At 38.2% G+C, this 115343-nt stretch carries 97 protein-coding genes, 3 pseudogenes and 1 riboswitch; of the genes and pseudogenes, 15 read left to right on the top strand and 85 right to left on the bottom strand.

The features are described from left to right. Nucleotides 1-131: 131 nt before the first annotated feature. A pseudogene (locus AC3CH7_RS22420) lies at nucleotides 132-778 on the bottom strand (IS3 family transposase); the annotation flags it as partial. A gap of 271 nt (nucleotides 779-1049) precedes the next feature. Here AC3CH7_RS22420 and AC3CH7_RS22415 point away from each other — a divergent pair. Further along, complete coding sequence (locus AC3CH7_RS22415) at nucleotides 1050-2219, top strand: FtsW/RodA/SpoVE family cell cycle protein (RefSeq protein WP_012292857.1); 1170 nt, start codon at nucleotides 1050-1052, stop codon at nucleotides 2217-2219. Between the two features lie 507 nt (nucleotides 2220-2726). Here AC3CH7_RS22415 and AC3CH7_RS22410 read toward each other — a convergent pair. The 5 genes and pseudogenes from AC3CH7_RS22410 to AC3CH7_RS22390 all read right to left on the bottom strand — a co-directional run bounded on the left by AC3CH7_RS22410 (nucleotide 2727) and on the right by AC3CH7_RS22390 (nucleotide 12046). Next, nucleotides 2727-4691 carry a methyl-accepting chemotaxis protein gene (locus AC3CH7_RS22410; RefSeq protein WP_488381898.1) on the bottom strand — a complete coding sequence of 655 codons (1965 nt, stop codon included), beginning with the start codon at nucleotides 4689-4691 and terminating at the stop codon, nucleotides 2727-2729. 889 nt (nucleotides 4692-5580) lie between these two features. Then, nucleotides 5581-6144 (bottom strand): annotated as a pseudogene (locus AC3CH7_RS22405) (tyrosine-type recombinase/integrase). A gap of 556 nt (nucleotides 6145-6700) precedes the next feature. Next, the gene (locus AC3CH7_RS22400) at nucleotides 6701-6901 is read right to left on the bottom strand and encodes a hypothetical protein (RefSeq protein ID WP_416277914.1); all 201 of its coding nucleotides are present in this window, start codon (nucleotides 6899-6901) and stop codon (nucleotides 6701-6703) included. A gap of 946 nt (nucleotides 6902-7847) precedes the next feature. Next, entirely contained in the window at nucleotides 7848-7979 is a 132-nt protein-coding gene (locus tag AC3CH7_RS22395; RefSeq protein ID WP_488381897.1) for a hypothetical protein, read from the bottom strand. A gap of 374 nt (nucleotides 7980-8353) precedes the next feature. Then, nucleotides 8354-12046 (bottom strand): S-layer homology domain-containing protein, encoded by a 3693-nt coding sequence (locus AC3CH7_RS22390; RefSeq protein WP_488381896.1) that lies wholly within the window; start codon nucleotides 12044-12046, stop codon nucleotides 8354-8356. Nucleotides 12047-12677: 631 nt separating this feature from the next. Here AC3CH7_RS22390 and AC3CH7_RS22385 point away from each other — a divergent pair. Next, complete coding sequence (locus tag AC3CH7_RS22385) at nucleotides 12678-14528, top strand: S-layer homology domain-containing protein (protein WP_012292790.1); 1851 nt, start codon at nucleotides 12678-12680, stop codon at nucleotides 14526-14528. 99 nt (nucleotides 14529-14627) lie between these two features. Here AC3CH7_RS22385 and AC3CH7_RS22380 read toward each other — a convergent pair. Next, a pseudogene (locus AC3CH7_RS22380) lies at nucleotides 14628-14765 on the bottom strand (IS5/IS1182 family transposase); the annotation flags it as partial. Nucleotides 14766-15313: 548 nt separating this feature from the next. Here AC3CH7_RS22380 and AC3CH7_RS22375 point away from each other — a divergent pair. From AC3CH7_RS22375 to csaB, 4 genes are read left to right on the top strand one after another with little or no spacing between them, the layout of a single operon-like run. Further along, the gene (locus tag AC3CH7_RS22375; RefSeq protein WP_031418530.1) at nucleotides 15314-16054 is read left to right on the top strand and encodes a WecB/TagA/CpsF family glycosyltransferase; all 741 of its coding nucleotides are present in this window, start codon (nucleotides 15314-15316) and stop codon (nucleotides 16052-16054) included. Continuing rightward, nucleotides 16051-17607, top strand: coding sequence for a putative polysaccharide biosynthesis protein (locus AC3CH7_RS22370; protein WP_031418529.1), 1557 nt, complete (start codon nucleotides 16051-16053; stop codon nucleotides 17605-17607). The genes AC3CH7_RS22375 and AC3CH7_RS22370 overlap by 4 nt, the downstream gene beginning before the upstream one ends. Nucleotides 17608-17627: 20 nt before the next feature. Beyond that, nucleotides 17628-19541 carry a DUF5693 family protein gene (locus AC3CH7_RS22365; RefSeq protein WP_488381895.1) on the top strand — a complete coding sequence of 638 codons (1914 nt, stop codon included), beginning with the start codon at nucleotides 17628-17630 and terminating at the stop codon, nucleotides 19539-19541. Next, entirely contained in the window at nucleotides 19541-20620 is a 1080-nt protein-coding gene (csaB, locus tag AC3CH7_RS22360) for a polysaccharide pyruvyl transferase CsaB (protein ID WP_488381894.1), read from the top strand. Before AC3CH7_RS22365 ends, csaB begins: the two co-directional genes overlap by 1 nt. 39 nt (nucleotides 20621-20659) lie before the next feature. Here csaB and AC3CH7_RS22355 read toward each other — a convergent pair whose 3' ends face one another. After that, nucleotides 20660-21490 carry a flagellin N-terminal helical domain-containing protein gene (locus tag AC3CH7_RS22355; RefSeq protein WP_426388982.1) on the bottom strand — a complete coding sequence of 277 codons (831 nt, stop codon included), beginning with the start codon at nucleotides 21488-21490 and terminating at the stop codon, nucleotides 20660-20662. A 199-nt stretch (nucleotides 21491-21689) separates the two neighbouring features. Beyond that, nucleotides 21690-22163: a hypothetical protein gene (locus AC3CH7_RS22350; RefSeq protein WP_031418525.1), complete on the bottom strand. Its 474-nt coding sequence runs from the start codon at nucleotides 22161-22163 to the stop codon at nucleotides 21690-21692. A 205-nt stretch (nucleotides 22164-22368) separates the two neighbouring features. On the opposite strand from AC3CH7_RS22350, the gene AC3CH7_RS22345 reads away from it, so the two are divergent. Next, on the top strand, nucleotides 22369-23943 hold the full coding sequence (locus AC3CH7_RS22345) for a hypothetical protein (RefSeq protein WP_031418524.1): 1575 nt from the start codon (nucleotides 22369-22371) through the stop codon (nucleotides 23941-23943). Beyond that, a complete protein-coding gene (locus AC3CH7_RS22340; protein WP_488381893.1) occupies nucleotides 23940-26714 on the top strand; it encodes a DEAD/DEAH box helicase in 2775 nt (924 codons plus the stop codon). The genes AC3CH7_RS22345 and AC3CH7_RS22340 overlap by 4 nt, the downstream gene beginning before the upstream one ends. Before the next feature lie 235 nt (nucleotides 26715-26949). On the opposite strand, the gene AC3CH7_RS22335 is transcribed toward AC3CH7_RS22340, so the two are convergent. After that, nucleotides 26950-27348 (bottom strand): single-stranded DNA-binding protein, encoded by a 399-nt coding sequence (locus AC3CH7_RS22335; RefSeq protein WP_036160744.1) that lies wholly within the window; start codon nucleotides 27346-27348, stop codon nucleotides 26950-26952. Nucleotides 27349-27645: 297 nt separating this feature from the next. Here AC3CH7_RS22335 and AC3CH7_RS22330 point away from each other — a divergent pair, with 297 nt between their 5' ends. Beyond that, nucleotides 27646-28071 carry a YwpF family protein gene (locus tag AC3CH7_RS22330; protein WP_031418519.1) on the top strand — a complete coding sequence of 142 codons (426 nt, stop codon included), beginning with the start codon at nucleotides 27646-27648 and terminating at the stop codon, nucleotides 28069-28071. A 191-nt stretch (nucleotides 28072-28262) separates the two neighbouring features. On the opposite strand, the gene AC3CH7_RS22325 is transcribed toward AC3CH7_RS22330, so the two are convergent. From AC3CH7_RS22325 to AC3CH7_RS22090, 48 genes are all read right to left on the bottom strand, one after another. After that, nucleotides 28263-28655 carry a hypothetical protein gene (locus AC3CH7_RS22325; RefSeq protein WP_036160741.1) on the bottom strand — a complete coding sequence of 131 codons (393 nt, stop codon included), beginning with the start codon at nucleotides 28653-28655 and terminating at the stop codon, nucleotides 28263-28265. 108 nt (nucleotides 28656-28763) lie between these two features. Continuing rightward, entirely contained in the window at nucleotides 28764-29147 is a 384-nt protein-coding gene (locus AC3CH7_RS22320; RefSeq protein ID WP_099806131.1) for a hypothetical protein, read from the bottom strand. A gap of 151 nt (nucleotides 29148-29298) precedes the next feature. After that, nucleotides 29299-29742, bottom strand: coding sequence for a 3-hydroxyacyl-ACP dehydratase FabZ (gene fabZ, locus AC3CH7_RS22315; protein WP_031418516.1), 444 nt, complete (start codon nucleotides 29740-29742; stop codon nucleotides 29299-29301). Nucleotides 29743-29797: 55 nt separating this feature from the next. Beyond that, complete coding sequence (locus AC3CH7_RS22310; RefSeq protein ID WP_036166922.1) at nucleotides 29798-30082, bottom strand: DNA-directed RNA polymerase subunit beta; 285 nt, start codon at nucleotides 30080-30082, stop codon at nucleotides 29798-29800. 42 nt (nucleotides 30083-30124) lie between these two features. After that, the gene (locus tag AC3CH7_RS22305; protein ID WP_012292775.1) at nucleotides 30125-30964 is read right to left on the bottom strand and encodes a flagellar hook-basal body protein; all 840 of its coding nucleotides are present in this window, start codon (nucleotides 30962-30964) and stop codon (nucleotides 30125-30127) included. A gap of 30 nt (nucleotides 30965-30994) precedes the next feature. Continuing rightward, nucleotides 30995-31828 (bottom strand): flagellar hook-basal body protein, encoded by an 834-nt coding sequence (locus AC3CH7_RS22300; RefSeq protein ID WP_031418513.1) that lies wholly within the window; start codon nucleotides 31826-31828, stop codon nucleotides 30995-30997. A gap of 21 nt (nucleotides 31829-31849) precedes the next feature. Next, complete coding sequence (gene mreB, locus AC3CH7_RS22295) at nucleotides 31850-32845, bottom strand: rod shape-determining protein (protein WP_008180529.1); 996 nt, start codon at nucleotides 32843-32845, stop codon at nucleotides 31850-31852. Between the two features lie 210 nt (nucleotides 32846-33055). After that, a complete protein-coding gene (locus tag AC3CH7_RS22290; protein WP_025114760.1) occupies nucleotides 33056-33316 on the bottom strand; it encodes a sporulation transcriptional regulator SpoIIID in 261 nt (86 codons plus the stop codon). 155 nt (nucleotides 33317-33471) lie between these two features. Then, nucleotides 33472-34149 carry a M23 family metallopeptidase gene (locus AC3CH7_RS22285; RefSeq protein WP_031418512.1) on the bottom strand — a complete coding sequence of 226 codons (678 nt, stop codon included), beginning with the start codon at nucleotides 34147-34149 and terminating at the stop codon, nucleotides 33472-33474. Nucleotides 34150-34186: 37 nt separating this feature from the next. Next, nucleotides 34187-35086 carry a stage II sporulation protein D gene (gene spoIID / locus AC3CH7_RS22280; RefSeq protein ID WP_426388976.1) on the bottom strand — a complete coding sequence of 300 codons (900 nt, stop codon included), beginning with the start codon at nucleotides 35084-35086 and terminating at the stop codon, nucleotides 34187-34189. Nucleotides 35087-35206: 120 nt separating this feature from the next. After that, nucleotides 35207-36520: a UDP-N-acetylglucosamine 1-carboxyvinyltransferase gene (gene murA / locus AC3CH7_RS22275; protein ID WP_012292771.1), complete on the bottom strand. Its 1314-nt coding sequence runs from the start codon at nucleotides 36518-36520 to the stop codon at nucleotides 35207-35209. A gap of 366 nt (nucleotides 36521-36886) precedes the next feature. Continuing rightward, nucleotides 36887-37126 carry a DUF1146 family protein gene (locus tag AC3CH7_RS22270; protein ID WP_012292770.1) on the bottom strand — a complete coding sequence of 80 codons (240 nt, stop codon included), beginning with the start codon at nucleotides 37124-37126 and terminating at the stop codon, nucleotides 36887-36889. Between the two features lie 77 nt (nucleotides 37127-37203). After that, nucleotides 37204-37611: a F0F1 ATP synthase subunit epsilon gene (locus AC3CH7_RS22265; RefSeq protein WP_031418510.1), complete on the bottom strand. Its 408-nt coding sequence runs from the start codon at nucleotides 37609-37611 to the stop codon at nucleotides 37204-37206. Nucleotides 37612-37635: 24 nt separating this feature from the next. Beyond that, nucleotides 37636-39051 (bottom strand): F0F1 ATP synthase subunit beta, encoded by a 1416-nt coding sequence (gene atpD / locus AC3CH7_RS22260; protein WP_012292768.1) that lies wholly within the window; start codon nucleotides 39049-39051, stop codon nucleotides 37636-37638. A 48-nt stretch (nucleotides 39052-39099) separates the two neighbouring features. After that, on the bottom strand, nucleotides 39100-39957 hold the full coding sequence (gene atpG / locus AC3CH7_RS22255) for an ATP synthase F1 subunit gamma (RefSeq protein ID WP_008180542.1): 858 nt from the start codon (nucleotides 39955-39957) through the stop codon (nucleotides 39100-39102). 47 nt (nucleotides 39958-40004) lie between these two features. After that, nucleotides 40005-41513, bottom strand: coding sequence for a F0F1 ATP synthase subunit alpha (gene atpA, locus AC3CH7_RS22250; protein ID WP_012292766.1), 1509 nt, complete (start codon nucleotides 41511-41513; stop codon nucleotides 40005-40007). Nucleotides 41514-41541: 28 nt separating this feature from the next. Further along, a complete protein-coding gene (locus AC3CH7_RS22245) occupies nucleotides 41542-42078 on the bottom strand; it encodes a F0F1 ATP synthase subunit delta (protein ID WP_012292765.1) in 537 nt (178 codons plus the stop codon). Then, nucleotides 42075-42596, bottom strand: coding sequence for a F0F1 ATP synthase subunit B (gene atpF, locus AC3CH7_RS22240; protein WP_012292764.1), 522 nt, complete (start codon nucleotides 42594-42596; stop codon nucleotides 42075-42077). The genes AC3CH7_RS22245 and atpF overlap by 4 nt, the downstream gene beginning before the upstream one ends. Nucleotides 42597-42769: 173 nt before the next feature. Further along, nucleotides 42770-42994: a F0F1 ATP synthase subunit C gene (atpE, locus tag AC3CH7_RS22235; protein WP_004269474.1), complete on the bottom strand. Its 225-nt coding sequence runs from the start codon at nucleotides 42992-42994 to the stop codon at nucleotides 42770-42772. A 63-nt stretch (nucleotides 42995-43057) separates the two neighbouring features. Further along, nucleotides 43058-43768, bottom strand: a complete 711-nt coding sequence (atpB, locus tag AC3CH7_RS22230) for a F0F1 ATP synthase subunit A (RefSeq protein WP_012292763.1) — start codon at nucleotides 43766-43768, stop codon at nucleotides 43058-43060. Between the two features lie 36 nt (nucleotides 43769-43804). Then, the gene (locus tag AC3CH7_RS22225; protein WP_008180553.1) at nucleotides 43805-44176 is read right to left on the bottom strand and encodes an ATP synthase subunit I; all 372 of its coding nucleotides are present in this window, start codon (nucleotides 44174-44176) and stop codon (nucleotides 43805-43807) included. 537 nt (nucleotides 44177-44713) lie between these two features. After that, nucleotides 44714-45835 carry a non-hydrolyzing UDP-N-acetylglucosamine 2-epimerase gene (wecB, locus tag AC3CH7_RS22220; protein WP_036166915.1) on the bottom strand — a complete coding sequence of 374 codons (1122 nt, stop codon included), beginning with the start codon at nucleotides 45833-45835 and terminating at the stop codon, nucleotides 44714-44716. A 167-nt stretch (nucleotides 45836-46002) separates the two neighbouring features. After that, a complete protein-coding gene (gene upp / locus AC3CH7_RS22215) occupies nucleotides 46003-46632 on the bottom strand; it encodes a uracil phosphoribosyltransferase (RefSeq protein ID WP_004269470.1) in 630 nt (209 codons plus the stop codon). 124 nt (nucleotides 46633-46756) lie between these two features. Beyond that, nucleotides 46757-48913 (bottom strand): EAL domain-containing protein, encoded by a 2157-nt coding sequence (locus AC3CH7_RS22210; protein WP_197149084.1) that lies wholly within the window; start codon nucleotides 48911-48913, stop codon nucleotides 46757-46759. A gap of 280 nt (nucleotides 48914-49193) precedes the next feature. After that, a complete protein-coding gene (gene glyA, locus AC3CH7_RS22205; RefSeq protein WP_012292760.1) occupies nucleotides 49194-50435 on the bottom strand; it encodes a serine hydroxymethyltransferase in 1242 nt (413 codons plus the stop codon). Between the two features lie 28 nt (nucleotides 50436-50463). After that, on the bottom strand, nucleotides 50464-51006 hold the full coding sequence (locus AC3CH7_RS22200; RefSeq protein ID WP_012292759.1) for a TIGR01440 family protein: 543 nt from the start codon (nucleotides 51004-51006) through the stop codon (nucleotides 50464-50466). A gap of 85 nt (nucleotides 51007-51091) precedes the next feature. Next, nucleotides 51092-51529: a ribose 5-phosphate isomerase B gene (gene rpiB / locus AC3CH7_RS22195; protein ID WP_031418505.1), complete on the bottom strand. Its 438-nt coding sequence runs from the start codon at nucleotides 51527-51529 to the stop codon at nucleotides 51092-51094. 339 nt (nucleotides 51530-51868) lie between these two features. Further along, the gene (locus tag AC3CH7_RS22190; RefSeq protein ID WP_012292756.1) at nucleotides 51869-53152 is read right to left on the bottom strand and encodes a methyl-accepting chemotaxis protein; all 1284 of its coding nucleotides are present in this window, start codon (nucleotides 53150-53152) and stop codon (nucleotides 51869-51871) included. A 14-nt stretch (nucleotides 53153-53166) separates the two neighbouring features. Further along, complete coding sequence (locus AC3CH7_RS22185; RefSeq protein ID WP_031418503.1) at nucleotides 53167-53601, bottom strand: low molecular weight protein arginine phosphatase; 435 nt, start codon at nucleotides 53599-53601, stop codon at nucleotides 53167-53169. Nucleotides 53602-53628: 27 nt separating this feature from the next. After that, nucleotides 53629-54126 carry a manganese efflux pump gene (locus AC3CH7_RS22180; protein WP_012292754.1) on the bottom strand — a complete coding sequence of 166 codons (498 nt, stop codon included), beginning with the start codon at nucleotides 54124-54126 and terminating at the stop codon, nucleotides 53629-53631. 166 nt (nucleotides 54127-54292) lie between these two features. After that, on the bottom strand, nucleotides 54293-55327 hold the full coding sequence (locus AC3CH7_RS22175; protein ID WP_488381892.1) for an L-threonylcarbamoyladenylate synthase: 1035 nt from the start codon (nucleotides 55325-55327) through the stop codon (nucleotides 54293-54295). A gap of 101 nt (nucleotides 55328-55428) precedes the next feature. Further along, the gene (locus tag AC3CH7_RS22170) at nucleotides 55429-56019 is read right to left on the bottom strand and encodes a stage II sporulation protein R (RefSeq protein ID WP_488381891.1); all 591 of its coding nucleotides are present in this window, start codon (nucleotides 56017-56019) and stop codon (nucleotides 55429-55431) included. 44 nt (nucleotides 56020-56063) lie between these two features. Beyond that, complete coding sequence (gene prmC / locus AC3CH7_RS22165) at nucleotides 56064-56924, bottom strand: peptide chain release factor N(5)-glutamine methyltransferase (RefSeq protein ID WP_036160731.1); 861 nt, start codon at nucleotides 56922-56924, stop codon at nucleotides 56064-56066. Then, nucleotides 56911-57987 carry a peptide chain release factor 1 gene (gene prfA, locus AC3CH7_RS22160; protein WP_012292750.1) on the bottom strand — a complete coding sequence of 359 codons (1077 nt, stop codon included), beginning with the start codon at nucleotides 57985-57987 and terminating at the stop codon, nucleotides 56911-56913. The genes prmC and prfA overlap by 14 nt, the downstream gene beginning before the upstream one ends. 155 nt (nucleotides 57988-58142) lie before the next feature. Further along, nucleotides 58143-58715 (bottom strand): thymidine kinase, encoded by a 573-nt coding sequence (locus AC3CH7_RS22155; protein WP_012292749.1) that lies wholly within the window; start codon nucleotides 58713-58715, stop codon nucleotides 58143-58145. Between the two features lie 116 nt (nucleotides 58716-58831). After that, nucleotides 58832-59035, bottom strand: coding sequence for a 50S ribosomal protein L31 (rpmE, locus tag AC3CH7_RS22150; RefSeq protein ID WP_025114780.1), 204 nt, complete (start codon nucleotides 59033-59035; stop codon nucleotides 58832-58834). Between the two features lie 182 nt (nucleotides 59036-59217). After that, complete coding sequence (locus tag AC3CH7_RS22145; protein WP_036160729.1) at nucleotides 59218-60267, bottom strand: NAD(P)/FAD-dependent oxidoreductase; 1050 nt, start codon at nucleotides 60265-60267, stop codon at nucleotides 59218-59220. 92 nt (nucleotides 60268-60359) lie between these two features. Next, nucleotides 60360-61394, bottom strand: a complete 1035-nt coding sequence (locus AC3CH7_RS22140; RefSeq protein WP_012292747.1) for a FecCD family ABC transporter permease — start codon at nucleotides 61392-61394, stop codon at nucleotides 60360-60362. Beyond that, the gene (locus AC3CH7_RS22135; protein ID WP_325881095.1) at nucleotides 61391-62443 is read right to left on the bottom strand and encodes a FecCD family ABC transporter permease; all 1053 of its coding nucleotides are present in this window, start codon (nucleotides 62441-62443) and stop codon (nucleotides 61391-61393) included. The genes AC3CH7_RS22140 and AC3CH7_RS22135 overlap by 4 nt, the downstream gene beginning before the upstream one ends. A gap of 46 nt (nucleotides 62444-62489) precedes the next feature. Next, the gene (locus tag AC3CH7_RS22130) at nucleotides 62490-63284 is read right to left on the bottom strand and encodes an ABC transporter ATP-binding protein (protein WP_012292745.1); all 795 of its coding nucleotides are present in this window, start codon (nucleotides 63282-63284) and stop codon (nucleotides 62490-62492) included. Nucleotides 63285-63326: 42 nt separating this feature from the next. Beyond that, nucleotides 63327-65051, bottom strand: coding sequence for an ABC transporter ATP-binding protein (locus AC3CH7_RS22125; protein ID WP_197149088.1), 1725 nt, complete (start codon nucleotides 65049-65051; stop codon nucleotides 63327-63329). Between the two features lie 48 nt (nucleotides 65052-65099). Continuing rightward, nucleotides 65100-66998 carry a helix-turn-helix domain-containing protein gene (locus tag AC3CH7_RS22120; RefSeq protein WP_036218219.1) on the bottom strand — a complete coding sequence of 633 codons (1899 nt, stop codon included), beginning with the start codon at nucleotides 66996-66998 and terminating at the stop codon, nucleotides 65100-65102. A gap of 136 nt (nucleotides 66999-67134) precedes the next feature. Beyond that, complete coding sequence (gene rho / locus AC3CH7_RS22115; RefSeq protein ID WP_012292741.1) at nucleotides 67135-68418, bottom strand: transcription termination factor Rho; 1284 nt, start codon at nucleotides 68416-68418, stop codon at nucleotides 67135-67137. A gap of 226 nt (nucleotides 68419-68644) precedes the next feature. After that, on the bottom strand, nucleotides 68645-69601 hold the full coding sequence (glpX, locus tag AC3CH7_RS22110; RefSeq protein ID WP_008179010.1) for a class II fructose-bisphosphatase: 957 nt from the start codon (nucleotides 69599-69601) through the stop codon (nucleotides 68645-68647). Between the two features lie 94 nt (nucleotides 69602-69695). After that, nucleotides 69696-70982 carry a UDP-N-acetylglucosamine 1-carboxyvinyltransferase gene (gene murA, locus AC3CH7_RS22105; RefSeq protein ID WP_488381890.1) on the bottom strand — a complete coding sequence of 429 codons (1287 nt, stop codon included), beginning with the start codon at nucleotides 70980-70982 and terminating at the stop codon, nucleotides 69696-69698. Between the two features lie 63 nt (nucleotides 70983-71045). Then, nucleotides 71046-71696 (bottom strand): fructose-6-phosphate aldolase, encoded by a 651-nt coding sequence (gene fsa / locus AC3CH7_RS22100; protein WP_012292738.1) that lies wholly within the window; start codon nucleotides 71694-71696, stop codon nucleotides 71046-71048. A 150-nt stretch (nucleotides 71697-71846) separates the two neighbouring features. Then, nucleotides 71847-72701: a class II fructose-bisphosphate aldolase gene (locus AC3CH7_RS22095; protein ID WP_031418488.1), complete on the bottom strand. Its 855-nt coding sequence runs from the start codon at nucleotides 72699-72701 to the stop codon at nucleotides 71847-71849. A 428-nt stretch (nucleotides 72702-73129) separates the two neighbouring features. Beyond that, on the bottom strand, nucleotides 73130-73489 hold the full coding sequence (locus AC3CH7_RS22090; protein ID WP_012292736.1) for a response regulator: 360 nt from the start codon (nucleotides 73487-73489) through the stop codon (nucleotides 73130-73132). A 155-nt stretch (nucleotides 73490-73644) separates the two neighbouring features. Between AC3CH7_RS22090 and AC3CH7_RS22085 the strand changes: the two genes are divergently transcribed. Beyond that, nucleotides 73645-74175: a DUF2529 family protein gene (locus AC3CH7_RS22085; protein ID WP_031418486.1), complete on the top strand. Its 531-nt coding sequence runs from the start codon at nucleotides 73645-73647 to the stop codon at nucleotides 74173-74175. 50 nt (nucleotides 74176-74225) lie between these two features. Here AC3CH7_RS22085 and pyrG read toward each other — a convergent pair whose 3' ends face one another. The 22 genes from pyrG to speB form a co-directional block, all read right to left on the bottom strand. Beyond that, nucleotides 74226-75818, bottom strand: a complete 1593-nt coding sequence (pyrG, locus tag AC3CH7_RS22080; protein ID WP_012292734.1) for a CTP synthase — start codon at nucleotides 75816-75818, stop codon at nucleotides 74226-74228. 441 nt (nucleotides 75819-76259) lie between these two features. Then, the gene (gene rpoE / locus AC3CH7_RS22075; protein WP_031418485.1) at nucleotides 76260-76805 is read right to left on the bottom strand and encodes a DNA-directed RNA polymerase subunit delta; all 546 of its coding nucleotides are present in this window, start codon (nucleotides 76803-76805) and stop codon (nucleotides 76260-76262) included. A gap of 152 nt (nucleotides 76806-76957) precedes the next feature. Beyond that, nucleotides 76958-77116 carry a hypothetical protein gene (locus tag AC3CH7_RS22070; protein WP_012292732.1) on the bottom strand — a complete coding sequence of 53 codons (159 nt, stop codon included), beginning with the start codon at nucleotides 77114-77116 and terminating at the stop codon, nucleotides 76958-76960. A 146-nt stretch (nucleotides 77117-77262) separates the two neighbouring features. Next, nucleotides 77263-80511, bottom strand: coding sequence for a fused isobutyryl-CoA mutase/GTPase IcmF (gene icmF / locus AC3CH7_RS22065; RefSeq protein WP_031418484.1), 3249 nt, complete (start codon nucleotides 80509-80511; stop codon nucleotides 77263-77265). 92 nt (nucleotides 80512-80603) lie between these two features. Beyond that, nucleotides 80604-81236, bottom strand: coding sequence for a TetR/AcrR family transcriptional regulator (locus AC3CH7_RS22060; protein ID WP_012292730.1), 633 nt, complete (start codon nucleotides 81234-81236; stop codon nucleotides 80604-80606). 3 nt (nucleotides 81237-81239) lie between these two features. Continuing rightward, nucleotides 81240-82376 (bottom strand): acyl-CoA dehydrogenase, encoded by a 1137-nt coding sequence (locus tag AC3CH7_RS22055; protein ID WP_031418482.1) that lies wholly within the window; start codon nucleotides 82374-82376, stop codon nucleotides 81240-81242. 154 nt (nucleotides 82377-82530) lie between these two features. After that, the gene (locus AC3CH7_RS22050; protein WP_012292728.1) at nucleotides 82531-83667 is read right to left on the bottom strand and encodes an acyl-CoA dehydrogenase; all 1137 of its coding nucleotides are present in this window, start codon (nucleotides 83665-83667) and stop codon (nucleotides 82531-82533) included. A gap of 59 nt (nucleotides 83668-83726) precedes the next feature. Continuing rightward, a complete protein-coding gene (locus AC3CH7_RS22045; protein ID WP_012292727.1) occupies nucleotides 83727-84578 on the bottom strand; it encodes a 3-hydroxybutyryl-CoA dehydrogenase in 852 nt (283 codons plus the stop codon). Next, on the bottom strand, nucleotides 84578-85783 hold the full coding sequence (locus AC3CH7_RS22040; protein WP_031418481.1) for an acetyl-CoA C-acetyltransferase: 1206 nt from the start codon (nucleotides 85781-85783) through the stop codon (nucleotides 84578-84580). The genes AC3CH7_RS22045 and AC3CH7_RS22040 overlap by 1 nt, the downstream gene beginning before the upstream one ends. Before the next feature lie 197 nt (nucleotides 85784-85980). Continuing rightward, the gene (locus AC3CH7_RS22035; RefSeq protein WP_207889618.1) at nucleotides 85981-88200 is read right to left on the bottom strand and encodes a heterodisulfide reductase-related iron-sulfur binding cluster; all 2220 of its coding nucleotides are present in this window, start codon (nucleotides 88198-88200) and stop codon (nucleotides 85981-85983) included. Nucleotides 88201-88436: 236 nt separating this feature from the next. Continuing rightward, nucleotides 88437-89000, bottom strand: a complete 564-nt coding sequence (locus AC3CH7_RS22030) for a cob(I)yrinic acid a,c-diamide adenosyltransferase (RefSeq protein ID WP_031418478.1) — start codon at nucleotides 88998-89000, stop codon at nucleotides 88437-88439. Between the two features lie 12 nt (nucleotides 89001-89012). Next, the gene (locus tag AC3CH7_RS22025) at nucleotides 89013-90473 is read right to left on the bottom strand and encodes an adenosylcobinamide amidohydrolase (protein ID WP_012292722.1); all 1461 of its coding nucleotides are present in this window, start codon (nucleotides 90471-90473) and stop codon (nucleotides 89013-89015) included. Beyond that, nucleotides 90470-91471 carry a FecCD family ABC transporter permease gene (locus AC3CH7_RS22020; RefSeq protein ID WP_031418476.1) on the bottom strand — a complete coding sequence of 334 codons (1002 nt, stop codon included), beginning with the start codon at nucleotides 91469-91471 and terminating at the stop codon, nucleotides 90470-90472. The genes AC3CH7_RS22025 and AC3CH7_RS22020 overlap by 4 nt, the downstream gene beginning before the upstream one ends. Beyond that, the gene (locus AC3CH7_RS22015) at nucleotides 91468-92439 is read right to left on the bottom strand and encodes an ABC transporter substrate-binding protein (protein ID WP_031418474.1); all 972 of its coding nucleotides are present in this window, start codon (nucleotides 92437-92439) and stop codon (nucleotides 91468-91470) included. The genes AC3CH7_RS22020 and AC3CH7_RS22015 overlap by 4 nt, the downstream gene beginning before the upstream one ends. Nucleotides 92440-92583: 144 nt before the next feature. Continuing rightward, nucleotides 92584-92766, bottom strand: a riboswitch (cobalamin riboswitch). A gap of 60 nt (nucleotides 92767-92826) precedes the next feature. After that, nucleotides 92827-94494 (bottom strand): acyl-CoA dehydrogenase family protein, encoded by a 1668-nt coding sequence (locus AC3CH7_RS22010; protein ID WP_488381889.1) that lies wholly within the window; start codon nucleotides 94492-94494, stop codon nucleotides 92827-92829. 1 nt (nucleotide 94495) lies between these two features. Next, nucleotides 94496-95998, bottom strand: coding sequence for a class I adenylate-forming enzyme family protein (locus AC3CH7_RS22005; protein WP_289449498.1), 1503 nt, complete (start codon nucleotides 95996-95998; stop codon nucleotides 94496-94498). After that, nucleotides 95991-96380 carry a MerR family transcriptional regulator gene (locus AC3CH7_RS22000; protein WP_031418470.1) on the bottom strand — a complete coding sequence of 130 codons (390 nt, stop codon included), beginning with the start codon at nucleotides 96378-96380 and terminating at the stop codon, nucleotides 95991-95993. Before AC3CH7_RS22000 ends, AC3CH7_RS22005 begins: the two co-directional genes overlap by 8 nt. A gap of 219 nt (nucleotides 96381-96599) precedes the next feature. Further along, a complete protein-coding gene (argS, locus tag AC3CH7_RS21995) occupies nucleotides 96600-98267 on the bottom strand; it encodes an arginine--tRNA ligase (protein ID WP_031418468.1) in 1668 nt (555 codons plus the stop codon). Then, nucleotides 98267-98698, bottom strand: coding sequence for a YwiB family protein (locus AC3CH7_RS21990; RefSeq protein ID WP_012292715.1), 432 nt, complete (start codon nucleotides 98696-98698; stop codon nucleotides 98267-98269). The genes argS and AC3CH7_RS21990 overlap by 1 nt, the downstream gene beginning before the upstream one ends. 154 nt (nucleotides 98699-98852) lie before the next feature. Continuing rightward, nucleotides 98853-99485 carry a membrane protein insertase YidC gene (gene yidC / locus AC3CH7_RS21985; RefSeq protein WP_012292714.1) on the bottom strand — a complete coding sequence of 211 codons (633 nt, stop codon included), beginning with the start codon at nucleotides 99483-99485 and terminating at the stop codon, nucleotides 98853-98855. A 24-nt stretch (nucleotides 99486-99509) separates the two neighbouring features. Next, nucleotides 99510-99785 carry a hypothetical protein gene (locus AC3CH7_RS21980; RefSeq protein ID WP_031418464.1) on the bottom strand — a complete coding sequence of 92 codons (276 nt, stop codon included), beginning with the start codon at nucleotides 99783-99785 and terminating at the stop codon, nucleotides 99510-99512. A gap of 143 nt (nucleotides 99786-99928) precedes the next feature. Further along, nucleotides 99929-100801 carry an agmatinase gene (gene speB, locus AC3CH7_RS21975; RefSeq protein ID WP_012292712.1) on the bottom strand — a complete coding sequence of 291 codons (873 nt, stop codon included), beginning with the start codon at nucleotides 100799-100801 and terminating at the stop codon, nucleotides 99929-99931. A 319-nt stretch (nucleotides 100802-101120) separates the two neighbouring features. Between speB and AC3CH7_RS21970 the strand changes: the two genes are divergently transcribed. Then, nucleotides 101121-103175, top strand: coding sequence for a transglycosylase domain-containing protein (locus AC3CH7_RS21970; protein WP_012292711.1), 2055 nt, complete (start codon nucleotides 101121-101123; stop codon nucleotides 103173-103175). 356 nt (nucleotides 103176-103531) lie between these two features. On the opposite strand, the gene AC3CH7_RS21965 is transcribed toward AC3CH7_RS21970, so the two are convergent. Next, nucleotides 103532-104050, bottom strand: a complete 519-nt coding sequence (locus AC3CH7_RS21965; protein ID WP_012292710.1) for a YwhD family protein — start codon at nucleotides 104048-104050, stop codon at nucleotides 103532-103534. 145 nt (nucleotides 104051-104195) lie between these two features. Here AC3CH7_RS21965 and thmT point away from each other — a divergent pair, with 145 nt between their 5' ends. Together thmT and AC3CH7_RS21955 are read left to right on the top strand one after the other, a co-directional pair. Continuing rightward, a complete protein-coding gene (gene thmT, locus AC3CH7_RS21960; protein ID WP_012292709.1) occupies nucleotides 104196-104381 on the top strand; it encodes a 2-hydroxymuconate tautomerase in 186 nt (61 codons plus the stop codon). 189 nt (nucleotides 104382-104570) lie between these two features. Next, nucleotides 104571-105131, top strand: coding sequence for a class A sortase (locus AC3CH7_RS21955; RefSeq protein WP_232900810.1), 561 nt, complete (start codon nucleotides 104571-104573; stop codon nucleotides 105129-105131). A 43-nt stretch (nucleotides 105132-105174) separates the two neighbouring features. On the opposite strand, the gene AC3CH7_RS21950 is transcribed toward AC3CH7_RS21955, so the two are convergent. From AC3CH7_RS21950 to AC3CH7_RS21940, 3 genes are all read right to left on the bottom strand, one after another. Beyond that, nucleotides 105175-110340, bottom strand: a complete 5166-nt coding sequence (locus AC3CH7_RS21950) for a collagen binding domain-containing protein (RefSeq protein WP_036166848.1) — start codon at nucleotides 110338-110340, stop codon at nucleotides 105175-105177. A gap of 373 nt (nucleotides 110341-110713) precedes the next feature. Beyond that, complete coding sequence (locus AC3CH7_RS21945) at nucleotides 110714-112021, bottom strand: HD domain-containing protein (RefSeq protein ID WP_012292706.1); 1308 nt, start codon at nucleotides 112019-112021, stop codon at nucleotides 110714-110716. Between the two features lie 158 nt (nucleotides 112022-112179). Further along, the gene (locus tag AC3CH7_RS21940) at nucleotides 112180-112407 is read right to left on the bottom strand and encodes a YuzB family protein (protein WP_008179127.1); all 228 of its coding nucleotides are present in this window, start codon (nucleotides 112405-112407) and stop codon (nucleotides 112180-112182) included. A 237-nt stretch (nucleotides 112408-112644) separates the two neighbouring features. Here AC3CH7_RS21940 and AC3CH7_RS21935 point away from each other — a divergent pair, with 237 nt between their 5' ends. Then, nucleotides 112645-113295: an RsfA family transcriptional regulator gene (locus AC3CH7_RS21935; protein WP_025115432.1), complete on the top strand. Its 651-nt coding sequence runs from the start codon at nucleotides 112645-112647 to the stop codon at nucleotides 113293-113295. 34 nt (nucleotides 113296-113329) lie between these two features. On the opposite strand, the gene lipL is transcribed toward AC3CH7_RS21935, so the two are convergent. Beyond that, nucleotides 113330-114166, bottom strand: coding sequence for an octanoyl-[GcvH]:protein N-octanoyltransferase (lipL, locus tag AC3CH7_RS21930; protein WP_036166844.1), 837 nt, complete (start codon nucleotides 114164-114166; stop codon nucleotides 113330-113332). A 155-nt stretch (nucleotides 114167-114321) separates the two neighbouring features. On the opposite strand from lipL, the gene hemQ reads away from it, so the two are divergent. Beyond that, nucleotides 114322-115071, top strand: coding sequence for a hydrogen peroxide-dependent heme synthase (hemQ, locus tag AC3CH7_RS21925; protein ID WP_031418454.1), 750 nt, complete (start codon nucleotides 114322-114324; stop codon nucleotides 115069-115071). Nucleotides 115072-115343: the final 272 nt, after the last annotated feature.

The raw sequence follows: 115343 nt of genomic DNA, 5'->3' as shown, positions 1-115343 counted from the left end.
TTTTTCTTTTCAAACCTTTATAATAGCTTCAAATGTAATAAATTCATTTACCATTTCAATTGCTCTGCTTTGAACTATAGAAAAAAGCTTAACGACAATATGGGACTAAGTGAGGCAGTCTCAAAAAAGCATCATCCTACCAGTTTCCGATCATTAATTGGAGACTGGTTGTTTAATTTCAATTGAATTCGAGTATTGTAATAATAATTTATATAATCTCTTACGTTTGATCTACAATGACCGTTGTAGTTCGAGTTAATCCGTCGAGATAAAACATTTCTGCTTTGAGTGTCGCATGAAACGATTCAATTGGGGCATTATCAGCGGGCGTTCCTTTACGGGACATGCTCATGATAATGCCCTTTGCTTTGATGGCTTGCTGGTACGCTGCTGAAGTATAAACCGACCCCTGCTCACTGTGTAAAAGACAACCTTGCGGTAAAACAGGTAATTGCTGAAGTTTATCTAACACAAGGTTTACATTTTGAGTATCAGACATCGTATAAGCAATAATTTCACCATTAAATTAATCGAGTATACTAGATAGATATAACGTTTTCCCGCAAAAAGGTAAGCAGGTAATATTTATAAGAAGTTTCTCCAAGCGTTTTTGTGATGTAAATTCACGATTCATCAGATTATTAGCCACGTAATGTGGTTATCCTGTTTGTTTACGTTTTTAAACTTTCACACGACATGGCCAACCATACTTTTGCATGATACGTTGCACAGCCTTATGATTCACGACCCGACCTTGTCTTAAGATTGCCGTGATTTTGGATAACCATTGGAAAAATAATAACTCCAACTGGTACCCACCATAATAGATGAAAATATAAAGCCAGTGATCTGTTTCTGTAAAGATTGTACGAAGATTTTCTGCCCCAAGCAGCCCCATTTGACGAACTCGAATAGAATAAAATGTAAAACCAAAAAATGGTGAAATTGGTTATTTTTTAAAAATATTTAGAATATTCCTTAAACTCGCAACCTTATCTATACCTCTAGCGTTCTTCTAATAGTTTGATCGCTAAAAAGGAGGTATTTAAATGTTACAAATCAATAAATTAGATAAAAGTTTAGTAATTAGCTTGTCATTACTTGGTTTCATTAGTTGTCTGTTTGTCCATTCCAGTAGTACGGTATTTGAGCAGTATACAAGCTCATTTATTGTTAAGCAGTTATTCTATTACCTAATAGGTTTTTTAGTGATGTATGGTGTAGCGACGCTTGATATCGAGCAGCTAAAAAAAGTCTCCTGGCCATTTTATTGGGCAATGGTCTTGTTAACATTTTGCTTATTTATTGCACCCGAAAGTATAGCCCGAACGGTCAATGAGGCGAAGCGCTGGTACCAAATTCCAGCTTTAGGATCATTTCAGCCGTCAGAGTTTTTAAAATTCGCGCTTTTAATCGTTGTCAGTAAGGTCATCGTTTCACATCGAGAAAAATATGTGCACCCTACCTTTTTAACGGATATGCGACTCCTCATAATAATTGCGGCTATCACCTTTCCCCCTATGCTCGCTGTTTACAAACAGCCAGATACAGGCATGACAATGATCTATATGTCGATGCTTATTCCTATGCTTTTCTTTTCAGGTATACAAAAAAAATTGCTTATTATCTTTACAGCCATTCCGGTATCAATTCTCAGCATTGTGACTATTTTATATGTAAAGTATAATGAATTTTTTACAAACAACATTTTAAATAAACTATCAGGGCATCAAATTTCTCGAATTCAAGGATGGTTGCAACCTAATGAATATCCGGACTCATCTTTTCAAACAAGACAAGGGTTTTTGGCAATTGGTTCGGGACAGTTTACCGGAAAAGGATACATGAAGAATAATGTCTATGTCGTGGAAAAGCATACCGATTTCATTTTTGCAAACATCGCTGAAGAACTCGGTTTCATTGGAGGGGCTTTCGTCATTACTTTGTTATTTTTTGTGATTTACCGAATTGTTCTTATAACAATAGAAGCAAAAGATCCATTTATGACGTTGATGGGAGCAGGGATTTCTAGTTTATTAGCCTTCCAAATCACACAAAATATAGGTATGACAATTGGCCTTTTACCCGTAACTGGTATGACATTGCCATTTTTAAGCTATGGAGGAAGTTCACTTATATCAAACTTCATGTTAATTGGCATTGTGATGATTATCAATAAATCTTATAGTAGCTACATGTTTAAAACAACAAAAGATTAGGGAAGGTGTGTACATGAGAAGTGTTGTTCATACTCATACTGCGCCTACCTTTTAAATGCTATAAGACAGCTTTTCTTTTAGAACCTTATGAAAGCTTGCAACAGCTGCACCATTGTTGCAATGCTTGTGTTGTTTGGCACTCTTCCAGTCTTACCTAGCCTTCTATGAGATTCGTGTTCCTCGGACCGGTGTTTTGCCTTCAGCTTCCTTCAGGTTCCGCGTCACCACGGATACCCTTGCTCTTGGCTAATCTCTACTTCTTTCTTCGAGATTCTTGCCTTACACCCTATAGTTCATGTGCATGCCGGGCGCACCAAAAAAAGAGCCCACAATGTTGCTCACTGGGCTCTTGAAATGTTTTCTTAATAGTTAGCCGTATGAATTGAGAGTTCACGTACGGTTCTGTTAGAGCCTTTGGTTAAACCCTCATTGGCTTACTCGACTGAGAGGTTGGAGGGGGAGTCACCTGCTTCCTACTCGATTCAAATTGGCTAGCTAAGATAGGCTTTAATATTTAAACTGGTTGATTAGCGATTTTAACACATCCGCCATATGAGAGAGTGATTGAGCAGATGCATTAATTTCTTCCATAGAAGCTAATTGCTCCTCTGTGGACGCGGCAACTTCTTCTGATGTAGCAGCATTTCCTTTAGCTGAAAAAGCCAAATCCTCCGTAATAGCTGCAACCTCTTGAACACTAGCTGACATCTGTTCTGATGCGGAAGAAACTTCTTGCATTTGCGGCGTAATTTCTCGCATGCTGGTCATGATGACTTGGAACTTTGCAATTGCTTCATCCGATACGCGTAAACCACTTTGTACGTCGTTAGTAACTTGGGCCATAATGTGTACCGATTGCTCCGTATCTGCTTGAATACCATGTACTAATTCGAAAATCTGTTTTGCTGATTGTTGGGATTGCTCTGCCAGTTTACGCACTTCATCTGCAACAACAGCGAATCCTTTCCCGTGTTCTCCTGCTCTTGCAGCTTCAATAGCAGCGTTGAGAGCGAGCAGATTCGTTTGGTCAGCAATGCCTGTAATCACATCTAAAATAGACGTAATTTGTTGTGAGCGATTATGTAACGTTTGAATTTTTGTGTTTGATTCTGAAACGGATTGATGTATGGAATTCATTTGTTCTTTCGTATCTTGGACTGCTTTGCCACCCTCATCTGCCTGTATCGTAGCGTGCTGTGAAAGATCCGTAACAGTAGAAGAAATTTCTGCAACATGAAGAATTGCTTTTGACAGTTCATTTAATGATTCAGCATTTTTGTTTGCATTCGTAGTTTGCGTATCTGCACTAGATGCAACTTCTTGTATAGCAATTGCCACTTGCTCGGTTGCTAAACTCGTTTGATCAGCATTAGCTGTTAATTCTTCCGCTGAAGATGCGACTTCTTCTGCATTGACTTCTACTTTCTTTATAAGTGTTCGAAGACTTTCACGCATATCATTGAACGCCTGGCCTAATTGTCCAATTTCATCATTCGATGTGATGCTCACTTTTTCAGTTAAATCACCTTTACTGATTGTCACTGCACTTTCTTTTAACTTGCCAATCGGTCTAATAATTCCTTTTACTACAAAATAAACGGCTATGGAACTTACCACAATGGCAATGACTAGTACAAGTATAGTGGTATACAATATTGAAGCTGCAGATTCATCTATTTCTTTCGAAAAGATGGTTCCTGTAATTTTCCAGCCCGTCAATTTATTCGTTGTAAAAAATACTATACGTTTATCACCTTCATATACATAATCATACGTCCCAGATTCTTTCTCGTATATCTGATTAAAGAAGCTCTCTTTCACTTCCCCTCCGCCCTCTAAAGTAGGATGTGAAATAACTTTTTTGTTTTCATCAAAAATAGAAGAATATCCATTTTTTCCTATACTAATAGATTCTGATGTTATTTGTAAGTCTGCCAGTTTAAGATCTAATGCCACAACTCCTGAGCGGTCTTTTAACTGCTTAGCAATTGTCACAATCATTTCTTCAGTCCTCACATCTTTGTAGGGTTCTGTTATAAAAGGTTTCCCTTGAAGCTTTACTGCTTCTTTATACCAAACTCTATCCAGAGGATTATAGTTTTCTGCAGTAGACACATCCTCTCCTTGAATAAACGCTCCGCTATTCGTTGCAACATATATGCTGAAGACATCTGGATTTAGTTTAAAGTATTGATGAAGTGATGATCTTAATGCAACCTCACCCTGTCCATACATCGAAGAATTAATTTCCTCACTAAAGACTTCAATTTCGTTAATTTTTTCACTGATGGTTTTGTCTATAAGTTTGTTTAATACCCCAACACTCTGGTTGGCACTTTGCAGAATTTCCTTTTCTATAGAATCTTTAGCTGATAAGTATGACAATACCCCAACTAAAACAACGGGGATTATTAATACAAGTCCAAATGAAATATACAACTTACTTTTAAGGCTTTTAAATACAGTTTTCATGTAACGGTTCTCCTTTGTCTACATAAGCTTTACAAGCTTTTTTTAAGATGCTTGCTTACAACTATTGTCCGTATTCTTTTTTCGCAAACCTACTATCAATTTACTAATTAGGCTTTAAAAAAGAAGAAAGCTTCCATTCGAGGGTACTAAAGAAATTCGGTTTTCGTTAGCATATATCTTGCTCACTTCAGATTTACCAACTTGAAAAGTCCACTTGTATAACAATTGATGTGGCATTTTTCAGAGCCCTCCTTCCATACATGTTTTTTTACAGTTCCTTTGGTTCATAAATTATACTCTTTGTTTTTATCGGTCTAAATGCTTGAATTCGAAGACTTTTTTGTTTCCTACACGAACTACATAGACAATGATTTGTAATGTAAGACCAATTTCAAAAGTCCTCTAGTGGACTGAATAGCACTGAAACTTAGTTTTTTTAATGGGAATCGCAACACTAGTTTTTCTAACGAAATTGATGATAGCATTGTTCTAGTTAAAGATGAAAATGATTACCCTGCTGCGAATAAATAAAAGGCTTGAGCTAAGTGCAATAATAGATTCAATCCTTTTAAGTTTTGTCTTAAGAATTAATCGTTCTAGCTTTCTGCTTTCTTAGTGGGGTTATGAGTAATCTTGTTTTCTTCAATACAATATTGATAAAATGATTTTAATGCAGTTAGTTTCAGTTGAATACTACGTATTTTTAACCCTTTTACACTTAGAGTTGCCAGTCAATTACGTATATCCTTTGCCCTTACTTCATCATATTTTTTTCAATCTCCGAAAAAAAATTGTGAGAGTGAAATTTTATAAGAACGAATTGTTTCAGAGCTGAACTGATTACAATTATCATCATAGAAGGCTTGTAAAACTTCCTGATTCATAGAAATCACCCCATTATATTCTTATATTTTAATCTCTTATCTTCCAATGGTATTTGTGCATAGATACGTGTTGTATTTAAATCAGCATGTCCCATTTCATCCGCTATAAACTGAAGGTTTGCTCCTCTTGCTAACAAATTGGTGGCAAATGTATGTCTACAGCAATGTGGATGAAAATTTTTTCAAGTCCTGCTTGTTTACCCACTTTTTTTTAGAACACCTCTTATTCCACCATTTAAAAGACGGTCACCAAATTTATTCATGAATAGCCGCTCTTTTAGATCACAAGTCCGAGCCTGTAAATAATTTTGTAATGCTATGGCACATTCTAAGGAAAAATGGGTAGTTCTAATTTTATTACCTTTCCCTACTACTTCAGCTGTATGTTTGTCCATATTAATATTGATAATATTTAATGCTGACATTTCTGAGACACGGCAACCCGATGTAAGAAGAAATAAAATAATAGACCTATCACGAGTTGAAAATTGTTCAGAGATAAGTTTAATACGAGAAAACTCATACTCATCTAAATAATTAGGAAGTGATTTAGATAATTGAGGTCTCAAATGTTTTTTTTCACCCTTTCTATATATTCTTCATCAAAACAAAATTGAAAAAAGGATGATAGTGTTGCATGTACAAGCGCTATTGTATTTGGTTTTTTATGCATCGAAAAATCATTAATCCATTCTCTAACATTCTCTGAGACCATATCCTTCAGCGGAACCTTATATTCACGTAGGAAGCATTCCAGTATCCATTTATATTTGGTTATAGTTGCCACTGCTTTATTTTCTAATTTTAAACATACTAAATACTCATTCAATACTTTTATAGTTATTGAAGAGATATAAATATCCGTACTCTTCCAGTATTCATCAATAGTTTTTATTTTCTCATGTCCAAACTAATAGAATATGATTAAACTTATTAGGACTAGTATTTCCATTTCTAGAATGTCTATATATTACTATTAGACTTAATACATTTAACTAGACAAAATAATAAAATATTTTTATCAAGAGGCTTATTATATCCATAATAAAAAAGCTCTGCAGACACTTTCTTTACAGAGCTTCTACTATAAACTTCTCGATTAAATATTGGTAAACAACCTATTGGTCATTTGATAAGCTGTTTATTATAGTCAATCCACTTTTCCATTTCCCTCTCAACAGCTCTATTTTGCCATTCAAACCAAATACCAGAACATTCACTACAATGGCTATCTACCCCGTTCTTTTTATGCATATCTTTATAAGTAAATATAGTTTTTTTACGGCAACTGTAGCAAAAGATTTCTTTTTCTTTATAAAATTCCATATTAAACCTACCTAATGATTTTTACTTATTCATCTCCTTTTTTCATTAAAGTTATTCAAGCATTTTTAGGAGTTAAACTTTTAAGAGTTTTCTATGGCATAGTTATTAGTCTATTAACAGAAGGATTGTACTAAAAAAGCAAATAACATTGGGTAAGATAAGAAAATAAATAAACATTACAAGGAATCGCTCTATATTAACTAGAATGAGCATTCTTCTATCCAAAGTTTACTTTCTTTCATTGAGTAAATATAAAATAAAAAAAGAGACAATCATATAAGATGATTGTCTCTGAATTTAACTTTTAAAAGAAAGAAGTTTTAGGGAAATAAGTTTCTTATAGATCTACCACTGACTGGGTTTCTTCGCTCCTGCTAGTTTTACCCTTCTCTTATGTTACCATACAAGTCCAAACTGCTAGCAATCCACACTACTACAAACCCGCTGCCATCTTATTAGCCTCACTGGTGCTGACACACCTCTTCTAACAAGACTTCAAACGTCCACTACTTCCATCCCTTATTTTGATTTCCTTAGGTTTCCACTATCCAGGAGTAAGAACGACCGGTATAGCAGTCAATTCATCGATCGCCAACTATAGCATTACGTCTATAGTAGCTTCATTTCGCACCATACACTAACTTACCCTGCCTACATGGATTCGTTTGCCTAACCATAGAAATCTTTTAAAGAATCTCGCCCCGGTACCACCAGATACGACTTCACCTGACTACATTCCTTTTGTGTCATTCAGCACAGCACTGGATGCAGGAGGATTAGGTACTTGTAGACTGACTATTTTACAAGAACAGGACTTTTACCTGCAAATGGAAGTTGCAGATAGAAAGAAAACCCCATACTTATTTCTTAAAGCAAAACATGGGGTTTTCAGTTCCACTCATTTCAATGGATGCTTCAGTTTATAGAGTAACGATTCGTTTAGTTATTAAGATGCTTTTGTTACAGCAGTACGAATTGCAGATTTATTACCTGCAGCGTCAGTTACCTCAACATAGTACGTAGTTGCAGCAATTAAAGGCGCATCAGCAGGCCATGCAAAAGAACCATCAGTATCCACTACCGCATTACCAGCAACAAGTGTACCAGCAGTTGGAGTGTAAGTAAACTGTTACAGTTGAACCAGCTTCAACAGATAGAGCAGCACCTGTGATATCAAATGTAGTTAGAGTGTTAGTAAGTACATTTTGTTAAACCACTTGTAACTGTAAAACCTGTTGGAACGTTACCTGTGTTAGTACCAGTCAGGTAAGTTATTGATTCTTTTCCATCAGCTTTAACGGCTATAGAGAAATCACTTGTAAGTGTTTAATTTACTAATATGATTTGATGCAAAAAAAATCTCCTCAAGTCTCAAAAGACTCAAGGAGATTTCTGAATTCTAGTAACAGCTCAGATCATTGCGAACCTATGTTATCTGAATTATGTTAAAACTTAGTTTTTAGCATCTGTTCCTGGTGTAGCTACAGCAGTTCCTACGAAAGCAGTTGCTGCATCTCCACTAAATGCTACAGTACTAGCAGTACCAGTAGTAGCACTTACAACTTGTAATTCACCTGCAGCAGTGAATGTAGCAGCAGCAGTTGTACCTAAAACACCATTTAAAGCAACTAAGAAAGCATCTTTAGTTACTACAGTTTTATCGATAGTAAGGTTCTTTGCAGCGCCACCATCAACTGTAATAGCAAGTGTTTTTGTATCTTGAGCAGTAGTAATAGCTTCTAGAACTGCATCAGTAGCAATTGTAACTGTTCCTACAGCTTTACCGTTTGTAGCCGCAACATAATCAGAATTTTGTGCAACTACGTTTACGAATTTAACAGCTTTACCAGCTGCATCTACTTCAGCAACTCCAACGTTTTTACCGTTATCAACAGTGATTTCAGTACCATTAACAACAGTAGTCCAAGCAGATAAGTCAGCTCCAACTAATGGTGCTGGCACAGCGTTATTATCTGTAGATACGAAATATTTGTACGTGTTACCTACTACACTTGGAGTTGGTAATATAAATACTGATTTACCGTTGTTACCTGCACCTGTAACATCATTTAAAGCAACACCAGTAAGAGATGTTGTACCAGGTTTTACTAATGCAGAGTCACCAGTTGATTTTGTAAGTACATTTTTAGCAGGTGATTTATCAATTACATATTTAGCTGAATCTTTTACAGTTACTTTATAATATGTTTCTACTGTACGAGCATCAGAAAGTGTAATTACAAGTTTATTTCCGTTTACAGTAACATCGTATTGACCAACATTTAATTCCTTATTGTCAGATACACGAGTAATAAGGAAATCAGCATCGATTAAATCTTGGTTGCCAGCAGCAATTTCATCAATTTTTAATGCTTCTGAATAATTGATTGTAATTTTGTTACCATCTACCCCGTAAACACCTTTATCAGTAATTTCTGGTTTAACAGAATCTAATAAGTTAGTAGTTGTATCATTTACAGTAATTGAAGCAGTAGCAGTACCTGTTGGCGCAGTGTTTCCAGCATTTGTTTGAAGTTTAGTGAAATCAACAATTAAATTTAAATTAGCAGCAGAAGTTCCAAGAACATCATCTTTGAACTTAAGTGTTACAGTTGAAGTACCGTCAACTTGTACGTCTTTAACTTGCTCTACATTATTAACCTTGTAAGAGAATGCTTCAGCAGAAGCAGAGTTAACACCTGCATTAAACTTAACTTTAATTGTATTCTTATCAACTAATTCAGCTTTCATACCAGCATAATCTTTGTTGTTGATATCAGCTAAAGATAAAGTAGTTGATGTAGATAAATCAACTAGATTATTTGCAGTGTTTGTTGGGTTTGCAAATTCTTTTAATAAGTTACCTGCAGCATCTTTTACACCAAGTACTTGTAATTGTGATACATGTGCTTTATTTGTACCGCCACCTGTAAAGTCAATTGTTTTTCCATCAAGTGTTTCAGCAAATGTAATAACTACAGAAGTACCATTTTGCATTACTGAAATATCAGCTAAGTTAGATGATAAAGTTTGTAATTTACCGTCAATTTTCACAAGATAATTTGAATAATCAACTAAAGTATCAACATTCATTTTCTTGTTGAATGTAAGAACTACACGACGATCTTTTGTATTAACAACTTTTGAGTCAAATTCAGGAGCGTCTTTGTCGCCTTTTACAATTTTCTCACTGTAATCAAGCATTGTGTTTTGAAGCTTAGTAGCATCTTTAATGTTTTTGATTGTAAGTTTATTTTCACCTGTAGAAAGGTCTGAATATAGGTTGATAATTACAGTTTTAGAATCATTCGGGTCTAAATTTGCAGTTTGAACTGAAACTACTTTACCGTCTTTGTTTAATACAGTATAGTTTTTCACTTCTTGAACACTTTTTGAATCAAGTGCTTTAGAGAAAGTTACTTTAATAGTACGTGCATCTGTTACAGATACTTTTCTCACTTCTGGACGAGTTTGATCGATCTCAGGAGTTACAGTAACTTTTGTATCTTTTGCAATTTGGTTATCAGAGAAGTCTTTAACGCCTTCTACATGAATGTCTACTTTACCTGTTGGAAGAGTTTTATCTTCTTTAAAGAAGAATTTGTATTTGTTATCAGCAATTGCTTCAAACTCATATGCTTCTTTCTTAGAGTCTCCAGACTTCCAATAAACGTTAGAAGCTTTGATTGTCTCAGCATCAACATCTTCAGAGAATGTTAAAGTAACAGATTCTAAAGTTGCAGTTGCTTCAGTTACTGTTGGAGCTTCTTTATCTTCTACAACTGTGAAGTCGTGAGTTGAAGATAATGAAACGAAACCAGCATAGTCTTTAACACCAGAAACAGTTAATTTGTGTTCCCCAACTGTAAGTACAGAGCCGTATGGAGTTAAAATCACAGAACGGTCATTTGCACCTAAAGTAACTTTACCGAAGTATGCTTTACCATCTAATGTGAAATTAGATTGTTTTAATTCAGTTACTGGCTCACTGAATTCAAGCTTCAATGATTTTGTTCCTAAAGATTTAACTGTTGTAACTTCTGGTAATTTGTTATCAACTGCTGTGAATTCAACGTTTTTCACATCGATTACTTTATCGCCAGCTTTTACATTTGAGATGCTAATTGCATCAGCTTTGTTGTTTGTAAGAGTTCCTACAACTGTAACTGTAGCAGTTTTCTTGTCGTCAGATAATTTTACAGATTTAACAGCTTTACCTGATTTTAAAGAATAGTTAGATGCTTCTTCAGCTGTTTCTTTATCAACAGTACCGTCGAATTCAACTACTACTTCTTTAAGGTTAGTTGCAGATACAGATTTAACTGCAGTAGCTGTAGTTACAACATAAGTAACTTTAGCTTTGTATTCAACATCCTTAATTTTGAAAGTAACTTCTGTTTCTTTGTTAGGCTCTAAAGCTTTTTCTAAAGTAACAGTTTCTTTAGTACCGTCAGATAAAGTAACGTTTAAAGTTTTAGCGTCAACTACTTCGATTTTGTCAACTTTTGGAGTAGCATCTACGTTTTCAATAGTACGTGAGAATACCACTGCGAAGTCTTGGCGAGTAATTGGAGCATTTGGGTTTAAGTTTGTTTTACCATTTGCTTCAGAACCTTTGATAACGCCGTTTGCAACTGCGATTTCTAGGTAAGATTTAGCCCATGGTTTAACAGTAGAAGCGTCAGCGAATTCGCTTAGATCGCCTTCACCCTCTAATTCGAAAGCATCTACTAAAATTTTAGCAGCTTCAGAACGAGTTAATTGTTTGTTTGGTGCGAATTCAGTAGCACTTACACCTTCAAAAATTCCGTTTTCTACAGTTGCTGCGATAGCATCGTAGTACCAAGCATCAGCTTTAACGTCTTTGAAGTTTACATCACCTTCTGCTTCTAATTCTAGAGCGTTAGTGAAGATTGTAGCAGCTTCCGCACGTGAGATAGTTTTAAGTGGGTTGAAGTTGCCGTTAGCATCCCCTTGGATTACACCAGCGTCTACTAAAGATTGAACTGCTTCTTTAGCGTAGCCAGAGATTTTGTTGAAGTCGTTTAATTGTGCAGCAGATGCTACAGGTACGATTGCAGATGCAACTAATGCAGCTGTTGCTGATGCCGCGAAGAACTTACGGCCTTTGTTTTGCTTTGCCATTAATTTATTCCTCCCTAATATTCCTAAAAATTGATATTATTCCAACGAAAACTATAGTACCACCATAATTAGTTGCCTAAATTTATGTATTATAGCTTTCTCGAATAATTCAAAACTAAAGCAAATTTTCTTAGTAAAGTTACTAGAAAATGAGTAGTAGAATACCATTCTAGTAAGCTTATTCACTTTCTACAATAATATAACATTATCTTTTCCGAAATTCAAGCATTGGGACATAAATTTAGATATAGAAGATTTTTTTACCATGGACCTTACTAGATGGCTACTTTCTTCCAACTAATTTTACCCTCATTTGTATTGGTAACATATAGTTCCATTTCCTATTATACCTGACTCTCCATAATAACCAAGCATTTTCTGGAATGGTTACTAAATTGTCAAAAATTAAAGACTCCCGTAACATTTTAGTTATATTTGTAAAGAAACAGAAACATAGCTAGAGTTTTTTAGCGAATTCCGCCTCTTTCCTATCACTTTTAAGAGTTTCTTCATTATTAAATAATAGCTAATTCTATCTGTCCTTATGTTGTAATAATAGATTACCTTTTTTTGTGATACACTTTTGATAGTTTGATAGAACAATTATCAGCTATTGAAGGGAGCTTGAAAAATGAAACGAAAATTTCCTCTTTACGGGGCAGTGCTTGCAGGTATGCTATATCTTGCACCTACTAGCGCTTCAGCAGAAGATATTTCGAAGCACTGGGCCTATCATGAAATGAACTATCTTATTACAAACGATTTAATGAAGGGTGATGAATTTGGCAATTATCGTCCAAACGATGCTGTTACTCGCGCTGAATTCGCAGCATTTCTAGTCAGAACACTTAACTTGCCAGCTACTTCTAGTCAAGCAACCTTCTCAGATGTAAAGAAAGGCGACTGGTATTATGGAGTGATCGAGCAAGCTAGCTATCATGGATTGATTAAAGGTGACGACCAGGGCAAATTCAACCCAAACGCACATATTAATCGTCAGGAAATGGCGGCTATGTTAAAAAGAGCTCTCCACTATCAAAATATCAATACATCTTCCTCCCCTATTAACTTTAGTGACAATGCTCGTATCGCCAAATGGGCCTATGCTGATGTACAAGCTGTCGTAACATCAGGGCTACTTGTAGGGAAGCCGAATAATCAATTTGCACCACTTGCCCAAACAACTCGTGCTGAAGCAGCGACCGTTCTCTATCGTTTACTTCATTTAGAAGCACCAGAAACTGGTGGAAAGGAATATATAACGACGAATTACTCATTTGACTATTCTTCGGTGGTGAATAAACAAACTGCCAATAATCCAAAGGTAGACGGTGCTGGCATTTTTACGGCTAGCGACGCACTAGTGTCATACTATGTACACCCAAAGAGCGTTATGCAGGATAGCCCATCTTTTTATCAATTTTTAAAATTATCAACTGTGGTTAATAATTTGAATGCCAAGGAACTCAATGATAAGGTACTTGCTAATAAAGGAAGCTTAGCAGGTATGGCTGATGCCTTTATTCAGGCGGGTGTCGATAACAATGTAAATGCTATCTATCTGTTATCACATGCTTTACATGAAACCGCTAATGGGGCCTCTGCGCTTATGAATGGAATTGAGGTTGGCTTAGATACGGGTGGAAAACCAGTGATGGTTACTCCTGAAAATCGAGACAGTTTAACCGCTATTAAGAAAACTTATAATGCTTATGGTATTGGAGCTATTGATGCTGATGCCAATAAATTTGGTGCTGAGCGTGCTTATACAAATGGTTGGTTTACCGTACAGGATGCGATTATTGGCGGCGCTCAATTTGTCAAGGATCAGTATATTAGTAAAGGACAAGACACGTTATATAAAATGCGCTGGAATCCTGATAATCCAACCGTCCATCAATATGCTACACATGTAATGTGGGCAGTTATTCAGGCGAAAAAGATTTATGATATTTATGAATTAGTTGGGGCACATACGTCAACGAATTTAGTGTTTGATGTTCCTGCTTATCAGGGTCAGCCTTCCGCTCCATCTTTACCAAGCCCTACGAAGCAATATGCTTTGGATTCATATATAGCTGGGGCAATCGGAAAGGCTACTACTAATCTCAATATGAGAACATATCCTAATACTACAGATGCTGCATCCATTATGACGAATTTACCTAAAGATACATCCTTCAAAGTACTTGGAGAAAATGGTGGCTGGTTTAAAGTAAGCGTCAATGGTCAAGAGGGCTGGGTGTTTGATGATTATGTTCAACTTGAAAATGGTTTACAGATTGTCAACATGAACATCATGCTCAATGTCCGAAGTGAACCATCTACGACAGCGCCTATATTAGGTACAGTTAAACCAAACGGCTTTATTATTGGTGCAGTAGATGATAAAGGCGAGTTCAAAAAAAATGGTGCCTGGTATCAGGTTATCTATAACGGCAAAACCGGCTGGGTACATGGCGATTATATTGTAAAAAAATGATTTCCTACGATTTTCTAAAAAAAGAGTGCGACATTGTTTCGCACTCTCAGACTGTAGACAAAAGCCGTCGAGAAGTTCATTCTCGATGGCTTTTGTCATTTCCATATTTAACTCTAATTGAAGCTTCTCTTCATAAGCCCGTGTTTCTTTTCGCACAACCTTTTTATCATACTTCCCTTTATTCGCACTCGCTTTCACATGCGTGGAATCTATAAATAAATGGTCTGCATGGAGAATTTACTTTTCAACACCCTATGTAGATGGAGTACTTTATGTAGAAGTTGATGGGAACGAAGAGCGGCGACTCCTGCGGGAAAAGCGGGAAAGTCGAGATCCTGGACTGAGCGAAGCGAGGGAAGCAGCTCGACCCCGCCCGCGGAAAGCGTCCGCCCGTAGTGGAAATCAACGGCTTTACTTTATTTCATTGTAAAATAAAAAGGACTGTAGGCAAACTCTCAAATTTTTTGAGTTTGTCTACAGTCTGAGAGTGCGACATTGTTTCGCACTCTTTTTTTGTCTTCATTGCATGAATATAAAACACTATATAATAGAAGAAACTCAACCCCCTCTGTTATGAGCACCACTATTTCCTCCTAAAAAAATCAGTGCATTTTTTAGTTTGTTTCTTGTATATGCAATAGAATCCTCCTTTTTATAACGCTGAATCCCCTTTTATGCAGCCTATAGCCATAGCTGAACTATTATCGAAAATTTCCTGTCAATATTGCTTTTATGGTATGATAGATTGCAGTGAAAAAGGAATTACAGAAAGGTTTGAACACTATATGAGGCATGTAACGATTATGGGCGTACCCTTTTTACATATTAGTCAGCAAGGGTTTGTAGATCTACTTGTTAATCGTATTGAACAGCAAGAAAAGACTTTCGTTGTGACAGCCAATCCTGAAGTTGTCATGCAGGCAAATGAAAATCCTACTGTGAAGGGCTATTTAAATCAGGCAACCTACATTTGTGCGGATGGTATCGGTGTGGTAAAGGCTGCTCAAATCCTTGGAGATTCACTTCCCGAGCGTGTAACAGGCTATGATACCATGGTGAAATTGTTAGAGGTTGGTCAGCAAAAGCGCTTTAAAGTTTATTTATTGGGTGCACAAAAAGAAACAATAGAAAAGACCATTGCCAATATTCATAAGAATTATCCAAATGTTGAAGTTGTAGGCTATCAGGATGGATTCTTTGATTGGAATAATAATCATATTGCGGACGATATCGCAGCATTACAACCTGATCTGGTGTTTGTCGCTTTAGGAGTACCGAGACAGGAAAAATGGATTACTGAAAACCTAGACAAGTTTTCAAAGGGCGTATTTATTGGTGTGGGTGGCTCCTTCGATGTCATCGCGGGCACTGTGAAGCGTGCACCAGTCATTTGGCAAAAGTTAAATCTTGAGTGGCTTTATCGACTGCTACGCCAGCCAAGTCGTTTTATAAGAATGCTTGTTCTTCCACGTTTTGCTTTAAAAGTTTTCTCATTAAAGCTTAGAGGGCAGGGCACAACAAAATGAGTCAATCAACATTTGTCAAAAGTACACTCGTTTTAACCATTGCGACATTACTTTCTAAGGTGATTGGCAGTATTTTCCGTATTCCACTTCAAAATATTGCTGGTGACGAAGTACTTGGTATTTTCAGTCTTGTCTATCCTGTCTATATGGTGGCTTTGTATTTATCTGTTGCAGGTATCCCTATTGCTATTTCTAAACTGATTGCGGAGGCTAACTCAAGTAAGGATACTGCCAAAATAAAGAAAATTTATGTAACCGCAAGAATCCTTGCCCTATCGTTTGGCGTCATTAGTTTTACAATCATTTACGGTTTTTCAGGGCAGATAGCGAATGCACTTGGTGGACCATCAACAGAAATTGCCTTAATTATTGTGGCACTAACATTACTTGTGGCTCCTTATATGGCCGTCTATCGTGGCTTTTTTCAAGGCTTTGGAGATATGCGACCGACTGCCATCTCTCAAGTAATTGAACAATTAGTTCGAGTTGCATTAATTCTAATTGTTGCGTACTTCCTAGTTGCGATGGATTATTCAAATGATATCGTAGCTGGTGGAATTATGGCTGGTTCTGTCCTTGGAGCACTCGGTTCACTTGTTTATTTACTCTATAAATATTTCCGTTCGTCGGTAAAAGTAACGAGCAAGGAGAAATATTCTAGTAAGGATTTCTCCACATATAGTAAAACTATATTAAAAATATCCATTCCGATTGCAATTGGTTCTGTTACAATGGCACTTTTTAACTTTGTGGATTCCTTTACCGTTACATATGGGTTAAGAAGTGCAGGGGCAGACGCAAGTGAAATTAGCTTCCTTTATGGGATATATGGTCGAGGGCTAACATTAGTTCAAATTACGACTGTATTTGCGTCATCAATTATTTTACCGCTAGTGCCACTAATTACTACTAAGCTTGCTGAACGTAAAATGGATGAAACACGCAGTATTATTGAACAAACACATCGTATGACTCATCTTATATCGTGGCCAGCTGCGATTGGACTGCTAGCCTTAACCTTGCCTTTAAATCTAGCTCTTTTTAAAGACTTAGAGGGAAGCTTAATGTTAGCCATGATTAACCTTAGCTCGGTCTTTACATCACTAACACTCCTTGGGACGGGCGTTTTACAGGGAATGAATGCTGCTAAAACAGGCGCTCTTATTATTTTAAGTGGTGTTGTTTTGAAGGTGTTTGCGAACATCTTCTTCATTCAAGCATTCGGTCTAGATGGTGCTGCCTATGCAACATTATTGGTGTACTTTGTGTTATTTATTGTGAATACTGTCTTTATATATCGTATGATTCGCTTTACTGTTCTTGGAAAAGATACGGTGAAAATGATTGTGTCTTCCATCGTAATGGGAGCAGCCGTTGGTTTACCAACGCTTTGGCTTGATTTTACACATTGGTCTCGTATGTGGGCAATGGGCTATCTGACTATTGCCATCATCATTGGAGGAGCTATTTACTTCCTTTTACTATGGCTAATGAAAGCTATTGATAAACAAGATTTAAAGAAAATCCCTGTTATCGGAAAAAGATTTTCATAAATAAGAGAGGTAGGACACTTATGTCGAAACAGAAATGGCTTTGGGGGATTATTGTTCTTTTACTCGTCGTTTCCTCCACAGGTATCATGATGAGGTGGAATGCGGAGCAATCGAATGATTCTTATGAAATCGTGATTCCCTATGATGAAATACAAACTGCAAATAAAAACAGTGATTTAACAATGGATGAAATCCTTTCCTCCTTAAAGGAAGCTGGACTGACAACTGTTAGTCTTGAGCCTTTAACATTAAAGGAAATGGAAAAACAAAATTTGATTACTGTCTATAAAGAAAACGACTTAGCAGCACAATTATTATTTACACCTTATAAAGATGCTGTTGATGTTACAAAGAGTGGCTCTTATATTCGAGTACCTGAAAATGAAAGCTACCGAAAGCTTATCATGGATAGTGTTGAGCCGGAGGAAGTTCAATTAGGAGAAGAGGCTTTTTATTTTCTCCCTACTTCTAACCATAACTTTGATTTAAAAACACCAATTGGCTACGATCAGCCTGCTATCGATATGATTAGTAAGCATGGCCTAGGCTATGTCTTTAAAGTTGAAAATGCAGATAATGAAGTGGCTAACGCTAAATTGGTGAATCAGTTACTCGCATTAAAAGATGGTTCTTCTGGTCGCTTGCTTGGTCAAGGTGACGAAGCAATTGGCTTTGGACAAGAAAAAGGCAATCAATTAGTTGAAAAACTAAGTGATGCGGGCTATTACTTCTATACAATCGAAAGTAATCCATTGAAGGGCGAAAATAAAATCGCCCAAATGACCGATTACAATATGATTCGTTTGCATAGTATTAACATCAACAGACAAACGAAATTAAAGTTAAATGAAAGTATTGACCGTACAACAAGAGCTGTAAAAGAGCGTAATATCCGTTCTATCTTCTACCATATTAAAACAACTGGTAATGCCAAGGAAAATGTGGAGCAAACAATTGACTACTTAAATGGAGTACATGACGCAATGCCAGATCATTTCCAACCTGGCGAGCCAAAGCTGTTTGATCAGGTAGCTGTACCAGCCTGGGTCACAGCAGCTGTATTAGTAGCAGGTATTTTATTTACCTTTATCGTTTCAGAATTAATCAAATGGATGCCTCTACGAATTGCGGCAGCTGGATTTATGACAGTACTAGCCATTGCGTACTTTATCCTGAAAAGTACTCTATTCTTACAGGCATTTGCACTAATTATTGCAGTCCTTGCACCTACCTATGCCGTAATTAAATCAGCACAAGGGTCTACGAAAATGTCTAAAATACTTGTGCAATACTTGAAGGCAGTAGCGATTAGCCTTATCGGGATTGTTATTGTCATTGGCTTATTAAATGGCAATGCCTTTATGACAGGCTTTGCTACGTTCAAAGGCGTGAAGTTAGTTTATCTGATTCCAATTATGGGCGTTCTACTATTTACATTAATTGAGATTAACCGACTAGCTGATCAAAATATTAATAAATCTTTATCTAATACCGTAACATTGTTAAACAAAGAATTAAAATATTGGCATGTACTCCTACTAATTGTCGTGGCGGGTATCGGTTTATTTTACATTAGCAGAACTGGTAACTCTGGCTCAGTTAGTGATTTAGAATTAACGTTTAGACAATGGCTAGAAAATACCTTATATGTACGACCAAGAACGAAGGAATTCTTAATTGGTTTCCCATTCTTTGTTTTAGCTTTATATGTAATGGGCATCAACCGCAAATGGGGTAGTATCTTACTTGTACCAGGTGTTATCGGATTCTTATCGATCGTTAATACATTTACACATTTACACATCCCAGTAGCTGTTTCAGTATTACGTACTCTATACAGCGTATCTCTTGGTTTTGTTATAGGCTTAGCATTTATCCTTATTTTTAAATTCGGTTATCGTTGGGTTTCTAAGGCAATCGCGAGGTGGTCATAATGCACATTGTTTTATCGGGCTATTATGGATTCGATAATGTCGGAGATGATGCTATTCTGCTTTCCATTATTCAAGCTTTGAAGAAATGGGAGAGTGATATAGAGATCACTGTATTATCTAATAACCCAACCGCTACTGAGCAAACCTATGGTGTAAAAGCCATCAATCGTTGGAAAATGAAAGAAATCCATCAATTGCTTAAAACAGCTGATGGACTCATTAGTGGCGGTGGTAGTTTAATGCAGGATCAAACAGGCATGAAAACTATTCCATACTATGCGGGCGTGATTCAAATTGCAAAATGGCTGAAGAAGCCAGTATTTGTTTACGCCCAAGGTATGGGCCCAATCAACCACTCGCTTAGTAAATTAATCGTGCGTAAAACCTTTAACAAGGTTGAGCAAATTACGGTTAGAGATAAAGCCTCCCAAACTCTTTTAACAGAGATTGGTGTACGTAAAGAGACTAAAATTGTGCCCGATCCTGTTATGGGACTCAATGGTGGCGACTTTCATTGTGAATGGTTAGATCAAGAATCCCTAACGGCAGAAAGCTATATTTCTGTTAGTGTTCGTGACTGGCCATCTACAATAGCATATAAAGAAAAAATTGCTCATAGCTTAGACCAATTAGTACGTCAGGGTGAGCAAATCGTTTTCTTACCAATGCATGGTGAACACGATTTAAAAACTTCTCAGGAAGTGGCAGCACTCATGCAGGAAAAAAGCTTAATTGCTCCTTCTGATTTATCCATTGAGGAAAAAATTGCGGTAATTGGACAATCTCAATTATTGATTGGGATGCGACTCCATTCCCTCATCTTCTCAGCCATCTATGCTACACCTTTTATCGCCATTTCGTATGATCCAAAAATTGATGCATTTGCTGATATTGTTGATCAGCCGGTTATTGGGCATGTCGAGAAGGATGATTGGAACGGTGTCACATTGTTCGAACGTGCGATTGCCATGTTAGAATCGTATACGACGGTTCGAGAAAATATGCGTCATGCTGTGCTACCCTTACAGCATGAAGCTACGGCAACGGCTAAATTAGCGATTGAGACTTTCTCTAAATAAACATTAAAAATGATGAATTTCAATAGTAATTGAAATTCATCATTTTTTTCCGATTTCTAATAATTTTAAAATGGATTGTGCCTGCTGCATATGCATCGCCAGCACATATTGACTGGCCTGCATTAAAATCTGAGCCTTCACCATATTCATCATCTCTTTGGCAATATCAGCATCTCGAATTCGTGACTCTGCTGCCTGTAAATTTTCTGCGGTGTTCACATTGGCATTATAGGCATGTTCCAAACGGTTTTGATAGGCGCCAAGGCGGGAACGTTCACTGGATACGCGTTTTAAAGCGTCCTCCATAGAAGAAATAGCCTTATCTGCCTCATCTCTAGTAGCAATCGAGACATCTTTCAAACCAAGTGCTTCTGAACCGAGACCATTAATCAACAGTTCAATGCTCTGCCCTGCGTTGGCACCTGCCTGAATTTTAATCCCATTTGTTTCATAATCGCCATTCAGTAATGTCTTTGTATTAAATTCGGTATCGGTTGAAATACGTTGAATTTCCTTCTTTAACTCTTGGAACTCTAAATCAAGTTGTTTCCGATCCTCATCTGTTAATGTATCATTGGCTGCCTGCACTGCTAGTTCTCGCATACGCTGAATCATCGCATGTGTCTCATTCAATGCGCCCTCTGCTGTTTGCACTAATGAGATACCATCCTGTATATTCTTTGCCGCCATATTCAATCCACGAATTTGAGCACGCATTTTTTCAGAAATGGCCAGACCAGCTGGATCATCTGCTGCACTATTGATTCGGTAACCTGTAGAAATTCGTAACATTGCTTTACTCATAGCACCATAATGTCGATTCATATTATTCAGGATCGACATCCCTGTAGCTGACCAATTACCTAGCATTTACTCACCACCCTTTTGCCACTTATATCGGTCTATCCTCCGCTTTTTTAACGTTCCATCGGTAATAGTTTCCAATATAGTAGGATTTATTAATTATTTGTAGGAAAGTTATTCATCCCTTTAAACTTTTGACCTACCTGTGATAATAAAAGCACCCCTTCTCCTAGTAAGAAAAGTAGGTGCTTAATGGGTATACCATCTATTCAATTTTGAAACCTCCAAGTTGATGGTTCTTTTGCTGCAATAGATTAAAAAAGAGTGATTTATTGTTCTCTAATAATGCTTGATCGATTAAGTAATCCAGATTTCTGTTCTCAATTTCTGCAATAAGCTGATCAATTTCACCTACAGTCACTGTAGAAACAAGAGGAAGTTGCTTCGGTGTAGCGCTTTCAAGTATAGGTGCCAGATGATCATGGACGTTGGTAATAAGAAGTAGCTGATAAAGTGGTAATCGAATAAATCGATTGCCCTTTTGGAAAACAAACACCTCAGATAAATTTTCAATTTGTTGTGTCTTCATGTTGATAATCATCTCTTTACCTTCTATGGGAATGAAATGGAAAATCTCATTCTCTTTTAATATAGAGAAATATTGATAAGCAAACACGAGACGTAATTTGTCCCCAGTGATTTTTGTATAAAACGGCTTCATGTATTGAACTTGCATCATCCTTCATCCCTCCCGATTATCTGATTATTCAGATTTTAACACAAATCAAAAGTCTTGTTAACTATCTTTAATTCAATTTCCTTCTTTCTGATCATTCAGCTTATCATTGCCGCATTTTAATCGTATAATGGAAGGACAGTCTTTTTTCCTTTACTACCATTAATCCATATTTAACATAGCCATCTATAAAGAAAGGAGTGAGGTTATGGCATTGTCAATATCGCAATTGGCTAAAGAGCATCAAGCATTTGTGTTAACTAAATTAAAAGAAGCTGAACATGATTTACATCCTTCCTCTACGGAAGATGAAGAACTAGTCCGTCGTGCGGTCTTTTCGGTTAGAAATAAGTCCATTATTTTTGACCGTTTTAATGGAGCCAGTTCTATATTATATGCAACTGTCCAGGATGTCAGACCCGCTTCTGTTGAAATTGATTTCGTCAAAGAAGAGCTACGCTGTAGCTGTCCACAACCAAAATGGTGTCGACATCAGGTAGGTACATTACTTGCTCTTTACCAGTACTTTGATTCCGTTCAAAATTGGTCGAGTGCTTGGCGTGCTCAAAAATCTGTTCAGTTAAAATCATTAGCTGATGAACGTAGCCCTCAAAGTTGGTCATTGATGGTTGAGGAAGTAATGAAACGATTATTGCCACCAGGTCGTATTTTAGAGGGCTATGGCCTTTCTGCTATAAGGACTGATGCATTGGAGCGTCTTCGTCGACATATGCCCTTTGAACGTGAATGGCAGCCTCTTTATAAACTGTATATGGAGTTAGCCATTTTCAATACTATTTGGCGACATTTGAATGAAACACCAGGCCATTCACTGGATTCACCTTATATGAAATACTTTATTGATCAAAGCAGTCAATCTTTTGAGAGCATACTTACAGAGCTGACTAATCGATCTCGCCTTTTTGCGACTGATCCGTTTTATGACGCTCTCCAAGTGGAAGTACGGAAGTTTTTATTAGAACGACATGGACTATTTCCAAATCGACTTCACCTGTACATGCTACTTTGGGCGGTACTTTTTTATGAAAAGCCTCGTCGTGAGCAGGAATTAGATTATTTAAATAATCTTGAAAACCCTTCGGCAGAAATATCCTTAGAATCATTAAGATTATTATTTTATGTACTCTTACAAAAGGAGGACTTACTGCTTGAAAGTTTGAAACATATTGATTTGCAGCAAATGCAGGATCTTTTTGAACTCGCTACTTTTGCTCAGCGTGCTGGCGAATCACATGCTCTGGCTATTATTTTACGAGCAATTCTGCCAATGACAGCAGCCTTTTTGCAGGAAGTCGTACCAGTTGTACAACGTGCTCAGTATGTTCGTCAATTCCAGGTTTTATTTGATGAAATACAGCTTACCGAAGAAGAGGAAGCCATTCTATACAGCGCCTTCGGAGTCTACGGCCTTCAACCATTCTCTTCTTTCTTAATTAAAAAAGGACGTTATCGAGACTGGGCAGCGCTTCATCAATTAAATCCTTCGTCTCTATCTTATTTAGAGATGTGTGGATTAAAGGATGTATTACAAATTGAACCAGCTACGGTTTTACCGCTATATCATGTTTATGCAATGGCGGAAATTGCTCAAAAATCTCGCTTGAATTATAAGCAGGCAGTACGCATTTGGAAAAGTATGCGTACTGCTGCAAAACGGGCAGGTAAAACAGCTTATTTTGAAGCATATATACAAACAATCCGCTCAGAATACAAACGACTCCGTGCGTTACAGGAAGAAATCGAGAAAGGAAACCTAGTATGATGACAATAAACGCCAACTCTCCTTCCCCTTTTTCTAAAACACAGCAGCTTCGTATCGATGTAGCTCGAGAAGGATATTTTACTTTGCAGGGATTTACTGCAAATGGTACAACAATCGACGTAGATACATTCGTATCTTCATTGTTCTTTACCTATGAGGCAAATATCTATGGCTTACTAACAAATCAGGCGGATTTATCCATTGAGGTTTCCGCTGCTGAGCTTCTTGATATTTTTTCATCAAGCTATCAACATCCCTTTATCAGCTGGATTGGTGCAAATGAAGATAGTAAAAAATGGCTAGGTAAAGTATTGGCGTTACAGGATTATTGGCAGGAGCCCTCTCTTTGGTCACACGCTGTCATTGCAGAGGATTTTTCTTCACTATCCTTCCCTCTCGACGATATAGATTCTGCATTATTAGAAACTGCGGTGCAGCAAAAACTTTCTCAAGTAGGGCTAATACTTTCTGATTTACCAAAGCTATTGCCCTTTTTCTTACGAGGTGGCTGGCCATTGGATCAAACACGCCAAGTTGGTGCCATTACCGTTTCCTTACGATTAAGTGAACCAGAAGAAGATTCCGATGTCTGGCTCTTAGAAACGGTCCTTAGCACCGCTACTACAAAAAATTACTGGACACCTGCTATTCGTAAGCAGTCATTACTTATAGAAGATGCAATCCCTACAAAATGGCGTATGTTTGCAACTGAAATTGAGCAGCAACAACAACAAATAGTTCAACTACTATCTAAAGATGCTATTAGTAGTGAAACCTTCATTCGTGTAACACTTGAAGATATGGAAGTACGATCTTTTTTACGTGAGGATCTTGCCAGATTACAGGCACTTGGCTTCGATGTTGTGCTCCCAGCATGGCTAAAGGATTTAAAGCAATCCAAATTCCGTGTCCGTGTGACAACTAGCAATGCATCTACAAAAAAAGTCGCTGGATTAGATGATATTCTAACATTCAAGTGGCAATTTTCGATGAATGGACAGACAATCTCACCTGAGCAATTTAAAAAGTTAGTGGAAGAAAAGCGTGAATTTATTCGTATAGGGACAGAATGGTTCCGTGTTGACGCTAACTGGATGCAAGAGATGCGTGCGTTAATGCAGCAGGCAGAAGACGAAAGCTGGACTGTCCGAGAATTGTTATTCAGGGAATTACCCGAAGATTTATCTGCACCTATTGAAGAAGAGGATGCTGACGATGCGCTTCGGGATGATCCTATCTTTGCATTAGAGATACAGCAATCGTTAAAGGCTTATATGGAACAGCTCTTAGACAAAAAGGGTTTACCTGCTGTACCCATTCCAGCGACATTACAAACAGAGTTACGTCCTTATCAAATTGAAGGCTTTGAATGGCTAGTCTTTATGCGTCAGCAAGGTTTCGGTGCTTGCCTAGCCGATGATATGGGTCTTGGCAAAACCGTTCAGATGATAGCCTATTTACTTCATATATATGAAGCAGTAGCTGATTACACAAAACCATCTATTATTATTTGCCCAACATCAGTGCTGGGTAACTGGCAGAAGGAGCTTGCTCGATTCGCTCCTTCACTAATTGTCCATACACATTATCAAACTAACCGTGCAAAAGATGATGATTTCAAAAAAATGGTATTGATTGATAGGCCACATGTTATTTTATCAACCTATGGAACGGTGTCACAGGATACAGAATTTTTACAGGATATTGACTGGGCAACGGTTGTTTTAGATGAAGCTCAAAATATTAAAAACATGCAAACTTTACAATCAAAAGCCATTCGTAAATTACTGGGTGACCATCACATTGCCCTGACTGGAACGCCTGTAGAAAACCGTCTGTCTGAGCTATGGGCAATCTTTGATTTTATTCATAAAGGCTATTTAGGTAGCTTTGGTCGCTTTAATGAAGATTTTATATTACCAATTGAACGAGATGAATCTGAATCCCATAAACAAAAGCTACGAACAAAAATTCAACCATTCTTATTACGTAGGACAAAACGTGATCCTCATTTGCAGCTGAACTTACCAGATAAGCTAGAGTCAAATGAGTATTGCCCATTAACAGCCGAGCAAGCTTCTCTCTATGAGGGCTATATTTTGGAGACGCTTGATCAGCTGGAAGAGTTAACAGGGTTTCAAAAAAAAGGACGCGTCTTAAAAATGCTCAGTAAATTAAAGCAACTATGTAATCATCCTGCCCTATATTTAAAAGAGCCTTTCGAGGATGCCCAAACAATGCTTGCACGTTCGGCAAAGTTAGAGCGCATTGTGCAAATGGCGGCTGAAATTGTGGACAATGGCGAGCAATGCCTCATTTTTACACAGTATATTGGAATGGGACAATTGCTCCAGTATTGTTTAAGTGAATTATATAATGTAGATGCACCGTTTTTAACAGGTGCTATGCCTAAGCAGCAAAGAGACCGCTTAGTAGAGGCGTTTCAGGCAGGAGATTTTCCTATATTTATTCTTTCCTTAAAAGCAGGTGGAACAGGACTTAATTTAACAGCTGCTAATCATGTCTTACATGCAGATCGCTGGTGGAATCCCGCTGTCGAAAATCAGGCAACCGATCGTGCTTACCGCATCGGTCAAACACAATTTGTGCAAGTCCATAAATTTGTAACACTTGGCACAATTGAAGAAAAGATAGATAAAATGCTAGCGCAAAAATCAGCGCTATCAGAAGAACTAATTCAGTCAAGCCAGTGGTTAACTGAATTAGAGGATCAAGAACTTCGTGATCTCATTACATTAGATATATATTAATAACAAGCGCCAAGGGTTCTTGGCGCTTTTTCAGTGGAACCATGTTTACTTCTCTTCTCTTCCCTACTTACTTCATATCCATATTCAGTTGTGTTAAAAATTTCATTGCTGTGCGGTCTTCAGCAACTTTTCCGAAAAAAATTGGTCCACATCATTCCTTTCTGTTACTACGGTGCAAGGAGTTTAAGGAGAATGGCGGATTAGACAATACTTTTCCTGCGCCGTATGTAGCATGCTATGGTAATACAAAGTCTTTTAAGTCTTCCTGTTCATTGGGTGGAGGTGGCGTCACCATAGAAGCTTCGTCACTATCCCTTTGTTTAAGTTGATAAAATCGAACATCCTCGACCACTACCTCTGTCATAAAAATCTTAGTGTTTTCTTCATTTACAAATGACCTTGTTTGAATTCGGCCGTTTGCACCTATTAATGAGCCTTTGCCGCAATACTTGACGATATGTTCTGCAAGTCTTCCCCAAACTGTACAGAATATAAAATCTGTATCTATTTCCCCATGGTTATTTTTGAAATTGCGATTAATGGCGAGTGAAAAATGAGTCTGCACACGATTTCCAGATAAGTATCGTAATACTGGATCTTTCGTAAACCTTCCGACCAGTCCGACTTGATTCATCCCTTCACCTCCTTTGCTGTGGATTGCCTTCATCTTACAAAATGATGCCAATATTAACAAAATCGAAAAATGATAATTTGCCATGATACTTCTGCATAAAATAGGTAAATTACCTGTTGTATTTTTCTTTTTTTTCTTATTTTTTCACCAGAATGCTTTAGGCAGTAATGGCAAATGCTATTTCATGAAATCAATAATTTCGCAGTAATAGAAATTAACTAGTAAGTGCGTATGACCAACAACTGGAACCGTATGTGTTATACTAAAAGAATGACAGACTTAGGAGGAATATACATAATGAAAACATTTAAAATGCTTTCCTTTGACCTTGTCACAAAAGATGGCGTGCAACCATTCCCTTTAGTCGATGGTATCATTATTAATCAGGAAAATAGCCATCAGTCTTGGGTACTCGAATTGTTTATGGAAAAACAATATCGTTCAACCTTTGATGAGCTCTTAGCGAATGCTACTATTTTTAATGTACGTGCCGTTATTTCATTTCCCGATAATGAACCCGCTCCTTTTCAGGTAATCGTACATACGGTTCAAGAAATCGGTGACCATGTATCAGTACTTTTAAAAGGTACCCTCAAAATAAAACGCTCTAAATATGCCGAACAATTACTTTCTGAACTACTAGCTGAAGGTGTTTCTTTAGAACATTTGCTGGAACGCTTTACAAAAGATATGAAGCAGCGACCAAAATTGAAGAGTGACTGACGATGCAAATTTTTTGCATCGTTTTTTTTAAAAAAACGTTTGAAGGTTTTTCTGTGAAATGAGGTCTTGTCAGTACAAGTTATTTGGGATAACGGGGTCATAAATGACTTGAAATATTATATTCCAATAGCCATTCCGCTTCCTCAAATCAAAAAAAGAGTGTTTTCCTTATAGGAAACACTCTTTTGATATTATCGGTTGTTCATACCGTCACGATACTTTTCAGTGTCGTTGGCTTTTTCATCAACCATGTTGTCATTACGCTTAACACCGTTTACGCCATTCGCGTTTGGTACGTTGTCATAGCCATTTGTGCTGTTAATATCAGCATTTGACCCAGGCGTTGTCGCTTCAGGTAAAGTTGTATTTTCATTTACAGTACCTCGTTCAACACCATTTACATTCCGATCGTATGCATCATTTCGATGATTTGGATCTAACGCATCCTCGACACGATCCACACCATTACGAACGTCAGTCTCTGCGTTTCTCACAGGATGATCTTCAACTGCACGATTTCCCCAGTTACATCCTCCAAGGAATACAGTAGCCAGAATAATGGTTAAAAATGACATTTTCCACATAGTAAAAAACCTCCTTTCTTGGTACTATGTCAGCAAATACATCATGTGTATTTGTGATCTAACATAGATTGCCCGAGAAAGGAGGGAACTATCCGATTTTTCTACAAACTATTTTTGTTTTTCTTTTAATAACTGTTCAATATATGCTGCTTCTGCTTTACAGTCGTAGCTATAGTCTGTGCCTAGCTCTTTTTGCAATGCCTCGATTGTTTCAACTTGTTGTGCTGTTGGTTCTTCATTTAAAATTTTGGCAATGACCTCATCAATTTTTTGTGCCATCTCTTCATGAAACTCTGCGCTCATCAATATTTCGGCTGGAATTTTTTCGATCCATGCTGCATTCTCTTGGAAATAAGTCTGCCAGCTTGCAATGAAGTCTTCCATGGAAAAGCGCTCTTCTTCCCAACCAATACTTGCTAAGTATGTTTCAAAAGATGTTGAAATCGAACGAGTAATGCTAATTTTAATACCTGAAGACAATTCCTTATACATCTTAATAATCCTCCTACGTTTGTAAAACCTAAAAATTACATCTATTTCAATTCACAATCGCTTAATTCGCCATCGCAGTTTAAGAACCTACTAGTCTCAATTTTTTGACTTGACTTTATCTATTTTATATCTTTTGGTCTATAAATGCAAATTATGCTTGCTTTGGCTGCTCCGGTCCAATTGCAAATAGAATATCGGCTTCACATACAAGTTCTCCATCTACAGTTGCTACGCCATGTCCTTTACCCATAGAACCACGAAGTTTTACAAACTCCACTTCCAATTTAAGTTGGTCTCCAGGTACTACTTGACGTTTGAAACGACAGTTATCAACACCCGTTAAAAATGCCAAGCGTCCCTTAAATTCTTCGGCATTTAAAAGAGCTACTCCACCTACTTGTGCTAATGCCTCTACAATTAGCACACCTGGCATTACTGGATATCCTGGGAAGTGTCCATTAAAGAAGTCCTCATTCATAGAAACATTCTTTAAGCCTACTGCACGTTTTCCCTCTTCTAATTCAATAATACGATCTACAAATAAAAATGGATAACGGTGTGGTAAAATTGCTTGAATTTGCTCTGCTGTTAACATGTCATTTCCCCCTCAAAATAAAGTATGTATACACAAAGTAAGGTAAAGAATAAAATTATTCTTTACCATGCATAATATCGAATATATGTTGCCATGTTTCTTTTTTGAAAATATCCATAGCATTTCCTTCTCCAATAACACTAAAGCCAACCATTGCGCCTAATGTTGCGGCAGCAACAACTAAGATGAGAACAATTACAATGCGTAACCAAATCGGAATCAGTCGGATTTGCACCCATCGAACCTCGCGTTGCTCTCCATTTGAGCGGCGTTCTTTCTTGTCTGGTTGCGTATCGGTTTCTTGTGTCGGCACAGAACGTCGACGTGAATCGTTTGTCATAAATTGTACTCCTCTTCATTCCTTGCTTTTTAGGATGACTCCCTATCGAATACCATTAATGAGACCAAGCATTTGGTCTGCTAATGTAACCGTTCTTGCATTGAATTGATAGGAACGTTGTGTTTGAATTAGTTCTGTCATTTCCTTCGAGAGGTTAACATTGGACATTTCTAAAGTACCACCCTGCATGCCGATTTGCTGACGGTTAGCACCTACTAGCTCTGTTAGAACTTCAGCTTGTGTAAAGCCAAGTTCAGCAAGGTTGTCTGGTAATCCAACATAAGAACCTGAAACATGTTCCATTAGTTGCGGTTTTTGAAATTCTGTAACCGCTAAATCCGTACGAATTATATCGCCATTTGGATAAGATGCTTCTAGTATACCACCATTTCGTACTGAAAATCCTTGCACATTATCTGGTAATGTAATAGCTTGTCCAGCAGCATTTGCCACTGGGTATCCTTCAGCCGTTACTAGCATAACTGTTCCATTATTTAGCGGCGATAAATAAAAGTCACCTTGTCGAGTATACACTGTTTCAGTTCCATTTTCACCATTTGGCATTAAAATATTGAAATATTGTTTTGCTTTTGTAAAAGCTAAGTCCAAATCTCGATTAGTTGTTTGCAATGAACCTTGCTTTTGATTGGATTTAATTTGGCCAAGCATTGCGCCTGATCCAAAGCGAATACCAACAGGTGTTTGACGCTCGGCACGATCCAGTTTGTCATTATTAAACTGTTGATAGAGTAACTCATTGAAGGTTGCTTCCTTCGCTTTAAAGCCTGTTGTACTACTATTGGCAATGTTATTACTAATTGTATCTAGTTTATTTTGTAATTGGCCCATTGTATTGGTTGCTGTCATCATTGTACGTAGCATTTATAAAAAGCCTCCTGTTCTGTTCGTCCGTTAAATTTTACCGATTTCATTAACAGCCTTTTCCATGCTGCGATCATAAGCTTGTAATACTTTTTGATTGGCTTCAAATGCTCGGTAGGCTGTCATTAAATCTGTCATTGCACGACCAGAATCTACGTTTGAGCCCTCTAAGAAGTTCTGACGTAATGTAAAGGAAACTCCATTCGTTCCATAGGCTGATGGCAGATTTGCGCCATTTTCTGTCCGAATAAGACCGTTATCTTGTTTCTGTAGCATGTTCGGATTGGCAGCATATGATACGCCTACCCGCGCTACTTGTTGATTATTAACGTAAATGGCGCCACTTTCATCGAGGCGGAAATCATCATTAGGTAACTGGATTCTTTGTCCAGCATCATTTAACACATAAAGGCCTTGCCCATTCACTAAATAACCTTGGCCATCCAAAGTAAAATTACCATTACGTGTATAGGCTTCCCCACCATCTGGATGTGCTAGTCTAAAGAATATTGAGCCAGTCACACCATCTTCATTTTGGGGTAAGTTTCCATCAATCAATGCCATATCTGTTGTAAAATCAGTGCTATAGATTTGGCCCTGTATGTAATTTGGTAATGTTTCTTGTAAGTATGTCCCAGTATTTAAAGCGCCTACTTGACTCATATATTCGGCACCAGCTTGTTGATTGGCAGGTGCATTTGTTTTTCCGATGCTAGACATCAACATATCTGGAAACGAACGAATCGTGGATTGGTCAGCCTTAAATCCTGGTGTATTTGCATTCGCTAAATTGTTAGATAGTAATTCTGTTCTTCTTTGTTGCGTGATCATACCCGTTGCAACTGTATAAAAACCTTTAAACAAAGAAATCACCTCATTTTATTTTTATAAGGACGCTGGCACGCGATCTATATTTTCGAGCATTATGCCTGTACCAATAGCTACACAATCCATAGGTCTTTCAGCAATAAAGACAGGTACTTTTAATTCTTCAATTAATAGTTGATCCATACCATGTAAAAGTGCTCCGCCACCTGTAATAATAACGCCGCGGTCAATGATATCAGCCGATAGCTCAGGTGGTGTTTTTTCTAAAACATTTTTGGCAGATTGAACGATCATTGCTACAGACTCGTGTAATGCACGTTCGATTTCTTCAGAGTGAATGGAAATTGTTCGTGGTAAACCAGTCACCATGTCACGACCACGGATATCCATTGTGTCATTACGACTACCTTTGAATACTGTTCCGATTGTCATTTTAATAGCCTCTGCTGTACGTTCACCAATTAGCAATTTATATTCTTTTTTAATATATTGCAAAATATCGTTATCAAACACATCTCCTGCCACTTTAATGGATTCACTTGTAACAATATCACCCATTGAAAGAACGGCAATATCTGTTGTTCCACCGCCGATATCAACTACCATATTTCCGCTTGGTTGGAAGATATCCATGCCTGCACCAATTGCTGCTACTTTTGGTTCTTCCTCTAAATATACTTTTTTACCGCCTGATTTCTCTGCCGCTTCACGGATAGCCTTTTGTTCAACACTTGTAATATTCGTTGGACAACAAATTAAAATACGTGGCTTTGCTAAAAATCCTTTGACATTTAATTTGTTAATAAAGTGTCTTAACATCGCTTCGGTCACATCAAAATCTGCAATGACCCCATCTCTAAGTGGGCGAATTGCTGTAATATTACCTGGCGTTCTCCCTACCATTTGGCGAGCTTCTTCCCCTACCGCTAATACTTTATTTGTCTTTTTGTCAATAGCCACTACAGATGGTTCATTTAAGACGATTCCTTTACCTTTAACGTGAATTAATACGTTCGCAGTACCTAAGTCAATGCCGATATCTTTCGAAAACATTTTATAATTTCTCCTTCCCGCCAGTTCCAACTACATAACGTTCATTTTATCTCTTTATCTAGAATATTTTATCATATTCTATTGGTAATTTCACCCTGAATTTAATGATTAAGACTGTTTTCTTTTCACGATCCGCATGGCAATAGTATAGTATTACTTTACCTTTAACAATCTTATTTTATGCCTGTCCACACAACAAAAAAGAACGAATCAATCTTGACTCGCTCTTTCTTTCCACTTGTTTTTCGTTGCTTCTCCTCCGCGAATATGACGTACGGCCTTATGGTAGGCGAGTATTTCCTTCACTTGGTCAGCTAATCCTTCATGAATTGTTGGTAATCGCTCTGTTAAATCTTTGTGCACCGTACTTTTTGAATAACCAGTCATTTTCGCGAGGACACGCACAGTCTCACGCGTCTCAATCAGTAATTCACCGAGGCGTATGCAGCGCTTCCGAATGTGCTCATGCACGTTCTTCGTCCTTTCCACACAATTTCACAAAATGCTTTGGCAATCAGATGCACATTTGCGCATTTCTTCACCTTATGTAAGGACAAAGCTATTCAGAACACGTTTTGCATTTTCCTAATAAAATGCTGATTTTTATGCGTTACTAGCTTTCAGAATTAAAAAGCTAGTAATTTTTTCGGATTAACATATTTTCCGTCTTCAACTACTTCGAAATGCATGTGGACGCCAGCCGCTTGATTCCACTCGTTATCAGTCGCTTTTCCTAAAGCTTGACCTTGTGTAACCTCATCGCCTTCTTTTACAGCGATATCTTTTACAGAGCTATAGTGAGTTTGCATGCCATTTGGATGCTCGATGACAATTTTATTCCCTGTAAATGCGTCTAGTTTTACTTCTAGTACTTTACCACTCATAGCAGCTAGTACTTCAAACTCTTCACCATTCATAGCAATAGAGATACCAGAAGACGTAGTAAATGTTTGATTAAATACCATTAGTGCATTTTCACGAGATTCTTCATTTGCTTCTAGCTCATAAAACTCTTGTAAAATTTGTACTTTACCAAGACTCTCTTCTTTGAATGGATACATCATGTTTTCAGTACGTGCATTTGTTTCTACTACTGGACCCGAGTCAACTTCCGCTAAATCTGGTAAAGGAGCATCTTCTACTTTTGATACAAGACTATTGTAACCAAATAACAACCCTGCTAGAACGAGTGCACCACCTGTGTAAACTACTGGCCAAAACCATGGTTTCTTTTGTAACTGACCATTTTCCTTTTGATTTGGATTCTGGTTTTGAGAAGCTTTATTATTTTTATCCTCTCTCATTTTCATCACCTCTAGTTGCAGTGTGAACAACTAGAAGTTATTTTAAACATGCATCTATTTTTTTTATTTCAATATCTTGATAATAATAGTGTAAAATTTCAGCAGCGGTTTTCCCTTCATTTGCCATGGCCTCTGCTCCATATTGACTCATTCCTACTCCATGACCATATCCTTGAGTTTTCACGTGCACTCTTTTTGTATTAGCATTATAGACAATTGAAAAATCTGTTGATGGTATCCCAAGAAATGTTCGTACCTGTCTCCCTGTCCAGACATTATTCCCTAATTGTAGACGCTCTACACGCCCTGAGTCATTGTAAAATAGCTGTATACGATTAAAATCACTAGCTTGCCATTGTACTGGCCATAGTTTATTCCATTGTGCTAGTGACCACTCTTGCTCTGCCTCAAATTTAGGAGAGGCTTGATCTGATATACTTGAAACACTTTGCAAATATGGAATGTTATTTCCACTATAACCGTATGCACTTTCTGTTTGTCCATTGCTTGTTGAATGGAACATAGCTGTAATTAAATTATTATTATAAAGAAGAACTTGTCCTTTCGTTTCATTAATTGCTTCGACAATTTTCTTTTCATTTCCCAGGAAATTGCTAGCCCAATTCGCTTTTCTTTGACTCTCATCATAGAAAACCTGCTTTGCTACAGTCGGTGCAATTGCTTTTTTACCGTAATTTGTCGTTTTTAACGCATAAGTTCGTGCTGCAATCGCTTGAGCCTTCAATGCCTCCTTTTTAAAAGAAACAGGCATTTCTGCCGCAACGACCCCTGTTATATATTTCTCTAAAGGGATTTTTTCCTTTTGTCCCTCCACTTCTATAAGTATTTCGCAAGCTTTTTCTTCCGCTGTTGGAGGTTGCACTTCCTCCCGTCTTTCGCTAAATCCTAAAACAGGAAGCACATATAATGCTCCCATTAAACAAAGGACACCTATACTAATCATCCATTTTTTCATAAGGAATAATATGCTGTATATCATTTAGTTATGAAAAATAAAAAACCCTCTGCTTATGTAAGCAAAGGGTTTTGACACATTTTAGTTTGCAGGTAATTCAACAGAAATGTCTTCAGTTGTCACAACTTCTTCATCAGTAATACGTTCAATATTGGCACCAAGAGAAGCTAATTTACCATGGAAATCAACATATCCACGATCTAAATGGTGTAGTTTTGTAACACGTGTAATTCCTTCTGATACTAGACCTGCTAAAATCAGTGCAGCCGCAGCTCGTAAATCCGTTGCCATTACTTCAGCCCCCTGAAGCTCTACTGGCCCCTCAATAAACACAGAGCGTCCTTCTATTTTAGCACCCGCATTCATACGACGGAACTCCTCAACATGCATAAAACGATTTTCAAATACTGTTTCCGTAATGATACTCGTACCTTCCGCAGTCAACATTAACGCCATCATTTGAGATTGCATATCTGTCGGGAACCCTGGATGTGGCATTGTTTTAATATCCACAGCCTTTAATGTCTGAGGAGCACATACACGAATGCCTTCATCCAACTCTATAATCTCTACGCCCATTTCGCGCATCTTTGCAATCAAAGCCGTCATATGCTCAGGAACTGCATTTTCAATGACCACATCACCCTTAGTAATAGCTGCTGCCACCATAAATGTACCAGCCTCAATGCGGTCCGGAATAATATGATGCTCTACTCCATATAATGTATCGACTCCTTCTATACGAATCGTATTTGTACCAGCACCAATTACACGTCCGCCCATACTATTAATAAAGTTAGCAAGATCTACGATTTCAGGCTCTTTGGCAGCATTTTCAATTACAGTTGTCCCCTCTGCTAAAGATGCTGCTGTCATAATATTTTCAGTTGCCCCAACACTTGGGAAGTCTAAATATACATTTGCTCCTTTTAAACGACCCTCTGTCTTTGCCTCTACATATCCATGGCCAAATGAAATCTTCGCTCCCATTGCTTCGAAACCTTTTAAATGTAATTCAATTGGGCGAGAACCGATTGCACACCCTCCTGGTAGCGCAACACGAGCATACCCATTACGCGCAAGTAACGAGCCCATTACTAAAATTGATGCACGCATTTTACTAACATACTCAAATTGTGCTTCACTAGAAAGTTCTTTTGTTGCATCTATATATACGGCATTATCTTCAGGTATATATGTAACTGCTGCGTTTAAACTTTTAAGTACTTCGTTTATTGTAAAGACGTCTGCTAAGTTAGGGACTTCTTTAATTACATTTTCTCCCTTTGAAGCAAGTAAAGCTGCTGCAAGGATTGGTAACACTGCATTTTTTGCGCCCTCTACACGTACTTTTCCCTGTAGTTTTTGGCCGCCAGTCACTATTATTTTATCCACCCTATGTCCCTCCGAATTCAATCTATTAACCTACCGAATTTTTATTTTAATAAAGAAGTATAATGTCATAATCAGTAAACAAACAACTCTATAGTACAACTTTTTTAACGCCCATTCAAGCGTCCAAATCACTATTTTAAGGCATTATTAGATATTTTGCTATTTATTTATTGTACGCTACCACTTTTTTTTTGTGAATGACCAATAACCAGTTCACTTCTAATACATACCCAAAGATGTATGAACAAAAAACAACTTTTAGAAGTTTTTTTATACATAGTTCAAAGGGCCACATAAATGTTATTATAAAGTCCTTTGAAGTATGTAGTGATGGAGTGTAAGATTCGAATTGATAAAGTCGAATCTTTAAAACAAGTATGGAAGTTTGCCAGACCAGTTAGATATTTGTAAAAAGAAATTGGATACAGCAGAACCAATTGCAATACTTAATAAAATATAAATAAGTTGAATTTGAAAAACTCTATTCTTTTTGAATAGTTTTTCTGCCATAAAAGCCTGTAATGCGTAAAATGTAATAGCTATAAAAAACAAATGCGATAAAATGCCTAATAAGGCTTCTTGTCCTATTGCTTCATAAAGCTCCATATTTCCCCCTCCAACTGTCCTATAATTTAAGCATTTTAAAAAACGGGCAGATGCTATATCTGCCCGTTAAAAATGAATTAGATATTACCCTCATGAACGTTGATACGATTCAACGCACGTTTTAATGCTAGGTCAGCACGTTTGAAATCAATGTTGTCTTGTTTACCTTGAAGACGTCCTTCAGCACGTTTAACGGCTTCTTTTGCACGTTGAACATCAATACTTTCAGCAACTTCAGCAGAAGGCGCTAAAATTGAAATCTTTTCTGGACGAACTTCAATGAAACCACCGCTAACAGCAACAATGTCAGTAGAACCGTCTGCTTTTTTCAGCTTCACTGCACCAATTGCAAGTGGAGCAACCATCGGAATATGGCCTGCAAGAACACCGATTTCTCCTGAAGTTGTTTTAGCGATTACCATTGATACTTCAGAATCGTATACCGGGCCGTCGGGAGTGACAATATTGACTAGAACTGTCTTCATATTTTTTCCTCCTCGTCCCTAGTATTAAACCTCTACGCCCATGCTTTTCGCTTTTTCAACTACTTCATCAATTGAACCAACTAGACGGAAAGCATCTTCTGGTAGGTGATCCCATTTGCCATCAAGAATTTCCTTGAATGAACGAACAGTTTCTTTTACAGGTACATAAGAACCTTTTTGACCAGTGAATTGTTCCGCTACGTGGAAGTTTTGTGATAAGAAGAATTGAATACGACGAGCACGTTCTACTGTTTGTTTATCTTCATCAGATAATTCATCCATACCTAGAATGGCAATGATATCTTGTAATTCACGGTAACGTTGGATTGTACGTTGTACACCAGTAGCAACTGCATAGTGCTCAGCGCCTACGATTTCAGGTGATAATGCACGTGAAGTCGAAGCTAATGGGTCAACCGCAGGGTAGATACCCATTTCTGATAATTTACGCTCAAGGTTAGTAGTAGCATCTAAATGGGCGAAAGTTGTAGCTGGAGCCGGGTCAGTATAGTCATCGGCTGGTACATAGATCGCTTGGATAGAAGTTACAGATCCTTTGTTCGTAGATGTGATACGCTCTTGTAGTTTACCCATTTCTGTAGCAAGTGTTGGTTGGTAACCTACCGCAGAAGGCATACGACCTAATAGGGCAGAAACCTCAGAACCTGCTTGCGTGAAACGGAAGATATTATCGATGAATAAAAGTACGTCAGCACCTTGCTCATCACGGAAGTATTCTGCCATTGTAAGACCAGTTAAAGCTACACGCATACGTGCACCTGGTGGTTCATTCATTTGACCGAATACCATCGCTGTTTGCTTGATAACGCCTGAATCGCTCATCTCGAAGAATAAGTCGTTCCCTTCACGAGTACGCTCACCTACACCAGCGAATACAGAGATACCAGAGTGCTCTTGTGCGATGTTATTGATTAATTCTTGGATTAATACTGTTTTACCTACGCCGGCACCACCGAAGAGACCGATTTTACCACCTTTAATATATGGTGCTAATAAGTCTACTACTTTGATACCTGTTTCAAGAATTTCAACTGTAGTTGAAAGTTCTTCGAATGTTGGTGCTTCGCGGTGAATTGAATCACGACGAGCGTCAGCTGGAATCTCTTCACCTAAGTCGATTACTTCACCTAGTACGTTGAATACACGACCTAAAGTAACTTCACCAACTGGTACTGAGATAGCTTTTCCTGAGTCTGTTACTTCTGCTCCACGTTGTAAGCCATCAGTAGATGACATTGCAATTGTACGAACAGAATCATCACCTAAATGAAGCGCAACTTCTAATGCAAGAATTGTTGGTTCTTCATTAGGACGTTCAATCTTAACTGTTAGTGAGTTATAGATTGCTGGTAATTGGCCATTGTCGAATTTCACGTCAACAACTGGACCCATTACTTGAATAACATGTCCTTTATTCATTACTGTGTATCCTCCTATCGTATTCTTATACGACATTGGGAAGCTGGCCTATTCTAAGGCTGCAGCTCCACCAACGATTTCTGTAATTTCTTGTGTAATCGCCGCTTGACGCGCACGGTTATATTGCAATGAAAGGTCTGAAATAAGATCAGATGCATTATCAGTTGCATTTTTCATAGCCGTCATACGAGAAGCATGTTCACTTGCTTTTCCATCTAATAATGCGCCATAAACTAAGCTTTCCGCGTATTGTGGAAGTAACACTTCAAGAATTGCTTCACCAGATGGCTCGAATTCGTAAGAAGCATTGCTGCTAGCAGGTGCAAGATCTGTTAATGGAAGAAGTTTTTTCTCTGTCACTTCGTTAGCAATTGCGCTGACAAAGTGATTATAGTACATATAAAGTTGATCATACGTACCGTCAATGAACATACCAACAGCATTACGAGCGATTTCTTTAATATCAGCAAATGTAGGTTGGTCTGGAAGACCTACAACATCACTGATGACATTATGATCACGTTTCACAAAGTAGTCACGCACAACACGACCTATTGCTAAAATCACGTATTCGTCTTTAGATTTATGACGCTCGTCAATTGTACGTTGTACTTGACGTAGGATACTTGAGTTATAAGCACCTGCAAGACCACGGTCAGAACCAATGACTAAGTAAGCTGTTTTCTTAACAGGACGAGCAGTTAACATTGGATGTCCACTGTCTTTTGTTCCTGAAGCGATCGCGCCTACTACGTCCTGAATTTTTTCCATGTAAGGAACGTACGCTTTAGCATTTTGCTCTGCACGACGTAACTTAGAAGAAGAAACCATCTGCATCGCTTTCGTAATTTGTTTCGTACTCTTTGTAGAATTAATACGACCTTTTATTTCGCGTAAGTTTACCACTGGTATTTCACCACCTTTTGTTTTTTAATCAAGTGACTAGCTCGAACTTATTCTGATTTAGCGAAAGTTTTTTTGAACTCCGTTAAAGCTGCTACGTAATCTGCATCAGGAGCAAGCTCTTTTGTAGTACGAACATGATCTAAAACGTTTGTGTGGTTTGAATCTAACCAGCTTAAGAATTCACTTTCAAAGCGAACGATATCTTGTACTGGAATATCATCTAAGTGACCTTTAGTTAATGCATAAAGGATTGCTACTTGCTTTTCAACTTTAAGTGGTTTGTTTAGGTCTTGTTTAAGAACTTCAACCGTACGTTTACCACGCTCAAGTTTAGCTAGTGTAATTTTATCTAAATCTGAACCAAATTGAGCAAATGATTCAAGCTCACGGAATGCAGCTAAGTCAAGACGTAGTGTACCCGCAACTTTTTTCATCGCTTTAATTTGAGCTGATCCACCTACACGTGATACAGAAAGACCGGCGTTAATCGCTGGACGTACACCTGAGTTGAATAAGTCAGATTGTAAGAATATTTGACCATCCGTAATTGAGATAACGTTAGTTGGGATGTATGCAGAGATATCCCCAGCTTGTGTCTCAACGAATGGAAGAGCTGTAATAGAACCGTTTTGATATGTTTCATTTAACTTCGCAGCACGTTCAAGTAAGCGGCTGTGTAAGTAGAAAACGTCACCAGGGTATGCTTCACGACCTGGAGGACGGCGTAGAAGAAGTGAAAGTTCACGGTAAGCTGATGCTTGTTTAGAAAGATCATCATACACGATTAATACGTGCTTACCTTGTAACATGAATTCTTCTGCCATAGAAACACCAGCAAATGGTGCTAAGAATAGTAATGGAGCTGGTTGAGAAGCCGCAGCAGTTACTACGATTGTGTAATCTAATGCACCGTGCTTACGTAAAGTTTCAACTACACCACGTACAGTTGATTCTTTTTGACCGATTGCAACATAGATACAAATCATATTTTCGCCATCTTGGTTTAAGATTGTATCGATTGCTACTGATGTTTTACCTACTTGACGGTCACCGATGATTAACTCACGTTGACCACGACCAATTGGTACTAGAGCGTCAATTGCTTTGATACCTGTTTGTAATGGTTCGTGTACTGATTTACGAGCCATTACACCGAAAGCAGGACTTTCGATTGGACGAGATTTAGTTGTGTTGATTGGACCTTGTCCATCCACTGGTTGACCAAGTGGGTTTACAACACGGCCAATTAGTTCTTCACCAACTGGTACTTCCATGATACGACCTGTACGACGAACTTCATCGCCTTCTTTGATGTCTGTGTATGGACCTAAGATTACGATACCAACGTTACCTTCTTCTAGGTTTTGAGCCATACCCATAACACCGTTAGAGAACTCAAGAAGTTCTCCAGCCATGGCGTTGTCGAGGCCATGAGCAAGAGCGATACCGTCACCAATACGGATAACTGTACCAACTTCGCTTACTTTAAGTTCAGATTCATAATTCTCAATCTGTTGTTTAATCAGACTGCTGATTTCTTCAGCCTTGATGCCCATGTATGTCACCTCTCACATTTCTTAATTATTAACCGATTAATTCACGTTTTAGGCGCTCAAGTTTGTTCGCTACTGAGCTATCGTAAATATGATTACCGATTTGAACACGAATACCACCAAGAAGTGATGGATCAATTTCGTTTGTAATGTTTAATGATTGTTTCCCTACAAGCTTCGCAAATGTTGTAGAAATATTAGCGCTTTCTTCAGCAGAAAGTGCACGAGTAGAGAATACTGTTGCATCTGCAGTACCTTGTGCCTTTGCAGCAAGCTCAGCATATGCGTTCGCAATAAGCTTCACTTCGTTTACACGTTTTTTCTCAACTAGTAGTTGAACTGTGTGTAAAACCTCTGGAGTTGCACCTGCAAAGATTTCAGCTACCATTTGTTTCTTACGTTCGATAGAGAACTTGGGAGCATTTAAAAGCGTTAAAAAATCAGGAGATTCTTGAACAATCTTTGTTAGCTCGTTTAAGTCTGCTCCAACCTCAGCAAGAATATTTTTTTGTTGCGCTAATTCAAAAAGCGCTTGAGCGTAACGTTTTGCTACAGCTGAATTACTCATCGAGCTTCCCCTGCCTTCGCAATCGTCTCTTCAATTAGAGCACGGTTGTCTGCCTCAGAAATCTCTTTGCTAAGGACTTTCGATGCTGCAAGTACAGATAATGAAACGACTTCATCACGTACAGCTGCAATAGCTTTTTCTTTTTCAGACTCAATTTCACGTAAAGCCGATTCTTTCAAGCGGTTTGCTTCATTACGAGCTGCAGTAAGAATTTCATCTTTTTGTAGTTCGCCTTGCTTCTTAGCGCCTTCAACAATCGATTGTGCTTCCGTACGAGCTTCTTTAAGAAGGCTCTTTTGTTCTTCTAAAAATTGGTGCGACTCTTTGCGCGCTTTTTCAGCTGCTTCGATTTCACTCGCTACTAACTCTTCACGTTGTTGCATGATGCCCATCAGTGGACCCCAAGCGACTTTCTTAAGTAAGAACATTAATACTAAAAAGATAGCTAATGTTGCGATGATGTCTCCGTTATTGAACTTACTAGCGCCAGCACCTAGTACAAGATAATCTAAATACACGATTGTTTCACTCCCTTCAAGAGCTTTAACTTCAACTTAATTTAATGAATTAAAAAACTACCTATTTTAAAAAGCTATATTTACACATAGCTTTTATCCGTTCCAAAATGAAGGGCGAAGTTTCATCTGGAGAATCCTGCTTCGCCACTAGTAAAATCCAGTGTTCAACTGAATTATTTATTCATTACGATGAATGCTACTACTACTGCGATGATCGGTAGGGCTTCAACTAATGCAACCCCGATGAACATTGTAGTTTGAAGAACGCCACGAGCTTCTGGCTGACGAGCGATACCTTCTACTGTTTTTGATACGATAAGACCGTTACCGATACCTGCACCAAGTGCACCTAAACCGATTGCGATTGCTGCTGCTAATAAACCTAATGAACCTGTCATTTGAAAATTTCCTCCTTGGAATTGTTTGTTTTTGTGGTTCAAGCATATGATATATGCTTTATATTAATGGTCATCGCTCACTTTATGAGCCATGTAAACCATTGTTAACATTGTGAAGATAAAGGCTTGGATAAAGCCGATGAAAATTGAGAAACCTTGCCATGCCATCATTGGAACGATTGCCCCGATGAATCCCACAGCACCTGATGATGCTAAACCTGCTAATAAGCCAAGTAAAATCTCACCCGCGTAAATGTTACCGTAAAGACGTAAACCTAACGTTAATGTATTTGCAAATTCCTCTACTAATTTAAGTGGGAACATGAAAGACATTGGTTTAAAGAATGTACCAGCATAATGCCCTGTACCCTTCATTTTAACACCATAGAAATGCGATAAAACTAAAATCATCGTTGCTAACGTCATCGTTACAGTTGGGTCAGCCGTTGGTGATTTCCACCAAAGTTCATGACCATAAACGATCGAGAATGGAAGACCTAATAAGTTAGATACTGCGATAAACATAATTAACGTAATACCGAGAATGTGGAATCGACCACCAGTTTTCCAGTCCATGTTGCTTTTGATGATATTCTTAACGAAGTCCATAATCCATTCCATGAAGTTTTGCATACCAGTTGGTTTTAGTTTTAGGCTTCTAGTTGAAATAAAGGCAATTAAAAATACGATAATTGCAGCAACTAGTAACATCATAACTGTCGATTTATTAAATGTTAAAAAACCGACTTCTAGTAACGGAGCTTCATGATTCATTGTTATTTTTCACCTCTCTTTCTAATTTAAAGCACATTAGCGGTTCCTTACATGTGACACAATTCTCTCGACAAAGAGAAAAACGTACGGAATCATTAGCCCTATGACCGTGCTAATTAAGTGAAAATAGTTTGGCAACGAAATGGCTATTGCGACTGCCGCAACACCTGATCCAAAGCGAAGTGCTGTACCAAGTGAGCCTATTTTCTTCCCTTCACTAATGGACCTGTCAAACTTCTCCATACGGCGAACTAGAATCCAAAAATTATACGTACCAAAGAATGCACCGACTGCGATGCCCGCAAATACAGTTTGAAAGGAAGTGAATCCCCAGCCTAATGCGCAGAGTGCAAGCAAAAAAAATAACGCCCTCTTCTGCACAGCAAAAATGTGATGCAAATCTAGCATTGGTTGTAATCTCCTGAATCAAATTTTCGAGTATTGAAAGCGTTTGCTGACCACCATGTGAAATCAGAAAAGAGCAGTGAAAGGCACTACTCACAGCGGAATAGTAATGGGAGAGTCATTTCAATTACAGGTGTAAATACCCAAAAAATAACTTACACCCCTTACCAACTCGGTAAAAACCGAAACGCACAAAACGTTGCAAATCGACAGTTTTATTTTGAACTGTCAATTTAGTAGAAAGTTGATATAACAAGTGTTTCAACGTCCTAATTATGAACTGAAACCCTTATCATTCTTACCCTTTGTAAGCATACAATAGGAGATATTTGAAGTCAATTGGTAATAGAGAAAAACTTCACAACCTATATACTCTTGTCAAATTGTTGACAAATTTGTGTATGAAATTTCATAGTTTCAAATGTTCTCTTTTTCTTGACTCATAGAAAAAGCTAATTTACGACATAATTATGCTCATAAATTAGCTTACCCAACTCAATAGGTACATTAGACTTATTTTTCCGAATTAAATATAGTACATTATTTAGTTTTTTGTAAAAAAACTAGCAATGCCTCTACAATTCGTTTAGATGCATGTCCATCACCATATGGATTTGATGCATGTGCCATCGCCTCATAAGCCTTTTTATCCGTTAACAATTCTTTAGCTAAAGTGTAAATAGTATCTTCTTCAGTTCCTGCTAGCTTTAGCGTTCCAGCTGCAATTCCTTCTGGGCGCTCTGTTGTGTCTCTAAGGACAAGTACTGGCTTCCCTAATGATGGTGCCTCTTCTTGGACGCCACCTGAGTCTGTTAAAATCATGTAAGAATTCGCTGCAAAGTTATGGAAATCAAATACTTCAAGTGGCTCTATTAAATGTACTCGTTCATTGTCACCTAAAATTTCATTCGCGATTTCTCTTACTGCAGGATTCATATGCACCGGATATACTACTTGAACATCATCATGCTCAGCTAAAATCCTTGTAATTGCTTTGAACATATGACGCATTGGCTCACCCAGATTTTCGCGTCGATGCGCTGTTAATAAAATCATGCGATCTTCGCCAATTTTATCTAATACGGGATGCGTGTAATGTTCACTAACAGTTGTTGCCAATGCATCAATGGCTGTATTACCTGTAACAAAAATGGTATCAGCATTCTTATTTTCATCGATAAGATTCTTTTTAGATACTTCGGTTGGCGCAAAATGTAAATCAGCCATTACACCTGTTAACTGACGATTCATTTCTTCTGGGTATGGTGAATACTTGTTCCAAGTTCGCAGTCCTGCTTCCACATGTCCAATTGCGATTTGGTTATAAAACGCCGCCAAGCTTGCAATAAAAGTCGTCGCTGTATCACCGTGTACCAATACGATATCTGGCTGAGCTTCTTTCATTACTTGATCCAAACCTTGTAATGCGTTTGTCGTCACATCAATTAATGTTTGACGATCTTTCATTATATTTAAATCATAGTTTGGTGTTATTTCAAATGTCTCTAGTACTTGATCTAGCATTTGGCGATGTTGTGCCGTTACTGTGACAATAGATTCTATTTGCTCAGGATACTTTTGTAACTCTAAAACAAGAGGAGCCATTTTAATTGCTTCTGGTCTTGTACCAAAAATCGTCATTACTTTCCATTTTTTCATCAAAACGATCTGCACCGTCCTTTTTGTTATTGTATGAAAAGGACACCACACCAGTTGAAGTCCAACATGAGGAGTACTTACCTAAACATACTATGAAACGCCCTTCAAATTTGAAGGACGCTTTCACAAATTATTAGTTTCCTAAATGAGGAAATTTCATAACACCATTTTTACTTCGTGCCGAATAGGCGGTCTCCGGCATCACCTAGACCTGGTACAATATAACCATGATCGTTTAGTTTTTCATCCAAAGCAGCAATATAAATATCTACGTCTGAATGCTCTTCTTGAATAGCTTTGACACCCTCTGGTGCAGCGATTAAGCACATGAATTTAATGTTTTTAGCTCCACGTTTTTTCAATGAGTGAATTGCTTCCACTGCTGAACCACCAGTTGCTAACATTGGATCTACGATAATAAAATCACGTTCTTCCACATCTGCTGGAAGCTTTGCGTAATATTCAACTGGTTTTAATGTTTCAGGGTCACGATAAAGACCAATATGTCCAACTTTTGCGGCTGGGATAAGCTTTAGTACACCATCTACCATACCAATTCCTGCACGTAGAATCGGTACAATTGCAAGCTTTTTACCAGAAAGTACTTTTGTTTTAGCAATCGTTACAGGTGTTTCAATTTCAATTTCTTCCACCGGCATATCACGTGTAATTTCAAATGCCATAAGTGTTGCTACTTCGTCTACTAGCTCACGAAATTCTTTTGTACCTGTATTCTTGTCGCGAATATAAGTTAATTTGTGTTGGATTAGTGGATGATCAAATACATAGACTTTGCTCAAAGGGATTCTCTCCTAACCGTTCGGATTTCATTTTTATCTCAACTAGTATAACAGAAAAAAGGAATCGCCTCAAAAATAAATTTAAGGTGACTCCTTTTATTAAATTTTCTTTGACCAAAGTAAGTTATTGATCCAGAATTGTATCTAATTGTTCTATTGCCATTGGCTTAAAATAGAAATACCCCTGTCCGACTGTACAACCTAAAGCACGGAGTATTTCAACCTGTTCTTCTGTTTCTATTCCCTCTGCAACAGAAATCATTCCTAAGTTTAATGCCAATTGAATAATTGAGCGTACAATAGCAAGCGTTGCAGGGTCCTCTAAGGCATTAATAAAGCTTCTGTCAATTTTTAATTCTGTGAATGGTAATTGTTGCAGATAGCTCAATGAAGAAAATCCTGTTCCGAAATCATCCACGGATGTTTTGAAACCATAGCTTTTTAATTCCTGAATAATTGTAAAGGCAGATTGGAAGTCTACTAACCCTATATTTTCTGTTACCTCTAATATAATATTACTTGGATCTATTTCATATTTCCTAACGAGCTTTAGCGTATCTTGAACGAAATGCGTATAGTAGAAATGATCTGGTGAAATATTGACCGCTATTTTCACTAATTTCTTCCCTACCTTTTGACGTTCTGCCAGCCACGATAGCACAATTTCTAAAACTTGAACGTCAATTTCTCTAACCTTTCCCGCACTTTCCGCTACTGGAATAAAGATGGCTGGAGACACAAAGCCCAGCTTCGGGGATACCCATCGTGCAAGTGCCTCTATACTTTGAATCTCTCCATTACGTAAATCTACTTTTGGCTGTAAATGGACTGTAATTTCTTTATTTTTGATTGCTTGGGACAAATGATTTAATACTGTCATTTGCTGTACTAGAACGTCATTTTTTTCTGTCGTAAAAATTTCTGTATGTGTACCCGGTTTATCAGTAGCAGACGAAAGCGCATTATCTGCAAACCGAATTGCATCATTAATTTTTATAGCATCATTAAAGGAAGCAATCCCTGTTTTTAACGTGATGTAAATTTGCTTTCCTCCTATTATAAAGGGCTGCCGAATCGTCTCCTTGATGCGCCTTTCATAATTATTTAAATTTTCATTAAAGGTCATCGTGGATAGAATAAGACTAGAGCTTGTAAATCTCGCAATATATTCGCGATCCCCTGGCTTGTCTTGCTCTAGACGTTTGGCGAGCTGCCTTAATAATTCATCACCAAATTCACGTCCATACAGTTCAACCACTTGATGAAATTCGCTTGGTTTCACAATTTTAATATAACCATTTTGTCCACGTTCAGCCTCTTTTTCGAGGCAATTCACAAAGCTATGACGATTAGGTAAACCTGTTGTAATGTCGGTATAGGCTAAATCCCATATTTTTCTCTGTGTTCTTGCATACGTATATGCTAAGGCAACCAGTGCACTAACTTTTCGAAACATATTTGTGAAATATGCAAGGTCACTATGTGCTTGCTGATAATATATTGAAAAAAGCCCTATTACTTGTCGCTGTTGATTGCGTATAGGTATAAATAATCCATACGCTTTGTGTGAAAAAGCAGCAAATTGTCTATGCTCATCTGGAATATGCACCTCATCCAAATTTTCAATAAAAATAGAGGTTTCTGATTGCATAACCTTCGTAAAAAAGTCGGTATTTTCACAGCATCTCGGTACATCTTTTGATCTACCATTATCCATAAAAGTCTGTAATAAATTGCTCTCCGTTTTGATGAGTACCATACTGGAAGTATTCGGCATAAAAAACTCATCCAGTCCGCGACAAATAATATGCATCTTTTGCTCAAAAGAGCTATCTCTCTCTATCGCCTTATACATATCATTTTCTAAACGCATTAAGAAATCTTCCGTATGATAATACGTAACGTCCTTCATAAGGACTAGCACATATTGCGTTACATTTGCATCGTTTCGAAATGGTAGAGCTTGAATTTCAGCCCAAAATGGGGGTTTATTGATACCTTTATGATGTAGCTTCGCTTGTACCATGATACCATTATGTATTTTTTCTTTAATCTTTTTTATGGTTGTCTTTTTTTCATCTAATAGCCATGTAAAATAATTTGTTTTTAGGATTTGTGACCTTGAAGCATTTGTAAGACTACAAAAAGATTCATTACACTCTACTATACTATGATGATTTGTTGCATCAAAAATTACGAAGCTTTCCTTAGAATTATCCCCTAAATTGAGAATACTATTTAATAAGGCATCATTATCTATATCTAACGATTTAGTGACCATCCAACCCCTCCTTCTCTATCACTTCATCCCATTTCCATTGTACATAAAATTTAATTAAATTTTCACTTTTATTAAAAAAAACTTCTTTTTTAGTACACAATCTGACCTCAGCCAACTATAATAATCCCTTTCTATCGATTATATGTAAATTTATTCAAAAATAAGAGTGTTATTATTCTTAATTAGAAAAAATATGTATTTCATTGTTCGACCTACTTTTCAAAATAAAAAACTGTGTTTAAAGTGAATTTCCCACTTTAAACACAGTTTTAGAATGCTATTAAGCGTATAATGGATGTTTATCTGTTAATGCTTTTACGCGATCTTTTGCGTCCGCTTTAACTGCTTCATCTTCAGGGTTTTTAAGAACTGCTGCAATAATTGCACCCACTTCTTTCATATCTTCCTCTTTAAAGCCACGAGATGTAACAGCTGGTGTACCGATACGAATACCTGAAGTAACAAATGGAGACTCCGTATCGTAAGGGATTGTGTTTTTGTTAGTTGTAATGCCCACTTCATCTAATGCATGTTCTGCTACTTTACCTGTCAGACCAAGAGATTTAACGTTTAATAGTAATAAGTGGTTATCTGTACCGCCAGATACAATTTCAACACCCTCAGCAATAAGGACTTCGGCTAAAGCTTTTGCATTCAATTTTATTTGTTTTGCATAGTCTTTAAATTCTGGTTGCAGTACTTCGCCAAATGCTACAGCTTTAGCAGCAATGACATGCATTAATGGCCCTCCTTGAATTCCTGGGAATACAGACTTGTTTAATTTTTGCTCCCATTCTTTCGATGCAAGAATTAATCCGCCACGTGGTCCACGTAATGTTTTATGTGTAGTCGATGTAACAAAGTCTGCATATGGAACTGGCGATTGATGCTCACCAACAGCTACAAGACCAGCTATGTGTGCCATATCCACCATGAAGTATGCACCTACTTCATCTGCGATTTCACGGAATTTAGAGAAGTCAATTTCACGTGGGTACGCAGAAGCTCCCGCAACTATAAGTTTCGGCTTATGTTCTAATGCTTTTTGACGTACATCCTCATAATCGATAACTTGTGTGTCCTTTGTTACACCATATTCCACAAAATTATAAAGAATACCAGAGAAGTTTACAGGAGATCCATGTGTTAAGTGACCACCATGAGAAAGGTTCATACCAAGAACCGTATCGCCTGGTTCTAAAATTGTGTGGTATACAGCCATATTTGCTTGCGCACCAGAGTGTGGTTGCACGTTTGCGTATTCTGCACCAAAGATTTCTTTCACACGATCACGTGCAATATCTTCAACTACGTCTACATGTTCACAGCCACCATAGTAGCGTTTACCTGGATAACCTTCTGCGTATTTATTTGTCAGTACAGAACCTTGCGCTTCCATAACTGCTTCGGATACAAAATTTTCAGATGCAATCAATTCGATATTTGCTTGTTGACGTTTTTTTTCTGCAAGAATTCCTTCTAATACTGCTTTGTCTTGTACTGCTAATTTTTCATATGCCATGTTAGAAAAAGCCTCCTAGTATCCTTTATTATTTATATACAGCACGTTCCCCGCCAATTAGCTTTGGGCGTGTTGTTGCAATCGTCACCACTGCTTCTCCCACCATTTTCACTGATGTGCGAACTGGGACAGCTACTGCTTTCAAGTGCATACCAATTAATGTTTGTCCAATATCTATACCTGCATGTGCCTGAATGGTTTCAACAACCACAGGATTAGTAAATCGCGTATAGGCATAAGCGGACATAGAGCCACCAGCTGTACGTACTGGGACTACCGCCACTGGATCGTAGCCAAATTGTTCAGCAGTTGATGCCTCCATCGTAATAGCACGATTAATATGCTCACAGCCTTGAAACGCTAAATGTAGCTGGTGTTTCATTGCGAATTCTTGTAACGGCTCGAAAATGGCTTCTCCTATCTCCAATGCACCTGCTGTGCCAATTTTCTGACCAATCACTTCAGATGTAGAGCATCCTACGACAAAAATTGTATGAGGTCGTAATGTTACCTGCTCTTCAAATTCACTGAGTAACTGAGTCAAATGCGTTCGTATTTGTTTTACAACCATTAAGCTCAGCTCCTTCATTTATAGCCATTAAAATCATGCCATACATGACATCCTTGATGAATGTCATATATGGAATAACAATCCTTTATTGCTCAAGTTCCGTAATTTTTTCTATGCGTCGTGTATGACGACCACCTTCAAACTCAGTTTCTAGCCAAGTTTGGACAATTTCACGTGCAAGACCTGGGCCAATAACACGTTCACCCATAGCTAAAATATTAGAGTCATTATGGCATCGCGTTGCCTTTGCACTAAATACATCATGCACTAATGCACAACGAATACCTTTCACCTTATTTGCAGCAATAGACATACCAATTCCCGTGCCACAAATTAAAATACCTTTATCAAATTCTCCGTTGGCTACACCATCAGAAACTGGCTTTGCGTAATCCGGATAGTCTACTGAATCCGCAGATTGTGGACCAAAATCTTCGTAGCTAATATGAAGCTCATCTAGTAGCTGCATGATCTCACGACGTAGGTTGTTACCTCCGTGATCAGAAGAAATTGCTATTCTCACTGGGTTCCCTCTTTTCGAATTATAGTCAACCTTAGTGTACCACTTCTTTCTGAAGAATAACACGATTTTTCTTGTATTTTTATGCTGATTTCTCCTAAAAGACGAACATTTATTGTTACTTAGCTAAAAATCATTCACTTTTATATCTCTTTTTCTGTGGATATTGTGAATATCATGTTAATAAATTCGGATAATGGTCTTTTGTTGTAATATTCTATCTACTAAAGTTTTTCTCATTTTTTATTTACAGTGGACAAACTGTATCACTATTTTTTCCAAAAATAAAAAAACTGTCTATAAATCCGATTTTTCACCGCATTTATAAACAGCTTTTTGTGACTAAGCCTGTCGATCAAATTGTTGAATCACTTTATGCAAAGCTTCTGATTGCTTTTTTAAACTTTGCGCTAGGTGCTCTACTTGTTCAATGGCGTAGGCTTGTTCTTCAGCCGCACTACGAACTTCTTGTGCACCTGCTGATGTTTCCTCTGCAATTGCAGCCACTTCTTGTGATTGACGAGCAGTAGTTTCAATATTATGCATCTGCTGTTCAATTAGTGAAGATATCTCTACAATCGCTGTTGCCATTTCATGTACGTTAGACGACATACCTTCTACAGCTGTTGTTGTTTCAGATACGCGATCTGCTTCTTTCGTTGCAAATGCTACCTGTTCATTCATTTGTTTGACTACGACTTCAACATTTTGCTGCATAGATTGGATTAGAGCTGTAATCCCTTGCACAGCTTTTGCACTTTCATCTGCTAAACCACGCACTTCCTCCGCAACCACAGCGAAGCCTTTTCCATGTTCTCCAGCACGAGCCGCTTCAATAGATGCATTTAAAGCTAGTAAATTTGTTTGTGCCGCAATATCACCAACTAAGCCAATAATGCGCTCTACTTGGCCAGCATTTTCTTCTAAAGCATGAATGCTTTTTAATGCCTCATTGTTACCAGTAGCTATTTGTTGAATACTATTAACTAATGTTTCGATTGCATTTGTTGTTGTCGATAAATTATGTAAAATCTCTTTAGATTGTGATGCCGATGCTTCTGCTCTACTATTTACTTCTGTCGCAAGAGCTCGTACATCCTCAATTGCCTCAGCGGTATCTTGTACAGCTGTCGCAGATGCTTCAGCTCCTGCCGAAATATGCTTAACGGTTGAAGCAATACCTTCTGCTTTTCGAGTAGCGACTCCCGCTTCATCTGAGAGCTGAATAATCGATTGATTGGTCTGTTGAAAATTTTGGTCAATACTTTCCACCATTTGACGTAAATTTAATACCATTTGTTGAAATGCCTCTGCAACCGAACGAATCTCATCGTTTGTTTTAGGCATCTGAACATCCTGCCCAATTTTCCCCTCTGCTACTAGAGTTGCGGAATGCTCAAGTTGTTGTAAAGGTTTAATTAAGATCACGCTAAAGATGGCAGCCAATATACCTGACCATGTGATTCCTAATGCATACGTCACCACTTGAAATACTTTTCCATTAATACTTGGGAAGAAGGTCGGTTGTAAGAATTCAATAAATATAAAACTGATACTGTAAGTAATTAATGCTAGCACGCTCACAAATAACACCAATTTAAGTCGTAAACCAAATTGTTTTTTCATAGGGCTCCTCAATTCTATTGTAGTTTTTTTATTAATTGATCAACCAATTCATGTAGTTCCGCAAATGTTGCTTCGTATATTGCTCTGTTACCGCCGTAAGGATCTACTACATTCTCCAGGCTACCTTCATTTGTATACTCTTTTAATGTGAATACTTTATGATCAGTGCCTGGGAAGCTTGAGATGACAGTGTCTTTGTGAGCGGTAGTCATTGTTAGGACTAAATCTGCCCATTCCATTTCTACCATGGATAATTGTGTTGCAGAATGCTGATGAGACATTTGAGCTTCATTTAACACTTGTTGCGCATGTGCTGACATTTGGGCATTAGGCATAGCATAAATACCTGCAGAACGTACTTCTAAATTGTCTATTTGTTTATGTTTTAATATGACTTCTGCCATTGGACTGCGACAAGTATTGCCTGTACAAACAAATAATATTTTCACACTTATCACTCTCCGATTTATATTGAATTATTGCTGAATAGCTAGGATACTCATAATTATAAATATAATGCCAGCAATGATTTGAATTTTATTTCCAAAAAAGACTTGGCTCCTACGTGCAATGACTAATGACCCATAGGCACAAATCAAGGCACTCAAGCCTGCACTCATTATAAAAATGGTTTTTTCTAAGTTTAGCATACCAAAAGAAACACTAACTGAAAAGGTATCTAGGCTTGCAGTCACAGCTAAAAGTACGGGGGAAATTGTTACTTTTTCATCCCGATGAGAGAATAATAGTAAATGCATGCCCATGCAAAATAACAAAATACTCGATATCCATTGTCCCCATTCTAATAGAAAACGAACTAAATAGTTTCCTAATTCAAATCCCAACAAAGGAAAAAGCATATGCAGTGCAGCCGTCCATAGTGATAAAAATAAGCGATATCTAACATTTGGCAGCAATACATATAGACCAATAACATCAACAGACGTTAATATACCTGCAAGAATTCCCTGCAAGAATACACTCCTTCTCTCCCTAATATATTATCATTTTATGCTCGAAAATACATTATTATCATATTTGTCCACATAAGATTTTCCTTTTTATAAAGAGGATCCCTGCCTATAAAAAAAGGACAAAAGACATGTAAATTTATTAATGTCTTTTGTCACTCATTTTTATTTACAATGAATACCATTTGCCTCCTGAAGCCTTTTCAAGCCTATTCATAATAGCTGCCCCTACGCCTTCCGTCGAAGTTGTCGTAGCTAAAATAACGGTAGCTGTTGTTTTATCACATGCTCTAAGTGCATGGTATAACGAAGCACCCATGTCTTCTTTACTTCCCTCTTCACCTACTGAGAAGTAAAAATCAGCTTTAATATGTTGGAAATTTTGAGGTGCAAGAAGTGCTACTTCATGTCCTTGCTGCTGTAATTGTTGAACAGCTTCGCTTACTTCCCCATCATGGCAATTGATTAAGTATACCGGCGCATTTGGTGCATAATGTGTATATTTCATGCCTGGAGCCTTTGGTGTCTCTTCTAGTTTCTGCTCTATTTTGGTTGGTTGAATAACCGGACCAATTGTTGCTTCAAGCATCTCCTTCGTAATGCCACCCGGACGTAAAATTACTGGAGGCTCGTGTGTCACATCTAATACAGTGGATTCTAACCCAATGCCTGTGGAACCTCCATCCAAAATATAAGGTATGTACCCTCCCAAATCATCTAAAACATGGATAGCTTCTGTTGGACTCGGCTTACCACTACGATTAGCACTTGGCGCAGCAAGTGGTTTTTGAAGCTGCTGTAATAAGGCAAGTGCTACTGGGTGGTCTGGCATACGGATGCCGACAGTCGATAATCCAGCCGTTACACTTTGAGCCAGCACATTTGGTTTAGCAGGCATTACAAGCGTTAACGGTCCTGGCCAAAATAAATCGATGCATTGTTTGGCTATTTCAGAAATATGTTCTATATAGTTCGTTACTTCCTCTTTTGTACCAACATGAACAATTAAAGGGTTATCTGAAGGGCGGCCCTTCGCTTCAAATATCTTCTTCACTGCCGTATCATTTGTTGCAACAGCACCCAGCCCATAAACCGTTTCTGTCGGAAATGCTACTACCTCTCCCGCATTTAAGATACCCACAGCTTGTGTATAATTTATTTGACTATTCACATTACTGTCCACAACCTTGCAAACGGTTTCCATGTTTAAAACCTACCTTCATTTATTGATTCTTACTGAATTATCCACAAATTGTTTATAACTGCTTAAAAAATGTGCATAAGTTATCTGAATTTGTGAACAATTCATGCAAAAAATCCTTTAATCCATTCCCAAATAAAGAATGTTACTTGCTCTTCCTCTTCTGGTTCTTCTGCTTTTACTTCTTCTTTTTCGGGCTCGCAAATGGATGGGAATATACTGCACCACCAGTTATCACCACGCGCATCACCAATTTTAACTACAATGGAGTGATACACATTTTGTGGATATAATACCGCTCCCTGTCTTTTAGGCGGAAATAAGTTATCCCCAACCACTACCTGTGTATCTATCTGTGGATAATTTTTGCTTAATTCTGTTTCAATTTGTTGCTTTAACGTTTGAATTTGCTCATTCCCTGCAACACCTGCAGATACTACTTGCATAAAATAGGGTTTTAATTCTTCAACAAGCTGCTCTTTCTCATGCTGATCTTGTGCTGTATTGCTATTAGCAATTACACGAATTCTAAAATCTTTTTCTTGTTCTTGATTAGTAGCCTCTTTTGCAAAACCTACTAATGATGGAATATATAAAACACATAGCTGTAAAGCAATGGCCACTACTACTAATCTAGCAAACGCTAGAAAGATATTTTGTTTAGGTAATCTAATAATCTTGTATTCATTTAACATGTAAATCCCTCCTTGCTCAACATTGTTGGCAAGATGAAGACACTTTATACATGAATCTCACAAAAAATCATTCGCGGTTTACCATTAATATCTTTTTCTATCGAAATCGTAGCCTGTGGAAAACTATCTTGAAAGAACTTTGCTACTTTTTCACCTTGTGTATAACCGATTTCTAACCCAATTAATGCTGGTCTATTCATATACGCTGGCAATTGCTCTGCTAATTGTCGATATAAAATAAGACCATCTTCCTCAGCAAATAACGCGCTATGAGGCTCATGCTTTAATACAACATCCGACATAGCCTGCGCCTCTTCAAAAGCGATATAGGGAGGGTTCGATAAAACAATATCAAACTTCTCACCTGCGAGCGGAGCAGTTAAATCTCCCAGCCTAAAATCAATATTAGCCTCTAATCTCTGTGCATTTTTTTGTGCTGTCGCTAATGCAGCTTCAGATAAATCAGTAGCTACGACCGTTAACGTAGGACACTCCAGCTTCATTGAAATGGCAATAGCACCACTGCCTGTACCTATATCAGCTACCTTCAATGCTTGGTGTTGAAATAGTTTAGTCATACGATTGATAGTGCCAAGAATCAGTTCTTCCGTTTCCGGTCGAGGAATTAATACTGATTCATCGACGATAAATGAACGACCATAAAACTCCTCACTTCCCACACAATACTGAACTGGGCGACCATTGACATGTTCCTCTATAAGGGCTTTAAATTTTACTTGCTGTGCTTCTGTTAATTTATCCTGTAAATGTAGCATAACCTCTGAATAGCTTGTACCAAGTATATGCTGCATAACAATACGTGCCGCAGTTTGCTCCCGACCATTATCCACTAAAAAAGAAGAAGCCCACTCAAGGGCCTCCATCACATTTTTATAAGTCATCATTTAAACGCTCTAGCTTCGATGCTTGTTCTTCTAAAATAAGCGTATCGATAATTTCGTCCAATCTACCCTCGACGATTTGATCTAGCTTTTGAATTGTTAACCCAATACGGTGGTCTGTTACACGGTTTTGTGGATAATTGTATGTGCGAATTCGCTCAGAGCGATCACCAGAACCCACAGCAGACTTACGTGTGGCATCGATCTCTTTTTGTGCCTCTTGCATATACATATCTGCTACACGAGCGCGTAAAATTTTCATTGCCTTTTCACGGTTTTTAATTTGCGAACGCTCATCCTGCATGGAAACTACAACACCTGTTGGTAAATGGGTCATACGGACCGCAGACATCGTTGTATTTACGGATTGACCACCTGCACCTGAAGATGCGAATGTGTCTACACGAATGTCTTTTTCATGAATTTCAACGTCTACTTCCTCTACCTCAGGTAAACAGGCTACTGTTGCTGTAGATGTATGGATACGTCCTTGTGATTCGGTAGCTGGTACACGTTGTACACGGTGGGCACCATTTTCAAATTTGAACTTTGAATAAGCACCTTGTCCGTTAATCATAAAGATTACTTCTTTATAGCCGCCCATCGGGTTTGGAGTGGCTTCCATAATATCAATTTTCCAGCCTTGTGTTTCTGCATAACGAGAATACATGCGGAATAAATCACCCGCAAAAATATTTGCCTCATCTCCGCCAGCTGCTCCACGAATTTCCATAATAACGTTCTTATTATCATTAGGATCTTTGGGAATTAATAAAATACGTAAACGTTCTTCAAGTTCTTCCTGCTGAGCTTTTAATAGGTTAAATTCTTCCTTTACCATTTCATGCATATCAGGATCTTTTTCGCTATCTAACATTTCACGTGTATCTACTAATTGCTCTTTGACATTTTTATATTCACGATACGTATCCACAGTTTCTTGGATATCTGATTGTTCCTTCGAATATTCACGTAATTTCTTACTGTCATTAACAATATCTGGGTCGCTTAAAAGCTCTGTCAGCCTTTCATAGCGATCCTCCACTGCTTGTAATCGATCAAACATGGATTTCACCTCAATTTAGTTTCTTAAATTGCTCCTATTTTTCAAGAGCTCTCCATTAAAATTACGCTAATGCATAATGGTTATTTACAATGTTTATGTCCACTACTTAGTATAAAAAACTTTTCGCATCTACGCCACTTTTTCTTAATCCTCCATTATAGCGAAGGATGAGCATGACATTTTCGACATACAGGATAATAGGAATCGTTTCCACCAATTTGAATTTGATCTCCCGTATATACAGGCTGTCCATTTCCATCTACTCGTAAATTCATCGTTGCTTTTTTATGACAGAACCAACAAATGGTTTTCATTTCTTCAATTTTATCTGCATATGTAAGCATGTATTGGCTGCCTTCGAACAGCTCATTTTGAAAATCATTTTTTAAGCCAAAGCCCATAACTGGAATATCTAATTCATCCACAATGTTAGCTAGTTGTAAAACATGAGCTTTTTTTAAAAATTGAACTTCATCCACAAGTACACAGTATGGTTTAACCGCATTGTTTTGCACAAGCTCAAAAATATTTGTATCTTCATAAACAGGAATGGCTTGCTGTCTTAAACCTACTCGACTAGAAACAAAGCCAACCTCATCACGTGTATCTAAACCTGATGTAAACATCATTACAGGTTTCTGCTGTTCTTCGTAATTATGGGCAACTTTTAAAATCTCTATTGATTTTCCACTATTCATTGCACCATGTTTAAAATATAGCTGCGCCATACTGTCTTCTCCCTTTCTTTTGGTCGATCTGTATTTTGAAAAGACTTGCATCAACGTGTCATATTTACTGAAAAAAATACCTGCCAAGCACATGCTTGGCAGGTATTAAACTAACATTAGTTTTTAAGACCGTATTTTTTGTTGAAACGATCCACGCGACCATCAGTAGACGCGAATTTTTGACGGCCAGTATAGAATGGGTGACATTCGTTGCAGAACTCGACAACGATGTTTTCTTTTACTGAACCAGTTTTGAAAGTGTTCCCACAAGAGCAAGTTACTGTTGCTTCTTTGTAGTCTGGATGAATTCCTTGTTTCATATTCGTTTTCTCCTCTCGCCCTGAACCATCTGGAACAGAGTATTATCGAACTGTACCTTACATAGCCCGAATATGAGTGAAACCATCAGCTATATATGTACACGTTGCATACCTAAGAAGTATAGCATAGTCGTTTTATTATTTTCAAGAAAAAAATATCAAAAGAAAGATATCCATCGTTTTTATCCTCGAACTTCTCGATAATCATTGTCTTGTAACCCTATTTTTTCATTTCGCTCTTTGAATCGGATATTATGAGAAGACACATAAGCAACCTTTGGTGCATCAGGTTCTATTAATAGCTTTGCACTATTTAACGCTAATATTCCATCTGTAAAGGCACCTGCTATTAACCTAACTTTACTTGGATGATCAATAAAATCACCTGCACCATAGATTCCTTCTATATTAGTTTCCCTCTTTTCATTGACGAGTGCCACACCATCTTTAATATGTAATCCCCATTCTTCTAGTGCACCATAATCACATTTTAAGCCATGGTTCACAATAACGGCATCTACTTCAACTCGCTCTATCTCATTCGTCTCTTTATTCATAATCGATACAGACTGTATTAAATCCCCATCACTATGTAATTGCACTACTTCAAATGGTGTTTTTACACATACGGAGGATTCCTTCATCCGTAAAACGTTCTTTTCATGACCACCAAAGTCCTCACGACGATGAACGATCGTCACACTTGCTGCAATCGGCTCTAACTCATTCGCCCAATCGACAGCTGAATTACCACCACCTGAAATTAAGACATGTTTATTCCGAAAAATCTCTAATTCCTGTACAGTGTAGTGTAAATTAGTTACTTCATAGCGATCTGCTCCTTCTATTTCAAGCTTTTGCATCGTCAGAACGCCATAACCAACCGCCAAAATCACTGTTTTGGAAAAATGCTTTTCACCCGTTGAGGACGTTAAAATAAATGTTCCATCTGGTTGCTTTTCTAATCCTTCCACCTTTTGATTTAATATAATTGTTGGATCGAAGGTTTGGGCTTGTTCAACAAGCTGTTTGATGAGCTGTCCACCTAAAATAGGGGTAACTCCACCAACGTCCCAAATCATTTTTTCGGGATAAATTAACATACGACCACCAAGCTGAGAGCTATACTCGATAATTTTCGTTTTTAAATCTCGCATCCCACTATAAAAGGCTGTATAGAGACCTGCTGGGCCACCGCCAACAATCGTTACATCATAGAGTTCGTTCTCCATTTTTACATTCCATCCCCTTCATCTTAATTCCGTCAATAATTACTTGCACTCGGCTCATACACTTTTATTGTTCACCAAGGTACCTTCACTATTTATTCCTTTAATCGTGCTAATAAATACAAGAAATAAGGAGCGCCTATAACGGCTACTACAATCCCTGCTGGAATTTCTGAAGGCTCGAGAATAGAACGACCTATCGTATCAGCCATTAATACGAGGAAACCACCCAATAATGCCGCCGCAGGAAGTAAAAATTGATGCTTTGCTCCAACCAGCTGGCGAGCCAAATGTGGGGCAATAAGCCCTACAAAGCCAATGCCACCACTTACAGAAACACTAGCTCCTGCTAAACCAACAGCTGCCGCTAATAGCCAACGGCGCTCTCTTTCAATCGAGGCACCTAATCCAACAGCTGTTAATTCGCCTAAATTTAAAATGTTTAATACCCGCGATTTCGCATAAACAAATGGTAATAAGATCACTAGCCATGGGAGCAGCGAGAGAACAAATCTCCAATTTGAACCCCAAATGCTCCCCGCCAGCCATGTAGCCACAAATTGATAATTTTCAGGTGATAGCCGTAGTGTTAGCACAATCATTGCCGAGCTAATTCCGGCTGCTATAGCCACCCCTGTTAAAATTAAGCGCATCGGTGTAATACCTTCGTGTCGTTTATAAGAAAGTGAATAAATTAGGACTGCTGTTAAGCCTGCTCCGACAAAGGCAAGTACAGGGAGTAAATAAACAGGTGCTGCCTTCGTTGTTGGAAAAAATGAAATATACAGCATAACTGCAAGACCAGCACCAGCATTAATCCCTAAAATACCTGGGTCTGCTAAAGCATTTTTGGAAACGCCTTGTAAAATTGCCCCTGAAATAGCTAAGCCCATTCCCACTAATACAGCAATCACAATTCGTGGAAGCCTAAATTCAAATAAGATTAATTGTTGTTGTGCATCTCCTTGTCCAAAAAGAGTCTTAAAAACCTCCAACGGCGTTAGCTTAATCACCCCAGTATTCATACTAATCACAAAGGTAACGAAGATTAAAACAAGCAATGTAGCAATGATGATAAAATTTTTCTTTCTTGTTTTCTGCTGACTTGGTGTTAAGTAGCTGTTACTCATAACTCTTTCCCTCCTTTACGCGCTAAATAAAGGAAGAAGGGTACACCAATAAAGGCAATTAAAGCACCAATCGGCGTTTCATAAGGTGGATTGATAATGCGTGCTACTAAATCAGCTAACACAACAAGCAATGCTCCATATACTAAAGAACATGTGATAATCCAGCGATAATCATGACCCACTATGTATCTCGTTAAATGGGGAACTATTAAGCCTACAAAACCAACTGCTCCTACAACAGAAACTGCCGCACCCGCTAAAATTAACACAATAATCATTCCCCATACTTTTACAACACCCGTACGTTGTCCTAGCCCAACAGCAATTTCCTCCCCTAAGCTCAGCACAGTGATTGATCGTGATAAAATAAGAGCTCCTATCATCGCAATAAGAATCCAAGGTGATAATATTTGTAGATGGCTCCATTTTGTTCCCGAGACACCACCTGCATACCAAAAGGCCAGGTCTTGACCAATACGGTAATAAAGGGCAATTCCTTCTCCTAGCGCTCCAAGCAATGCACTAACAGCCGCACCTGCTAAAACAAGTCGCATTGGTGTTAAGCCACCTTTAGACAGTGACCCAATACCATAAACAATGGCCACCCCAAGACCTGCACCTATAAAGGACCATAAAATTAAAAATATATATGGCATACCAGGGAAAAAGGCAAAGCACACGGCCAACATAAATGCGGCTCCTGAGTTCAAGCCTAACAATCCTGAATCTGCTAATGGGTTACGTGTCATACCTTGCATAATCGCCCCGGCTACTGCAAAGCTTGCTCCTACTAGAGCAGCCCCAAGTACTCGTGGTAAGCGAATATCATGAATAATTTGATGTGTCGTTAATTCCGGTGAAAAATGGGTAACTGCTGTCCAAACAGTACCTAGTGAAATATCTGCTGCACCAAAAGAAATCGATAAGCCAATAGCTAAAATTAATCCAATTACTCCTACAATTAAAGCCACTACTCCACGGATCGGATGAGATCGTTTCTGTAGCTCCTCTAAATCGTTGAGCTCTCCTACTCCTGTCGACGTAGTCATTCTATTTCCTCCTTATAAACTTCCCAATACACATACGGACTAGATTTTATTTCTTCATATCGTATAGCTGATAGGATAGGCAGATTGGATTATTACTATATGGACAAACAGCCATTTCAGCATCAATATTAAAAACGCTTTGTAAATTTTCCTTTGTCATTACTTTTTCTGGACTTCCATCTACCATTAAATTCCCGTCTCTCATGGCCATGATAAAGTGGGAGAATCGTGACGCATGATTCAAATCATGTAATACCATGATTATTGTTCGACCTTCTTCTTTATTTAACTTCTGTAGAAGCAATAAAATATCTAGCTGATGGGCTAAATCTAAATATGTGGTTGGTTCATCCAGTACTAGAATATCGGTGCCTTGTGCTAATGCCATGGCAATCCACACCCTTTGGCGTTGGCCACCCGACAATGCTTCAATTGGTCGATCACTAAAATCCCTTAATCCTGTCACATCAATAGCCCAATGGATATACTCATAGTCTTCTTTGCGTAATGTGCCAAATCCGACTTGATGAGGAAAGCGACCATATGATACCAACTCAAATACAGTTAAGCCTCCTGGAGCTGTTGCCGTTTGAGGCAAAATAGCCATTCTTTTGGCAACTTCCTTGGTCTTCAATTGATGGATGGCTTTACCATCTAAATAGACAGCTCCATTTTGGGTATGAAGTACACGAGCCACGGCCTTTAATAAAGTAGATTTCCCACAACCATTCGGTCCAATAATTGTGGAGATTTGCCCTTTTGGAATTTCCACACTTAAATCATTGACAATGAGCGTCGAGGAATAACCAATCGCCACACGATCTATTTCTAGTACTGACATAATTAACTTCCTTTCATTGTTGAGAGTAGCTTATAACTAACCTTATATTTGTAGACCAAATTGAGCTGTATACAAGCCATAATAAGCATGTTTTCGTTCCATTAATTGCTCATGTGTTCCTTCTTCAATAATGCCCTTTTTCGATACAACAACAATTCTATCTGCATCTTTGATCGTTGCTAATCGATGGGCAATTACCAACGTCGTACGACCAATGGAAAGCTCGTTTAATGCTTGTTGAATAGCTTGTTCGGTTTCAGTGTCCAATGCCGATGTTGCTTCATCAAGTATGAGTATCTTTGGGTTTTTCAGGAAAATTCGCGCAATGGATAATCTTTGCTTTTGACCACCAGATAACTTCACACCCCGCTCACCAATTAATGTATCCATACCCTCTGGGAGCGCCTTAATGACATCAGTCAGCTGTGCGCGCTGTGCGGCATACCAAATATCTTCTTCACTGGCATTCAAATTACCGTATGCGATATTATCACGAATAGTGCCATCAAATAAAAAGACATCTTGTTGAACAATCCCAATATGGCCACGCAATGATTGCAATTTAAAATCGCGTATATCCACACCATCAATTTTAATGGAGCCTTCATTGACATCATAAAAACGGGGAAGCAAACTGCAAATAGTAGATTTTCCTGCCCCAGATGGACCTACAAGGGCAACAGTCTCACCGGAACGAACCGTTAAATTAATTTGATGTAAAGCACGATTTGTATCCGAGTAGCCAAACGATACATCTGTGAACGTAATTTCTCCGTCAATTTCATTGATGTCCTTCGCTCCTGGTCGATCCGCTATCTCAGGCTCTGTTTCAAGGAATTCAATATAACGTCTAAATCCTGCCATCCCTTTTGGATAGCTTTCTATAAACATATTGATTTTATTAATAGGGCCTAGCAGAATCCCGGAAAGTAAAATAAATGCGATAAAGTCCCCATTTGATAGATCACCATTTAACACAAAATAAGCACCAACAAATAATGTAAATAATGATAATACCTTTGTCAGAATACCTGAAATTGCTTCATTCCAAGCCATAACCTTATAAGAGAACAACTTGGTCATTCGGAATCTTTCATTATTTACCTTAAAGCGTTTAATTTCATGATCCTCATTTGTAAAAGCCTGTACAACGCGAATACCGCTGACATTGTTTTCAACACGTGCATTAAAGTCAGCAATATCACCAAACATTTGACGGAATGCTTTGGACATTAACTTTCCGAAAATAATTGTCAAAACTAGGATGATCGGCACAAGTAGGAAAATAAGTATTGTAAAGGTTGGATCTATGTAAAACATGACACCAAATGTCCCTATAATGGTCATAGCAGCAATAAAAATATCTTCTGGACCATGGTGAGCAAGCTCACCGATATCCATTAAATCGTTTGTTAATCGGGAAACAAGATGCCCCGTTTTATTATTATCAAAGTATCTGAAGGAAAGTTTTTGTACATGGCTAAAGGATTCCTTTCTCATATCCGTTTCAATATTAATCCCTAGCATATGCCCCCAGTAGGAAACGATGAAATGGAGAATGGAGTTAAAGATATATAAAGCAAAAAGCAATAAACTCGCCATAATAATCCACTTTAGCTCGCCATCTGGCAAAATATCATCAATTACTTTATTTAAAACAATTGGAAACGCTAATTCAATTAATGCTACTAAAATGGCGCAGCTAAAATCTAAAATAAATAAGCGTTTATACGGTTTGTAATATGAGAAAAATCGCTGTAATAACATGGTTGGTAGCCTCCTATTGCAATATCAATCTTCATATCTACTATCTAGTTATTTTTGTTGAGCCTTCGTGAATTCTACTATTTTGTCAGCTAGCTCTTCAGCTTGATGGAGACCCGAAAGTGGATCTGAGGCAAAATAATATTCCGATGGAAGCTCTATGATTTGATTATTTTTTACGACATCTAAGTTTGTCCAAGTGCCTGGCAACTTCCCATCTTTGTTAAAGAAGTTAATCATGAAGTTATAGTCACCTACATAATCACCTACTACCTCATAGGAGATCTCATAACGTCCACCACTCGCCTCTTTTGCATCAAATAACTCCTGCACTTTTTCTTGTGGTTTCATGCCCAAAATTTGATAGAGTGCTCTACCACCCGATACACTTGAATTTCCAACAATAGTTGCATTTTTTTCAAACATTTCGTAAATAGTAAATGTTGCTCCGTCTGGAATTACATCATTAATTTTTACCTTAGCTTGGGCTAAACGTTCTTCAAACTCATCCATAAAGATTTCTGCTTCTTTTTGTCTTCCTAAATAATTCCCCATTGCCACAATTTCCTCTCTAGCTGATGAATGAGCATCCTCAGCAAAAACAATTGTAGGTGCAATTTTCTCATACTTGCCTACATCTTCTGGATTCCATGTAATAATTAAATCCGGCTTTAGCTCTAGAATTTTTTCCAATGATACCTTACCATCAGTACCAATATTGGTAATTTCCCCATCCTTGTAGTGTTGTTTTAGAAATGCTGCATAATCGAGGTTAGCTGTTACGCCTCCTACTGGTACAATATCTAACGCTAAAATTTGTCCTAGATACCAGTCTGTGATGACTCTTTTTGCTCTTACTGGAATTTCTACTTCACGACCACTGTCATCTGTCATCATTCTCGTCTCTATAGTATCTGAAGTAGTGTGGTCTACTTTTGTTGAGACCGAATTTTCATTACATGCAGCTAATAAAACAAACAGGCTCAGAAAAAAAGGCAGTTTTATATGTTGAATCATCTTTTGCATCATCATCTCATTTTCTCCAATCTCAAATCGGTGTGCTTGCGCGAGCTGATTTTTATTGTATTGAAAATGATTCTCATTTGTAATGGCCATTTCAGACATAAATGATGTATATTTCAGCCTAAAATTACTTGGTGCCATATTTGTAGCCTTTTTAAAGGCACGACTAAAATAGTATTCATCTTCATAGCCAAGTGAAATAGCAATTTCCTTTATACCAAATTGATTTTCTAACAAATATTGTTTTGCCTGCTCAATTCTCAATTGCTGTAAATAAATTTGTGGTCCTACCCCATAGCGTGCTTTAAAAATTCGTAATAAATGCCGTGTACTAATATGGAGCGTATCTGCCAGTGATTGTATAGATAATGGTTGGTGAAGATGCTGATGAATATACAGCCGTGCTACTTCTGCCTTATCCATTTCATGTGGGTTGCCCTGCCCATCTGCTAATTCCTGAAACATACGATAAACAAATTCATACAAAGAAGCTTTGACTGAAAAATGATCTTGAATAGAGCCAGATATCCATCTGCTATACATATCTTGAAGAATGTTATGAATGGCTATTGGATTAGCAGGCACACAAGAGAAATTTATTTGAAAAGGTTGATATTGCATCTGTAAATGCTGCATAAAGGCATCTTTATAGATGACATCTCCTTCATAACGTATGAGGAAGTAGCTAACACTATGCTGTGCATTAATCTGCAAACACTGAGATTTACCAATGTGAAAAATACTGAAACGCTGTACATAATAAGGCTGCTCATCAATGACAATTTGCGCCTCGCCTGCTGTAATGATAAGAAACGAACTATTAGTTAATACCTTTGAAACTTGAACTTTTGATTTATTTATGTAGTTAATATGCTTCATTTGAACATAGGCATTTTGCCAAAGCAGCATATAGGCATCATAATTCATCCGAATCTCCTTCAAAAAGATATTTATTAATTTCATTATATTGATAATGATTATCAATTTCAATAAACATTTTTTCATTCAAACATATACAAAAAAAATCACCATTGACAATTATTTGTCAATGGTGATGGCAGTTCTATAATAAACCTTTACCTTTTGTTGCTTTTTTCATATCTTCGTTCAGTTTTTCAAAAAATTCTTCATTAGATTTTGTTGTACGAAGTTTTTTCAAGAAGCGTTCCGCAAAATCAGGCGCGTCTGAAAATGTTTTACGAATTGCCCATAGTTTTTCAAGTTGTTCAGGCTCAAGCAATAACTCTTCCTTACGTGTACCTGAACGGCGAATATCAAGCGCAGGGAAAATTCGGCGCTCTGCCAACTGGCGATCTAGATGAAGCTCTAAATTACCTGTCCCCTTAAATTCCTCGTAAATAACCTCATCCATACGTGAACCAGTATCTACTAAAGCAGTCGCTAATATCGTTAAGCTACCGCCTTCTTCAATATTTCGAGCCGATCCGAAGAAACGCTTAGGTCTATGGAAGGCAGCAGGGTCAATCCCCCCTGAAAGCGTGCGTCCACTTGGAGGAATAACTAGGTTAAATGCACGTGCCAAACGTGTGATAGAATCCATTAAAATAATGACATCACGTTTATGTTCCACTAAACGGCGTGCACGTTCTAAAACGATTTCTGCTACTTTGACATGATTCTCTGGAACTTCATCAAACGTTGAGCTAACAACATCTGCATTTACAGATCGCTCAATATCCGTTACTTCTTCAGGACGTTCATCTATCAGTAAGACAATTAACTCTGCTTCTGGATGATTTGTCGTAATAGCGTTTGCAATTTCTTTTAATAAAGATGTTTTCCCCGCTTTCGGCGGAGCTACGATTAATCCACGCTGACCAAAACCTACAGGCGCCACTAAATCCATAATACGTGTTGATAAATTACGCTGAGTTGTTTCCAGTTTAATTTGTCTGTTTGGATATAACGGTGTTAAAGCAGGGAAATGCACACGTTCCTTTGCAACTTCAGGATCCTCGCCATTGACGGCATCTACTTGTAATAAGCCGTAATAACGTTCATTTTCTTTAGGTGGTCGCACCTTCCCAGATACCTTGTCCCCATTACGAAGATCAAAGCGACGTATTTGAGATGCAGAAATATAAATATCTTCTTTACTTGGAGAGTAGTTTATTGGTCGAAGGAAGCCAAAGCCCTCTTGCGAAACAATTTCAAGTACGCCTTCCATAAAGAAATAGCCTTCTTGCTCTGAACGCGTTTTCAAAATAGCAAATATTAATTCTTTTTTCGTTAGCTTGCTATAATATGAAATTTTATATTGGCGTGCAAGAGCGTAAAGCTCTTTTAACGTCATGTTTTCTAATTGAGCGATTGTCAATGCAGACATATGCACAACTCCAGTCTTTTTCAAAATATAATACAATTATTGGGGTTATCATCGAAGATTTTTTACGAACGAATAGCTCTGTTCATAGTATACGGTTACCTCTATAGGTCAATAACAAATCCACCATATAATATAACATTGCCTTACAAACTACGGGATGGTTTATTTTAAGAAGAAGGTACCTAGCACAATAAATGTACTAGGTATATTTTAGAAGATAATATCATTAATATCTAGGTTTTTTCTCAAGTGCGTGACGGCCTTCTACAAAGCGAACCGTACCAGACTTAGCACGCATAACTACCGAGTGCGTTAATGCGTAAGCACCTTTATATTGAACACCCTTTAAAAGCTCACAATCTGTCACAGCTGTTGCAGCAAAAATAGCGTCGTCACCTTTTACTAGATCGTCTAAATAAAGAACTTTATCCACATCTACACCCATTTTATGGCAGCGTTCTAATTGCTCCTCATCTTCGGGTACTAATTTTGCTTGGAAGTCTCCACCCAGGCATTTTAAGGCTACAGCCGAAATAACACCCTCTGGTGCGCCGCCTGTTCCAAACATAATATCAATACCTGTTTCATCAAAGGCAGTATTAATTGCTGCACCAACATCGCCATCTTGAATAAACTTAATACGTGCACCAGCCTCGCGAATTTCATCAACAATTGCTTGGTGACGTGGTCGATCTAATAGAGTAGCAACGACATCTGAAATATCTTTATTTTTTGCTTTTGCTACTTGTAATAAGTTATAAGTGACAGAAGCATTGATATCTACTTTACCAGCCGCTTCTGGCCCTACAGCAATTTTCTCCATGTACATATCTGGTGCATTTAACAGATTACCTTTATCTGCAATTGCAAGGACTGTCATGGCACCATTCGTACCTTTTGCTACAATATTTGTACCTTCTAATGGATCCACAGCAATATCTACTTTTGGACCACCACTTCGTAAGCCAAGTTCTTCACCAATATAAAGCATTGGTGCTTCATCCATTTCACCTTCACCAATTACTACTGTAGCATGCATTGGAATTGTATCGAACATTTTGCGCATCGCTGTTGTTGCTGCATCATCTGCCTCAATTTTTAAACCGCGTCCCATCCATTTCCCGGATGCAATTGCTGCTGCTTCTGTTACTCGTACTACTTCCATCGATAAACTACGTTCCATTGTTGCTTTGCCTCCCGTTATCGGCCGTTTTTCATACCGAAACATTCAAATTACCTCTATTGTAACATAATTGAGTGAAAACTTTTAGCTCTCATTATTCCTTTGTCTCAGCTACGCGTTCCAGGATTGTTTCACGTCGAATATCAGCGCCTAAATCACGTAATTTCTCAATAAGTGAGCTATAGCCACGTTCGATATGATAGATATCTTGCACTTCCGTTTCGCCTTCAGCTAATAGACCAGCTAAAACTAAAGCTGCACCTGCGCGTAGATCTGTAGCTGTTACTGTTGAGCCGTGTAGTCTACTTGGCCCTTTAATAATGGCCGTATTGCCTTCTACACGAGCATCAGCATTCATACGACGAAGCTCATCAATATGTTTAAATCGAGCTGTATAAATAGTATCTGTTACTTTTGAGGAACCGAATGCCTGTGACATTAACACAGCAAGTGGTTGCTGAATATCGGTTGGGAAACCAGGATACACCAATGTTTTTACATCAACAGCTTGCAAAGTGGAAAGGTCTGTTTTTGGTACATAAATACTTTCTTCACCAATTTCAATCTTCACACCCATTTCACGAAGCTTCGCGATAATTGCTTCTAAATGCAGTGGAATTACATTATCAATTGTAATACCATCACCTACGGCTGCGGCCATTATCATAAATGTCGCCGCTTCAATGCGATCTGGTATAATCGTATGCTCTGTACCATGTAGTTCTTCTACCCCTTCAATACGGATGACACTTGTACCTGCCCCTTTAATATTGGCCCCCATATTTGTTAGTAGTGTTGCTACATCAATAATTTCAGGTTCCTTCGCTGCATTTTCTATAACGGTACGACCCTTCGCAAGGACAGCAGCTAACATGATGTTAATCGTTGCACCGACACTTGCGACATCTAAATAAATTTTAGCCCCAATCAACTCATCTGCACGTAAATAAATTGCGCCATGTTCATTCGTAATTTTAGCGCCTAATGCTTCAAAGCCCTTTATATGTTGATCAATTGGTCGAGGACCCAAGAAACAGCCACCAGGTAAACCAATGACAGCTTTCTTGAAACGCCCTAGCATGGCCCCCATTAAATAATAAGAGGCACGTAACTTTTTAACATTGCCGTTTGGTAATGGTAATGCAATCATGTCTGTTGGATCGATTGTCATCTTCCCATCCTCAAACGATACTTCCCCACCAATTTCCTCTAATAAAGCCTTTAACGTCCATGCATCTGAAATTTCTGGTATCCCTCCAATAGTCACTGGAGAGTTCGCCAAAATTGATGCAGGAATTAAGGCGACTGCACTATTTTTTGCACCACTAACTTTAATTGTACCTTGTAGACGATTTTCGCCAGTAATTTTATAAACATCCATTTTGCGTTCTCCCTCATGATTGGAAAGTAGTATTTTTTGCAATTGGCTCACTGTATATTCTTATTATTCGCCTTTTCTCTTATTCCAATCCGCTAAAAATCCTTCAATTCCTTTTTCCGTTAATGGATGGTGGAAAAGTTGTTTTAAAACTTTAAATGGAGTTGTTGAAATATGCGCGCCAGCTAAAGCTGCAGCCGTAACGTGCTGAGGGTGACGAACAGAGGCAGCAATAATTTGTGTATCAATATTATGAATTGTAAACATGTCAGCAATTGTTTCAATTAGCTCTACACCATTTTGACCAATGTCATCTAAACGGCCGATAAATGGTGATACATATGTAGCACCTGCACGCGCAGCCATTAATGCTTGGTTTGCACTAAAAATTAATGTTACGTTTGTTTTAATTCCTTTGTTTGCAAAGAAACGACAAGCTTCTAATCCCGCTGGAGTCATTGGTAGTTTCACTGTAATGTTAGGAGCAATAGCAGCTAATTCCAAGCCCTCTTTAATCATTCCTTCTGCATCCAATGCAATAACTTCTCCGCTTACCGAGCCATCGACAAGCTCAGCAATTTCACGAAGACGATCATGGAAAGAAACATTTTCTTCTTTAGCCACTAATGATGGGTTTGTTGTAACTCCTGATAAAATCCCCCATGCATGTGCCTCTTTAATCTCTTCAAAATTTGCTGTATCAATAAAAAATTTCATATTATTTCCTCCTGATCATTTTTCTTATATTATTAAATATTTTTCCAAAATTTCTTTATTTCAAAAACAAGAGAAGGTCGATTGAAAGCATCAACACTTCTCTTATTATGTGTATTTATCTATGCTTTTGTAACATATTAAATGCAAAAATTATGCTTTTTGTGCACTACCAAATTCGCGAATTTTACCAATAACCGTTGCTTTAATTGCTTCTCTTGCAGGACCAAGGAATTTACGAGGATCGTAAACAACTTTGTCATTGTCAAGAATCTCACGGATTGCTTTTGTTGCTTCAATTTGATTTTCAGTATTAACGTTAATTTTTGCTGTACCTAATGAAATAGAACGTTGGATATCTTTTGTTGGAATACCTGTACCACCATGTAATACTAACGGAAGATCTGCCAATTTAGAGATTTCTTCCATTTCCTTGAAGCCTAGATTTGGTTCTCCTTTGTAAGGACCATGTACTGAGCCAAGTGCTGGCGCTAAGCAGTCGATGTCTGTAAGCTCAACCATTTTACGGCATTCTTCAGGGTCAGCATAAATAATACCGCCGATTACGCCATCTTCATCTCCACCAACTGTTCCTAATTCCGCTTCTACAGAAACGCCTTTAGCATGTGCATATTCTACTACTTCTGAAGTAATTTTCACATTTTCCTCAAATGGATGGTGTGAAGCATCAATCATCACAGAAGTAAAGCCTGCATCAATTGCCTCTTTACATTTTGCAAAGCTAGAACCATGGTCAAGATGAATGGCTACTGGAACTGTAGTACCATAGGATTCCATTAAACCCTTTACCATGTGAACAACAGAAATAAATCCGCCCATGTATTTCCCTGCACCTTCAGATACACCAAGAATCACTGGAGATTTTTCTTCTTCAGCTGCTTGTAAAATTGCTTGTGTCCACTCAAGGTTGTTAATGTTGAATTGACCAACAGCATAACCCTCTGCTTTTGCTTTAATTAACATCTCTTTCATAGATACTAATGCCATACTAAAAATCCTCCTCTTAGGACTATTCTTTCTACATAAATATGCTCCTCAATCATAGCAAAAATAATAGCCCCTGAAAAGCAGGGGCTATTATTTTCTACACGAAAGCGCAGTGCAACGTAGCGGCAGTGTCGACAAAGTGCAGTGCAACGTAACGACGGCGCTTGAACCTGAAAAGCAGGGGCTATTATTTTCTACACGAAAGCGTAGTATCACGAAGCAACAGTGTGCGCCAATGTGTAGGCAACTAAACCACGGCGCTTGAACCTGAAAAGCAGGGGCTATTATTTTCTACACGAAAGCGCAGTATCACGAAGCAACAGTGTGCGCCAATGTGTAGGCAACTAAACCACAGCGCTTGAACCTGAAAAAATCTCCCTCTTTTTTTAAGCATAAAGAAAACAGGCCGTGTACTCACTGCCTGTTCTTTATGCTTGTAACGCTTTGTTGACTTCATCACGTACTTCAAAAATATCAAAAGGCTTCGTAAAGTAACGAATCGCTCCTAGATTTAAAGCTTCTTGTACAACATCTAGCTCGCCATACGCTGTCATCATAAATACAGGAAGCTTTGGGAACTTTTCTTTTAAACGTCTTAAAATTTCGATACCATCCATTCCGGGTATCTTCATATCTAGTAATACGCAATCCATGTCTTGTTCATCTGCATACTTTAATGCCTCTAAGCCATTGGCTGCTAAATATGTAACATATCCTTCCTTTTTCAGCACTTCATTTAAAAGCAAACGAATTCCCTGCTGATCATCGACAATTAGTAATCGTTTCACATTTCATTCCGCCCTTTTTATATTTTATTCTTACACAAAAATATTCTTTATTATGTATAATTCTACTTTTTCAGCTTAATACCTTCTAGTATTATAAATTATCTGCTTTTGCTTTCTACCTTTTTCACCCCTATAATATGGGTAGAGGTGGGATCATGTCAAAAATTCTAACAACACAAGTAAGTGGATTATTACAAAGAATTACACAAAATGAAGAGGATGCTATCGAGGAGACTGCAAGGCTATTGGCACAAGCTGCAATTGGCGAAGGTAATGTCTATTTCGCTTGCTTTGGAGAAATGCAGACAGTGGAATTAAATGCTCTGCAAGCAGTGGAACCATTTAGTAAGTTAGCTCCTTGGACTTCTGATACAAACTTAACAGAAGCTGATCGAGTTTGCATTTTTACTCGTAGTGCACACGATGAAGAAGCACTAGCTTTAGCTCAGAAATTAAATACACAATTTATTCCCTTCGCTGCTGTTGCAAGTGAACCAGCCAGTGCAGAAAACCCTCTTATGGACTTAGCCTATACGTATGTTTCTACTCGTATAAAGGGTGGTTTATTGCCAAATGATTTAGGTCAACGGATAGTTGTACCACATGCACTTGCAGGGCTTTTTGTTTATGAGGCTGTCAAAATGGCCTATGATGATATGCTTGGTTTTGATGAGGAAGAATTGTAATAATTCAATTAAAAAGAGTTGTCTCATATTCCGAGACAACTCTTTTTTGTTTATTTAAATGTTGCGCCGATAAAGTCACGGAACAGAGGTTGTGGACGATTTGGTCGTGACACTAACTCTGGGTGGAATTGACATGCTACAAAGAAATTATTCTCTGGTAGCTCAATAATTTCAACTAGCTTACCATCAGGGCTTGTACCTGAGAAGACAAGACCAGCTGCTTCCATTGCTTCACGATATTCATTGTTAAATTCATAACGATGACGATGACGCTCATAAACAAGCTCTTTGCCATATGCTTCACTTGCCTTAGATCCGTCTTTTAATTTACATGGGTATAATCCTAAACGTAATGTTCCGCCAATGTCTACACTATCATTTTGATCTGGTAAGAAGTCGATAATTGGGTACTCTGTGTTTGCATCAAGCTCTGTAGAATGAGCACCTTTTAGGCCTAGTACATTACGTGCATATTCAATTGTTGCAAGCTGCATACCTAAGCAGATACCTAAGAAAGGTACATTATTTTCACGCGCAAATTGCGTTGCTAAAATTTTCCCTTCTACACCACGATCACCGAAGCCACCTGGTACTAAAATCGCATCAGCATCTTTTAATAGTGCAGCTACATTATCAGCATTGACATGCTCTGCATTAATCCAGTCAATTTCAATATCAGAATTATAAACATAGCCTGCATGCTTCAATGCTTCTACCACTGAAATATAAGCATCCTGTAGTTCTACATATTTCCCGACTAACGCTACTTTTCTTTTGTTTGGTAAGTTTTTCACTTTGTCTACCAGCTCACGCCATTCTTCCATATCAGCTTCTGGAGCTGTAATACCAAAATGGTCAAGAACGATATCATCAATATCTTGGGCATGTAGGTTTAATGGTACTTCATATAAATGCTCCGCATCACGTGATTCAATAATTTCATGTGGTTGAACATCACAGAATAAAGCTAATTTCTCTTTCATATCTTGTGGAACCTCTTGTTCAGTACGCACAACGATAATATTTGGTTGAATACCTAAAGAACGTAACTCTTTTACGGAATGCTGAGTTGGCTTTGTTTTTAGTTCACCAGCTGCTTTAATATAAGGAATCAATGTACAGTGGATATACATTACATTGTTATGACCTAAATTAGTTTTCATTTGACGGATAGCTTCAAGGAAAGGTAAGGATTCAATATCGCCTACTGTTCCACCTACTTCTGTAATAACAACGTCTGCATTTGTCTCGCGACCAGCACGTTGGATACGATCTTTAATTTCATTTGTAATGTGAGGAATAACTTGTACAGTACCACCGTTGTAATCACCACGACGTTCCTTCTGTAATACAGATTGATACACACGACCTGAAGTTACTGTAGAATGCTTTCCTAGGTTAATATCAATAAAACGTTCATAATGTCCTAAATCTAAGTCAGCCTCAGCACCATCATCTGTTACAAAAACCTCACCATGTTGATAAGGACTCATTGTACCTGGATCAATATTAATATATGGGTCAAATTTTTGAATCGTAACTTCTAAACCGCGGTTTTTTAATAAACGGCCTAGAGATGCTGCAACAATCCCTTTTCCAAGTGATGATACAACCCCACCTGTTACAAAAATATACTTCGTCATGAAAAAATTCCTCCTTTAGAATTGCTAGATAAGTTGTTTTGTTAGGGATTAGAACATCTGACAGTCAAACACCCTAAAAAAAGAAAAGCCGAGAATGTCTACAAATTTGTAGTCGATTCGAAGCTGTCATCGTTTCTATCTCTTTTCCACTTTCCTTTAAACCTTAAAACTTTAACATTTATTCAGTCACCGTTTACTATACAACATGAATACTTTAAAACATTTATATTCATATCCGCACAAAAAGTATGGGAGAGCTAGTCTGAATAAAGTTAAAAACAAAAAAAACGCTCCTCCTGCAAGGTCTGCAGGGGGAGCGTATTATATACACGGTCTTTCTCCTTTTTTAAGGAGCCCAAGTAAAAGATTAAACGTAACCGTGATAGAAGTCAAGAATTTTTACATCAAGCATAAAAGTAAGAAAATTCTAAGAGTGAGGTTTTAGATTTCTTCCTCTTCTTCTTCGAACTCCTCTTCTTCTTCATCAATAAACTCTTCATCGATTTCTTCAATATCTTCTAAATCTTCGTCTTCATCAAAATCAATATCTTCTTTATCTTCATCTTCTTCGTCTATCTCTTCTTCATCCACGAATTCTTCATAGTCCTCGTCGAAGTCGATATCTTCTTCATCCAAATCGATATCTTCTTCTAGATCATCATCTTCATCCGCAGAAGCTTTAGATTTTTTCTTTTGAGTTTTAACAGACGGTGCTGTTTCTTCCTCAATCTGCTCTACTTTAAACCATTCACGTAAGCCCCAGCCTGTTTCTTGGTTATATAAGAAGCGGCCATCTACATTAAGATCTGTGTAAAATTGTAGTAGGCGGGATTTAATTTCTTCATCACTGTAGCCTACAAGCTCTTGAATTATTTTTAACAAATCATTAAAAGTTACTGAGGCACGTTTTTCATTTAAAATTACATACGCTAAGTTAATTAACGACTCTTCTGTTAATTGTTCCTTTGTCATTTCACGAAAATTCAATTCGTGCACTTCCTTTCCCTCATCACAATGGACGTTTTAAAATTACATGGTGCTTTATTTTCCAAGCGCAGCAAAATGGCCACGCAAAAGGTACTTTCCATACAATAAGCATAATACCCATTATATACAAAGTTTTAGCCCCTTTGCTAGCTTCAATTACTGTTTTTTATATTACGCATTTTTTTAATGCCAAGATAAAACAAATAGACAGATAATAGTAGTAAAGGAATAGCGCCAATTTGCTTATTATACAGGAAAATGGCTCCCAATACTAAAGCTAATACAATTATGTAGTGAATAGCTGATTTCATCCTCTACCGCGCCTCCCCTTTTTTTTACATTTCTATTATAGCGAAAAAAAAAAGAAGTGCCTAATCCTAAGACTAGACACTAAAAAACTAGAGAAGCTTATACATTAAAAAAGTATTTGTAAACGTGTAAAATTGTTTATCTCTGGCTACATATTACGACGATATTGTCCACCAACTTCATATAAAGCTTTCGTAATTTGTCCCAAGCTAGCTACTTTGACAGTTTCCATTAATTCCGCGAAGATATTTCCATTATGAACAGCTACCTCTTGTAATCGTTTAATGGCCGCCTCGCTTTTAGCTTCATTGGCCTTCCAGAAAGCTTGTAAATTGTGAATTTGTGTTTCCTTCTCTTCCGTCGATGCACGAGCAATTTCCATATTATCAATATCAGCATCAGAAGCTGGGTTTGGGTTCAAGTAAGTATTAACCCCGATAATCGGTAACTCCCCTGAATGTTTTAACATTTCATAATGCATGGACTCCTCTTGGATTTTCCCTCGCTGATATTGCGTCTCCATGGCTCCTAACACGCCACCACGATCATTGATGCGATCAAATTCTTCGAGGACAGCCTCCTCTACAAGATCTGTCAGCTCTTCCACAATAAATGCACCTTGAAGTGGATTTTCGTTTTTCGCTAAACCATGCTCTTTCGTAATAATCATTTGAATAGCCATTGCACGACGTACAGATTCCTCAGTAGGTGTTGTAATCGCCTCATCATAGGCATTTGTATGCAGGGAGTTACAGTTATCCTGTAAGGCCATCAAAGCCTGTAATGTTGTACGAATATCATTAAAATCAATCTCCTGCGCATGTAGACTACGACCTGAAGTTTGAATGTGATATTTTAGCTTTTGGGCACGCTCATTTGCACCATATTTATCACGCATCACAATCGCCCAAATACGACGAGCTACACGTCCGATAACTGTATATTCCGGATCAAGTCCATTGGAGAAGAAGAACGATAAGTTAGGCGCGAAGTCATTAATATTCATGCCTCGGCTTAAATAATATTCTACATACGTGAAACCATTCGCTAAAGTAAAGGCTAATTGAGAAATAGGATTTGCTCCCGCCTCCGCAATATGATAACCAGAAATCGAAACGGAGTAGTAGTTGCGAACCTTATGGTCAATAAAGTATTGCTGAATATCCCCCATCATACGTAAGGCAAATTCTGTAGAAAAAATACATGTATTTTGACCTTGATCTTCTTTCAGGATGTCTGCTTGCACTGTTCCACGAACGACCTGTAGTGTTTTTTCACGTGTCTCTGTAAATTCTTCAACTGTCAAAGTACGCCCTAACTCTTGCTCACGTAATTTTATTTGCTGATCAATCGCTGTATTCATGAACATAGCCAAAATGATAGGTGCTGGACCATTGATTGTCATAGATACAGATGTAGATGGTGCACATAAATCAAAGCCTGCATACAGTTTTTTCATATCCTCTAACGTACAGATTGATACACCCGATTCTCCAACTTTACCATAAATATCTGGTCGATAATCCGGGTCCTCCCCGTACAATGTTACGGAATCAAATGCTGTAGATAAACGTTTCGCGTCATCGTCCTTCGATAAATAGTGGAAGCGTTTATTTGTACGCTCTGGTGTCCCTTCACCAGCAAATTGGCGCTTCGGATCTTCTCCCTCGCGTTTGAATTGGAAAACACCGGCCGTATAAGGAAATTCACCAGGCACATTTTCTTTATAAACCCAGCGCAAAATTTCACCGTAGTCTTCAAATTTTGGTAATACAACCTTTGGAATTTTCGTACCTGAAAGACTTGTTGTCTTCAATATTGTGCGAATCTCTTTATCACGAACTTTCGTCACAAATTCATCCCCAGCATACGCATCCTTTAAAGCTTGCCAATTGTCTAATATACGCTTGGATTCAGCCGTTAATTCGTCTCGGACACCTTCTGCTAAAGAATTAAGCGATGTGATAAGTGCATCATCCGGTGCTTTTTCCTTAACAGCAGCGATAGCCCCCTCTAATTGGAATAGACGACGAGCAAATGCTACCTGCTGCTCTGTTTTTTTATGATAGCCACGCACTGTATCAGTAAGCTCTCGTAAATAATAACGACGATCATTTGGAATAATTACATCTTGCTTTTGTGTTTTAGCAAATTGCTCATAGCTCGTTTCCCAATCGCTACCCACTTTTTGGTTAATGATTTGCACTAGCGCGGCAAATAATGCATTTGTTCCTTTATCATTAAATTGGCTAGCAATTGTACCGTAAACTGGCATATTATCAAGTGATTCATCCCAAAGTTCTCGCGAACGCTGATATTGTTTTTGTACTTGGCGTAGTGCGTCCTCTGAACCTTTACGCTCGAATTTATTAATAGCAATAACATCTGCAAAATCAATCATATCAATCTTCTCAAGCTGTGTTGGTGCACCGAACTCACTAGTCATCACATACATCGATAAATCGGTATATTTTGTAATCTCGGCATCACCCTGACCAATACCACTTGTTTCAACGATAATTAAATCATAACCTGCTACACGTACTACATCTATTACGTCCCCAATGGATGCGGTTAATTCCGTACGAGAGCCTCGTGTGGCTAAACTACGCATATAGACACGGTTATTAAAGATGGCATTCATACGAATACGATCTCCAAGTAATGCCCCACCCGTTTTTTGCTTTGTTGGATCGACGGACAAAATTGCCACACGTTTTTCCGGGAATTCTTTTAAGAAGCGGCGGATTAGTTCATCCGTTAATGAAGATTTACCTGCTCCTCCTGTTCCGGTGATTCCCATAACAGGTGTTCCTTTTGAACGCTTCCGTGCTTCCTCCAGCATTTTTTTCGTGTCTTCATCGTCATTTGACTCGGCAGCTGTAATTAAATTAGCTAAAATTTCTGGAGTCTCTGTTGTTAAAGACTCTAATTTTTCTAAATAGCTACCAGTTGCAGTAGGAAAATCTGTTCCTTTAATTTGCTCATTAATCATTCCTTGAAGCCCTAAAACACGGCCATCCTCTGGCGAAAAAATTCCTGCAATGCCGTAAGAATGAAGCTCTTTTATTTCACGCGGTAGAATTACTCCACCCCCACCGCCATATATTTTTATATGTGGTGCCCCTTTTTCACGCAGTAAATCATACATATATTTAAAGTATTCCATATGCCCGCCTTGATAAGAAGAAATAGCAATACCTTGCGCATCCTCTTGTATCGCAGCATTTACGACTTCTTCAACTGATCGGTTATGACCTAAATGGATTACTTCTACACCGCTCGATTGCAAAATGCGTCGCATAATATTGACCGAAGCATCATGTCCATCAAAAAGACTCGATGCTGTCACAAAACGTACGTGATTTTTTGGACGATATACTTCTACCTTTGTCATATGAAATCCCCACTCTCTCCCCTTAATGAATAAAAAAAGCCGGCAATTGCAATGTCGCTTTATGCAATTACCGACAACCCCCTAACGAAATATTAAAACCCCTTTATGCCTGAAATGAACAATGTGATTTGCATGTCGATAAACTCATCAATTGAATGTTGGCGATGTAATGCCCATTTGCGGAATGCCCAACTTTGTCCAGACACCACTAAATTATTGGCTGCTAAATGAATCTGCTTGTCTGTCATTGATATGTCACCAGACTGTACACAGCGCTTTAGCAATCTTTCAAAAGTAGCAACCATTTCAAACTCTTTACTAAAGACATAACGTTGCGCTTCTTTTGATAATGATTTTGTTTCTTGATACATGATTGTGAGCTCATCAACCATGCTATCGATTTGAAGGAAGTATTCTCGGATCATTTCCTTCAGCTCTTCGATTGTTCCTGCTTTAATCTCGTAACTTGAAAGTCGTTCCATTGCATGATGATAGATACTATCACATACAAGGTAAAGAACATCCTCTTTTGTTCGAATGTACTCATATAAGGTACCGATACTAAAGCCTGCAGCTTTTGCGATTTCTCTCGTTGTGGCCCGATGGAAGCCTTTTTCTTTGAATAACTTAATAGCTCCCTGAATCATTTGCTCACGACGAATGGCGATTAAATTTTCATCTTTTACAGTTGACTGTACTTGGGGCCTTTTATCTTTTTCGGTCATCAATTATTTAGTTAACATACGCGAGATAACTAGTCGTTGAATCTCTTGCGTACCTTCATAAATTTGTGTGATTTTTGCATCACGCATAAAGCGTTCTACTGGATAATCTTTTGTATAACCATAACCACCAAATACTTGAACCGCCTCCGTCGTTACACTCATCGCCGTATCGCCAGCCATTAATTTCGCCATTGCAGATGCCTTACCATATGGTAGGTTATTAGATTCTAACCAAGCCGCTTGGTATGTAAGAAGTCGAGATGCCTCAATTTGAGTTGCCATATCCGCTAGCTTAAAGGACACACCTTGATTTGCCGTGATTGGTTTACCAAATTGGACACGTTCTTTTGCATAGTCAACTGCTGCATCAAGTGCTCCTTGTGCAATTCCTACAGCTTGAGCCGCAATTCCATTACGTCCACCATCCAGTGTCGTCATCGCAATCTTAAAGCCTTCCCCTTCAGCTCCTAGTAAATTTTCTTTCGGCACACGACAGTTGTCGAAAATAATTTCTGTCGTAGGAGATGAACGAATCCCTAATTTCTTCTCCTTCTTACCTACCGAAAAGCCTTCAAAACCAGCTTCAACAATAAATGCTGATGTACCGTTTTTGGCTTCAGGATCTGTTACTGCAAATACAATATATGTATCTGCTACTCCACCATTGGTAATGAAGATTTTTGAGCCGTTTAAAATATAATCATCGCCATCACGCTTTGCGTAAGTTTTCATACCACCCGCATCAGAACCTGATCCTGGTTCTGTTAAACCGTAGGCACCAATATGCTTTCCTTCAGCCATTGGACGAAGATACTTTTGTTTCTGTTCTTCTGTACCGAACTTATAAAGCGGCCAGCCTGCCAGTGATGTATGGGCAGATAATGTTACGCCTGTTGATGCACACACGCGCGATAATTCTTCAACAGCAATGACATACGCAAGGTAATCAAATCCAGCTCCGCCATATTCCTCTGGCCATGGAATACCTGTTAATCCAAGCTCCGCCATTTTATCGAAAATGGCGCGGTCAAATTCTTCATTTTCATCACGTTCTGCTGCTGTTGGAGCCACTTCATTAATAGCGAAATCTCGAATCATTTCACGTAATTGCTCATGCTCTTCTGTTAACTGAAAGTTCATTGTCCATTTCCCCTTTTTATTAGACTCTGCTCTGAATAATGTTAAATTAGATTTAGCATTTTATTAAGCGGTTCTCTTTCTATATCGAACGATTCCCATCCTCTTTGGCACATTTGATTCATTTGTATTAGCTACAATTACCTTATACCAGGCTCTATTTCAGTAAATGTTTACTAATGACTAGTCTTTGAATTTCACTTGTTCCTTCATATATTTCAGTTACCTTGGCATCGCGGAAATATCGCTCTACTGGGTAATCTTCTGTATAACCATAGCCACCGAATACTTGAACAGCCTCTATCGCCGTTTGGACAGCTGTTCGTGATGCAAATAGTTTCGCCATTGAAGCTTCTGCACCACACGGTAAACCTTTTGCACGTAAATCTGCAGCACGGTAGACTAGTAGTTTGGATGATTCAACAGCTGTTGCCATGTCGGCAAGTTTAAAGCTAACGCCTTGTTGAGCAACAATTGGTTTACCAAATTGAACACGTTCTTTAGCATAAGCAGAAGCTGCCTCAAGTGCCGCTTCAGCTATCCCTAAAGCCTGTGCCGCAATACCAATGCGGCCCACATCTAAATTAGCCATCGCTATTTTGAAGCCTTCTCCCTCTTCCCCTAAGAGGTTGTCGGCAGGGATTCGGCAATTATCAAAGGTTAGTTGAACTGTACGAGAGCCATGCAAGCCCATTTTATGTTCGTCTTTTCCAATAATTAAGCCTGGTGTTCCCTTTTCCACAATAAAAGCAGAAATGCCTCTTGTTTTTTCTGTAGGATTCGTTGATGCGAATACAATATACACATCAGCCTCCCCACCATTAGTAATAAATACTTTGGAGCCATTAATGACATATTCATCACCATCACGTACTGCTTTTGATTGAAGAGAGCCTGCATCCGAACCAGCACCTGGTTCTGTTAAACAAAAAGCACCTAAATATTCCCCTGCTGCAAGTTTAGGTACATAGCGTTTCTTTTGCTCCTCATTCCCAAAGTAAATGATTGGATTTGTTCCAACTGAGGTATGCACCGATAAAATAACGCCCATTACAGCGCTTACCTTTGATAATTCATGAATCGCAATAATATACGACGTAAAATCCATGCCAGAGCCTCCAAGCTCTTCTGGCGTTGTGATACCCATTAAACCAAGCTCACCCATTTGCTGAAGTAACTCACGTGGAAACTCCCCAGCTTCCATTCGCTCTACCCATGGTTGAATTTTTTCTTGAGCAAAATTACGAACCATATCGCGCATCATAATTTGCTCATCTGTAAATTGCAAATGCATCTATTATGTCACCCCTCTAAGTTGTCCTGTAGCAATTCGATAACCCCATCCCCATAGGATTATTCGTAAATATAAAAGCCTCTTCCAGATTTCTTTCCTAGCCAACCAGCTGCTACATATTTACGAAGCAGTGGACAAGGTCGATATTTACTATCTCCTAGGCCCTCATGTAAAATCTCCATAATGGAGAGACAAGTATCTAAACCAATGAAATCCGCCAATGTTAGCGGTCCCATTGGATGGTTCATTCCAAGCTTCATGACATCGTCAATCGCTTCTTTCGATGCTACCCCTTCGTATAAAGCATAAATAGCTTCATTAATCATCGGAAGTAAAATTCGGTTTGAAATGAATCCTGGAAAGTCATTCACTTCAACTGGCGTCTTCGATAACTTGACTGTCATCTCTTCCACCGCTTTGTATACTTCATCGGTTGTGGCTAAACCACGGATAATTTCTACAAGCTTCATGACAGGTACAGGATTCATAAAGTGCATGCCAATAACTTGCTCTGGTCGATTTGTTACAGCGGCAATTTCTGTAATAGGTAGTGAAGAAGTATTGGTAGCTAATATAGCATGTGCCTGCGCAATACGATCGAGTTGTTTAAAAATAGACTGCTTCACTTCCATATTTTCTACAGCTGCCTCAATGACAATATCTACATCACTAGCATCCTGTAAATCTAGTGACATCGTAATGCGACCCAGAATTGCCGTCTTTTCATCCTCTGTTTTACGACCCTTTTCAACATCACGTGATAGGTTTTTAACAATAACGCCTAGTCCACGCTCGTAAAACTCTTGTTTAATATCGTTCAATTTCACGTCAAAGCCTGCTTGTGCACAAACCTGTGCAATGCCAGAGCCCATTTGCCCTGCACCAATGACCATTACTTTTTGAATTCCCATCAGTTCAGTCCCCCTGTTTTCGGTACTTCAATCATGATTGCATCGCCTTGTCCACCACCTGAACAAATAGCCGCAATGCCGATACCACCGCCCCGACGCTTCAATTCCTGTGCAAGCGTTAAAATGATACGTGCTCCAGAAGCCCCGATTGGATGTCCTAAAGCAACGGCGCCACCATTAACATTCACCTTTTCTGCATCTAGATCCGCTAACTGCTTACTCACTAAAGCTACTGCTGCAAAGGCTTCATTGATTTCAAACAAATCAATATCCGCTAATGACTTATTCGTCTTTTTCAATAGCTTATTAATGACCAGACCTGGTGTTTGAGGGAAATTTTCTGGCTCAATCGCTAGCTCTTCATGACCTATAATTATTGCCAATGGTTCTCTACCTTCGCGTATGGCACGTTCCTCGTTCATCATGACGAGTGCACATGCTCCGTCATTTACACCAGGTGCATTACCTGCAGTAATGGTACCATCCTTATCAAAGGCTGGTTTAAGCTTTGCCAGTATTTCTAAAGAAGTACCTGGTCTTGGTGCCTCATCTTTAATCACAACAAGTGGCTCACCTTTTCGTTGAGGAATTTCAACAGGAACGATCTCTTCTGCAAAATATCCTTTGTCCATCGCTGCTAGTGCACGTTCATGGCTTCGAACTGACCAAGCGTCCTGTTCCTCACGACTTAGAGAGAATTCTTTTGCTGTCGAGTTACCATAGCTGCCCATATGTGGTCTTGCTGGATCGAAAGCACATGTTAGCCCATCATAAAGCATCCCATCGACCATCGTTGAATCACCCATTCGTAAGCCCGTTCGACCATTTAACAGATAATACGGTGCATTAGACATGGACTCCATTCCACCAGCTACAATCACTTCTTCGTCCCCTAAGCGAATCAGTTGATCTGCTAATGTCACTGCACGCATCCCAGACGCACAGACTTTATTAATAGTTTCTGTTTTTACCCCTATTGGTAAATTTGCTTTTATTGCCGCTTGTCGAGAAGGAATTTGCCCCTGTCCCCCTTGTAAAACCGAGCCTAAAATTACCTCATCGACTTCATCAAGTCTCACATTGGATTTCTCTAATGCACCCTTAATTGCAGTGGCTCCTAAATCACTTGCATGTACTGCTGATAAAGAACCACCAAATTTACCAAATGCCGTTCTTGCTCCTGCTAATATTACTGCTCTATTCAAGTAAAACACCCCTTTTGTTTTACGTTCTCGATGAAGTAGTGAAGCATTTTATTGACTGAACGCTCGCTCGACTTCTATCGATGAAAAATGGGAGTTTTTATTTCAACTCCCATTTCCATTTAATCTTATTCTACAAAACAATTTTTTATTGTGCAATTTATATTTTTCAGATAACTAAAATATTTCTACAATAGCAATCATTTTTCTGCGCTTATTTCAGTATTCTCATTTTGATTTGTATTTTCAACTGTCATCACAACTTCTTCCATTGTGTCTTCTACTTCCTCAGTAGTGTTGTCGGCAGTCTTTACTTTTTCTCCAAACACTGAACGCTCCAATAACTCTGCTACGTCGAATGTGCCAATTGAGTCTTCCACTTCTTTAGCCTTTGTACCATCCTCCAGCATTGTTAAGCAGTAAGGACAGCCAGATGAAATAACTGATGCATTGGTTGCTAAAGCCTGTTCTGTACGGGCTACGTTAATACGATTGCCGACATGCTCCTCCATCCACATAAGACCTCCACCTGCACCACAGCACATCGCTGTTTCTCGATTACGTTCCATTTCGACTAACTTCACTCCAGGAATGCCACGCAAAATTTCTCGTGGTGCATCATAGACATCATTGTAACGACCTAAATAACATGAATCATGGAAAACTATTGTTTCATGCACCTCGTGATTTAATGCTAGACGATTCTCTTCAATCAGCTGATTTAATAATTCAGTATGATGATATACTTCGCCTTTCCAACCAAAATCTTGGTATTCATTTTTAAAGATATTGTATGCATGAGGGTCGATTGTAACAATTTTTTTCACGTCATTTTTAACAAACTCATCGATATTGGCGGTAGCTAGCTCTTGGAATAAGAATTCATTTCCTAAACGACGAGGCGTATCACCAGAGTTCTTCTCTTTATTTCCTAAAATTGCGAACTTCACACCTGCTTCGTTTAATAGACGACAGAATGCTAATGCAATTTTTTGAGAGCGGTTATCAAATGCTCCCATTGACCCAACCCATAATAGGTATTCCATTTCCTCGCCAGACTTTTTCAATTCTTTTACTGTAGGGATATTGATAGTTGGATCTAGATCACGCCAATTTTCTTTTTCTTTACGGTTTAGTCCCCAAGGATTTCCCTGTCTCTCGATATTCGTCATCGCACGTTGCGCATCAGGATTTACTTTTCCCTCTGTCATTGTTAAATAACGACGTAAATCAATAATTTTATCGACATGCTCGTTCATTACTGGACATTGATCTTCACAGTTACGACAAGTCGTACAAGCCCAAATCTCTTCCTCTGTAATCACATCACCAATTAATGCTGGGCTGTAGATATCTTCAATCACTGCACCTTCAGCACCAGCTGCCATCGCAAGCTGATTTCCCTTTGTATTGGCAAAGAATTGATAAGGCACCCAAGGCTTTTGCTTAGTTACAACAGCACCTGTAAATGTTAAATGATCTCGTAATTTCACGATTAAATCCATAGGAGACAGCATTTTTCCTGTCCCTGTTGCTGGACACATGTTTGTACAACGTCCACATTCTACACAAGAATACAAATCTAGCATTTGTTTTTGTGTGAAGTCCTGTATGCGTCCCACCCCAATAGAAGGCATATCCTCTTCACTTTCAGCATTTTCTAATGCTTCGAAATCAATGGGTGCTAAAGTTCCTGTTCGATCTAAACGATTCATATAAACATTTAGCGGACTTACAATTAAATGGAAATGCTTAGACTGTGGTACATACACAAGGAATGTTAAAAGAATTAATAAATGTGCCCACCACATGACATAAAATACACCAGCGGCTACTGACGCAGGTAGGAAACCAAAAATAGCAGCAATACTAGAAGCGACTGGCTCCGTATAAGTTAATCCCTCTCCATGCCAAATTAGTCCCATACCATTCGCAATTAACGTCGATACCATTAAGCCACCAATGAAAATTAATACAAGACCGTTTTTCCAGCCACGTTTTAAACGTACTAGCTTTTCAACATAGCGGCGGTAAAATGCCCAGACAACCGCTACCAAAATCATTAAAACCACAAGTTCTTGGAAGAATGTAAAGACTCCATAGAAAATACCTAGTGGTAAATGTGAGCCTGGTGCTAATCCTTTCCAAATTAAATCAATTGCCCCTAGCTGTACCATTAAAAATCCATAGAAGAACATAACATGGATTAAACCACTCTTTGGATCTTTTAATAGCTTATTTTGGCCAAATACGTTGACCATAATATAGCGAAGACGCTCTTTTACACTTTCATCAAACTCAACCTTTTTCCCCAACTGCACATACTTATAGCGTGTTTTCAACAGATAGAAGAACAATCCTACTGCATAAAGTACAACCACGACTGTTAAGACAATGTTAGCAATTAATAATGGACTCATGGTTGATCCCCCCTTGTTTGTCGTAATTTTTCTCTCTTTGTGATAAATTTGCTAGCTCATACGAAAATGTTCATCATTTCGATATTATATTCCTATTCTAATAAATGAGTGAGCATTCAGTCAACATAAAACGGAAATATTTCTGATAATTTTATATTCTTACATTTTACAAGAAAAAAAGCCACCCTGAATTTTTTCAAAGTAGCATTTTTTTACTTTCTGTAGAAAACTATATTTTAGTTTTTAAAGACGTTACCACTGCGAATATATTCAACATCCGCAACCTGTAATCGAGCATTTACAACACGTGCAGCCGCAAATAAATAATCTGATAATCGATTTAAATATTTTTGTACAACTTTCGGCACATCTTCAACTTCTTTCATAAGTGTGACCATTTCACGCTCTGCTCGACGAGCAACCGTACGTGCAATGTGTAAAGTCGCAGCTGCTGGGGCCCCTCCTGGTAAAATAAAACGTTGTAATGGTGGCGCTTCATCTGATAGTGCATCAATACGAGCCTCTAGCACTTCAATTGGTTGCTCTGTAAGCTTATAATGTCGTTCTTTCATCACGTTTGCCAGATCACCACCAGCATCGAACAGCTCATGTTGAATGGTTTCTAGGTCTGTTAAAATATCTTTGAAAAGTGCTTGGTCTAATTCACTTACTGCTTTACCAATAAAAGAATTTAATTCATCAATCGCCCCATACGTTTCAACACGCAAACTATCTTTATCAACGCGTCCTCCGATAAGACTTGTTTTACCCGTATCCCCTGTTTTTGTGTAAAGCTTCATTTCGCTCATCTCCTAAAATTCATTTTTATAATTTCTGATAGCCTGAACTGTAGTTTCAAAAACACCCTTTGCAATCATTTTACCAACCTCCGTAATGGGGCCACCATATAACATTTCTTTCCCTTTTTGAGTTGCAGCAATTAAAAGACTATCTGTAGCAGTACCAGTAGCAATAGTTCCACTACGCTCATCACGAATATTTTCTGATTGCAGAGCCTTCGTTTTCGCCTCCGTAGCTGTCATCATAGCTTGAAAAAATGCTTCCTCTGATAAACAGCCATTTATAATTACCCATGTGTTAATAGTACCAATATATGGCTGATCTTGCCTTTCATGCACACGGGATACATCTACTGCATTGCCTACTCCAGCAGTAACAGCTACTATTACACTGCCAAATGGTGCAGCCCATTCATTGATCGCCACAAGGGCTGTTGGCACTGCCGTCAGCATGACAACTGTATTCGTGGGTGAAAAATGACCTTTTTGCAAAAATTCATTAACTTCTCTTTTTACATCACTGATCACATAGTCACCAGGTACAGAGCGGTTTAACAAGCAATTATGCCATCCTATACCGGGGTTATGGACAGCAGATGATACCGTTTTTAAAGGAATCTCTGATTGAAGTTGTATAAATTGTTCTGTTATTTTAAAATGTTCTTTTTTTATTACAGCTCGCTGTTGATGGTCGCTTGCAGCAGGCATCATTGTAATTTGTGGTTTAGGAATTTCTGGATGAGCATAAGTAGCTACTCGTGCTTGGTAAATTTCTTCTATTTGTGAAGCAATTAATACTTCATGTGGTGCCCCAAAAGCTCTCATTTGTCCACTCTCCATGAGCAATAATTCATCACAATAGAGAGAGGCTAAATTCATATCGTGTAATACCATCACTACTGTTAATCCACACTCGACTGCTTCCTTCCGAACCATATCTAAAATTTGACGTTGATGGGCAATGTCTAAATGATTTGTCGGCTCATCTAGCAGTAAAATTTCCGCAGTTTGAGCAAGGGCCTGTGCAACAAAAACTCTTTGCTGTTCGCCTCCCGATAAAAATTCCATAGGTGTATGCTCATAACGTTTTATACCTGTTTGCAGCATTGCATGTTGAACCGCTTGTTCATCTTGCTCAGACCAACTTGAAAAAAAGCCCGTTTGATGTGGATAACGTCCAAGCGAAATAGTCTCTCTTACACTGTTTGAGAAAGCATTCGCATGAAGCTGTGGTAAAACAGCCATTTTTTTTGCTAAAGCACGGGCATTGTAGGACAGAATGTTTTGTCCATCAATAGAAATTGTGCCCTCAACAGCTGGTAGAATACCACTCATTACCTTTAATAATGTGGATTTCCCACTACCATTTGGCCCTAATATGCCAAGAATTTTTCCTTTCTCAACCGTAAAGCTTATATCCTTGACGATTGGTACGTCTTCATAACCACCTGATAGATGTTCAACAAAAATCACGCCCGCACCCCCTTGCTTCTCCGTTGTTTATAAAAAATATAGGAAAAAACAGGCGCTCCAATAAATGCAGTAATGACACCAATGGGCAGTTCCCTTGGCAGGATGATTGTTCTTGCGACTAAATCACAAATTATAAGTAATGTTGCACCATTAAAAAATGATAATGGCAGTAAATGACGGTGATCAGAACCCCAAATCATTCTTGTCATATGTGGTACAACCAACCCTACAAAGCCAATTGTGCCTGAAACAGCTACCGCTGCTCCAGTCAGCATAGAACCACCTACTAAAATCAAATACTTACTACGTTTTACATTGACACCTAAATGCTTCGCTCTTTCTTCCCCATATAATAAAACATTAAGCTCACGTCTCTGCGTCCACAGCATAAGGGAACCCACAATAACGAATGGGATAATCATTTGAACATACGGCCAACCACGCATAGATACAGAACCCAGTAGCCAGCCGATTACTTGGCGTAGCTCCTCTCCCGATAAGGCAATCATTAACGAGATTAACGACCCTAAAAATGAACTAAAGATAACGCCCGTTAAAATAAGGGTTTCCATCTTTAGCGAACGGTCTACTATTCTAGCAAAGCTCATAACTACAACCATTGTAATGATTGCGCCTATCATGCTAAAGGTAGGTAAGGCATACAAGCCTACAACAGGTATCGAAATATTAAAAAAAATTGTCATGACTGCACCGACAGAAGCACCGGATGAAATACCTAATGTATATGGATCTGCTAGCGGATTTTTTAGCAAGCCCTGGAAAGCTGCTCCCGCAATAGCGAGAGCAGCCCCTACTAGCCCTGCTAAAAGCACACGAGGCAAGCGAATTTTCCAAAAGATATTGGCAGCCGTTTCATCAACTGACTGATTCCACAGCACTTCTATCGGAATATGAACAGAGCCTATAGCTACGCCACACCAAATGCTAATGATAAAAAGCGTACATGTTAATACATAGGCTGTTACTACTTTTTTCACTTAAATACCTCAGGGTAGATGGCTTTTGCTAACTCCTCAAGACCATCCGCTAAACGCGGTCCTTGACGGCTTGTTGTGCTTTCATCTACTTGCACAATGGCATTATTTTTCACTGCATTTATTGTATCGAAACCAGCACGCTTTGGTATTTTTGTTAAAATATCAGGTACATAGCTATATGTCACCACGATGACATCTGGATTTTTTGTGATAATTTGTTCTGCACTAATTTCATACCAATTATCACCATCTGCTGCTACATTTTTTGCATGAATCATCTCCAGCATTGCGTTCATAAATGTGCCTTGACCAGCTGTATAAATATTAGGTTCGTCAGAGGCCTCTACAAAAACATTCTTAGGTTCAACGTCTTTCACTTTCTCCTGTACTGCTTCTACTTTCGCCTTCATGTCAGCAATGATGTTTTCAGCCTCTGGTAATTTCCCTGTGGCACGACCAAGCTGTTCAATCGTTGTATAGGTTTCATTAAAATTCTGGGCATTTTTTACAACAAATACTTTCACGCCCGCCGATTCAAGCTGTGCAATGGCTGATTCTGAAAGAGACATGCTAGATTCATGTGCAAAAACGATGTCTGGCTTTAAGGCAATAATTTGTTCAATATTGTACTCCATGCCACCAACCTTATCCTTTTCAGCTACCTCTGGTGGATAATCGTCATTGTCTGTAACCCCGACTATTTCATCCTTTAAACCTAGGCCAAATAATATCTCTGTATTACTTGGAATAAGTGACACTATTTTCTCAGGAGGGGCCTCTAGAGTCATCTCCTTTCCAATAGCATCCGTTATAGTTATTGGAAATGTTGCCTCTTCCACCTTAGACGTTTCTTGTTGTGTTTGCTCCTCTGTAGCTGCGGACTTGTCATTTTTCGCCTCTTGTCCACAAGCTGCTAGCAACCCTATCGTTAAAAATGCCGATACTCCTATTTTCCAAAATTTCTTCATGTGAATCCTCCTTCGTAGATTTGTGCGTTCATGTGTTAGAAGTGTTCTTCCATCAAAATAAGACCCCTCATCTTCGAATGATGAGGGGTCAAAATCGCACCAAAAAACTGATACAAAATCCACCATCCTATCCTCGTAGGCTGTCATGTCTATGCTATAAAGGCAGGTCTCCTGGCTTGTGCTCATTACGTTTTTTCAAGCCTTCCCGAAATTTTCAGTGGCATTATTTGAAAAAACTCACACTTACAGTGGCGGGACCGCATCGGAATTACACCGATTTCCCTTTTCACTTTACATAAGTAAAGAACCTTTATAATATTCAGTTGAATTATATTATACATGAAATTAAAAGAAGTCGCCTCTATATCAAGGCGACTCCAAAGGTTGTTAGACAATTTCATCAAAATACTGTACGGTTTTCATCGAAGCACCAATCGGTCGTAATGACCAAGTTTGCTCTAAATAAACATCCGCAAGTTTTTCATATTTCCCACCAAATTTTTGTGCCCATTCAACTGCGATGACACTTTCATATAAATGAGCCATTTTTTGGGCAACATCCTTTGCTTCAAACGTTTTTGTAGCTTCATCGAGAGCACTAAAAATTTGTAATGTTGCCGATAGTTTAGTTAATTGCTCTTGAACGATTTTCACTAATGAATGGTCTGTTAATACTTCTAATCGCTCGCTCATCTCTTGAACAAACAATTCATGTGCTCTGTATTTATCCACTAAGCGAATAAGCTCCAACGCTAGTATATTAGCCGTACCCTCCCATACAGTCAACACTTGCGCATCCCTTAGTAAGCGTGGTGTTACAAAGTCTTCAATATAGCCATTCCCGCCATGTAGCTCAATTGCTTCACTTGCATAATGAACTGCCTGCTCTGCCGTTTCCTTTTTCATAATGGCAATATATAAACGATTCATTATGATGTCTTGTTCTGTCCCCTGACCACTTGTCACTTTGTCGTATAATTGAATAAGATCAAAAATCGTGGCTACTTCAACATGCAGCTTAGCAGCATATTTACCCAATGTATCCTGAATCATAGGGTACTGTGTTAAAGGTTTACCAAAGGCATATCGATTTGACACATAATGCTTCGCCTCCAAGAAGCCACGGCGCATAATACCAATGGATGCCACTGCATTACAAATTCTTGATAAATTAAGCGCCTCCAACATATAATAAATCCCTTTATTTGGATCACCAACTACATAGGCGAGTGCTCCATCAAACTCTACCTCACCAGATGGAACGGCTTTCACACCTAATTTATCTTTGAGTCGTCGAATACGAAGATGGTTAACCGATCCATCTTCATTTCGCCATGGAACTGCAAATAGAGTTAATCCTTTAGAGCCTGCTTGTGCACCATCTATTCGTGCCAACACCATTGCAACCCCACACATTCCAGCATTAGACGCGAAATACTTTTCACCATAGAGGCGGTACTCATTCCCTACAAGTTTTGCTTCTACTACATTTGCACCAACATCTGAGCCTCCTTGACGTTCTGTTAAAAATGTCGCCCCCTCATATAGCTCTAAATCGCCTGTTGCACAAACATGTGGTAAGAAACGCTGCTTAACTTCTTCCTCTGCATAATGGTCTAATAAATAGGCAGTGGCCATCGTTAATGTCACAGGGCAATAAAAACCGGGCTCTGCATGTGACAGTAAATAACCTTGCGCAAAGCTATAGACATAATTCCCCTTGTGACCTAGTTGGGGAATATCCTTATGCACATAACCAACAATACCCGTATTATATGTCTCTTCAATTGTTTTTTTGTAGCCGTCATTGACCCACACCTCTGAGACCTCTTCACCATAGGCATTATACCTTTGAAGGCGAGGCTCCCCTTGTCGATCGGTATGTTTCGCCCTCACGTCTATAGCGCCAGCACATAGCTCACCAAAGTCCGTCAATTCTCGATGCGCATAAGATGAAAATTCTTTACCCAACATCATTTCCAACACTTTCTGAAGCGTTTCATCACCTGTAAAGAAATTGCTTGTACGTGCTATTTCCTGTTGTAAAACTTTCATGCTATCTCACCTCTTGTCCTTTCAAAGATTGCTTTAAAATTTTGCCTGAGGCATTCCGTGGTAGCGCTTCCACTTTTTCAAAAATACGTGGTAATTTATACTTAGCAAGCCGCCCCTCTAAAAAATCTTTTAGAGCATCTTCATCAATATCCTGTTTAGCCGAATAAACAGCCTTCACTGTCTCACCCCATTGTGGATGTGGAACACCAATTACTGCCGCTTCAAATATCCCCTCAAAGCTTAAAAGGCAATCTTCTATTTCTTTCGGGTAAATATTGACTCCACCAGAAATAATCACATCTTTCTTTCGATCAACAATCCAAATAAAACCGTCTTCATCCATACGAGCGAGATCCCCTGTTTTTAACCAGCCGCCTATAAATGCCGCATTGGTTGCCACTTCATCTCTGTAGTAACCGAGCATATTACCCTCACCAAATAAAACGATTTCCCCTACTTCTCCTGCTGGTACATCTTCGCCATGGTCGTTAACAATACGTATCTCTGTACCTAAAGGTGCACGTTGACCAATACTCCCAGCCTTTTCTTCATGCTCCTTACCAAAAAGCAATGATCCACTTGGCCCCGCCTCTGTTAATCCATAAACACATGTTAAATTAGTTGTGCGGAATGACTGTTGAATAAAACGAACTTCGTTTTCGGATAACGGTGCTCCTCCATATACCCACCATTTCATAGAGGACAAATCAGCTGATTGCAATCTTGGCATCTGTGCTGTTAATAAATAAGCAACAGGTGCTCCAAAAAAATGGGTCGTTTTTTCCTGTTCAATGGAATCCATCAATAAGTCTGGCGTGAAAGTTGGTGTTAATACATTTGTAGAACCTACAAGTACACCTGCCATTAAGAATAAATGTAATGGTGCGGAATGGGTTAATGGCATCATCAGCAATATACGGCTTTCAGGCTTGACCTCCATTTCAACTGCAATCATTTGCGCAACCGTTAAAATATTTCGATAGCTAAACAATACGCCCTTCGGTTTCCCAGTTGTACCTGATGTGTACAAAATAGTCGAAGCATCATCCTCGTTTAACTGACATTCAATCGTATGAGCACTGGCACTTTGAATCATTGTTTCATACTGAAGCCAGCCCGCTACTTGCTGCCCTGTTTTAATTTTCAACGGGATTACGGCAATATGCTGGACTGCCGCAAAAATGGCTTCATGAGCAATAATTGCTTTTGCCTCAGCATGCTGTGCCACATACTCTACTTCTTGTAATGTAAACTTAGCATTGACCGGAACGACAATAGCACCCATTCGCTGAATAGCAAAATAGCTCACGACAAACTCTACAACGTTAGGCATAAAAATCAGAACTTTATCTCCCTGCCTTACACCCTGTTCTAATAAAGCATGACTAAAACGGGTCACTTGCTCATCTAAATCATGATAGGTCACTCTTCTACCATGACAAATAACAGCTTCCCTTTTTGGATACTTACGGGCATTACGTGCTAATAAATCGGAACTATTCATCGTGCATCTCTCCCCTTAAAGTCGTTAATTTTTCATTAAACATGCCATGCATTTGTTGTAATTCATTTCTCATTTGCGTAAGCTCAGCTATTTTACTATCAATCTCTTGAATTTTTTGCTCTCCGTATTCAACGGTTCGCTCCAATTGCTGAATCCCAGAGCGATCAAAGTCAAAAAGTAACACCATCTCCTTGATTTCCTCCAATGAAAAGCCGTAACGCTTTCCTCTTAAAATAAGCTTGAGCTTCGCTAATTCTTTTTTCGAAAAGGTTCGTTGATTCGTAGATGAACGTTGAGGACAAAGAAGACCAAGCTCCTCATAATAACGAATTGTGCGTGTGGACACATCGAACTCCTGAGCCACCTCCTGAATCGTCTTCATAATCGTCTCCCCCCTCCTATATGGCATCAGTATACCATTGACGTTAACGTTAACTTCAACAAAATTTTCGCAATTAACAGAAAAATATAGTTCGAAGCAGAAATTTCAGGGTTAGCCGAAACTTTTGTATATCTATCTGCCATTTTTTAATGGTGTTAACCACTTTTATCCATTAAAAAAGCCCCTAACATTTTACCTGTTAGGGGCCAAAATTGATTATTACATTTTTTCTGGTGCTGATACGCCGATTAAACGAAGTGCATTGGCAATTGTTGTACGAACAGCCGTAATTAATGCTAAGCGAGCTTCTGTTAGCTCTTTGTTTGAAGCATCTAATACTTTTTCTGCATTATAGAAGCTATGGAAAGCAGCAGCCGTTTCTTGAATATAGTTTGCGATACGATGTGGTGTACGGTGTTTCGCCGCGTCAGCAACCACTTGTGGGAAATCGCCTATCTTTTTCAGTAAATCAATTTCTTTCTCAGCTGTTAACAGGGTAAGGTTTTCACTTGTAGCAGCAAAACCTTGTTCATTGGCTGAACGTAAGATTGATGAAATACGTGCATGTGCATATTGTGCATAATACACTGGATTTTCATTGGATTGCGATACAGCAAGGTCAAGGTCAAAGTCCATATGAGAATCGCCTGCTGTTTTTACGAAGAAGTAACGAACAGCATCTAAACCAACCTCTTCCACAAGCTCACGCATTGTTACTGCATTTCCTGTACGTTTAGACATTTTGAATTTCTCACCATTTTTATAAAGCTGAACCATCTGAATTACTTCTACTTCCAATGTATCGCGATCATAGCCCAGTGCTTGAATGGCAGCTTTCATACGTGGAATATAGCCGTGATGATCAGCTCCCCAAATATTGATTAATTTATCAAAGCCACGGACAATTTTATCTTCATGATAAGCAATATCTGGCGTTAAATATGTGAATGAACCATCGTTTTTAATTAATACACGGTCTTTATCATCACCAAAAGTTGTTGAGCGGAACCAAGTGGCACCATCCTCTTCAAACACATGACCATTTGCTTTTAATTTATCTAATGCCACTTCAATTTTCCCGTTTTCATAAAGAGACGTTTCAGAATACCAGACATCAAAGTTCACACGGAAGTTTGCTAGGTCTGTTTTTAATTTGTCTAATTCTAACGCTAAACCATGCTGACGGAAGAATGCAAAACGTTCTTCATCTGATTTTGCTAGGATTGCATCACCATGCTCCTTTGCTAGCTTGCCAGCAATTTCTATAATGTCTGGGCCATGATAACCGTCTTCTGGCATTTCAGCATCCAATCCTAGTGCCTGCTTATAACGAGCTTCTAATGAGTAAGCCAGATTATTAATTTGGTTCCCTGCATCATTAATATAGTACTCGCGAGAGACACTGTAGCCAGCCATATCTAATACATTACATAATGAATCTCCAACAGAGGCACCCCGTGCATGTCCTAAATGAAGATCTCCTGTAGGGTTAGCCGAAACAAACTCTATTTGAATCTTCTCCCCTGCGCCGGCATTTGAACGACCATAGTCATTACCTTGCTCAAGCACCTGTGTAACTACCCCTGTCAGGAAATCTTTACGGACTGTAATATTCATAAAACCAGGACCGGCAATATCAATTTTTTCAATATCTGTTCCTGCAGTATCTAGGTTTTCTAAAATAGCTTCTGCAATAGCACGAGGTGGCTTCTTCGCTAGCTTTGTTAACTGCATAGCAATGTTTGTTGCATAATCACCATTTGCTTTATCCTTTGGTGTTTCCAGGTGAATCATTAATTCTGTGTCGGCCTCCACTAAGCCAGCCTTTTTAACGGCTTGAGCCAACGCTGCTTTTATAGCCTGTTGTACTTGTTCTACTGCGTTCATCATTGTACCTCCGTAAATGTAATATCTAATGTATAATTGCCAACGGATTGCCCACCCATTAGTAAATCGTACTGTACATGGAAATCTCCGCTTTCTGCCCTGTTCGTAAACGACATTTTCTTCGTATCGATAACGAGTGGCATGGAGCCAAACTCACCTTCATAATGCCCTTTTTGTTGTTCAATTATGTTCAGTGGTAACCGCATACTGACCGCTCCAGCACGCATAATAAGTGCCTTCTCATGGCCTAACTTCATAGTCGTGCGGATGGTTTTATCCTCCTGCACTTCATCATATTTCAAATACAAGCTTCCTGCTTTTTCAAGTAGCTGCCCTTTGAGCCACATTTCATAACTTTCGGATTCTCCATCACTTGGACGAATCGTAGAAATGAGCTTAATGTTTACTTGCGATCTTACTTCGTTCGCCATAACGGACGCTCCCTTTTTAATCTTTTACTATAACCTTTTTATTATAGGATGAATACCAATGTTTTTTCAAGATAGAAGTCAATCAGGGCGAAACTACTAAGGATATTCATGCAATAAAAAATCCTCCCTTCTAAAGAGAGAGGATTTTCACAATTTATCTATACCATTTTTTTATAATCAATTGCTGAATCATTAATAATAAAGCACTCACAGTCCAATATATAGGAATAATCGCTGGATTAAACAAACTAAAAATTAGAATCATGATAGGATTGATGAACACCAGCACCTTCACATTCATTGGTTGGTTTTTATCTAACGAGAGCCAACTTTGCATGAAATAGATGACACAAGCAATTATTGAAATCCCGATATCCACTGTGCCCAAATTCATCCAAAGAAAATTTTCACTGGCAATCACTGTATCTAGCTTAATCGCATAGTACAGTGAAAATAACACAGGCAATTGAATGATGATTGGTAAACAACCTAATAATGAGCTTTTCAATGAATCTGAAGTTAATTCTTGTATTTTTTGTTGAACCGTTATTTTTTCTGACTCATCATTACTATTCTTCAATTTAGCAGTAAGTACATCTAATTCAGGTTTAATAACTGTCATTAATTCCTTTGAATGCTTTTGGTGCTTGGCCGATTTAATAAAAAGCGGCATAAGTATGACTCTCACCGCAATCGTGATGCTAATGACACCAATTGCATAGCTTCCTGTAAAAGAATGAATGAAATGAATGAAATAAATGATTGGTTGCGTTAAAAAAGTAAACAATGATTCTCCTCCTAGTTTTAAAGTTTAAATAAAACTAGGAGACATACTTTCTTCCTCATTGTTTTCTGACGTTCTTATACATAGAACGAACCACGTTAGCAAAGGTGGAGTCCAAGTATTAGTGATGTCATAATCTACTTCAATCTCTTCATCTTGTATTTCTTGAACCATTAATTTATTGGCGAAATATAGCTGTAAATTAACACAGAAAACGGTTAAAACGAACGAAGCTAATAGCCAAAAATATTCCATTGTGCTCATAAAGATAAATAAATCATTCATGAGAAGAGACCAAATCACAATACTCCTCCTTCCCTTTTTATATATAAAAATTATATTCGTATTGTGAATATTGAGTCAAATAATACCTTTTTCTTATTAAATCGACTAATTAAAAAGTGGGGCTAGCCATAGCTACCCCCATCTAATTGTGTTTATTTAAATTATTTTACCCAGCCTAAAATCATTTCACGCAATAACTTAGAAGCTGTGTTAGCTGTCATTTCAGATGTATCATAAATTGGTGCTACTTCCACTAGATCAAAGCCTACAACATTTACACCGCTTGCTGCAATGGCATGAATGGAAGCTAGTAATTCTTTCGCCGTAATACCACCGCAATCAACTGTACCAGTGCCCGGTGCATGGGCTGGATCTAACACGTCGATATCGATCGTTACGTAAACATTACGACCTGCCAACGTTGGTAGAACTTCCTTTAACGGCTCCAATACTTCAAACTTAGAAATATGCATACCGTTTTCCTTCGCCCAATCAAATTCCTCTTTCATCCCTGAACGAATACCAAATGAATAAACATTTTTTGGCCCGATATGTTCGGCAATTTTGCGAATCGGTGTAGAGTGAGAAAGTGGTTCTCCCTCATACTCCACCCGTAAATCTGTGTGAGCATCAAAGTGAATGATAGCTAGGTCATCGTATTTTGCAGATACTGCTTTCATGACAGGCCAAGACACTAAGTGTTCGCCCCCCATACCAACAGGGATTTTCCCATCAGCTAATAACTTTTCAATAAATTTTTCAATTTCATCTAATGAACGTTGTGCATTTCCAAATGGCAATGGAATATCGCCTGCATCGAAATACTTTACTTCTTCAAGCTCACGATCTAAATATGGGCTGTACTCTTCAAGTCCGATTGATACCTCACGGATACGTTGTGGGCCGAATCGTGAACCTGGACGATAACTTACTGTCCAATCCATTGGCATACCATAAATGACTGCCTGAGCATCCTTATATGTAGGATGACTTTTTATAAATACATTTCCTGAATACGCTTCATCAAATCTCATTGCTAGACCTCCGTTATAAATAAAATATTATTTTGAAAAACAACTTATCTTAAAGTCCATTATTATGGCTTACAGGATTGTAATGAAACCTGTATCCTTTTATCCTCGTATACATTATTGGAACGTCTAGCAAAATTCGATTAAAATCTACAAAGCGTGATTTTCTTGTCGAATGCCAGCGTTTCAAGTAGTACAAAAAAAGTATAGATGTTTTTGAATAAAGTGCAATAGTTTTTAGGTAGAATTTCGATTAAAGATGAATGTTCGAACACATACTAACATTAAGTTCGAAGTTGTGAGAAAACGAGGTGAGAGTCGGATGAAACGAAAAAGCTATCATCGAAAGCAAAAGCGTGTAAAGCGCACACGGAAATCACTTACTTATTTTGTCGCCTTTGCAACTGCAATTGTCGTAGCATTTGTAGCACTACGCATCTATGTTCAAGTGGCTGGTGCACCGCCTTTAACCGTACCTAAAGCCTCCATTTTCTTAGATGAAAATGAGAACCAAATTGGAGACCACTTTACAAATCAACGACGTTATTGGGTTGGCCTCGAAGAGATGTCACCTTATTTAAAAGAAGCAGTAGTAGCTGTTGAAGATAAAGATTTTTATAAACATGGTGGCTTTGACTATTCACGTATTGCTGGTGCGATTTTAGTGGATATTAAAGCTGGAGGAAAGGTACAAGGAGCGAGTACAATTACCCAGCAATATGCACGTAACCTCTATCTTTCTCATGAGAAATCTTGGACACGTAAATTAAATGAAGCTCTGTATGCTTATAGATTAGAAGTTTTTTATGATAAAGACGAAATTTTAGAGGGTTATTTAAATACAGTCTATTACGGTCATGGGATGTATGGTGTTGAAGCAGCCAGTCGATTTTACTTTGGAAAGTCTGCTCGTGATTTAACGCTTGCAGAGGCAGCCATGTTAACAGGTGTACCAAAGGGTCCAAGTATCTATTCGCCAATCGCTAATTTGGACAAGGCTACAAATCGCCAACATGTTATTTTAAAGCTTATGGCAGATCAAGGAGCCATTTCACAAGAAGAAAAAACTCGTGCAGAAAATGAACAACTTGTTTTGAAAAATGATAGTTGGGTAGCAACCAAATCTGTTGCCCCCTATTTCCTAGATGTTGCTTGGCAAGAAGCGAGTGAAATTTTAAAATCAAAAAACCTGGATATTAGTGAGGGTGGCTGGACGATTCAAACGACCTTGAATCTTGAACATCAAAAAGCAGCCGAAGAAGCAGTGGCAAAAAACATGCCTGCTAATGACCTTCAAACAGCCTTTGTTAGCATGGAATCTAAAACAGGTGCTGTCACGGCATTAGTAGGTGGACGTGACTATGCAGTAAGTTCTTTTAACCGTGTGACACAGGCTAAACGTCAACCAGGTTCTACTATTAAGCCTATTTTATATGCGGCTGCTTTAGAAAACGGATACACTCCACTTACTTTTTTAGATGTGGGTGAAACAACATTTACTTATGATAACGGACGAGGAACATATGCCCCTAAAAATGTGAATGGGCAGTTTGCTGATCATGAAATGACTATGGCACAAGCTATTGCAATTTCAGATAATATTTATGCTGTGAAGACATTAGAGGACATTGGCTTCAAGGAATTTCACGATATGGCGAACCGTTTTAATGTAGGAATTGGTGCAAAGGATAATTTATCAATAGCACTTGGCACAATCGAAACAACGTTATATGAAATGACAAATGCCTACAATGTTTTAGCATCACAAGGGCAGCAAACAACTCCGACGGCAATTGTATCCATAAAAAACGCTAATGGAGATGTGATTTATGAAAACAAGGGTGTTACGAAAAAGTCGGAGACCGCTATTTCCAAAGAGAATGCATTTATCTTAACGGAAATGATGACAGGTATTTTTGACCCTGTATTCAGCGATTACTCACCTGCAACAGGTATAAGCATTCGCTCACGTATGACCCATACTTATGCAGCAAAATCAGGGTCTACCAATAGCGACCAGTGGCTCATTGGTTTTACACCAAGTCTAACTGCTGGAGTCTGGAATGGCTATGACCAAGGGAAAAATCTAACGACAAAAGAAGATACTGCAGCGACAAAGCAAATATGGATAGACTTTATGGAGGCTGTAAATAAAGGAACAAAAAATGAAGACTTCAAAAAGCCAAAAGGTGTTGAAGGTGTTGTCATTGATATCGAAACAGGTAAATTAGCGACCGATGCTTGTCCTAAACAACGCCTTGTATATATGGAATCTAAGGATGTACCAACTGAAAAATGTACAAACTTCGACATTCTTGACAGTAATACATGGGGAGAATTTTGGAATATGCTTCCATTCTCGATCTTTAAGGACTAAGAAAAACCAGCATTAATCAGGAAACCTTTTTAAACCTAATACGTTTTAAGCTATGAAGGCTCTCGACAAAGTAACAGATATACGAAAAATAAGAAAAGCTTTCTCTTCCCCGGAGACGTGTCCGTGGGAACAGAAAGCTTTTCTTTTTATGGTTTGCGAAGTATGAGCATCATGGGGCATTTGGCTTGGGTTTGGGTTGTTCAAATGCCGCATAGCGCTCATCACTTTCGCGAAACCAAGTGTCCTAGCTTACTAAAATGTAAGCTCTGCCTCAAGTTTACTTTGTTTCAAACTCACTTTCAACCTAATATCGAAAACGATTGCAAAATGTCACAGTTTGTTCAATCATTAAAGGTCTATTCGACAAATAAGTCTTGACGCAATTGCTCGCTACTTCGCTCCCACAGGTCTGGATTAAGTTGTTCTAGGAAAGTAGCTAACACTTTTTTAGACGGTATATCCATATGCTCTACGATAATATGACGCTTCATGGATTTATCCATTTTATTCACATGATCAGCCAAAATTTTATAGCCACGGCGTTTTTCACGGTTCACTACCATTTCACAAGCTGTTATACCAGCATAGTAAGGTCCATCCTCTTTATGATCGATTGTCACCCATACTAGCCAATATGGCTTTCCACCCTCTGAATCAGCACGATCCGTTGTAAATTTAATTCCGCGTTCCACATCGCTACGCGCATGCATAGCACCAATCTCAACAGATGCTGTACCCTCTTCGATATCTATAATGACTGGCGATACATTTTCTAATGAAAGCGAGCCAATCCCAAACCCCTTATGTCCATCGGTTGGATCATTTTTTATAATAGTAAAGCCCATTTTTTGTTTTGGTTTTTCTTCGTTTGCCATACTTAAATACCCTCCATTCTGCTATTATATAAGGAAGCATATAGCCACAATTAACCTGGCACGTATGCCTCAATGCAAGTAAGAAGTTTATACTACTTTCTTATAAACTAACTATACAACATTATTCTATAAAGGAGGCAATATTATGCCATACGTAACAGTTAAAATGCTTGAAGGTCGTACAGAGGAACAAAAACGTGCCCTTGTAAAAGAAGTTACAGAAGCCGTTTCTCGCACAGTGAATGCACCTGCAGAAAATGTAACAGTTTTTATTGAAGAAATGTCTAAAAACCATTACGGCGTTGCAGGCGTTCGTTTAAGTGATAAATAAATTGAACTTGGGTAGAGCCATCTAATGCTCTACCCATTTTTAAACTTTTCAGTATTACATAATTATGGCTAGGATGTGATGTGATTAATGAAAATGAATAAACTTAAACTGACCTTACTCCTATGCGTGCTTATCATCGGCCTGTTACTAATATTTATCACACCTATTCAAAATAAGATGATCGCACGGATGAGTGACAAATTAAATGCAGTTGAATACAGCACAGACGATATCAAAAAGAACAACCAACTTGATGCAGATTTTGAGTTCGAAGCTGTGCAATCACTGTCCATCGCCGAGGTTCTCCAAGCCCAAATAAAGGCTAGTAAAATGCCCGTTATTGGCAGTATCGCCGTACCTAGTGTCCATATGCAACTTCCCATTTTGAAGGGGGTAGGCAATGCTGTTCTTGCTATTGGAGCAGGTACAATGAAGCCTAATCAACAACTCGGTCAAGGGAACTATGCTTTGGCAGGTCATTATTTTGAAGAGAAAGATATTTTATTCAGTCCCCTCTATCAAGCGCAAATTGGCGATATCATTTATGTTACAGACATGAGTAATGTCTACGAGTATAAATTAACGACTAAAAAAATTATTGCAGCAACCGATGTTTTCATCTTGGACGATATCCCCAACCAGACGACGTTAACCTTGATTACTTGTGCAGAAAAAGGCTCCAAACGACTGGCCTTACAGGCAGATTTTGTGCAAAGCTATTCTTTAGAAAATGCCAAAGGAACCTTTTAAATCATACAAAAAGCGCCATCACTATAAGATGGCGCTTTTTTGATTATATCTCTGTTGTACGGCGACGCAAGAACCATATTGACCCAGCTACAAGCAGTAAACCAACAAATACAAGAGCTGTTTGATTGGCTCCATCTGTTTGCGGTAATTTACCTTGTGCTCTCAACTGTGCTTCTAAGCGCTCTGCATCCGCTTTAATTTTATTGATATCAATAGCTTGAGCTACCTCAGTTTGCTCATCTTTTGATAGCTTACTATATTTATTCAGGAAATCTTTATAAGCATCTAACGTATTTTTAGTTACGTTTGATGGATTATACGGTGGTAATTGTTTCCCTTGATCAATAACATTTTGTGATGAAGTGCCACCATTACCAGGAGTTGTAGGTTTGTTTGTATCTGGTTTGGGATTGCTTGGCTCAACCGGCTTCTCTAAATCTGGATTTGGTTTATTTGGACCGATTGGTTTCCCCGGATCCGGGTTTGGTTTGTTTGGATTAACCGGCTTCTCTGGATCTGGATTTGGCTTATTTGGCTCAACCGGCTTCTCTGGATTTGGCTTGTTTGGGTCAACCGGTTGCCCTGGCTCTGATGTTGGATGATCCGGATCAGTTGTAGGATTTGTTACAGGTGGTGTAGGCTGAATTTTAGCCTCACAAGTATTACCTACCTCGACTGTCCCAATGATTGTACTTCCATTCTCTTTCACAATATATTTACCAGGCTTTATGAATGAATTACTTATTGTAATTTGACCTATATTATTTGTTATAAATTCTTTAGTACCACTTTCTTCTACCACTTCACCATTTTCATCTGTAAATGTTACTTTAACACCTTCACGAGGCTGACCATACATATTGTTAATGGTTAATGTGAAAATTGGACAAGCTGGAGCAATAGGCAGTTCTACTTTACAAATTTGTTTATAAGAAACTACAATTTCGCCTAAATACACTTTGTTGTCATAAACATTATACTTACCTGCCGGTACATCTTTAGAAACAAATGTCATGCTACCATCAGCTTCAATCACTGTTGAAATAACGTTACCTTGTTTATCTTTAATAACAACGTCTTTTCCAGCCTTAATTAGGACATTATTTTTATCCTTTAACTCTACTGTAAAGCGCTCGCAGGCTGGTTTTTGCTGAACTTCAGCATGGCAATCAATATTGCTGGAGAATTCCCCAATTTTATTTCCATCCTTATCAAATACACTATAAACACCTGGCTCTAAATCTTTTATCTCAACTTTCCCATCTTTTGTTTCTTCAGTAGCTACCATTTTGCCATCTATATCTTTAATAGTTACTTTCGTTTTATCTTCTATTAATTCTCCATCAACATCTTTGACCGTTAAATCGAATGTTTCACATTTTGGTGCTTGTATAATTGTAAATTCATAACCACAGCTTTTCTTGTATGTCAGTGTAACTGTACCTAAAAATTGGTTACCCTCATATATTGTGTATTCACCTGGTTTTACACTATTAGTAGGATCATTTGAATGAACAATAAACCTACCTCCTGCGTCAGGAGATACCTTTGTCACTACTGTAGTACCTTGCTTTAATGTTAATTCTAAAATATTTGTACGAATATTACCTTGACCATCTCTCACAACAATTGTGTAGTTTTCACATTTCGGCACTGGTTGAACTACAGCTTTACATCCACCATCATATTTCACTGTTACCTTTCCTAATTCACCTTCAACTGAATGAGATATAGTATACTCACCAGCAGTAAAATGATTAGGTAATGTCACTTTGCCATTTGTTACGTTGTATGGTGCTGTTTCTGTACCATTGGGATCCTTTAATGTAACTGTCCCTGTAGTAATTGAATGACCATCCATATCCTTAATTGCTATTTCGAATTGTGTACAACTACCACCCACTATTGGTGTCGTATTGACAAGTTGTGTTATTAAGTCTGGCTGCTTATTTAGTGTCGTGTTTTCATCTAACTTAAATTTAAAATCAGACATTTTAGTATAACCAGTTGGTGCTGCTACTTCACGGATGAGATAGTCATTGTACGGCACATTTTCAAATGTGAATTCCCCATTTGCATCTGTAGTAGCTGTTTGTATGATATATTCATTTGGTTTTGCGGTTTTTTTAATTAGTTGGAATTCAACATCCGCTAAATTTTCTTTAAATTGACCTGTAGCTGAGTCGATACCAATCTTTTTGAATTTCGCACTGCCTCGTGTTGACGAAAAATCTGATTCAGAGCTACTAAAGCTAAATTTACCCTTAAAGTCACTCTCAGTTTTTTGATTAGCCTTTGTTTGCCCCGTATAATGCAATGTTGCTGTATTTTCTAATGCATCACCCATTTGACCAAAGCCTATTGTTTTATACTGTACTTGATACCCTTTTCGATTTAAATCAGGGAATTCGAGGCTAAAGCCTCCTTGAGTATCAAACTTGACAGTTACCCCTAATTGTAAAGGTGTTTGCCAGGTAGATGCATTTTGAATACCAGTTTTAGATACTGTATATGGTGCTAATAGAATACTACTTTCCAATAACATTAAATTATTACCTGGTAAATCTGTTAAGATGACATTTTGACCTAAATCAGAATGAGATTTATTCACATCTAATGTCCAAGTGATTGTTTCTTTACTTGCGTTTTGTTGTGGTTTATTTTTTGTCACTAAATTGTTCGCTACATTCTCATCAATTTTTACTGGCGTTGATTCCAGCGTAAATTCTTGCGTACCCTTTGTTTTGAATGTGGCATCATTCGTATATACATTCCCTCTTTCAGTAGCCGTATCAGAACCAATACCTAAAATGTGATCGTCATCCATTGTGTTATAACGAACCACATATGCTTGGTAGTTTATGTCTCCTGATAAGGAATCACTGAATGTTAATGTAAAGCCTTTATCTGTTTCAGCTGAAATTGTGTAATTGTTCGGGTCAATCGGTGTAGTACCAATAGTTCCGCCTGTATCACTACCACCTAAATTAGTTAAAGGTAATACTTCAATTGTTCCCGGTAAATACTTATGTCCCTCACCAACTGTATCAATTAAAATAGCTCCATTAATATCCTTTTTATTGATATTCACTTTTACATCCCATGTAAATTGCTGTGTGGAGTAGTCAAACGATCCCGATTTACTGCCATTATTAACAGTAGTTGATTGTGGAATATAGCTCGCAGAAGCTGATTTTTCATATACTTTACCGCCACTTGTCCACTCTGTAGCGGCTGTATTTCCGTACCCTTGCTTTTGTACAGTACCCTCATCACCAATTGCAAAGCTCGTTTGATAAGTGATAGTTGATGTACTACCTGCTGGTACGTTAATACCTGAAATTGTAAAGCCTTTTTTCTTATCTCCACCAATTAGAGTATAAGTAGTTGCTATACCATTAAGCTTTACAGTGTTGTCTATTAACTCATGCACCCCATCTGCAGCACCAGCTGTAAATGTATCTGTTAGTGTTAGGTTGTTAATTGATTTAGTTGGATTATCAGATACAATGTTGACCGTCCATGTAATTACTTTTTTATCAAAATCAACGGTATATGATTTTTTTAATAGGTTTTCAGTAAGTACATAGTTTATATTCTTCTCTTTACCTGAACCGCTTGTCACACTATTATTAAACAGCCCTGCTTCATTTTCATAAAAATCCTGTTTAGTATAGTTCGCATCATACACAATTGTATAGGCATCTGAAATATCGTTATCAAAAGTTAATGTGAAGCTTTTAACATTTCCAGCTGCAGGAGTAATAGTAAATCCATTTGTTACTCTATTAGCTTCCGAAACTGTTGTCGCCACATGGCCAGCTGCATCGTTCATTTTATAAACCTTAATGCTTGATGCATCGATTTCGTGAGGACCTTTAATTGTATCTATAACATATGCATCAGATTGATCGATACTTAACAAATTATGATTGTAATCAATATGCCACTTTGTTTCATAGTTTGTATTTTTATCTAACTTTTTATCTAGCGCTTTACCATACGTAATGGTGTGTGTTGCCATATTAGAAGATTCTATTTGTCCATTGTTAGTAAATTGTACCCTGTTATTAAAATTAACTGCACCATCACGTTTATCCGCCTCTAATGTTACAGACGTTTTATACGTAATTTTATATGCATACTTACCAGTCAGCGTACTTTCAATATCGCTCCAACTACCATTTGTCAGAACATTTTTTTCTGTACTTGTTCTCACTCCATTAAGACCAACCTCATATTGATAAACATTCACGGAATTAGCCATAATTTCATGTGATGTTGGCTCGTCTGTTAAAGTTGGATTACTTAATAATTTACCAGCTTCATTAATCCATACCTGCCATTCCATCTCATGATTACCACTTATTGTTGGTGTAGGAGTCCCTATTTTCTCCTTACTTACCTTTTTGTTGCTCGTTGAAGGTAAGAAAGTAAATTTAACTTTAATGATCTCACTACCACCTGTGGCTGCCGGAATTTCCAGATCTTGCTCAATGTCGTCTGAAAGGTTATTAAAACCAGCATTAAATATGATGGTTAATTCCTCTGGTTGAGAGCTTCCTGAGCCGGGCTCCATTCCACTTAACTCTACACGAACTTTATTATCCGTAGTTACATAATTATATGTGATACCGTTTACTGTCTTGCTACCGGTGAATGCCCCATCAAAATCAATTAACGACTGCGGCAATTGGAATTCAAACCAACTCCCGTCTCCCCAAGCTTCTGCTTGACTATCTTGCATTGGCACGGAAAATTTAACCGTGAAGTTAGCAGTTGTATTAGGATCTAATTCTGCACCAAATTCACCTGCTCCAACTGTTTTTTCACCAATTTTCATTACAAATGATACTAGTGAAGCTGGAATTTCTTGAGCAGCCAATGGTGTAAGATTCACTGGCAATGTTTTAGCGGGTTCATCATCCACTTTTTCTTCTTCAGGAGCTTGGCCCTCAGGAGCTTGCTCCGTATTTTCATTTTCTTGCGGTGTTGTAGAAAGCTCTTCCTCACCTATGTTATCTTCTGACAACTCTGTGTCATTGCTCACAGGTGTAGATGGATTTTTTTCCATTTCATCAACCGAACCATTGTCATTCACGACTGGTGGTGTCGAAATGTCTTCAGAAGCAAATACTGACAGTGGGCTGAGTAGTGTTTGGAACACTAACAACATGGTCAGCATAGCAATGTTCATTTTTTTTCTCATGACACTCCTCTTTTCTTAATAGATAGAGAGCTTGATTGTTTGCTGCGACGATAGCTTCCTTTCATTTTCAGATAAAGCCTGCCACAAACAATGGTTTCTCTCCTCCCTGAAATTAACTTGTCATTCTTGTGAATAAAAGCCAAATTGTATCCTAACATAGGACATAAGAATTAACAAATTATAAACTTTCCTTCATTTTATTTTAGAAGCATTACTTTTGTGACGCATATAAAAATAAACATCACCACCTTTTATCATTTTTGATACATTATAACTACAAGCACTGAACAAATTCTAAACAATCATCTAAACATACAAAAAAAGCAGTAAACATCGCTCCTTTGAACGTGTTTACTGCTTTCTATTTCATATTTTATTTTCCGTCTTTTCCTAACAAGGTTAATATTCTCCGTTTAACGGTCGCGTGCGTAGAATCATCTTCTAAAAAATCTAAAGGAAAATATATTTTATGGTCCCTCTTCATCCGTCCTGAAATAGAATCAACAATAATTGATTCACGTGAAAGCTCACGTAGCTCACCATTTTTCATTTCTAAGAAAATCGGCACGCGTACTTCCTCTTCACCAGGTCTGTAAAAATCATAGGGCAAATCAGCCGTTGTATCATGAACAAGATAGTAGTCTGGGTTCAAGTTTGCCTCTTTGAAAAGTTCCTGTAGTTTTTGATATTTATCAAGCTCGACACCAGGATCTAAATCAATGTATTGGAATAGCTTGCGATTAACAAAGCGGCGACTTAAATCACTTAGAATCGTATCTTCCTCTTGCATCCATAGTTGAAAATATGTAAAAAGAATACTCTCATCTAAGGCAAGGTAATCTTCGAGCGTAATTGCATTACGGAAAAATGCTAGGAAGTGAGTAGGTTCATGCTTAAATGTATAACCTTCCAAACTTAATTGTTTTACTCGTTTTAAAATTTTATTTAAAATAACCTCTGCACTACGTGACACAGGATGGAAGTAAATTTGCAAGTACATTTGATAGCGGCTCATAATATAATCCTCTACTGCATGCATACCTGTTGCTTTTATGACCACTTGGTTTTTGCGAGGACGCATCACTCTTAAAATCCGTTCCATATCAAAGTGACCATAACTAACTCCAGTAAAATAAGCATCACGTTGTAGGTAATCCATACGATCCGCATCAATTTGGCTTGAAATTAAGCTAATTACTTGTTTGTTTGGATATGTCTTTCCTATTACTTGAGATACCTTTTCAGGAAAATCAGCTGCCACTTTTTTCAGCACAGCATTTACTTCTGTATCACCCAATAAAATTTGTCTTGTATAATATTCATGATCCAGTTCAAAGACATTTTCAAAGGCATGTGAGAATGGCCCATGTCCTAAATCGTGTAAGAGCGCCGCACATAGCACTAAAAGTCGTTCACCTTCATCCCAATCAGCACGGCCAACAAAGATATCATCCACTATACGACGTACAATTTCATATACACCAAGTGAATGACTAAAGCGGCTGTGTTCTGCCCCATGAAAGACTAAAAATGTGGTACCAAGCTGACGAATTCTACGTAAACGCTGAAATTCTCTTGTACCTACTAAATCCCATATCACCTGATCCCTTACATGCACATAACGGTGAACAGGGTCTTTAAATACCTTTTCTTCTTGTAATTTAGCGTTTGCATATGTCATTTGTATAGCACCCCCATTTTGTTATAGTTCTATTATATGCGATAAATCTAGGACTAGCATACTTATTCACATTTTTCTATAGATACTTACAACCTTTTTATTTCTATTGCTATAAATGAACAAAAAGCTTTCTCCAACAAGTAGAGACAGCTTTTTGTTTACTTATTCTTTAATTTTGTTAAAACCTTTTCCATTAGTTCTTCTTCGGTTAATGCAGCAACAGGGCGGCTATTTACAAAGGTAAATGTTTTTTTGCGTCCTGGACCACAATAAGAATGACAGCCAATTTCGATGGTTGCATCAGGATCGATTTCCTTTAATTTTGGAATTAACGTTTTTAAGTTAACGGCCTGACATTCATCGCAAACTTTAAATTCGTTTGCCATTTTGTCAACAACCCTTTCTATATAGTATTTTTCAAACAAAAAATCGCTCGCTCTATGGAACGCATGACCTTCACATATTTAAGTATGCAGCATACGTACAAACCTACAACGGGTATTGTATCGTACTTTTCCCCTTCTATTCAAGCATAATTCCTTTTACATAGATGAATAAAAGGTTAAAAGATTGGTCATGCTAGTCTTAAATAACAAGTACCAAAAAAGGTGGAGGTTTTTAATATGAGTAAAATAAGACAAGATGCTTGGCTAGAAGAAAATGATGAATTGTTAGCAGAGGCGGTAATTCGTCACGTAACGGAGGGGAGTACACAGCTAAATGCCTTTGAAGAAGCTGGTGATGCGTTAAATCGTACTGCTGCAGCCTGTGGTTTCCGTTGGAATGCTGTTGTTCGTAAAGAATATGAAGAACAATTAGCTGAAGCTAAAAAAGAAAGAAAAGAAAGAATGCGAGTGTTAGGAGCTCCTGCAAGACGTCGCACTTCTAGTATGTTTACAGTGAATAGTAGTGCTGCAGAAGGAAAATCAATTCCGCTATCTGCTCTTTCTCTTGATATTGTTATAGCTTATTTACTGCGTTTACAGCATTCTGGTGAAGTAGGCAATGAATCTTCAAAATGGAGACAGCTTGTCCATGTAACATCTGAGAAAAATAAAAAACTAGAGAAAACTATTACAAAGCTAGAAGAAGAAAATCGAGCAATTCGCAAAGATTATGAACAATTCGTTCAAATTATGAATCGTGCTAGACGACTTGTTACGTTAGATGAAGAGGAAGAACGTGTTGCACCTGTTTTTAAAATGGAGAAAAACGGAAATCTAGTAGTAAGTAGTTCTAATTTCCAGCCTGAAAATGGCGATGCGCTTAATTAGCAGCATCGCCTTTTTTATGTTTGTTAATATCAGTCTATTCATGTCGTTCTAGCATTTTAGCATTTCGCTCAAAAACACGCTTTAAATAGAAACCATATAACGTTAATTCTTCGTCATGAAAAGATTCTGGATGTACTTCACCAGCTAAGCGATGAAGTAATTGCTGTAGACGAATAACGACTGCCTCTACAGTTAAGTGTAGATCGACAAGCTCCGATAATGATGCCATGACTTCGGGAACTATTTGTGGATAATTAAATTTCGTCTCTTCCTGTTGTAAGCTTTCCTCATAAAAATCACGAATGAGTGCAGCACGCTGTGAGCCGCTACCTTCTATACATAAATAGATTTGCACAGCTACACCTTGGCGTAAACGTCTTTGTGAAATTCCCGCAAACTTTTTCCCTTCAATACTTAGATCATACGAACCTGGGCAATATGAGCCTACAATTTCATAGGCTTCAATCTTCTCTGCCACCTCTGGAAACAAACCTTTAACGAGGTCAACCATCACATCATAGCCATCATTTATACTTAATGAATCCATTTGTTCAGATAATACAATAGAAATGTTTAAAATTCCTTCATCAAGGACAACGGCTAATCCACCAGAGTTCCGAACGATAGGTTGATAACCTCTTGATTCTAGTAAATCCATTCCCTGCTGTACATATGGTAAACGATGATCTTGGATACCAAGCACAACGGATGCCTCATGGACCCACGTCCGAATAGTTGGGGGTGATACTAATTGTCCAACTAGTTGACACAGTGTATCATCAGTGGCAAAGGATTCTAACGGAGATCGCTGCTTTGCACTAATTGATTGATCATAATAACGCCAAATTGGCTGCTGTAAAATACTTTTCATATTGGTGCTCCTCTAATTCCATCTCTACTCTTTAGCATACATCATCTATAGTTGGTGTCAAATTCGTGAATAACATTCATGAACTTAGGGAATTTGCACAAACTATGATAAACTAATTTTGAATGGTATTCACTTATAAAGGAGTGTTTTCAATAATGAATGAAGCAGCAATTACGTTAGATGGATGGTACGCTTTACATGATTTTCGCTCAATTGATTGGGCTTCATGGAAGCTCGTTTCTGCTGAAGAACGTCAAGCAGCAGTAGAAGAATTTCTTGCTTATTTAGAGAAATTAAATGAAGCAGATATTGCTAAAACAGGTGCTCATGCCTTCTATGCAATCGTTGGTCAAAAGGCTGACTTTATGATTATGACATTGCGTGAAACGATGGATGAGCTACAAGAGCTTGAAGCAGAATTTAATAAATTAGCCATTGCTGATTTTACAATTCCTACATATTCTTATGTATCTGTTGTTGAGCTTTCAAACTATTTAGCTGGCGAATCAAATGAAGACCCATACCAAAATCCACATGTACGTGCACGTCTATACCCTGAGCTTCCTCGCTCTAAATATGTATGCTTCTATCCTATGGATAAACGCCGTCAAGGAAATGATAACTGGTACATGCTATCAATGGATGAGCGCAAATCATTAATGCGTTCTCACGGCATGATTGGTCGCGGTTATGCAGGTAAAGTAAAGCAAATTATTACAGGCTCTGTTGGCTTTGATGATCACGAATGGGGCGTAACATTATTTGCTGATGACGTTTTACAATTTAAAAAATTAGTGTATGAAATGCGCTTTGATGAAGTTTCTGCTCGCTACGGTGAGTTTGGCGCATTCTTCGTCGGAAACCTACTTGATAACGATAAATTAGTTACATTCTTAACGGTTTAATAATTACAATTAAAAAATTTAAAATGCGAGTCCCCAGTGAGGACTCGCATTTTAAATTTCATTTTCCTCCGCATTTTCGGATTCAAATATTAATATGATAGTATGAATAAAAAATCCGGTAAGTATCATCAGAAAAACCAAATACCAATTATAGGGTTGATGGTAGTATTCTGCTATCCCGACTGCCATAAAGGCACTAATAATTATTGCTACAAACATACTAAAAATACGCATTGTAACGCTCCTTCATGAATGCAAAAATAAATTCAACA

The sequence above is a fragment of the Lysinibacillus sp. F12 genome, from assembly GCF_057773605.1.
Note: the sequence above shows the minus strand (reverse complement) of the source record. Positions and strands in the feature narration are given on the sequence as shown.

Excerpts from the sequence above, each read along its gene's own strand:
- AC3CH7_RS21950 (WP_036166848.1), bottom strand. The coding sequence starts at position 110,340 with ATGAGAAAAAAAATGAACATTGCTATGCTGACCATGTTGTTAGTGTTC.
- AC3CH7_RS22385 (WP_012292790.1), top strand. The coding sequence starts at position 12,678 with ATGAAACGAAAATTTCCTCTTTACGGGGCAGTGCTTGCAGGTATGCTA.
- AC3CH7_RS22015 (WP_031418474.1), bottom strand. The coding sequence starts at position 92,439 with ATGAAGAAATTTTGGAAAATAGGAGTATCGGCATTTTTAACGATAGGG.
- AC3CH7_RS22200 (WP_012292759.1), bottom strand. The coding sequence starts at position 51,006 with ATGGTTGTAAAACAAATACGAACGCATTTGACTCAGTTACTCAGTGAA.
- AC3CH7_RS22270 (WP_012292770.1), bottom strand. The coding sequence starts at position 37,126 with ATGGAGCTTTATGAAGCAATAGGACAAGAAGCCTTATTAGGCATTTTA.
- lipL (WP_036166844.1), bottom strand. The coding sequence starts at position 114,166 with ATGAAAAGTATTTTACAGCAGCCAATTTGGCGTTATTATGATCAATCA.
- atpD (WP_012292768.1), bottom strand. The coding sequence starts at position 39,051 with ATGAATAAAGGACATGTTATTCAAGTAATGGGTCCAGTTGTTGACGTG.
- AC3CH7_RS22335 (WP_036160744.1), bottom strand. The coding sequence starts at position 27,348 with ATGAATCAAGTCGGACTGGTCGGAAGGTTTACGAAAGATCCAGTATTA.
- AC3CH7_RS22070 (WP_012292732.1), bottom strand. The coding sequence starts at position 77,116 with ATGAAATCAGCTATTCACTACATAATTGTATTAGCTTTAGTATTGGGA.
- murA (WP_488381890.1), bottom strand. The coding sequence starts at position 70,982 with ATGGATGTTTATAAAATTACTGGCGAAAATCGTCTACAAGGTACAATT.
- csaB (WP_488381894.1), top strand. The coding sequence starts at position 19,541 with ATGCACATTGTTTTATCGGGCTATTATGGATTCGATAATGTCGGAGAT.
- AC3CH7_RS22010 (WP_488381889.1), bottom strand. The coding sequence starts at position 94,494 with ATGAAAGTTTTACAACAGGAAATAGCACGTACAAGCAATTTCTTTACA.
- AC3CH7_RS22305 (WP_012292775.1), bottom strand. The coding sequence starts at position 30,964 with ATGCTACGTACAATGATGACAGCAACCAATACAATGGGCCAATTACAA.
- AC3CH7_RS22245 (WP_012292765.1), bottom strand. The coding sequence starts at position 42,078 with ATGAGTAATTCAGCTGTAGCAAAACGTTACGCTCAAGCGCTTTTTGAA.
- AC3CH7_RS21940 (WP_008179127.1), bottom strand. The coding sequence starts at position 112,407 with ATGGCAAACGAATTTAAAGTTTGCGATGAATGTCAGGCCGTTAACTTA.
- AC3CH7_RS22310 (WP_036166922.1), bottom strand. The coding sequence starts at position 30,082 with ATGACAAACGATTCACGTCGACGTTCTGTGCCGACACAAGAAACCGAT.
- AC3CH7_RS22060 (WP_012292730.1), bottom strand. The coding sequence starts at position 81,236 with ATGACCGAAAAAGATAAAAGGCCCCAAGTACAGTCAACTGTAAAAGAT.
- AC3CH7_RS22055 (WP_031418482.1), bottom strand. The coding sequence starts at position 82,376 with ATGAACTTTCAGTTAACAGAAGAGCATGAGCAATTACGTGAAATGATT.
- AC3CH7_RS22130 (WP_012292745.1), bottom strand. The coding sequence starts at position 63,284 with ATGTCAGTACTAGAAATAGATCGTGTGGCGATTGGTTATTCCTCGACG.
- AC3CH7_RS22145 (WP_036160729.1), bottom strand. The coding sequence starts at position 60,267 with ATGGAGAACGAACTCTATGATGTAACGATTGTTGGCGGTGGCCCAGCA.
- AC3CH7_RS22410 (WP_488381898.1), bottom strand. The coding sequence starts at position 4,691 with ATGAAAACTGTATTTAAAAGCCTTAAAAGTAAGTTGTATATTTCATTT.
- fabZ (WP_031418516.1), bottom strand. The coding sequence starts at position 29,742 with ATGTTAACAGCAGAGCAAATTCAAGCAATTTTACCACACCGTTATCCA.
- AC3CH7_RS22120 (WP_036218219.1), bottom strand. The coding sequence starts at position 66,998 with ATGAATTATGATGCCTATATGCTGCTTTGGCAAAATGCCTATGTTCAA.
- AC3CH7_RS22035 (WP_207889618.1), bottom strand. The coding sequence starts at position 88,200 with ATGAGTCCATTATTAATTGCTAACATTGTCTTAACAGTCGTGGTTGTA.
- AC3CH7_RS22030 (WP_031418478.1), bottom strand. The coding sequence starts at position 89,000 with ATGAAGCTTTACACAAAAACAGGGGATACGGGTAAAACAAGTCTTATC.
- AC3CH7_RS22350 (WP_031418525.1), bottom strand. The coding sequence starts at position 22,163 with ATGATGCAAGTTCAATACATGAAGCCGTTTTATACAAAAATCACTGGG.
- prmC (WP_036160731.1), bottom strand. The coding sequence starts at position 56,924 with ATGATGACTTATAAAAATGTGATGGAGGCCCTTGAGTGGGCTTCTTCT.
- AC3CH7_RS21935 (WP_025115432.1), top strand. The coding sequence starts at position 112,645 with ATGAGTAAAATAAGACAAGATGCTTGGCTAGAAGAAAATGATGAATTG.
- AC3CH7_RS22045 (WP_012292727.1), bottom strand. The coding sequence starts at position 84,578 with ATGGGAATTCAAAAAGTAATGGTCATTGGTGCAGGGCAAATGGGCTCT.
- rho (WP_012292741.1), bottom strand. The coding sequence starts at position 68,418 with ATGTCTGCATTGACAATCGCTCAATTAGAAAACATGACGTTAAAAGAG.
- AC3CH7_RS22175 (WP_488381892.1), bottom strand. The coding sequence starts at position 55,327 with ATGGAAACCGTTTGCAAGGTTGTGGACAGTAATGTGAATAGTCAAATA.
- AC3CH7_RS22005 (WP_289449498.1), bottom strand. The coding sequence starts at position 95,998 with ATGAATAGTTCCGATTTATTAGCACGTAATGCCCGTAAGTATCCAAAA.
- AC3CH7_RS22285 (WP_031418512.1), bottom strand. The coding sequence starts at position 34,149 with ATGAGAGAGGATAAAAATAATAAAGCTTCTCAAAACCAGAATCCAAAT.
- AC3CH7_RS22390 (WP_488381896.1), bottom strand. The coding sequence starts at position 12,046 with ATGGCAAAGCAAAACAAAGGCCGTAAGTTCTTCGCGGCATCAGCAACA.
- thmT (WP_012292709.1), top strand. The coding sequence starts at position 104,196 with ATGCCATACGTAACAGTTAAAATGCTTGAAGGTCGTACAGAGGAACAA.
- AC3CH7_RS22155 (WP_012292749.1), bottom strand. The coding sequence starts at position 58,715 with ATGGCGCAGCTATATTTTAAACATGGTGCAATGAATAGTGGAAAATCA.
- atpE (WP_004269474.1), bottom strand. The coding sequence starts at position 42,994 with ATGACAGGTTCATTAGGTTTATTAGCAGCAGCAATCGCAATCGGTTTA.
- atpB (WP_012292763.1), bottom strand. The coding sequence starts at position 43,768 with ATGAATCATGAAGCTCCGTTACTAGAAGTCGGTTTTTTAACATTTAAT.
- pyrG (WP_012292734.1), bottom strand. The coding sequence starts at position 75,818 with ATGACGAAGTATATTTTTGTAACAGGTGGGGTTGTATCATCACTTGGA.
- AC3CH7_RS22365 (WP_488381895.1), top strand. The coding sequence starts at position 17,628 with ATGTCGAAACAGAAATGGCTTTGGGGGATTATTGTTCTTTTACTCGTC.
- AC3CH7_RS22370 (WP_031418529.1), top strand. The coding sequence starts at position 16,051 with ATGAGTCAATCAACATTTGTCAAAAGTACACTCGTTTTAACCATTGCG.
- AC3CH7_RS22355 (WP_426388982.1), bottom strand. The coding sequence starts at position 21,490 with ATGCTAGGTAATTGGTCAGCTACAGGGATGTCGATCCTGAATAATATG.
- AC3CH7_RS22210 (WP_197149084.1), bottom strand. The coding sequence starts at position 48,913 with ATGGTCACTAAATCGTTAGATATAGATAATGATGCCTTATTAAATAGT.
- glyA (WP_012292760.1), bottom strand. The coding sequence starts at position 50,435 with ATGGCATATGAAAAATTAGCAGTACAAGACAAAGCAGTATTAGAAGGA.
- AC3CH7_RS22345 (WP_031418524.1), top strand. The coding sequence starts at position 22,369 with ATGGCATTGTCAATATCGCAATTGGCTAAAGAGCATCAAGCATTTGTG.
- AC3CH7_RS22135 (WP_325881095.1), bottom strand. The coding sequence starts at position 62,443 with ATGACTACGTCGACAGGAGTAGGAGAGCTCAACGATTTAGAGGAGCTA.
- AC3CH7_RS22225 (WP_008180553.1), bottom strand. The coding sequence starts at position 44,176 with ATGCTAGATTTGCATCACATTTTTGCTGTGCAGAAGAGGGCGTTATTT.
- AC3CH7_RS22000 (WP_031418470.1), bottom strand. The coding sequence starts at position 96,380 with ATGAAGACGATTCAGGAGGTGGCTCAGGAGTTCGATGTGTCCACACGC.
- AC3CH7_RS22085 (WP_031418486.1), top strand. The coding sequence starts at position 73,645 with ATGTCAAAAATTCTAACAACACAAGTAAGTGGATTATTACAAAGAATT.
- AC3CH7_RS22125 (WP_197149088.1), bottom strand. The coding sequence starts at position 65,051 with ATGTTATTACAGCGATTTTTCTCATATTACAAACCGTATAAACGCTTA.
- AC3CH7_RS22400 (WP_416277914.1), bottom strand. The coding sequence starts at position 6,901 with ATGGAATTTTATAAAGAAAAAGAAATCTTTTGCTACAGTTGCCGTAAA.
- AC3CH7_RS22050 (WP_012292728.1), bottom strand. The coding sequence starts at position 83,667 with ATGCATTTGCAATTTACAGATGAGCAAATTATGATGCGCGATATGGTT.
- AC3CH7_RS22320 (WP_099806131.1), bottom strand. The coding sequence starts at position 29,147 with ATGTATAAGGAATTGTCTTCAGGTATTAAAATTAGCATTACTCGTTCG.
- atpA (WP_012292766.1), bottom strand. The coding sequence starts at position 41,513 with ATGGGCATCAAGGCTGAAGAAATCAGCAGTCTGATTAAACAACAGATT.
- AC3CH7_RS22330 (WP_031418519.1), top strand. The coding sequence starts at position 27,646 with ATGAAAACATTTAAAATGCTTTCCTTTGACCTTGTCACAAAAGATGGC.
- mreB (WP_008180529.1), bottom strand. The coding sequence starts at position 32,845 with ATGTTTTCGAAAGATATCGGCATTGACTTAGGTACTGCGAACGTATTA.
- AC3CH7_RS22265 (WP_031418510.1), bottom strand. The coding sequence starts at position 37,611 with ATGAAGACAGTTCTAGTCAATATTGTCACTCCCGACGGCCCGGTATAC.
- speB (WP_012292712.1), bottom strand. The coding sequence starts at position 100,801 with ATGAGATTTGATGAAGCGTATTCAGGAAATGTATTTATAAAAAGTCAT.
- AC3CH7_RS22340 (WP_488381893.1), top strand. The coding sequence starts at position 23,940 with ATGATGACAATAAACGCCAACTCTCCTTCCCCTTTTTCTAAAACACAG.
- AC3CH7_RS21965 (WP_012292710.1), bottom strand. The coding sequence starts at position 104,050 with ATGGCAAACGAAGAAAAACCAAAACAAAAAATGGGCTTTACTATTATA.
- fsa (WP_012292738.1), bottom strand. The coding sequence starts at position 71,696 with ATGAAATTTTTTATTGATACAGCAAATTTTGAAGAGATTAAAGAGGCA.
- hemQ (WP_031418454.1), top strand. The coding sequence starts at position 114,322 with ATGAATGAAGCAGCAATTACGTTAGATGGATGGTACGCTTTACATGAT.
- AC3CH7_RS22095 (WP_031418488.1), bottom strand. The coding sequence starts at position 72,701 with ATGGCATTAGTATCTATGAAAGAGATGTTAATTAAAGCAAAAGCAGAG.
- glpX (WP_008179010.1), bottom strand. The coding sequence starts at position 69,601 with ATGGAACGTAGTTTATCGATGGAAGTAGTACGAGTAACAGAAGCAGCA.
- AC3CH7_RS22375 (WP_031418530.1), top strand. The coding sequence starts at position 15,314 with ATGAGGCATGTAACGATTATGGGCGTACCCTTTTTACATATTAGTCAG.
- rpmE (WP_025114780.1), bottom strand. The coding sequence starts at position 59,035 with ATGAAACAAGGAATTCATCCAGACTACAAAGAAGCAACAGTAACTTGC.
- AC3CH7_RS21970 (WP_012292711.1), top strand. The coding sequence starts at position 101,121 with ATGAAACGAAAAAGCTATCATCGAAAGCAAAAGCGTGTAAAGCGCACA.
- AC3CH7_RS21990 (WP_012292715.1), bottom strand. The coding sequence starts at position 98,698 with ATGGCGAACGAAGTAAGATCGCAAGTAAACATTAAGCTCATTTCTACG.
- AC3CH7_RS21955 (WP_232900810.1), top strand. The coding sequence starts at position 104,571 with ATGAGTGACAAATTAAATGCAGTTGAATACAGCACAGACGATATCAAA.
- icmF (WP_031418484.1), bottom strand. The coding sequence starts at position 80,511 with ATGACAAAGGTAGAAGTATATCGTCCAAAAAATCACGTACGTTTTGTG.
- AC3CH7_RS22170 (WP_488381891.1), bottom strand. The coding sequence starts at position 56,019 with ATGTTAAATGAATACAAGATTATTAGATTACCTAAACAAAATATCTTT.
- spoIID (WP_426388976.1), bottom strand. The coding sequence starts at position 35,086 with ATGGGAGCATTATATGTGCTTCCTGTTTTAGGATTTAGCGAAAGACGG.
- AC3CH7_RS22415 (WP_012292857.1), top strand. The coding sequence starts at position 1,050 with ATGTTACAAATCAATAAATTAGATAAAAGTTTAGTAATTAGCTTGTCA.
- AC3CH7_RS22140 (WP_012292747.1), bottom strand. The coding sequence starts at position 61,394 with ATGAGTAACAGCTACTTAACACCAAGTCAGCAGAAAACAAGAAAGAAA.
- argS (WP_031418468.1), bottom strand. The coding sequence starts at position 98,267 with ATGAACGCAGTAGAACAAGTACAACAGGCTATAAAAGCAGCGTTGGCT.
- AC3CH7_RS22325 (WP_036160741.1), bottom strand. The coding sequence starts at position 28,655 with ATGTGGAAAATGTCATTTTTAACCATTATTCTGGCTACTGTATTCCTT.
- AC3CH7_RS22190 (WP_012292756.1), bottom strand. The coding sequence starts at position 53,152 with ATGAAAAAACAATTTGGTTTACGACTTAAATTGGTGTTATTTGTGAGC.
- AC3CH7_RS21945 (WP_012292706.1), bottom strand. The coding sequence starts at position 112,021 with ATGACATATGCAAACGCTAAATTACAAGAAGAAAAGGTATTTAAAGAC.
- prfA (WP_012292750.1), bottom strand. The coding sequence starts at position 57,987 with ATGTTTGATCGATTACAAGCAGTGGAGGATCGCTATGAAAGGCTGACA.